This is a genomic window from Mycoavidus cysteinexigens (assembly GCF_003966915.1).
Lineage (GTDB): Bacteria > Pseudomonadota > Gammaproteobacteria > Burkholderiales > Burkholderiaceae > Mycoavidus > Mycoavidus cysteinexigens.
This window is the reverse complement of sequence record NZ_AP018150.1, coordinates 461,373-576,715: the sequence shown is the minus strand read 5'-3', so window position 1 is coordinate 576,715 and position 115,343 is coordinate 461,373. Positions and strand designations below refer to the sequence as shown.

Here is a 115,343-nt window from a genome sequence, read left to right as displayed (position 1 = left end):
CGCTTAATTAAAAGCTCGCTCGCCAGCGCGCGATGACTTATGGTGTTTTTAACTGCCGGCGCGAGTTCCGCCGCCGTCTGCCCGAGCTCAGGCAGATAAAAAAGCGGATCATAGCCAAAACCGTACTCGCCGCGCGCTACTTTTGCAATTTCGCCATACCAGCGCGCTTCGGCAATAATGGGCTCAGGATCTTGCGCGTGGGCGACATAAACCAAGACACAAATATAGTGGGCCCGCCGGTCAGGATGAGCTGCCAGCTCGCTAAGCAGCAACGCATTATTAGCGGCGTCGGTTTGCGCACCGCCCGCGCGCTGCGCAAACCGCGCTGAATATACGCCGGGCGCGCCTTGCAAGGCGTGCACGCACAACCCGGAATCATCCGCCAACGCCGCCAGGCCGCTAAGGTGCGCGGCATGACGTGCTTTAGCCAGCGCATTTTCAACAAAGGTGGGGTGGGGTTCCGCCGCCGGCGTGATGCCAAGCTCGCTTTGCGCGACTAACGGCAGATCTACTTGCGCAAGCAAAGCAGTAAATTCACGCAGTTTATTGGCATTGTTAGAGGCTAACACCACCTGATGCGGGCTTGGCGCAGCCGGGCTTAGCCTCGTAGAAGAAGAAAGAGTCGTTGGGTCCATCGCGGGCAATCACACTAAGTTCAAGTTAAGATCCAACGGTTTTAGGCAATGCCTAACCCCAACGCTTCCTTTTGTTTTTTGATTAGATCAGCAATGCCAATTTGCGCAAGGTCAAGTAACTGATTCATCTCTATGCGAGAAAATACCGCTCCCTCGGCGGTGCCCTGAATTTCGACAAAACCCTCTTGATCTGTCATCACCACGTTCATATCTGTGCCGCATTTGGCATCTTCATCGTAGTTAAGGTCGAGCACCGGAACGCCCTGCACCATGCCAACCGAAACTGCCGCCACCCAATCAATAACCGGCAGTTGGGCAATTTGCTGGGTGAGCAACAGTTGCGTGACGGCATCATATGCCGCCACGAAAGCACCGGTAATACTCGCCGTACGCGTGCCGCCGTCTGCCTGAATCACGTCGCAATCGATATGCAGCGTACGCGCGCCGAGCTTTTTAAGATCAAAGGCGGCGCGTAACGCGCGTCCAATTAAACGCTGAATTTCCTGAGTGCGGCCAGTCTGTTTGCCACGCGCCGCTTCGCGTTCGCTGCGCGTGTGCGTCGCACGCGGCAACATGCCATATTCTGCTGTAAGCCAACCTTGATTTTGGCCTCGCAAAAATTCTGGTACCCGTTCCGCAACACTTGCCGTACAGATCACTTTAGTATGACCAAATTCAACCAATACCGAACCTTCGGCGTGTTTCGTGTAATGGCGAGTTATGCGCACTTCACGCATTTGAGCTGGGGAGCGGCCATCTGGCCGGAGTGAGAGTAGATTCATAGACTTCCAAATTATATACCGCTACGCAACTTGAGCGCATCGATGCGCGACATCAAGGGGCGTATATCCTTTAAAATACACATTACCCCCGTCTCTTTGATGAAGATGAGTCTCCCACGCCATAATTTGGCGTTGCAACTTCGAGCGAGCATAATTGATGATTTATAGCATGACTGGCTACGCCATCGTCACCCACGAAGTACCCATTGTAGCGAATAGCGAGGCGCCAGCAATCAGTGTATCGGTCGAGCTACGCTCAGTGAACTCACGTTTTCTTGATCTAAGCTTCCGCATTCCCGATGAGGTCCGCGCCACGGAATCTGTCATGCGCGAAATGTTTACGCAAAAATTAGGCCGCGGCAAAGTCGAGATTCGCCTTAACCTGCAACGTAGTGAAATACTGCCAACCAGCGGTGCGCTTAACCATGAAGCGCTGACGCAGTTAGCGCTGATTGAAGCTCAAATCTTGAGTCACTTTCCTCAGGCTGAGCGGCTCACAGCCAACGAGATTTTGCATTGGCCTGGCGTACTAAGTAAAAGCAACGGCAAAACACCGGCAACAGATAGCTTGAGCGCGACCGTCATCCAATGCGCCCAACAAGCGCTTGATGAGTTAGTTGATATGCGCGCGCGCGAAGGCGCACAGCTCGCCGCTATATTGCTTGACAAAGTGACTGAGATGGAAAAAATTGTCACTGAAATTACGCCTTGGGTGCCAGAATTAATCAACAAACACCAACAAAAGGTTGTCGAACGCCTACAAGAAGCGCTTGGCCTCGCCACCGCAGACAATGCGCCGGCGCTTATCTCGCGCGAGGAAGCCGCGGAGAGGATCCGGCAAGAAGTGACCACGTATGGCATTCGCATAGATGTTAGCGAAGAATTAACTCGACTATCCACTCATTTGCGCGAGACCAGACAAATCCTCCAAAAAGGCGGCCGGGTTGGCAAAAAACTGGATTTTATGATGCAAGAGCTTAACCGAGAAGCCAACACGCTGGGTTCAAAAGCTGCGGCTAAGGAGCTAGCCGATAGCGCGATGACCCTTAAGCTTTTAATTGAGCAAATGCGCGAGCAGATACAAAATTTGGAGTAATCTTGCAGCTTATGAGGGAGTCGCGGTTTTTTAAGCTATAGACTTTTTCTCGCGCTCCTCAACCCTGCGAGGCGGTATTTTTAATTTTTAACTCTAAGAGCCTATTTTTTATTTATGAGCCAGGCAACCCCATCTAATACGCCTCTTTGCACTACGCCACCCAGTTACTCAGCAGACCATCATCATCCTGGGCATTTGTTTATGGTGATCGCACCGTCTGGTGCCGGCAAATCAACGCTGGTTAACGCTTTACTTGCGCATGATACCGGCATCAGCTTATCGGTCTCTTATACGACACGCGCACCGCGGCCTGGTGAGGTAGATGGGCGCGCCTATCATTTTGTTAAGCAAGAGGATTTTTTCGCGCGCCGCGCGCGTGGCGAGTTTATCGAGAGTGCAGAGGTACATGGGCACTATTACGGCACCTCGCGCCTGTGGATTGAACAGCAGATCGAAAGTGGCCATGATGTGTTGCTTGAAATTGACTGGCAAGGTGCACGACAAATACGCCGGCAATTTCGTCATGCGGTCAGCATTTTTATTTTGCCGCCTTCGCTGGATGCGCTCGAAGAACGGCTAAAAAAACGCGGGCAAGATGCGCCCAATGTGATTGTGAGGAGATTACTTGCAGCAGGCAGCGAAATGGCTCACGCCGCCGAAGCAGAGTATGTGGTTATCAACGATAACTTTGCCAATGCACTGACCCAATTGCAATCGATTATCGCCACGACACGCTTGCGTTTTGCTTCTCAGTGCGCGCGCCATGCGCATCTTTTTGCGGAACTGGGCATTCATGCTGCGACGACGGATTAAAAAACAAAACGGCTAAAAACCCTACTCAGCACCGCTGATGTAAAATAGACGCATTCTTATAAAGGAAAAATTTATCATGGCCCGCATTACTGTTGAAGATTGTTTGCAAAACGCTCCGGACGCTAACACTAACCGTTTTGATCTTACGCTGGCTGCCACTTATCGGGCACGCCAACTCATACTCGGGCACGCCACTAAAGTTGGCAACCGCAATAAACCACCGGTAGCCGCTTTGCGCGAAATTGCCGATGGCGTTATAGATATTAACGAGATGTTGAAAAAAGTTCCGCTATAAGCACGCGCAGCAAAGTTAGTTTAAACTCAGCATCTACTTAATATATGGAGGCGAACATGAACGAGAACCCATCGTCTGCCTCCAAATTAGAAACGCCAGTGGCGCGCAAATATATCGACGTAGTGCTTGAGCAGTCGGTTAAGCATTTATTTGGCCCTACCGTCACGCCTGAACATCCGCGTAAGCATAAAGTCGTTTCAATCGCAAACTTAACCGCAGCTTTATCTGAATACCTCGAACAGTCAGAAATCGAGCAAATCAAGGTTGCATTCCATTTCAGCGATCAAGCTCATCTTGGTCAATATCGGCAAAGTGGCGAGCCGTATATCACGCACCCGGTCGCGGTTGCCGAAATTTGCGCAAGCTGGCGCCTCGATGCGCAGTCCATCATAGCTGCGTTACTGCATGACGTCATAGAAGATCAAGAGGTCACCAAAACCGAGCTTACCGAGCATTTTGGGCCCAAAGTTGCCGAATTAGTGGACGGGCTCTCCAAACTCGACCGCATGGAATTTCGCAGTCGGGAAGATGCGCAAGCGGAAAATTTCCGCAAAATGATGCTAGCCATGGCGCGCGATGTGCGCGTGATCATCATTAAGCTCGCCGATCGCTTGCACAATATGCGCACGCTAAGCGCCGTGCCGGCGGAGAAACGCCGCCGCGTCGCGCGCGAAACCATCGATATTTATGCGCCAATCGCACATCGCTTAGGTTTAAATAATACTTATCGAGAATTACAGGAAACCAGTTTTGCAAATTTTCATCCGCATCGTTATGCGACGATTGAAAAAGCCGTAAGAGCAGCGCGCGGTAATCGCCGCAAAGTGGTCAGCAAAATCTTGGAATCCGTGCAGTACGCATTTGCCGATGAGCAAATCGACTGCGAAGTGACAGGCCGCGAAAAAACCATCTATAGCATCTACCGCAAAATGCGCGACAAACAATTGTCATTTTCGCAGGTACTTGACGTATATGGTTTTCGCATCGTCGTCGAAAAACCGCTTGAATGTTATTTATGTGTGGGAGTGCTGCACTCTCTATATAAGCCCGTACCTGGTAAATTTAAAGATTACATTGCAATTCCCAAAATCAATGGTTATCAATCATTGCATACCACCTTGGTTGGCCCGTTTGGAACGCCCGTTGAATTCCAAATCCGTACCCGGAAAATGCATGATATAGCCGAGGCTGGCGTCGCCGCGCATTGGCTTTATAAGAATGGCAGCGCAGATCTGAACGACGTGCAACAACGCGCGCATCAATGGCTCAAATCATTACTTGATATTCAATTGGAAGCAGGCGACGCAAGCGAATTTCTTGAGCACGTTAAAATCGATCTATTTCCAGACGCAGTCTATGTATTTACGCCCAAATCAGCCATCATAACGTTGCCCCGCGGCGCGACTGCACTTGATTTTGCTTATGCGATCCATAGCGAATTGGGCAATCAATGCGCTTCAGTCAAAATTAATAATGAACTACTACCGTTGCGCACTGAGCTGCAAAGCGGCGATATTGTCGAAGTGATCACGGCCGCGTCTTCAAAACCAAACCCAGCATGGCTTGGCTTAGTGCGCACCGGAAAAGCGCGCTCGGCGATTCGGCATTACCTCAAGACGATGCGTTCCAATGAATCGGTGCAATTGGGCAAGCAGCTTATCGAGCAAGCACTAAGAGGCTATGGCCTGTCGTTAGACAACATGACGCCGCAAGCTTGGGACAAACTAGAGCAATGGACTCACCACAGCAGCGAAGAAATTTTCGCTGACGTTGGACTAGGCCGCTGCGTTGCCGCCGTCATGGCGAAGCGCATTGAAGTCTTGCTCGGGGAACATGAAGATGACGCCAATAAGAACCCCGCCACCAAGTACTCCGGGCCAAACCCAGTCACTTCAGGCGCTGGCTCTCCAATCCCAGTCGTGATTAGCGGCGCTGAAGGGATGTCAGTCCAATTATCGCCCTGCTGCCGTCCGATTCCAGGAGATGCGATCATGGGCTACATTGGGCTTGGCCTAGGGATGGCGGTGCACATCACAGACTGCCGCATCGCTCACCGCATTCATAAACGCGACCCTGAACGCTGGATCGATATTGCCTGGGCGCCCCAACCCGGACGTTTATTCGATGTAATGATTAAAATCCTCGTGCGTAAAACAAAAGGCGTTTTTGCGCGGATTGCAGCAGACATTACAGCAGCCGACGCCAATATTGCCCATATTTCAATGGACGAAGATTTCACCCAAGAATTTGTCGTGCTACGCCTAGTGATTCAAGTCGCCAACCGCGTGCACCTAGCAAATGTCATGCGCCGTACACGTATTAACCAAGATGTGATGCGCATCACGCGCGAAAAATCCAGCGAATCTCAACCTCAGCGCCGCAATGGCGGAATGCGCATTGAGCGCGAGCGGCCGGATTATTAAATTTTTAGCGCCCGCCGCACACTCTGCGCTCAAGGCGCAAGATAAAAATTTTTTTAGCTTTGGTCAGGGTATTGAATTTTAAGCACTTCAATTTGCACGGTACCGGTTGGCGTCTGAAGTGTCACCAGGTCCCCTAACTTGGCTTTGAGCAGAGCCCGAGCGATCGGCGCAACCCAACTCACATAACCCTGCTCCAGATTAATTTCATCCACGCCAACAATCGTGACTGAATGCTCAGCCCCATCCTCTAAAGCATAGGTCACCATAGCGCCAAAAAACACCTGATCTAAATTTTCCTGACAGCGGCTATCTACTATTTGCGCCTGATCAAGTCGCTGCGTCAAAAAGCGAATGCGTTTGTCGATTGCGCGCAAGCGCCGCTTACCATAAATATAGTCGGCATTTTCTGAACGATCCCCATTTGCCGCCGCCCATGCTACCGTTCGAACCACGTCAGGTCGCTCATGATCAAGCAGATCCAACAATTCCGTCTTTAATTTACGATAGCCTGCCGGCGTTATGTAATTCTTAGCCCCCACAGGTATCTGAAATTGCTCAAGCCCGACCTCATTTTGCTCATCGGTCGGATGCAATTCTCTAAGCCCTGCTGCATTCATCTTAAAACCTTTCTCTAATCTAGCTTTGCCACGCACTGCCAACACCCTCATCGAGTCTACATCACCCACTTTTTTTCACAAAGAGTCGCAACCAATTGTAGCAATCACTTGACACAAAATCAGCATTTATTCATAATCTCGTTTTCGCATTCAGCTAGATTTTTAAATGCGCGATGCGATGTACGCGGGAATAGCTCAGTTGGTAGAGCGCCACCTTGCCAAGGTGGAGGTCGCGAGTTCGAGCCTCGTTTCCCGCTCCAATTTATCGGTCTGCATATTGGGGCATATTCCCTTGCATTATTTGGCCGGCCATCAATTGGAAACGTAGATCGTCTTCCAGTCAAATTTGATCCTTGGCGGGATAGCAGAGTGGTTATGCAGCGGCCTGCAAAGCCGTCGACGCCGGTTCGATTCCGACTCCCGCCTCCAAAGACGTTAGCCTGTACAAGTCTTAGCCGGCTTGGCTTCTTGTCCCTTTAAACGGGAACCTCGACGAAGTCATCTTCCTCGGCAGAAATTTCGCTAAAATTTTCCTCATCTCTTTGTCTTTGTTCAATTAAACAAGCGTTTACTTGACTTAAACTCCGCGCACCTTGAATCGATAGATTACTTAAATTCAGCTCACTTTGAGATGAAGTCCAATATAACTTTGAGGTCCAGTAATGGATTTCTGCTACCCTACCTTTGACATTTTTGGAAATAGGGAGGTATGATCAAATTCAAAGAAATCTTTCGTCTTTAATATCGATTTCCTGCGTGCAGTAAAATATTTTAGAAATGGCGACACCTGCGCGAATTTATCCCATTCCAGAATGGCAAGGGGTTGCTTTTGCATAATCATTTTGGGCGAAGATCTAGGAAACGCTGAGCGCATTGACTTCCTAACTGTCGAAGAGTCTGGGACGGAGGTGGGAGTATCGAGAGGCAATTTATTGAGTTAGCCTGCCGATAACAAGGGCCTTGTAAAAAATGTCAAATGAAATTAGACCTTAAAGCGCAACAGTTCGGTACCCTGAATCGGCAAAAGTTGCACGGGATCATGTTTATGTCCTGTGGGATTTTTCTTTTTGCGGTGGTGAGCACGATTGCGAAAATTGTTTCGACGAAATACCCAGCGAACGAGATCATATTCTTTCGTATGTTATTCGGGATAATTCCCGCCGCCCTCATGTTCCGTTTTTGCAATATTCCAAAAAAAGCATTTACGCTACATCGGTTTTGGGAACATTTTCTGAGGGCAGTTCTGGCATTAGGCTCGATGGGATTATTTTTTTCTGGCCTGCCCCACTTACCCTTATCAGCTGCCGTGACACTCCATTATACAGAAGCAATCTTCATTGCCTTGCTTGCTGTTATGTTCCTAGGCGAGCGTCTACGCGTTCCAATGGTGATAGCGTTGGTAGCTGGATCTGTTGGCGTAGCTCTAATTGCATCGTTTAGTAGCGACGAGAATACTTCTTTACTTGGCGTGGGTTTAGTCTTACTCAGTGCTGTGTTTAACGCGGGTTCTGTAATCCAGATCAAAAAGCTCTCTCGTACTGAAGAGTCTGCGGTGATTGTCTTGTATTTCACAATAATTGCCACCATTTTTAGCGGTTGCTCGCTTTGGGTTTCCTGGACTGCTCCAAACATGACAGACCTCGGTTATATGGGGCTGCTCGGACTGACTGCCGGTACTGGGCAGCTTATGCTCACCATAGCATTTAGGAATGCAGCCGCGTCGATGCTTGCACCATTTAGCTATTTTGGCATTGTGTGGGCGATTATATTGGAGTACCTGATCTGGGGAGAGGTTGTTTCAATGCAGGCTATAGTAGGCTCGATTGTAATTATCGGGAGTGCATTTTATTTGAGTATGTCTGGTAAAAGCCGCGTTAATGAAGCGGCTTGATAAAGTTGACACACTCGAGGATCTAAAACTAGCGAAAAATCTTTTAGCCCACAAATAATTTTATCTCATCGAACAGACGATATGGATAAGGAAACGGTGGTTCAAATTGGGAGTAGTGTTTTAGCTAAAGAGGCTAATGCTCTGCATGAGATTTCCAAATCACTCTACAATAGTGGTTTCTTTGACGCGGTAAATCTAATTAACTCTTCAGATGGACACGTCATCATCCTAGGTCTAGGAAAAAGCGGGCATATCGGTAGAAAAATATCCGCGAGTTTATCTTCCACGGGCACCCCGAGCTTCTTTATGCATCCCACAGAAGCTAAACATGGGGATCTAGGAATGTTAACAAGCGATGACATTGTCATATTGATTTCTTTTAGCGGGAAAACCGAAGAGATAGTCAATTTAATGCCGACTTTAAAGCAACGAAGAATTCCTATTATATCTATAACAGGAGATGACAAATCTCCATTAGCGCTGAATGCAGATATATGTCTATCATTTAAAATAGAAAAAGAGGCTTGTTCATTTAACATTGTTCCAACTGTAAGTACTAGCGCAACCCTTGCTTTAGGAGATGCTCTTGCAATTGCTCTTATGGAATTGAAAGGCTTTTCTGATAAAGATTTCTCAAAAAATCATCCATCAGGAAGTCTGGGAAAGTCTTTAACGACATTAGTCTCTGACATCGTGGTCACTATGGAAGATAGCCCCTACGTCTATCCAGAGACCAGCTTAATTGATGCACTTGTTATCCTTGCAGAGAAAAAGTATGGTTTCATCGTTATCATTAACGACAAAGGGTTGCCATTGGGACTTCTCTCAGATGGAGATATTAAAGAAATAATAAAGCAGAGTCCTGACTTAGCAGAAACCAATGTATCTCAATTTATGAAAAAAACAATAAAGACGGTTAGTCAAAATACACTTGCGTCAAAAGCCGCTGATTACATGCGTAGAAATAGAATAACTGCCCTGGTAGCTGTAGATAAATCTTCTATGTTTTTTGGAGTATCAAATATAAAGGTGCTCGAAGAGCATGGATTTTAGAGAACGGACAACCCACGTCCTTACACACAACTATAAAGGTGCACCATAAGATATCGTTTTAACCAAACGAAATGGCATGAAGAAATGAGTTTGGAGGTTATTTCAGAGCCGCACTGGGCGATGTTCACATAGCCGCGCAAGTCAGCGCACAGTATTGTGCATCCAGAGGACATGGCCGGACTCAATTTCAACGGGCAGTCGATTGATGGTTCGGCGCTCCTGTCTTACAATGCCTAGCGTGGCATGCATTTGCACCCGACGTGTACGGTAAGACTATGAGTATAACCACTCATAGTCGCCTGAGAACGCCGGGGATCGTCAGAAAGCAGCATAACACCAGTGGGTTTCTTGGGAAGGAGGTTGCGGATTTTTTGTAAAATCCAAGTTGGGGTGGTGTCACGCAAAGGGTAACCCCTGCTTAAATAAAGTACGTACACGCTCTAAATCAGCAGCAGTATCTACGCCTGCAATAGGCGCTTTGTCCGTTACATATATAGCAATAGATTCACCATGCCACAGCGCGCGCAATTGTTCCAATGCTTCCACTTTTTCTAAAGGAGAGGGTGTTAGGGTAGCAAATCGGCGTAAAAAATCAGCACGATATGCATATATACCAATATGGCGATACACTGGCAGTTCGCTAACATAGGCTGCTTTACTTGCAGAAAAACCATTTTCTCCCATTACGTCCGGCCATGCATCACGCGCCCAAGGAATAGGTGCACGAGAGAAGTACAATGCATGCCCTTTGGCATTGATTACCACTTTAACTGTATTGGGGTTAAAAATTTCTTCGGGGCTACTAATGGGGTGCGCGGCGCTCGCTAACGCACAGCTGGGGTGTGCTGCTAAGTGAGCTGCCAATTCTTGAATCAATGTAGGATCGATTAACGGTTCATCGCCCTGCACATTTACTATGATCTGATCATCTGCCCAATCCAGCTTGGTCGCAAGCTCCGCGAGCCGGTCGGTTCCACAGACATGGCTCTCTGCTGTCAATATAACTTCTATATTATATTGCTTAGCGCACTCAACAATACGCGCAGAATCCGTCGCAATTATTGTGCGTTGCGCGCCAGATTTCTGCGCGCGGTGTGCCACGTGTATAACCATGGGCTTATCGTCAATATGGGCTAACGCTTTTTCAGGCAACCGAGTGGACTGAAGACGAGCGGGGATTGCTACATCAAAACGTATATTGTTCACGAAAAAACTCCTGGAATTGATGCCAAGTTAGCGTATAGATCAACCGGGCATCACTTTGACGTAGAGGGCATATCACAGCAACAAAATTTGCTTAAATGGCAACGCAAAATGGACTATTGCCAACCAGTACAGGCAATATTGCGACAGTCAAAGCAACCCGTATACCGATCGTTATGTATCCTTTGGAAAACCTATCGTACGATTTTTCCGTTTCGTAAGCAGCCCCCCTTCAACACCTTTTTAATTTCGACAGTCGCCCTTTAAACCGGAATCTCGACAAAGTCATCTTCCTCGACAGAAATTTCGCTAAAACTTTCTTCATCTCTTTGTCTTTGTTCAATTATACGAGCGTTTACTTGACTTAAACCCCGCGCACCTTGAATCGATAGATTACTTAAATTCAGCGCACTTTGAGATGAAGTCCAATATTGACCTTGTCCCCGAGAAACGAATCTCTTACTGAAGATTTAAAATCTAGTAAAGAAGGGGAAAATTGTCAAAAATTAAGAGGGCACGGTACACTCTTGAATACAAGCTTGAGGCGATGAGGCTTGTAGCTAATGGTCAGAGTGTTGCTGCGGTCGCCAGAATACTAGGGATCGCAGATCAAACGCTACACAACTGGATCAAAGTCTATGAAACAGGAAGCTTAGTTGGCGCAAGCAGCAGGCCGATCAGTGCGGAGCAAATGGAAATAAGTAGGCTACGAGCAGAGCTAGCACGGGTCAAAATGGAGCACGATATTTTAAAAAAAGCGGCGGTGAGTTCAACCGGTCATTGCAACACTATTATTTTTGCAAAAATAGGTTGAATCGAAAAAAATCCCCCACATAAGGAAAAGCCCCGCAGCAAAAAATTGCTGCGGGGCTTATAAATACTGGCGCGGCTGGCAGGATTCGAACCCACGACCCCTTGGTTCGTAGCCAAGTACTCTATCCAACTGAGCTACAGCCGCACACTAAGGCAGAGATTATAGCAGCTTGCTTTGAAGTTGAAAATGCCCTATTTTGAAGATTATTTCAATTTGCGTCATTCAATGGATCATGGGTGTTTGCCCCAAATGCCCGTTCGTGCAGTAACGCGAGTTGATCGCGTGCTTGTGCGGCTTGTTCAAACTCAAGATTTTTTGCATGTGTCATCATCTGTTTTTCAAGTCGTTTGATTTCTTTAGCCAGCTGCTTCTCGCTCATCCCCTCAAATTTTGCGCGCTCTTGGGCGATCTTCAGTTCAGCGCGCGCATCATCCACGTTATATACGCCGTCGATAATATCTTTGATGCGCTTCACGACCCCGGTCGGCGTAATTTGATGCGCTTCATTGTGCGCAATTTGTTTAGCCCGCCGCCGCTCGGTTTCGGCGATGGCCCGTTGCATCGAGCCGGTGATCGAGTCCCCATAAAGAATGGCTTTGCCATTTACATTCCGCGCCGCACGGCCAATGGTTTGAATCAGCGAGCGCTCCGCCCGCAAAAAACCTTCTTTATCTGCATCGAAAATCGTGACGAGCGAAACCTCTGGAATATCGAGCCCCTCGCGCAACAAATTAATCCCCACTAACACATCAAATACACCTAGCCGTAGATCGCGGATAATTTCAACCCGTTCAACCGTCTCAATATCGCTATGCAAATAACGGACCTTCACGTTATGCTCAGATAAAAATTCAGTAAGCTGCTCGGCCATACGCTTGGTTAACACCGTAATCAATACGCGCTCGCCAACCTGCACGCGTTTATGAATTTCGGCTAATACATCGTCCACCTGCGTGCGCGCCGGACGTACTTCAATCTCTGGATCAATCAAGCCGGTGGGGCGGACTAACTGCTCAACCACTTGCCCAGATACGCGTTTTTCGTAATCAGCGGGAGTCGCTGAAACAAAAATCACTTGGCGTAATTTGCGCTCGAATTCAGCAAATTTAAGGGGTCGGTTATCCAGCGCCGAAGGCAAGCGGAAACCATAATTCACCAAATTTTCTTTCCGCGCTCGATCGCCGTTGTACATGCCATTTAATTGACCAATCAATACATGCGACTCATCCAAAAACATCAAAGCATCCGGTGGTAGATAGTCCACCAGCGTTGGCGGTGGCTCACCCGGAGCCGCCCCCGATAAATGGCGCGAATAATTTTCAATGCCTTTGCAAAAACCTAGCTCTTGCAGCATTTCAAGGTCAAAACGCGTGCGTTGCTCAATACGCTGCGCTTCAAGCAACTTTGCTGAGCTATTGAAAAACTCAAGCCTCTCGCGCAATTCTGTTTTGATGGTTTCAATCGCGCGCAGCACTGTCTCGCGTGGCGTGACATAGTGAGAAGATGGGTATACGGTAAAGCGCAAAAGCTTGCGCCGAATCTGTCCCGTGAGCGGATCAAATAATTGTAATGAATTAATCTCATCATCGAACAAATCGACGCGCACTGCCATTTCTGCGTGTTCAGCCGGGAAAATATCAATCGTATCGCCCCGCACGCGAAAGGTGCCGCGCTGAAAGTCAGTTTCATTGCGCGTATATTGCATTGAAATTAGGCGCGCGATCATTTCTCGTTGACCCAACTTATCGCCGGTTCTCAGCGTCAGAATCATTTGATGATATTCACCTGGATTGCCAATCCCGTAGATCGCTGACACCGTGGCTACAATGATCGTATCACGCCGCTCTAGCAAACTTTTAGTCGCTGAAAGCCGCATTTGCTCAATATGTTCGTTAATTGACGAATCTTTTTCGATAAAAAGATCGCGCTGCGGCACATAGGCTTCTGGCTGATAGTAGTCGTAATAAGAGACAAAATATTCAACCGCATTACGCGGGAAGAAGTCACGGAATTCTGAATAGAGTTGCGCAGCCAGGGTTTTATTTGGCGCAAATACAATCGCTGGCCGCCCCAGCCGGGCAATCGCATTCGCCATGGTATAAGTCTTACCCGAGCCGGTTACACCGAGCAGCGTCTGAAACAATAAACCATCCTCAACCCCACTGAATAACTGCTCAATCGCCCCTGGCTGATCGCCAGCAGGCAGATAGGGTTGATACAGTTGATAAGGGGAATCACCAAAAGTAACAAATTTGGATTCGTCTAGCGTATCTTGAGTTTCCCGCGGATCAGTCATTTTAGATAAAATAATGGGGTTAGTTGCAATGCCATAGCGCCTAGCTCAGGTTACTACTTTGGTTTTTAGGCACAATGCCCTTATTCTAGTCTTTTATTCGAGTAGCTTTTATGAATCTCTTTTCCACCGTCGAACTCGCCCCGAATGATCCTATTTTGGGCCTCAATGAAACATTCAACGCCGATCCACGGCCCACTAAAGTTAATCTCGGCATTGGCGTTTACACAAATGACGATGGCCGTATTCCACTGTTGCGCGCCGTGCGTGAAGCGGAAAAAGCCCGCCTTGAGGCAGCCGTGCCCCGTGGTTATCTGCCGATCGATGGCATCACCGCTTACAACTCTGCGGTGCAGAAATTATTATTTGGCGCAGCCTCTCCTCTACTCGCGCAGGGTCGCATCGCCACGGTCCAAGCATTAGGCGGCACCGGCGCCTTAAAAATCGGCGCAGATTTTTTGAGACGTTTAAACCCAAGCGCCAAAGTCGCTGTTAGTAACCCCAGTTGGGAAAACCACCGCGCCCTCTTTCAAGCCGCAGGCTTTGAAGTCGTCAGCTATCCTTATTACAACGCTGAAACCCAAGATGTTGATTTTACTAGCTTAGTTAACGCATTCAATACCTATGCACCAGGTACGATTGTGATATTACATGCATGTTGTCACAACCCAACCGGGGTCGATCTCACTCCCGAGCAATGGCAACAGGTGGTGCACATTGTTAAAGAACGTCAACTGGTTCCATTCCTTGACATTGCTTATCAAGGTTTTGGCGTGGGCATTGAGGAAGACGCTGCTGCGGTGCGGCTGTTTGCTGAAGCGGGCATCAATAGCTTTATCGCTAACTCATTTTCAAAATCGTTTTCGTTATATGGCGAGCGGGTTGGCGCACTCTCGGTCATTACCTCAAGTGAAGCTGAAACGCTGCGCGTACTATCACAACTCAAGCTAGTGATCCGTACCACCTATTCAAACCCGCCGACCCATGGTGGAGCGATTGTTGCGGCCATCTTAAATAAACCCGAGTTGCGGGCGCTATGGGAGCAAGAGTTAAGCGAGATGCGCGAGCGGATTTTGTCAATGCGGGGCAACCTCGTTGCCAAGCTCAAACAATATGGGGCGAACCGTGACTTTGAATTTGTTAACCGCCAACGCGGCATGTTCTCTTATTCAGGCTTAAGCGCTCAGCACGTTGAGCGCTTAAGAACTGAATTTGGCATTTATGCGGTCAGCACCGGCCGCATCTGTGTGGCAGCACTGAACACCAGGAATATCGAAACCGTCGCACAGGCCATTACGCAGGTGCTCAATACGACCGCCTAGAAGAAACCTCGCCTCACGCGGGCCGCAGACCCACGAGTTTGAATTTAAGCTCCGGTACGCGGCCGCGGCGAGCGCGTTTACCTAAAAATGGCGCGAGCGCAGCAAGCGATAAGGTGGCTTCGGCCGGCTTTCCCGCTCGCCCAATACCCATTAAGACTAAACCCGCCGCTCCGAAAGCGACGGTTTGCAGCAGCGTCTCTCCAGCATCGAGTCCCATTAGAGTCACGCCGCGTCCACCGCCGGCTAAAGTTTTCAGCTCATCTAAGTTAAATACGAGCAAACGACCACCGCTTGATAAACAAGCGACATAGGCGGCCTGCGGCAAAAACGGCACCGGCAATAGCGGCATGGCCTGTGCATCGAGTGTCATAAAGGCTTTACCCGCCTTAACCCGACTCACCATGTCGCCAATCTTGGCGATAAAACCAAAACCCGTGCTCATCGAAAGTAAAAGCCGCTGTTCAAGTGGTGCGGCAAAGTAATGCAAAAGCTGCGTGCCTGCCGCCAACTCAAGCAACGAAGTGAGCGGTACCCCATCACCACGCCCACCGGGCAAGGTTGCAACCGGGATCGAATAAACGCGGCCATTGCTACCCCAGGCAATTAAAGTATCTGGCGTACGGCATTCAAATGCACCATACAACTGATCACTCGCCTTAAACGTAAATTGCGCGGCATCCAGGCCATGGCCCTTGAGCCCGCGGACCCAACCTTTTTGCGAAACAATCACCGTGATGGGTTCATCGACCACACGCGCCTCAATCACTGCGCGCCGTTCTTGTTGAATCAGCGTACGCCGTTCATCGCCGTATTGTTTAGCATCCGCTTCTATCTCACGTATCACTAAACGCTTCATCGCCGCCTCACTGCCAAGCAGCTCTTGCAGCTTGGCGCGCGCCTCGCGCAGTTCGGCTAACTCTTTTTCTAGTTTGATGCTTTCGAGTCGCGCTAGCTGCCGCAAACGGATCTCAAGAATATCCTCCGCTTGCCGCTCACTTAAGCCAAATGCATTGATCAAGGCGGGCTTCGGTTCATCCGCTTCACGAATAATGCGAATCACTTCATCCAAATTCAAAAAGACAATCAGCCGCCCTTCAAGAATATGAATCCGATCCTCCATCTTCGCCAGCCGAAAGCGACTACGCCGCGTGATCGTCACAAAACGAAACGCAATCCATTCACGCAAAATCTCTAGCAATGGCTTTTGACGCGGCCGGCCATCGGTGCCAATCATCACCAAATTGAGAGCAACATTAGACTCCATGCTGGTGTGGGCAAGCAGCGTATTGATAAACTCATCCACCTCGATACGACTTGATTTTGGTTCAAACACAAGCCGCACTGCCGCCTCCCGCCCGGATTCATCACGTACCGCATCAAGCAATGAAAGGAGATGCTGCTTCGTCTGTTGTTGTTCAGGCGTGAGGGTTTTTTTACCGGACTTCAGCTTTGGATTAGTCAGCTCCTCAATTTCTTCAAGCACCTTCTGCCCCGACGCATTCGGTGGCAACTCGGTAATCACTAACTGCCATTGCCCACGCGCAAGCTCCTCGATTTTCCAGCGCGCGCGTACTTTCAAACTGCCGCGCCCGGTCTGATAAGCCGCTGCTATTTCATCAGCGCTTGAAATAATCTGGCCGCCCCCCGGAAAATCTGGCCCGGGAAGGATTGCCATGAGTTCGGCATGGGACAGCTTTGGATTACGAATCAACGCAATTGCCGCTTGCGCCACTTCACGTAGATTGTGAGATGGAATCTCGGTTGCCAAGCCCACCGCAATTCCCGCCGCGCCATTCAGCAAGACAAAAGGCAAACGCGCCGGCAAGCCCCTTGGCTCTTCGTTCGACCCATCATAATTCGGCATGAAGTCGACCGTGCCTTCATCTAGCTCAGCCAGCAAAAGCTGGGCAATCGGCGTCAAGCGTGCTTCGGTATAGCGCATGGCGGCAGCACCATCTCCATCACGCGAACCAAAATTACCTTGGCCATCAATTAATGGATAGCGCAATGAAAAATCTTGTGCGAGCCGGACTAAAGCATCATAAGCAGATTGGTCGCCATGCGGGTGGTATTTACCCAGCACATCGCCCACCACGCGCGCCGATTTTACGGGTTTAGCATCAGCAGCAAGCCCCATCTCGTTCATGGCGAACAAAATGCGGCGCTGTACGGGTTTTTGCCCATCGCCTACTTCGGGCAGCGCACGGCCTTTGACTACGCTGACTGCATAGTCGAGATAGGCGCGTTCTGCGTAGTCACCAAGGGTTAGAAATTCAGTGTCTGCTCCGTTGGGGGCAGTGAAGTTGATAGTTTGCTGTTCCATTCAAAGTTTATATTGGGCTAAGCTAGGATAAGCTTCTAGCTTAGCCCAAATAATCAAGGCTCGTCTGAATTTTTCAAACGACCCCACCGGACAGCCTACCTAAAATTATTCTTTTTCAGAAGAGGAATAATGCTTCTTCCGATTGCATTTCAAAGGTTGGTCTTCCTCTTCCTCTTCCGCTTTCACTTCCGGAGAAGATGCTACGCCATTTTCCGAAAGATTTATTTCAGTTTTCTGGGTAGAATCGAAACCCGTAGTAGCTGAAATATCATCAGCTACCGTTGAAGCAGGAGTGGGATCAAACCAACGACCCCTGGGAGCAAAAATATCAGAACTTACCTCAACAATATAGTAGCCTGGCTTCAATGCTGGGGCTGCTGCTACTACGCTAACATACGTGTCCCTTCCTTTCCCGCATTTCATAAATTCAGAGACGTCCCACCCCTCAATCTGTTCGAAAGAAAAATCCCCATCAGCATCTACATTTACCCGTTTAATCTGCAAATTTTCTTTTGATACTTCTTCTTTCAAATCTAAATTGATATTTAAGCCTGGATTAGGGAGCGTAGCATAGTATTCAGCGTCTGCCTCAATTTTAAATAGAACTGGCGTCTTGTTCGAAAGGAAAAAACTTGCTAATTTTTCCCCCCACTTAGAATCAAGTTTGCTGATTTGAGAAATCTCCAAAATCTTAACCTTAGAGTTAGTTTCTGCTCCCTTACCATCAATCCGTAAAACTATTCGGCCATTTTGAGATTTTGCTATCGATGTTGTGCCCTCTGCCGGAGCATGACTCACATCTGCCGCCGACTCTCTGGTTGCTTCAGTATCGTTACTGCCGCCCCCACAACCCACAAGTGAAACGCTTACTGTCAAAACACTTACCCAAGCCAATTTCCTTAACATTTTTACTCCAATTGAAATTTTTAAAATATTTTTTTACTAATAAAAAATATCCAGCTTTTTAAAAAAGCTTAAATCAAGATAAATCAGGAAAATATTTTAATCAAGACCATATTGAGTTCTGTAGAGAATAATAGACATCTATCACTAAAGCCGTATCCTTACACAAAACTCTAAATATAGCCCGTAAGGTATGATTTTACTGACCAGACCAGATCTGTAAGCATCTCCACGTTGGCGAGTAGCCGGTCCAAAACCTAAATTTTTGGGCTTTGGGCACAGCCCCCTAATAGCCAGCCCTTTCAGGATGTTTAAGTTATCCTAAATGAGGAAAAACGAGACGCGAGCCAAAATTACCTTGGCCGTCAATTAATGATAACGCAATGAAAAATCTTGTGCGAGCCGGACTAAAGCATTATAAGCAGATTAACCGCCATGCGGATGGTATTTACCCAGCACATCGCCCACCACGCGCGCCGATTTTACGGGTTTAGCGTCGGCGGCAAGCCCCATCTCGCTCATGGCTAACAAAATGCGGCGTTGTACGGGTTTTTGCCCATCGCCTACTTCGGGCAACGCGCGCCTATCTTGACTACGCAGTCAGCCTAGTCAAGATAGGCGCGCTCTGCGTAGTCACCAAGGGTTAGGAATTCAGTGTCTGCCCCACTCGGGGCCGTGAAGTTGATATTTTGTTGTTCCATTTACAGTTTATATTGGGCTAAGCTCGAATGGGTGTCAAGCTTAACCCATATAAAATTAATCCTATTCGGAAGAATTCTGTGCCTCAGAATTTTCCATAGACTGTTCTTTAGTGCGGTCAGTATCCACTAACTGTAGATAGTGTACAAGGTAGTAGCCTTGCTCTGATACTGGAGCGCTTAATTCTACAGTGAAATACTCCACATCATTTTTTACCTCTTTTTTACACTCTAAGACCTGTGCCCCATTAATTAATTTACAAATAGCAACTCCATCCTGGATATCCAATTGACTAATTGTCAATGGGCCAGGTGGCTCATTATACAATTCTACTTTAACATTTAATTCAACTACATCAAACTGAGAAAACGCATCGCCTTCCGCTTCGATTTTATACAGAAAAGCAGCATTCTTTAATTGATCTGGTAGTGTTTCAAGTTGAATTTCAGATCTATCTCTGATTTTAAGTTCACCACTAAGTTTATTATCTACGTTTAGTGGCCCATGTTTAATTAAATTAAAGGCGGCACGTTTATCTTTAGATCCGCTATATTTAAACCCCTGATTCTTCCCTGAAAATTTATTATTCAGAAATTCTTTAGTTGCCTCAGTATGATTACTACTATCACCACCTCCACAACCAACAAGCGACATACTTACCACACCTACCAAAGCTAGTTTCTTTAACATTTTCATCTCAATTAAAAATTTAAAAAAAGACTTTTTCGTTTCCACAAATATTAAGCCCTTTAAAAAAACTCAACTTAAGATAAACCAGAAAAATATTTTAATCAAGTCAACATATTCGAAAATACAAATATGATCATTATTAATTGCATAATTTATAAAAAATACTTTTTATTATTATTCCAATCTGAGCAGTGATTAACCATCAAGGTGAACTGCTTGGGCTGAGGCTCGCTGCTGAATTTCATAATTCTAAATTACGCGCAGGATGAGGATGGATTTAAATAGAGATGCGTACGAGGGGTGTTTTATGGCCTATGTCAGATAAGACCGTGCAGGCTGCTTTTGCGAAAACTCATTAGGGAGCAAGCTGCCTTTTGGAACGAGCAGCACAAATATAATTGATGTCGTCTACGGTACGGCCTTCCACACGATGATTCAAAGTCATTTACATACGGTTATCAAGTCGCTGGGACTGTTTCGGGTTGATGCAGACGAGAAAGGGGGCGTGCGTGATGGAGCTGGCTGGAAAATTACGCGTGATATCCTCCATCAAATGATTCCAAAAGATCATGCTTTACATAAACTGTGGCTGCAATCAACTGAAGTTAAAGAAAAAGCTTTATTAACCATGCAAACTGTAGGGTCTTCTCGTGAGCATGCTTATGCAAAGATTCCGAATGTCATTCTTTATAATGAAGACAGTGAAGAAAGAAAGGCTCGTTTGCTTAACTAAACATAGCTTTTAAGTTATTGAATTTCCGCAATACGTTTAACAAAATTTTTTGCCCCCCAATTTGGGGGCAAAAAATCTCAAGTTACCCAAAAAGCAAAATTGTAAGCATCACCACGTTGGCGAGTAGCTCGTTCAAAGCCTAGATTTTTTGGCTTTGGGCGCAGCCACCTAATAGCCAGCCCTTTCAGAGTATTTGAGTTATCCTAATGAGAAAAATCAAGGATCGGAAAGAAGATGCTGATAAAATTGTTCGAATAAGCGACAGAAAAGATGCCAATAAGCGTAACGACGCGGGTTATTGATGGGATCAATATTTGGTATAGGGTGGATAGACGCATTAGTGACTAAATAAGTGTCTGGCGGTCGCTATTCCGCCATAACCTTACACGTCCGCTTCAACTTCATTCCCCTTCTCTTCAAGCCAGCCACGCCGCGCAGCCGCTTCACCCTTCCCCATCAACATCGTCATCATGCCTACCGTTGCCTCAAACCCCAGCGCACCCAAAGCAATTGGCAACAAACGCCGAGTATCAGGGTTCATCGTCGTATCCCATAACTGCTCAGCACTCATTTCGCCTAGCCCTTTAAAGCGGCTGATGCTCCATTGCTGCTCACGCACGCCATCTTTACTCAGTTTATCGAGAATAGAGGCAAGTTCACCGTCATCCAAAGCGTACAGTTTTTGCGCTGGCTTTTTGCCACGCGCAGGCACATCAACCCGAAATAAGGGCGACTGCGCAATACATAAATGACCGCGCGCGATAAGCTGTGGAAAATGTTTAAAGAAAAGTGTGATCAGTAATACTTGGATATGAGAGCCATCCACATCTGCATCGGAGAGAATACAGATCTTGCCATAGCGCAAGCCTGATAAATCCGGCGTGTCCCCTGGACCATGTGGGTCGACTCCAATAGCTACCGCAATATCGTGCACCTCATTATTCGCAAAGAGCCGTTCGCGCTCCATTTCCCAAGTATTCAGCACTTTGCCACGCAAGGGCAAAATCGCTTGGAATTCTTTATCGCGCCCCATTTTAGCGGAGCCGCCAGCAGAATCCCCCTCGACCAGAAACAATTCGTTGCGCGTGATCTCGGTCGATTCGCAATCCGTGAGCTTGCCGGGCAATACTGCTACCCCAGAACTTTTACGTTTTTCTACTTTCTGGCTAGCACGCGTACGTGCCTGTGCCTGTCGAATGACTAATTCGGCCAGTTTACGGCCGTACTCAACGTGTTGATGGAGCCATAATTCAAGCGCGGGACGCACAAAAGACGAAACCAAACGCACTGCATCACGGCTATTTAAGCGCTCTTTAATCTGGCCCTGAAATTGTGGATCAAGGACTTTGGCTGAGAGCAAAAATGATACCCGCGAAAACACATCTTCCGGCAGGACTTTAATCCCCTTGGGCAGCAAACTATGTAGCTCGATAAAACCCTTAATCGCCTGAAACAGTCCCTCACGCAAGCCAGATTCATGAGTGCCGCCGGCAGAAGTCGGAATCAGATTGACATAGGATTCACGTACCAGCGGGCCTTCCTCGCTCCAAGCGACGACCCAGGCAGCGCCCTCGCCTTCGGCGAAATTCTCGTCACCATTACGGTTTGCGCCAACAAAACGCTCATCTTCAAAAAGGGGAATGAGTAGTTCAGCGCCCGCTAGCCCCTCTTGTAAATAACTACGGAATCCATCTTCATATTGCCAGCGTTGTCGCTCGCCGGTTTTTTCAATGACAAGGCAAACCTCAACGCCCGGTAATAAAACGGCTTTTGAACGGAGTAACCGTTGCAACTCTCCTACTGGCAAATGCGCTGCATCAAAGTATTTTGGATCCGGCCATGCGGTGACTCGCGTGCCGGATTTTTTTTCACTGCGGCTAGCTGAGCGCACAGCTAACGGCTGAGCGAGCTCGCCATGCGCAAAACCTATTTGCGCCACTTTACCTTCTCGCCATACTGTGACGTCTAGCCGCGTCGATAATGCATTGGTCACTGATACGCCGACACCATGCAAGCCCCCCGAGAAAGTGTAAGCGCCGCCTGCCGCTTTATCGAACTTCCCACCCGCATGAAGCCGTGTAAAAACGAGTTCAACTACAGGCACGCCTTCTTCAGGATGCAAGCCAAATGGAATGCCCCGCCCATCATCCTCAACGCTCACCGCACCATCAATATGCAAAGTGACAATAATTTGCCGGCCATAACCACCCAGCGCTTCATCGGAGGCGTTATCGATCGCCTCTTGCACAATGTGCAAGGGGTTTTCAGTACGGGTATACATGCCTGGCCGCTGCTTGACCGGCTCCAAGCCCTTCAATACTTTAATCGACGCTTCACTATATGCAGGGAGATTTCTTTTAATAGCCATGAGGAAATAGGATAAGAATGTAGCGTGTTTTTACAAATGTTTAAGCAAACTGTATCGTTGGATGCGCGGGAGTTTGTCATTCATTAAATAACGCTTGGCTTAGAATTTAAGTGAGATTTTGGCTTTTCTATTTGGCTTCCAGCGCCTGCCAACGTTCAAGGGCTGCGAGCAATTCATCTTCTATCTCAGCATGACGCTCGGCCAAGCGCGCGCCTTGTTGTGCATCTTGCGCAAAAATCGAGCCATCTACAAGTTGTTGGTCGATGGCTTTTTGTTCAGCTTCAAGAGCGGCAATTTTATCTGGCAAAGCATTTAACTCTTGTTGCTGCTTATACGATAATTTAAGTGCGCGCCGGGTCGGATGGTCTGCCGCGCGATCTTTAGATGCGCTAGCGCTGACACTTTTAGCGGTTCTGGCTGACGTGCTTGGCGTGGCGCGGGCATGTTGCATTTGCCAATCGGCAAAGCCGCCTACATATTCACGCCACATTCCATCGCCTTCGGCCACAATGACTGAGGTCACCACATTGTCTAAAAAGGTGCGATCGTGGCTCACTAATAAGACGGTGCCGTCATAGTCGCCAAGTAAGTCCTCAAGCAGCTCGAGTGCCGGAATATCCAGATCATTGGTGGGTTCATCTAATACCAATATATTCGATGGACGGGCAAAAAGTTGCGCCAGCAATAGCCGGTTGCGTTCGCCGCCTGATAGAGATTTTACCGGTGAGCGCGCGCGTTCAGGCGCAAATAGAAAATCCCCTAGGTAACTCATCACATGCTTTTTTTTCCCATTGATCTCAACCCAATCACTGCCTGGGCTAATCGTCTCAAGCAAGCTTCTCTCAGGATCGAGTTGCGCTCTCATTTGATCAAAGTACGCAATATGTAACTGGGTGCCGGTACGCGCCCGGCCCTGATCGGGGGGCACCGTGCCTAAGATAAGCTTCAATAGCGTGGTTTTACCGGCTCCATTCGGACCGATTAAACCGATTCTGTCGCCGCGTGTTACCGTCACTGAAAAATCTTTAATCAGCATACGCGCGCCATAACACTTTGACACGCCATCGAGTTCCGCTACCAACTTGCCGGATTTTTCTGCTTGGCTGGCATTCAGTTTGAGATTACCTTGCACTGAGCGCCGCTGGGCGCGGGCTGCGCGCATTTCAACTAAGCGCCCAATCCGGCCTACGCTACGCGTACGGCGCGCCTCAACCCCTTTGCGAATCCAAATTTCTTCCTGCGCGAGTAGTTTGTCGAATTTTGCGTTCTCGATCCGCTCAACTTCTAACTGCTGGGCTTTTTGGACCTGATAAGCGCCAAAATTACCTGGAAAAGAGAGTAAGCGGCCGCGATCCAACTCAACAATGCGCGTCGCCACCCGATCCAGAAAAGATCGATCATGGGTAATGAACAAGACGCTGGCGCGTTGTGCAATTAATAACTCTTCAAGCCAGCGCATGCCATCAAAATCAAGATGATTGGTGGGCTCGTCAAGCAATAATAAATCCGGGCGCGCCACCAGCGCTGCACCCAGCGCGACACGTTTTTGCCCGCCTCCCGAAAGTGTCTGCACCAGCGCCTTGCCATCCAGCTCCAACTGCGTCAAAAGAGTCTCAACCCGAGCCGACCACTGCCATATATCGGCGGCATCCAGTTGGGCTTGTAGGTTGGTCATTTGCGTCAGCAGTGCATCATGCTGGTCCGCTTCATTGGTTTCGGCCAGCTGCGCAGTCACCGCATCAAATTCGTCAAGCAACGCGCGGCCGGCGGCAAGGCCTGAGGCCACTGCCTCAAATACCGTTTCGCTATCCGCGAAGACCGATTCTTGCGGCACATACGCCGTGACTAAACCTTGCTGGCGTGCGCTCACCCCATCATCCGGCGCAATTCGTTGCGCAACGATTTTCAGCAGCGACGATTTGCCGGCTCCATTGCGGCCAATCAGGCCAACGCGCTCATTAGTTTCGATTGAGAAATCGGCGCGGTCCAGCAGCGCCACGTGCCCAAACGCAAGTTGGGCACCGGTGATAGAAAAAAGTGGCATAGCGGCAGTTGTTCCAAGAAAACCGAGATTGTACCGCTAGCCCTTTTCTTAAGCTTAAATTGCTTAACGATTGACCAGTTTCGCTGGCACCATCAGGGTGAGCAAAGCTGCAATGAAAAGCATTGAAGCCATGACACACAGACCAATATCCATGCTGTGTGTTAGGTCTTTAATGAAGCCAATGACATACGGACTGACAAAGCCACCCAGGTTACCGCATGAATTGATAAGCCCAATCCCTGCTGCGGCTGCAATGCCACCCAAAAAAGACGTGGGCAAACTCCAGAAAAGCGGCAGCGAGCTCATCACGCCCATAGCGGCAATCGTCATACCACAGATCGTAATCACTGGACTATGACTCCAAACCACGCTGGTTATGAGTCCCAAACCACCCATCATACAAGCCGCGACAAGATGCCAGCGTCTTTCACGATGTTTATCCGCGCTGTACCCAAACAATGGTAAGGCAATCATTGCGGCTAGATAAGGAATGGCCGTGAGCAGCCCAATATGCAGCGGATCTTTAATTCCGGTAGATTGAATAATGGTGGGCAACCAGAAACCAACGGTGTAAAAACCCATAATCAGGCAAAAATAAATCAACGTGAGAAACCAAACCCGACCATTCGTGAGCGCGGCGCGAAACGAAAACGGCAGTTTGTGTGCGCTATCTTCTTGAATACGCTGAGTAAGCAGATCTTTTTCCTGAGTAGAGAGCCATTTTGCATGACTAATTCGATCCGTTAATATGAAAAACGCAGCGCAACCGATAAAGATGGATGGAATACCTTCAAGCAGAAAAAGCCATTGCCAACCTGCCAGGTTATGTACGCCATTAAAGTTCTGCATAATCCAGCCCGATATTGGAGCGCCAATCAATCCTGAAAGCGGCGCGCCTAAGGCGAAAATTGTTAGAATTTTGCCGCGTCGATAGGATGGATACCAATAAGTAAGGTATAAAATAACGCCAGGATAGAACCCTGCCTCGGCAATACCCAACAGAAGACGAAGCACATAAAAAGTAAATGGAGTCTTGGCAAACATCATGGCTGCCGAGATAATGCCCCAGGAGATCATGATGCGCGCCATCCAAAGGCGAGCTCCAAGCCGGTGCAGCAACACGTTGCTAGGTATTTCAACTAGAAAATAAGAAATAAAAAACAACCCCGCGCCAAGGCCGTAAACGGCTTCACTAAAACCCAGGTCAGCCGACATTTGCAGCTTAGCAAAACCCACATTTACGCGATCTAACCAAGCAATTAAATAGCTCAGCACCAGGAACGGCACCAGCCGCATCGTAACTTTCTTATATGCTTGCGCTTCTAAATTACTGGGCGCTGTAGGCATAGCAATGTTTCTATTAGACATATTGGTCCCCATTCCTATTTAATTTTAAAGCCATATAAAGAGCCAGGCTTGAAAGAAATATAATCTAAAATCACCTGAATTTGTGCCCGATACGAGTATAGCTTATAGAATCAGTTGTTTTATTCGCCCGAGGCTCAGACATATATAGCCGGTGACCTGCCGTGTGTGAGGCTTTAAGGCAAGGCGAAATCTGCGAGGCATGTGCGTCCCAAAATAATCGCTATATACTCATCAGTTCCCCTGTATTCACAAGCTGGCCTGTAATTTCCTGCACAACCTCCTTGACTGCATGAGCCGCGGGTATCAATTGCGCACTCCTTAACCAACACAAAGACAAGGACCTTCTAATCTCTGGCTGTATCTGATAGTGTGGAAGATTGGCATTTTCTCCGACCAAAACCGATGTGGGCAAAATCGTACAAGCTAAGCCTTCCCGCGCACACTCCAGTAAATGTTTCAGCGAATCCAACTCGACAACTACATTAACGTCAATACTTCTCTGCGCAAATACCTCCTCTATCTGATGGCGCAGTCCTTCTTGCGAATTACCCGGCAACACCAACGGCAAACTACCCAAGTTTTCTATAGGTATAATAGGCGCTGTGTCAGGTTGATCGACGCGTAGTAAACGTTGCTCTGGATAACCAATTAGAGACAAGGCTTCCTGTGCAAGTGGCAACGCTTCAATGGTTTGGCTACCGGTACTGCGAAACAGAAAAATAAAATCCAAGCGCTGATTAAAAAAGCGCTCCAGCATATATTCATTCAACCCTTCAAATATCTGTAAGCGCACTTCCGGGAAACGTTCTCGCACCGCTTTAATCAATGGCATGACAAGCCGAGCAGCAACCGTAGGCGGCAATCCGATTGACACCTTGCCAGAAATTTTTGCTCCGATTGATTTGACATCGTCACTGGCCAAAGACAATTGCCGCAAAATCGTACAAGCATGCCGATAAAGCACCCTACCTGCATTCGTTAACGCAATGCCTTTAGAACTACGATGTAGCAACTGCACGTCGAATTCCGCTTCAAGAGCTGTAAGTTGCTGACTGAGCGCAGGTTGCGCCACCCCCACAACTTCAGCGGCTTTGGTTAAGCTGCCATAGTCAACAATCGCTAAGAAGTAGCGTAGCGCCTTAATATCCATATAACCTTTTATCCAGATTTTGCTTATTTTTTATGTACAAGGATGATGCACTTAAAAGCCATGCGCGAGCATAGCAGCTCAAAAAGAACGTAACATTTTTTGGCCAATTGCAGAAGATCGCCATTTTTAGTTGATTTTAAAAGAGCATTATGCGCCCAGCACCCCACAAACTTACACGAAATGTTTACTTTTTAGTAGAAATTTTAACTCAATTGATAGGAGCTCGCTTTGATAATTGGGCGATTTGCATGTCGCTTGAATAAATGATCTGCCAAGCCATCTACTCCACGCATATTTCCCGCACTGCTTCGCGCAAAGTAGCAGCGAATTCTTGCGCACTTTCAGACAAAATCTCATCTTTACGAGCTAAAATCCCATATGGACTCATCTTATGACCGAATTCGATCGGCAAACGTCCCAGCACCCCTCGTCGGACGTATTCACTCACGGCGGAGCGCGACTGTAAAGCAATCATATTGCTCGACTGCAAAAGTTGCAGCGCCGGAAAAACCGAAGGCATCTCGGTCAAATTCGCTGGCATGGGGATTCCCGCTTGAGAGAAACTTTCTTCGAGAAGCTGACGCGATGGACTAGCAGGAGGCTGCAAAATCCACGGCCAATCTCTTAATTCATGTATGTTTATCTTCTTTCTCTTAAGCAGAGGATGCCGGCTATCGACCACTACCCACAGCGTTTCGTCGATCAAGGCCTCGAAATTAAAGATATTTTTTTGATGAATTTCCGTGAAGCGACCCACAATAAAATTAAATTTTTTCTGCTCAAGTCCAACCAATAATTGATCGCTACTCTGTTCGAAAAGCCTAACAGTTAATAATGGGCGGCGCTGCTTGATGATTCTAATGGCAGTGGTAACCACATTACCCAGAGAAGCCGAGATAGCGCCAATCGAAAGGTAGCCATACCCGCCATCTTTCTTAACATTAATTTCACCAACGAATCGTTCTAAATCATTCAACGCACGCTGCGCATAACGAATCACTAAAATGCCCAATTCAGTGGGACGCATTTCGCGTGGCAATCTATCAAATAAAGAAATACCCAGTAATTCTTCGAGATCGTGTAACGTCTTAGTGGCAGCGGGCTGTGTTACATTTATTCGCTCGGCAGCTAACCGCATATTTTTCGTTTGCGCCAGTGCGTCGAGTAATACTAAGTGGCGAAACTTGAGTTGCCTGCTAAGCGCCTGAAAAGTACACAACGCAGTATGCATATATCACTCTCAAAATCTTAATAACCAAATGGAATCAATCCTAAAGAAAAAATGATTAGATTGATAGCGCTTATGTAACTAAAGTATCAGAATCGAGATTAAACCAATTCGTAATTTTTAGAATCGTGCGTGAACACAAAAATAAGTAGCATTACGGGGATACTTACGATGCAACAAACTTCCTTAGCCAGCACTGAATTACTGCGGCCTAGCAAAAAATCTTGGTCAAGCTATTGGCACAAGCGCATGGATCAACGCGTCGGCATTATCCCATTGCCAGTATATTGCATCATTGTTGTTTGCTTGGGTGTTTTGTTTGCTTTACAAAAAATTCCTAACGATATTTCGGTCATGATTGCGATACTCACCGTGTTCGGCTTTACGTGTGCCGAACTAGGCGCTCGCATTCCGGTACTACGCCAAATCGGCGGCCCCGTGATTGTCACCACCTTTCTGCCCTCCTGCCTGGTCTATTACCAACTTCTGCCCAACCAATTAGTCAGCTCAATTAATGATTTCTGGCAAACGACTAATATACTTTACCTATTCATCGCTTCCGTGGTGGTGGGCAGCATCCTCGGCATGCACCGCCTGACGATTTTAAGAGGCTTCGCTAAAATCTTTATTCCTCTCGCGGTTGGCTCCGTCGCCGCGGCTATTGTGGGTACTCTCACGGGCATGGCCTTGGGCTTGGGCGCACATCATACGTTCTTTTATATCGTGATTCCTATCATGGCCGGCGGTATCGGTGAGGGTGCCATTCCTCTCACGCTCGGTTATGCCGATATTATGAACCTGCCGCAAAAGCAGCTATTCGCCCAAGTTTTACCGGCCGTTATGCTCGGCAATTTAACCGCGATTATCTGCGCGGGTTTATTGAACCAACTTGGTAAACGCTACACTCATTTCACCGGCAATGGGCGCTTACATACTGAAGACGATGGCGAATTATTAAAAAACCACAACACCGGCGTGGCTCCAGTGGAAAATATTGCCGCGGCTGGCCTGATCGCGATTATGCTCTATATTTTAGGCATTCTTACGCATAAGTTAACCGGCCTACCCGCCCCAGTCACGATGCTCTTTCTCGCGGTGCTCGCCAAGCTTACTTACGCAGTTTCACCTAAATTAGAAGATGGCGCACGCACCGTTTATCGTTTTTTCTCAACCGCGGTGACCTATCCCTTGCTCTTTGCAATTGGCATCACTATCACCCCTTGGAATGATTTGGTAGCCGCTTTCAATTTAGCCAATATTATTACCATTGTTGCTACCGTGCTGACTCTAACCTCAGTGGGCTTTTTTGTCGGGCGTTGGGTCGGTTTGTATCCCATTGAAGGGGCGATTATTAATGCTTGCCATAGCGGTATGGGCGGCATTGGCGATGTGGCGATTCTCACTTCCTCTAATCGCTTGCAACTTATGCCATTTGCCCAAATGGCGACCCGTCTGGGTGGTGCGCTTACCATCACCATTGCTCTCTTATTGTTAGGAAATTTAACCTAACACTTATCTCCCCAAGCAACGCTGGGCTATAGCGAAATTCCAAACTCATGCATACTTTATTGGAGTGGTGCTGAGGTGATCAATTATCACCTCAGCATTTTTGCATAATCCGGCCAAGCTACCCCTGACCAAGCTGGGTAAACGCAAAAGCTTATGCCATTCGCTTAAATACTCCTCAGTGCTGCATACTGGCTCAAACACCAGACAGAAGATATCATGCTGCCAGTTAACCTAATTTAAGCACAGGGCCAACCCTCTTTCGCCAACTTAGCCACTCACCTTTTTACTATGTCTTTTATTCAAAGCCTAACGAACGCCTGGCAGCGTAATGACTCATTACTCTGTATTGGTCTTGACCCTGATCCCGCTCGTTTTCCAGCCTCATTTAAGGGAAATTCCGATAAAATTTTTGAATTCTGCCGCGCCATTGTCGACGCAAGCGCGACTTATGCTTGCGCTTTTAAGCCGCAAATCGCTTATTTTGCCGCGCACCGGGCAGAAGCTCAGCTCGAACAGCTGATTGCCTATATTCATACCGAATATCCTGGATTGCCCGTCATCCTTGACGCAAAACGCGGTGATATTGGGAGTACGGCTCAGCAATATGCCCACGAGGCTTTTACACGCTACCAGGCAGATGCGGTAACCGTCAATCCTTATATGGGCTTTGACTCAATTGAACCCTATCTCGCCCATCAAGATAAAGGGGTGATTGTGCTGTGCCGCACCTCTAATCCAGGCGGCTCTGAGTTACAGTTTCTTAACAGCAACGGACGCCCGCTCTATCAAATTGTCGCCGAATATGCAAGCCAGAAATGGAATACAAATGGTCAGATTGGCCTCGTCGTAGGCGCTACGTTTCCCCATGAAATCAGCACGGTACGCAAGATGGTGGGCGACATGCCATTACTCATTCCAGGCATTGGCGCGCAAGGGGGCGATATTGCCGCCACCGTCAAAGCAGGGCGTACCGAGCAAGGTTTGGGCATGTTAATCAATTCCTCGCGCGCCATTTTATACGCCAGTAATGGCAGTGATTTTGCCGCAGCAGCGAGCCAAGCGGCGCGGGAAACCCGTGATGCAATCAATCTCTATCGTCGACCCAGTCCACTTAACTAGGCCATCTGCGGCACCGCAATCAACGTTTATATTGCCTACGGTATTTATCCAGAAACTGCGCTATACGCTCGATGGCTTCACGCAAATCGTCAAGGTTGGGCAAAAATACGACACGGAAGTGATCCGGGGTTGGCCAATTAAACCCAGTGCCCTGCACGACCAGCACGCGCGTCTCTCGGAGCAACTCAGAAATAAAACGCTGATCATCCTGAATCGGATACAGCACAGGATCCAGCCGCGGGAAAAGATAAAGCGCAGCTTTGGGTTTAACGCATGAAACCCCTGGAATTGCGCTCAGCATCTCATAAGCTAAGGCGCGCTGCTTAAAAAGCCGGCCACCGGGTGCAGTCAACGCTTGAATACTCTGGTGACCGCCTAATGCGGTCTGAATCGCGTATTGACCTGGCACATTCGGACATAAACGCATCGATGCCAAAATATTTAAGCCCTCGATGTAATCACGCGCGCGCTGGCGTCGCAATGGCTCTGCTAGCCCCGATAGAATCATCCAGCCAGCACGGTAGCCGCAGGCGCGGTAGCTTTTTGACAGGCCATTGAAAGTGATGGTGAATACGTCTTCAGAAAGCGCCGCGATTGATGTATGTGACAGTTCATCATAAATGACCTTGTCATAAATTTCATCCGCCAAAACAATTAAACCATGTTGGCGCGCCAGCTCAACCACCGCTTTAAGAAAATCTTCCGGGTACAGCGCGCCGGTTGGGTTATTGGGATTAATGATAACCAAGGCACGGGTATTTGCAGTGATCTTAGCGCGCATATCATCAATATCGGGCAACCAACCATTTTGCTCATCGCATAAATAATGCACTGGCGTCCCGCCCGCTAAGCTCACCGCCGCAGTCCATAATGGATAATCGGGCGCTGGCAGCAAAACTTCATCGTGATTATTAAGGAGCGCTTGCATCGACATGACAATCAATTCGGAGACACCGTTACCCAAATAAATATCATCAAGCTCTACGCCAGCAATACCCTTTTGCTGCGCATAATGCATCACCGCTTTGCGCGCGGCAAATACGCCTTTGGCGTCAGAATACCCTGCTGAAGCGTCCAGGTTACGCATCATATCCCGTACAATCTCGTCAGGCGCAGCAAAACCAAACGGCGCTAAATTACCGATATTCAACTTGATAATCCGCTGGCCCTCCTCTTCAAGACGCCGTGCTTCTTCCAGCACAGGCCCACGAATATCGTAGCAAACGTTGAGTAATTTGTTAGATTTATGAATCGGCTTCACAGCTCACCTCTACAGATATAATTTGGACAAATTGTAGCTTGTATTTATTTTTTCAGATCTTGCGGAAATAGCATTTTGAAACTACACCCGGACCCTTCATCAACGCACAACATTATCACCGCTTACGGCGCCGGATATGTTGAAATTAATCAAACTCGCTATGCTCATAGCGTTCTGGTACGGCCGACATCGCCTGTGCAAACCTGGCCAGTATCATCGTTTAATGCTTTAAGCGGCGAACATTTCAACCTGCTCGCGAGTGCTGCGTCAACTGAAGCAATTGAGGTCGTCATTTTTGGCAGTGGCGCACAGCTACGCTTTCCTCCTGCTGCGTTCATTAGCGCGCTGACTACACGCGCAATTGGAGTGGACACCATGGATCTTTACGCCGCTTGCCGCACTTACAACATTTTAGTGGCCGAAGGCCGCCGTGTCGTTGCTGCGCTGCTGATTGAAACCACTGAATCCCAGGTTGACACCCAATAAAAGCCAACGGATTCAAACCGCCAACTCCTAACCTACCTACGCTGATACCTCTTATGCATGACGCTTCTTCATCCAAGCTCTTTTCTCGCACTACGCTGCTTGTGTTGGGCGCCCTCTTCGCCCTGATCTGGTTTATGCAATTGAATCTCCGCCATTTGATTCCGTCGGATGAAGGTCGTTACGCTGAAATCGCGCGGGAAATGCTCATGAGCGGCGATTGGATTACGCCACGCTACAACGGTTACCTTTATTTTGAGAAACCGCCGCTACAAACTTGGTTTAATGCCGCGACCTTTGCTTGGTTCGGGATTGGAGATTGGCAGGCGCGTTTGTATACTGCCTTGTGTGGTTTTGCTGGCGTGCTGCTCGCTGGCTTGACTGGCGCACGCGTTTTTGGCGCACGCGCAGGGTTTTTTGCCGCACTTGCGCTCGCCTCTGCGCCTTATTGGAACTTGCTTGGCCATTTCAATGTACTTGATATGGGACTCGCATTTTGGATGCAAGCTGCTTTATGTGCATTATTACTAGCGCAGCGCCCCGGCCTTGCTGCTACGGCAACGCGCTATTGGATGTGGCTGTGCTGGGCGGCAATCGCGCTTGCCGTATTGAGTAAGGGTTTAGTAGGCGCCATCTTACCCGCTGCGGTACTGGTTTTATATACGCTGATTACCCGCGATTGGGCGCTTTGGAAACGGCTTCATTTGCTTACTGGCAGCGTCATATTCGCGGCGCTGACAGTACCCTGGTTCGTCCTGGTTCAACAAAAAAATCCCGCATTTTTCGAATTTTTCTTTATTGTGCAGCAATTTCGCCGCTATTTAACACCTGAGCAAAACCGCCCTGGGCCATTTTATTATTTCGCACCAGTGCTGATACTTGGTTTTTTGCCCTGGTTATCTATACTTTGGCAAAGTCTCAGGCACGCTCTTAAAACTCCACCCCAGTCGAATGGTTTTTCGCCAGTGAAATTACTGCTGGTTTGGTCGGTGTTTATTTTTGTTTTTTTTAGCGTTTCGCATTCAAAACTCATTTCATATATTTTACCCATTGCGCCCGCACTAGCGCTGTTGCTTGGCCATTATTTACCCTTAATTGGACCAACGCAATGGCGCCGACATCTGCTCGGCCAAACGATAGTGGTCAGCGCTGGCTACGTCGGCGCATTAGTTTTGGCCTATATGGGCGATACGCCCGCTGAAAATACCCTCTATCGCAGTTATCAAAGCTGGGTTTATCTTGCGCTCACAACCGCATTGATAGGCATTGCGCTATCCGCTTGGATTAACCAACGTAAGCATCCAGCGGCAACCCTACGAGCATTATGCGTTTACGCCGGTGGCTGGTTTATCGCTATTATGATTGCCGGCAACGCTCATGAAATATTCGGAAAAATACGCTCGGGCGCACCTTTAGTCAGCGCGGTGCAAGCCGAGCTGGCTAAACTGCCAGCACATACGCCATTTTATTCAGTGATGGCGCTTGACCATACGATGCCGTTTTATCTGCGACGTACCATGATCATGGTTCAGCACCAAGATGAATTGCGTTTTGGCATTGAGCAAGAGCCCGAAAAATGGGTACCGACGCTGGAACTCTGGATGCAACGCTGGCAACAGGATCAGTACGCGCTGGCACTAGTGCCAGTGAGGCTTTACGAAACACTGGTTGCGCGTGGTGTGCCAATGCGAGTGATCGCGCACGATCCGCATCGCGTAATTATTGCTAAACCAGCATAGCCCATATGAGCTTAAACAATAAATTTTAAATTAAAATTAAATTTGTTCCCATATAACCAGTCGCTAGAGCACACTGGGGGAATAAATTTATCTGATACTGAACTCACGCAGTGATCGGTATTGCAATGTGCGGTAAGAGCGTAGAGCATTGCCAGACCCAACTGCAATAGGCCAGTTGTTTGTCACGGTTACAGAGCGCGACTCTGGCATGAAGGCAATGTAAACGCGCTGCATTGTCTTCATCAAGCGCTCCCCCCGCCCCGTTACCTGTGAGGGTAGTAAACCGATGTTGCCACAGGCTTTAGCCGAGTCTCCGTGGCAAATTGATGGGTTTATGCAGCCGTACCGGCAGAACCGTTAGGCTTAGTCATATACCCCCCTCTCCGTCAGCCTTAAATATCTTAATCAACGCGATTCTCCACCGCCGCAAACATTACATTTCGACCGGCAGCCCCCCCCTTTGCCATCCACTTGCCTAGCGTCACGCCTATTCCGCCCCACCTCAGAGCAATTGATTCTATATTTTTATTACTATTAAAAGCGTGACTGTGTCAGGTTATATAAGAAGGACCTACCCGTATTTCTGCGCCACCATAACCCAAAATAAACCCATATTCAAAAAATTGTCTATTATCTAGTAACACTTATTTAAATATTTCGTGGTGCCAAAATGAGATCACTCAAATTTATTAATACTACGTCTTTAACGATAGCCATTGCCACTTGTGGCGCTGTAGGCAGCGCAGAAGCAGAGATAAGGGCCATAGAAGAGATAATCCAACATCAAGAAGAAATAAATTCCCAGCGCTCTGCTATACCAGCCTTGCCATACTTCGAAAGCCAAACAGATGCAAATTGCGCTATCCACGCTATTAATATGGCTCTAGGTGAGCGCTTTATCTCAACCGAATACTACGATAAATACACAATGTTTATTGGAGCTAAGTCTCTGATTAATAAAGAAAATCCAAATGAAGGGTATATAACAGAAAATCAATACCACGCGCTAGTTCATTTTTTAAATCCAGAAAATAACCTGGAAGATTTTAACGAAAAGATCAAGCAATTAGAGCTTAACTTTAATAGCGCCGCCTCCAACCTACCCAACAAAATAGAATTAGAAGACTACTTAAATCAAACAGGCGTTTTAGGAAGAAAAAAGGCCATCGAAAACGTTATCATTGTGATTAACAAAATTTATAACCTTAATCTCCCGATTAATTTAAACAAATTTAACGACGATAATTTAGCTCGCTTAGCTTGGGATTTTGAAAACGTTGCAAGTATAGTGGTTTATACGGATGATCATTTTTTCGTGCTACGCAAATATGAAAATAATTGGTATCAATTGGACAGTCTCCTTCAAGGTCCCCAAATTCTTCTAAACGACAATCCTATCAATTGGCTAGATGAATTTACCTTAAATCATGATGAGACTCATATTATTTACTTTACTTCAGCACAAATTGAAGCAGCAAAAAATGCTCTCCATACAAAATCACCGCATCTTTCTAACGAAATTCCGTTTCACCTTCCAAAATCTGTGTTCGACTCACTTCCCCCAATGCTCTCGCCTGAGCCAAGCGAAGCTACTTTTAACGAACAAGAAATCTGGTATTTCCCACACTATGACAAAGCAGATTATAAAAATATCGCAAACGAGGTTGTGCATATGGCTTTAGGGACAGAGCTTATTACTCCAGATGATTATGAGCGTTACCTGAATTTAATTGCGATCAAAAACAATCCTCATGTTTCAGGCCGACAACGTAGGCTTATGCGCAAATATTATGATGCGGGAGAATCAACAGGCGAATTCTATACACGAGAAATGTTGGAAGAAGCCTGGGATCTAGCAGCTTACAATGACGCTCTTTTATACAAAGAGTATCTCCACCAAACAGGTGTTTTTGACCAAGACAAAAATATTTATAACGTCATTAATACGATTAATGATCTTTATGATCTAAAAATTCCAAACGAATTCAATATAGAAGCAAACGCTAATGTGGCGAACGCTGAGCGGATGATTGTTGATTTAGATGGATCTTTTGTAGTGCTGCGCCGCGATCTTAATGATAAATGGTGGTTATTAGATATTCTGGCGCAGAATCCAAAATTACTTTCAGAGGGCCCTAAAAATTGGTTGCAGAAGACCGCTCAATTTTTTCCCAATATAAAGCTGTTATGTTTTACCGTAGATGACATTCTCAAGCTAGAAAGCCCGACTAAAAATCTTCCCACCCCCTTCGCAGACTCTATGACCAAAAGCGATCCATTCGGCAGGGATTTTGTCGAAGAATTTTTTTACCTACCCTCACTAAGTCCATTAGAATTGCAGTATATTAGCGAAGAACTTTTTTCAGAGCAGCCCGCATTTCAAGATAACACTTATAAATTCTTACATGAATTTATCCTCAAGCTGTTTAGACAAGGTGGAGGAGACAGAAGTAAAATCTTAGAGACTTTTAACGCTTTCATCGAGCAGATCCCAGTATCTAATTCCACTTCTAGTTCTACCTCTACTTCTGAGAGAAAATACAAAGAAGAAATCAATCCAGACACCATTAAAGCGTTTAGAGAAGCGGCAGCAAAATGGGGCCTTGAACAAACCAATCAGCAGCCTCATTAAAGCCATCTCATTACATATGCGTGAGAGATCTGCCAAAGTTACATTCGGACGCCCCCCCCCCCTGGCAAACGCGGCGCATAAGCTGGCAAAACTGCCAGCTTATGCGCCATTTTATTGGGTTATGATGTTGTGGCCAATACGATGCCGTTTTATCTGCGGCATACGATGATCATGGTTCAGTACCAAGATGACCTAAGTTTTAGCATTGAGCAATCGGCTGAAAAATCGCTGTCAATACTTGAGTTCCGAATTCAGCGCTGACTTTATTCATACTAATCCGCAAAGTAATTTCAAATAGAGAACCTTAATTTTCCAAAAAAACAACAGATTTCGCCTTTAAAATTAAGTATTTATTATTATAATAAAAGTTCAAGTTTAATTAGGCACTTATCATGCAACCTTCTAAGCTTTTTGGAATAATTATACTACAGCTGTTTTTTGTTTCAGCGTGCGGCGGGGGAGGCGAAAAAAATAGTAACAAAAAAACTATAGCACAGCCTCAGATAATAGAAAAACCTTATTTTGATATAGAGACAACTGGAAATTGCGCTATTCGTGCTGTCAATTGGGCCTTAGGAAATAGGCGTTTTATTTCTCCCAAAGAGTACTATGAATATATGGAAAATCAGAGCATGGACGATCCACGTTTTTCTGAAGAACAACGATGTCTGCTTCGCGCGCATTTTAAGGACGAAACAAAAAAATATAGCTCTATTGCTCTAAAAAACTTAGAAGAGGCCTTCGATAAAGCCAAAATTTCTTCTTCAGCCTCCTTTGATCCAACATTCAAGACCCTTATGACAGAGCGCGGCCTTTTGGGTCATAACAAAGCGATTGAACATGTTATAGATGTAATCAAATTTAAGTTCGGATTAGAATTTCCAACTATTTTGGAAAAATTTGATGACGCCCTTGCCAAAGAAGATTTTATAGATGCCAAAGGCTTAATCATTCTCACAAATAGCCATTTTGATGGATTTTACAAAGATGAAAATAATATTTGGCACAAAAAAAATGGTGATCAACTTTCTACTAATCATATTGATTATATTACACAGCTAAAAGCAGAGTTAACGCTTGATTCGCCTGATTTAATTTTAGACTCCCGCATTCTTTACTTTCCTCCGCGCATTGTAGAGTATCTTCAAAATGCATTAGATATAGCCTCGACCTCTTGATTTATGTTCCTGCTTAATCTCTACAGCCAGCCCTCCGCCTTCTTACACTGGCCCAGCACCACACTTAACTTGCCACAGCTTAGAGTAGTAGCGAGCGTAAATATGAATCTCTCCCGACAGATAACGTGATCTGCTCATTATTTTCCTGAGTGACATGAAAACCATAACCCCTATACACTATTTACCGATATTAAGAGCCTAACCACTTATACCATCTGGATATTTTCATGGGATATACAAAAACGATAATGCTGTATGAGGTAAAAAGAATAATAAATAACTCTTTAAACTATATTTACAACATTGAAAAACCAATAAACTAATCAGATAATTCAGAGGAAATTTTATGCTATTTATTTTATTTCACAATAAGCTGAAGGCGCACAAATTGCATTAAAAATAGACCAAATTTTCAGAGAATACCCCCACCATTCACCCAATACTCTAAATCAGACACATCATTAAAATAAGGTTACTCACTAATGATACATTTGCACTGTACCCATAGAGTTCGGATGAAAACAATAAAATTTATTGCTACCACCTCATTAATAACAATTAATGTCGCTTGTGGTGGTGGAGGCGATGAAAAAAAAGCAGAAGAAATAAAATCGCAAGACTCTAAGTCACTATTCTCTGAGGCATTATCATTACCGTACTTTGAAAAACAAACAGACGAAAATTGCGCTATTCATGCTACCAACATGGCTTTAGGCGACCATTTCATCTCACCTAAATATTACGACAAATATACAATGCTGATTGGAGCTAGAGAAGTTGCCACTACAGGATTTTTCGAAGAGAGACTTATTTCACTGAATCAATACCAAGCGTTAGTTAATTTCCACCGAACAGAAAATGAATCCGAAGATCTTCATATTAGAATTGAAAATCTAAAACGTCAGTTTAATGAAATTAAATTAGCTGCTCCCGGTGCCATCGATTTTTCAACATATTTAAATTACACAGGAATACTAGGGGGAATGAAAACAGTCGAAGAAGTTATTGTTGCAATTAATGGAATCTACTATCTAAATTTACCAGATAGCTTAGATAATTTTAATGAAGATAATAAAAATAATTTATTGCACAATTTAGAGAATATTAGCAGCTTAGTTGTTTATTATACTTCTGAAGACGTCCCTAAGGATGCCCCTTCTAGTGGAGATGGACATTTTTTTGCATTGCGCAAATATCAAAATTTTTGGTATCGCTTGAATAGCCTTTATCAGGGTCCAGAAATTATTTCAAACAATAATCTGATTGATTGGTTAGAAGAATTTAGATTGAATCATCATAATGTTCGTACGATTCAATTTACTTCAGCACAACTCGAAGAGGCAAAGAAAGCATTAATTAGAACACCACCGAGCGTTATTGACAAACGTTTTTCCAGTTTTTTAAGGCCCGAATTTGCCTTACACTCCGCCATTTCTTCGTCGGTGATAAGCGGAGTTCCTTCTAACGAACAAGTACCATCTAATTCTTTACTAGAGTTGGCATCTCCACCCTCTTCATTGACACTAAGCCAGGGCTCTCTTAACAAAACCGTATATTTTGAAAAATATGATCAAGAGGCCCCCCAGGATATTGCTCTTGGTATTGTGCATATGGCTTTAGGGGAACATCTTATTACTCCAGAGACTTTAGGGGAGCAACGTCTTATTACTCCAGATGAGTATGAGCGCTACATGAATTTGATTGCTATCAAAAACAATCCTCAGGTTTCCGGTCGACAACGTAGGCTCATGCGCAAATACTATGATGGCGGCAAAATAACTGGCGAGGTTTGCACACAAGAAGATTTGGCTGCAGGCTGGAATCCAACGCCTAACGGTAACTCTATTTCATACACAGAGTATCTCCGTCAAACAGGCGTCTTTGATCAACAAAAACACATTGAAAATGTCATTCGCACGATTAATGGACTTTACAACCTAAACCTTCCAAATAGATTTGATATAGTATCAAATGCTAACTTTGAAAAGGCTGAGCGCATCATTGTTGATATATATGGGTCTATTGCAGTGCTACGCCGCGATGCTGAGAATAAATGGTGGTTATTAGATAGCCTGGGAGAAGGTCCAGAATGCATTTCAGAAGATCATAAAAATTGGTTAAATTATGCGGCGCAAATTTCTCCCACAGCAAATATTTTATGCTTTACTTCAGAAGATATTTTAAGCATAAAAAATTCTACTAAAAATCTTCCCGAGTTATTCAAAGACTCTATTACTAACAGCGATCCATACGGCGAAGATTTTATCGAAGAGTATTTTTATCCACCTACTATAGATTTTTCCGAATTACAGAATATCAGCAACGATCTCTTTGTAGAGCAGCAGGCATTTCGAAATGACACTTATAAATTTTTATGTGATTTTAATGCTAGGCTATCTGCACGATATGGTGTAAATAGAAGTCAAATTTTAAGGATTTTTGCCTCTTTCCTCCATCAGACTCCAAGATTGGACTTCCGTTCTAGGAAAACTCAAATCAATAAAGCCACCATTGAAGCGTTCAAGAAAGCGGCAGAAAAATGGGGAGTAGCGCAAGTCCATTAGCAACCCCATTAAAGTACTGTCTAGTATCATCCTAGAAAAGGATTAGAATTTGAGCTTAATCATTTTCTCTAATATTTTCGCATGAACCCCATTGCTCTCTCCTGCATCTTAAGCGGCGTCCTCCTCAACACCAGCGCCCAACTCCTCCTCAAAGCAGGCGTCAATGCCGTTAGCCCATTTGAATTCAGCCGCGCAAATATTGTGCCTATTGGGCTACAGTTGATGGCGCAATGGCCGATTATTGGCGGCCTCATCTGTTATGCTTTCAGCCTGGTCGTCTGGATCATTGGCTTATCACGAGTGGATGTGTCAATCGCTTACCCAATGTTATCGCTAGGTTATGTGTTAAACGCGCTGCTCGCCGCTTATTTTTTTGGCGAGACGCTTTCGCTACAACGCTTAATAGGCACAGGCATCATTTTACTTGGCGTTTACGTGTTAGCTCGAGGTTAATCCTTACCGCGGTGACGCTCGTCGCTGACTAGCTCCCCTATTTAATTTGAAGGATTTCTTGATGGATCAAGAGTTTCTGCCTTTTACCCGCCCGACAATTAATGAGGAAACCATCGCCGGCGTGGCTGATGTTTTGCGTAGTGGCTGGATTACAACGGGTGCCCAGAATCTCGCCTTTGAGGCGGCTTTATCCGAGTATGTTGGCGGTCGTCCGGTCCGTACTTTTAATTCTGGCACCGCCACCCTTGAAATCGGTTTGCGCATTGCGGGCGTTGGCCCAGGCGACGAGGTCATCACCTCACCCCTCTCTTGGGTTGCAACCAGTAATACAATTCTCGAAGTTGGCGCGACCCCGGTTTTTGTGGATATTGATCCGTACACACGCAACCTTGATCTGAATTTGCTAGAGCAGGCGATTACGCCTCGCACTAAAGCGCTGATGCCAGTCTACCTTGCTGGTCTGCCAGTTGATATGGATCGCCTCTACGCGATTGCACGCCAACATGGGCTGCGGGTGATTGAAGACGCCGCTCAAGCGCTCGGCTCAAACTGGCGCGGCCAACGAATTGGCGCCATAGGCGATTTAGTCTCGTTTAGTTTTCATGCGAATAAAAACCTTACGTCGATCGAGGGCGGCGCGTTAGTGTTGAATAATGAGGCCGAAGCCCGTTTAGCGCAGAAATACCGTTTACAGGGCGTAACCCGTAGCGGCTTTGATGGCATGGAGGTCGACGTACTGGGCGGTAAATTCAATCTATCCGATGTTGCCGCCCGTGTCGGGCTTGGGCAAATGCCGCATTTGGCGCATTTTAACGAGCAGCGGCGGGAGCTCGCTCGCTATTATTTTGAATGTTTCGCTAACGGCGCAGCGGTGACGCTTGGTGTAGAGCTGCCGCCGGAGGATTTTGAGCATACCAATTGGCATATGTTTCAGATTGTGCTGCCGCTGCCAGCGCTTAAACTTGACCGCGCCGGTTTTATGGCTGAGTTGCATGCCCGCGGCATCGGCAGTGGCGTACACTATCCGGCGATTCATCTTTTCAAATTATATCGAGAACGCGGCTTCACCGTGCATAGGTTTCCGCATGCCGAACGTATCGGCGCTAGCACCGTGACTTTACCGCTGTTTCCAGCTATGCAGCTAGCTGATGTTAAACGAGTCGTGACTGCCGTAAATGAAATCTGCGAACACTCCTCACTCACTCATTAGAAAAATGAAAACACCTGAATTATCCGTTGTCATCCCAGTTTATAACGAAGAAGCAGGGCTTAATGCATTATTTGCTCGTTTATACACGGCGCTAGATGCGCTAGCGCTGCCCTATGAAGTGATTTTTGTAAACGATGGTAGCCAAGACCAATCCGCAACCCTGCTGGCCAATCAATTTCGCATACGGCCCGAGAACACCCGCGTGATTTTACTCAACGGCAATTATGGTCAACATATGGCGATTCTTGCCGGCTTTGAGGCCGCGCGCGGCGAAATTATTGTGACGCTTGATGCCGACTTACAAAATCCACCCGAAGAAATAGGCAAACTCGTGCAAAAAATGCACGAAGGCCACGATTACGTTGGCACTATCCGCCGCCAACGACAAGATAGCCTATGGCGTCGTAAAGCCTCACGCGCCATGAACCAACTGCGCGAGCGTATTACGCATATCCGCATGACCGATCAAGGCTGCATGATGCGCGCCTATAGTCGCCACATTATCGATACGATCAATCGCTGTGGCGAGTTAAATACGTTTATCCCGGCGCTAGCTTATACTTTTGCCCAGCGCCCAGTAGAGATCGAAGTAGCCCATGAAGAGCGCTTTGCCGGCACCTCAAAATATTCATTTTATAGCCTAATGCGGCTTAATTTTGATTTAGTTACAGGTTTCTCGGTGGCGCCGTTGCAATGGTTATCATTCATTGGCCTCTTGCTGTCATTGGGTTCCGCCGGACTCTTTATCTTGCTTATCGTGCGCCGCTTTATCGTCGGCGCTGAAGTACAAGGGGTCTTCACGCTATTTGCGATTACGTTTTTCTTATTTGGGGTAATTATCCTGGCTCTGGGTCTGCTGGGCGAATATGTCGGCCGCATCTATCAGCAAGTGCGCGCGCGGCCGCGTTATTTAATCCAAACCGTGCTTGAAACTAGCGCTAACCCGCCTTCCACCTCTCGCCCATCATGACTTTTCGCGCGGTTGTCTTTGCCTATCATCAAGTTGGGGTGCGTTGCTTACAGGTCTTACTTGCGCGCGGCGTTGAAGTCGCCTTGGTTGTCACTCACCACGATAATCCGGCGGAAAATATCTGGTTTGACAGTGTTGCTGCGCTTGCCGCCGAGCATCGGCTGCCCACTATAATGCCCACTGAGGCAAACTCTAGCGAGTTAAGCGCTGCCGTGCGCGCCGCCAATCCTGATTTTATTTTTTCTTTTTATTACCGGCATATGCTCAGTCCCGAATTGCTCGCTTTGGCGCGCCACGGGGCATTTAATATGCATGGCTCACTCTTACCAAAATATCGCGGGCGCGTGCCGGTGAATTGGGCTATCTTGCACGGTGAAACGGAAACCGGCGCAACGCTCCATGAAATGACCGCCAAACCGGATGCTGGCGCTATCGTCGCGCAAACGGCGGTGCCGATTTTACCGGATGACACGGCAACCCAAGTCTTTGACAAGGTCACAGTTGCCGCCGAGCAAACTCTTTGGAATAGTTTACCTGCGTTACTGTCGGGGAAGGCCCCACGGCTGCCCAATATCCTTGCCAATGGTAGTTATTTTGGCGGCCGCAAACCGGAAGACGGGCGCATCAACTGGCGCCAGCCCGCTCAAACTATCTATAACTTGATCCGCGCAGTAGCTCCGCCATACCCTGGCGCTTTTACTGAAATAGAGGGTAAACGCTTAGTGATTGCGCGCGCCCGGCTGGCCCCAAGCGAGCCGTTAAGCGGTGCAAATTTGCCGCTGGGCTTGCAGATAGTGGATAATACGCTATTTGGCCTATGCGGCGATGGCCGCGCTATCGCTATTCACGAATTGCAGCACGAAGGACGCCTGATTAGCCTCGCTGAGTTTGCACAGCTGACACATACTTAGCCCAGGCTCTCTTCAAATGCTGCGCCCTATTTCTTTGTTTTCGATCTCATGAAAAAAGTTCTCATTTTGGGTGTTAATGGCTTTATTGGCCATCATTTATCTAAGCGTATTCTCGACACCACCGATTGGGAAGTGTTTGGTATGGATATGCAAACAGATCGCCTAGGGGATCTGCTGCAACATGAAAGAATGCATTTTTTCGAGGGTGATATCACCATCAATAAAGAATGGGTTGAATACCATATCCGCAAATGCGATGTGATTCTGCCATTGGTTGCGATTGCGACTCCGGCCACTTATGTAAAACAGCCGCTGCGTGTATTTGAGCTCGATTTTGAAGCGAATTTACCGATCGTGCGCTCAGCCGTTAAGTACGGCAAACATCTGGTTTTTCCGTCAACCTCTGAAGTCTATGGCATGTGCGAGGATAGCGCATTCGATCCGCAAAGCTCATCCCTCGTCTATGGTCCAATTAATAAACCACGCTGGATCTACGCCTGCTCCAAGCAATTGATGGACCGCGTGATTTGGGCTTATGGCATGCAAGAAGGGTTGCGCTTTACTTTGTTTCGGCCTTTTAACTGGATGGGCCCGGGACTCGATTCAATTCATACACAAAAAGAAGGCAGCTCGCGGGTGGTGACTCAGTTCCTCGGCCATATCGTGCGGGGGGAAAATATAAGTCTAGTGGATGGTGGCCTACAAAAACGCGCGTTTACCGACATTGATGACGGCATTGGCGCCCTCATGCGCATCATCGAAAACCCAGCCGATGTAGCGCTTGGCAAAATCTACAACATTGGTAATCCAAGCAATAATTTCTCGGTGCAAGAACTAGCGCAGATGATGCTTAAACTCGCCGCTGAATTTCCCGAATACGCCACTAACGCACAGCAGGTCAAATTGGTTGAAACTTCGTCAGGCGCATACTATGGCGCGGGTTATCAAGATATGCAAAATCGTGTGCCAAGCATTGATAATATAAGCGCTGAGCTCAACTGGAAGCCAACCATTGGCATGGAGCAAGCACTGCGCAAGGTTTTTAATGCTTATCGCAACCAGGTTGCCGAAGCACGCGCTCTAGCTGCTGCTTAGTCGGCGATTCACGCGTGGCTCAGATCGCTCTTAAAATCGATGTTGATACGTTGCGCGGCACACGTGAAGGCGTGCCAACGCTGGTGCGTTTATTAGAAAATGCCAAGGCGCGCGCAACTTTCTTGTTTAGCTTAGGTCCAGACCATACTGGCTGGGCTTTACGTAGAGCACTCCGCCCTGGCTTTTTAAAAAAAGTCGCGCGCACTTCGGTGCTCGAACACTATGGTTTGAAAACCCTGTTATATGGCGTGTTACTGCCCGGGCCAGATATCGGCTGTCGGGCCGCCACTGAAATGCGCGCTGTGCGCGATGCGGGCTTTGAATGCGGCATTCATACGTGGGACCATGTCCGCTGGCAAGATAACGTACGCCAGCGCGGACGGGATTGGACGCTAGCCCAGATGCAAAAAAGCTACACGCGTTTTCTTGAAATTTTTGGCGCAGCGCCGACGACACACGGGGCAGCCGGCTGGCAAATGAATGACTACGCTTTTGCGCAACTTGACGCTTGGCAGATGGCTTATGCGTCTGATGGTCGCGGCCATGGCCCATACCGGCCAACGCTCGACGGCCAGCCACTCGCCCAGGTCCAACTTCCAACCACCTTGCCCACTTTCGATGAAAGATTGGGTGTGAATGGCGCCGATGCGTCTGAGGTAGTGCGCCAATTGCTAGCGCTGACTGAGCCGGATCAAACCAATCACGCTACCGCACATGTCTTCACCTTACATGCAGAACTAGAAGGACAAAAGCTTGCGCCTTTCTTTGCCGAGCTCCTCGCAGGCTGGCGTGCGCAAGGCCATGCCTTAGTCGCGTTGGCGGATTATTATGCAACGCTTAAGCTTGATGATTTACCTTTATATCCTATAAGCTGGGGCGAAATCCCTGGACGCGCGGGCGAATTGATCCTACAACCCTAGCTCAAGCCGTTGTCTTAACGCAATCGAAAAACAGGAGAATTTTGATGTCCATTGCTCTTAATCAAGCCGTGCCAGAATTCAGCGCAACCGCTAGTGGCGCTACTTTGACGGGAAACGAGGAGAAAATCTCGCTTAGCAGCTTACGTGGCAAAAATGTAGTGCTGTATTTTTACCCTAAAGACAACACCCCAGGCTGCACCACTGAGAGCCAAGATTTTCGTGATGCGTATGCGCAATTTAAGCAAGCCAACACGGAGATTATCGGCATTTCTCGTGATAGCTTAAAATCTCATCAAGGTTTTCAGGCGCAACACAATTTGCCATTCAGCTTAATTTCAGATCAGCAAGAAGAACTTTGCTCTCTGTTTGATGTAATTAAACTTAAAAACATGTATGGCAAGGAAGTGCGTGGCATCGAGCGCTCAACTTTCTTACTGGATGCACAGGGCGTCCTACGCCAAATATGGCGTGGCGTCAAAGTACCAGGGCACGTTACAGAGGTGTTAGATGCTGTGCACGCGCTAGCAAAAGCGTAAAATTTACGTATCTAAATATTAAGGAAGACCATGCCTTTGCCAACCATGCCGAACAAACTGGGTAGCCAATTGCCGCTTGATGCTTATCAAGCTAAGGCTCGCCCTGCAAAGCGGGAAAAAAAAGCAAAAGAGGCGCCCTCACCCCAACCTGGTTCCGCTTCGTTGCCTACTACCAGTAGCGCACCAGCTCCTGTTCCAGCTACTCCGCCAACACGCCGCACCCGCAATCCTCAGCCAGCTCGACAACCCACCTTAGTGGCTGCGGTGCGTAAATTTTTTGTGCTGGATACCAATGTCTTAATGCACGATCCATCAAGCCTCTTTCGCTTCGAGGAACATGACGTTTATCTACCCATGATGACGCTCGAGGAGCTTGATAACCATAAAAAAGGCATGTCAGAGGTCGCGCGCAATGCGCGCCAAGTGAGCCGCACGCTCGATGCATTGGTGGCCAATGCGAGTGACTTGCTTGCCGCCGGCATCCCCTTGTCACGTCTTGGGCATCGTGAAGCGACCGGCCATCTGTTCTTTCAAACCCAGCTCCAACCGTTTGCTCCCATCGCTGGCTTACCAGCGGGCAAGGCGGATAATCAAATCCTCAGCGTAGTCCATGCGCTGCAAAGCAAACACCCTGAGCAACAAGTTATCTTGGTGTCGAAAGACATCAATATGCGCATTAAAGCTCATGCGCTTGGTTTGCCTGCGGAAGATTATTTCAATGACCAGGTGCTCGAAGACAAAGACTTGCTGTATTCCGGCATGTTAGCGTTAATGCCTGACTTTTGGGGTACGCATGGCCAAAATATGGAAAGCTGGCAAGATACCAAGACCGGCACCACGCTTTACCGCATCACCGGTCCACAATGCGCATCTTTCTTAATTAACCAATTTGTTTATTTTGAGCCCAATAACGGTGAGCCTCCGTTACATGCCCAGGTCCGTGAAATTAATGGCAAAACTGCGCTTTTACAAACCTTGCGCGACTATGGCCATTATAAAAATAATGTGTGGGGCATCACCGCGCGCAACCGCGAGCAAAACTTTGCGTTAAATTTGCTGATGGACCCAGACGTCGATTTTGTTACATTGCTGGGTCAAGCTGGGACAGGTAAAACTTTAATCGCGCTGGCGGCAGGTTTAGTGCAGGTGCTAGATGATAAACGTTACAATGAAATTATCGTCACCCGGGCTACGGTGTCAGTCGGAGAGGATATTGGTTTTTTGCCAGGCACTGAAGAAGAAAAAATGCAACCATGGATGGGAGCCTTTGACGATAACCTTGAAGTTTTACAAAAAACGGATAGCAGCGCGGGCGAATGGGGTCGTGCGGCAACTCAAGATTTGATCCGTTCCAGGCTTAAATTTAAAAGCATGAGTTTTATGCGAGGGCGTACTTTTGTGAGCAAGTATCTGATTATTGACGAGGCGCAAAATTTAACTCCGAAGCAGATGAAAACCCTGATTACGCGTGCCGGGCCTGGCACTAAGATTGTTTGCCTAGGCAATATCGCACAAATTGATACGCCTTATCTCACCGAAGGCAGCTCTGGCATAACATATGTCGTAGATCGTTTCAAAGGCTGGCAGCATGGCGGCCATGTTACGCTGGCGCGCGGCGAGCGATCCCGTCTAGCCGACTATGCATCGGAAATTCTTTAACCCTTCTATTCAAACGTGCAAGCAGATATAAGCAACGAGAAAAATAACTTGCTTGCCCTTAACTAATTTTATGAAACAAAGCATGCAGCACAAACTTGATCAGCTCTCGCAGCGGCTCAAGGAATTAAATCAATTACTCAGTAAAGAGGACGTTACGGCGGACCTTGATCAATACCGCAAGCTGACACGCGAGCATGCTGAATTGGCGCCATTGGTTGAAAATTATAATGAATGGATAAATTCAAAAACCGATGAACAAACCGCGCAAGAAATGCTCACCGACGCGACGATGCGCGCATTTGCTGAAGACGAGCTGCACAGCGCTCGCGCACGCATGGCACAGCTTGAGACAGAACTGCAAACCATGCTGCTGCCGAAAGATCCCAACGACGAGCGCAATATTTTTCTAGAGCTTCGCGCTGGAACCGGCGGCGATGAAAGCGCGCTTTTTGCTGGTGCGCTGTTCCGTATGTATCTGCGCTATGCCGAACGTAAACGCTGGCAAGTCGAAATTATGTCCGAAAACCTCTCTGAACTGGGGGGGTATAAAGAAGTGATTATTCGCATCATCGGCCAAGGCGCTTATTCACGTTTAAAATTTGAATCCGGCGGGCATCGAGTGCAACGCGTACCGGAAACCGAAACCCAGGGAAGAATTCACACCTCTGCGTGCACCGTGGCTGTCATGCCAGAAGCGGACGAATTAGGCGCCGTTGAAATCAATCCTGCCGACTTGCGCATTGATACTTTCCGCGCCTCAGGCGCAGGTGGCCAGCATATTAATAAAACCGATTCGGCCGTGCGTATCACGCATTTGCCAAGCGGTATTGTGGTTGAATGCCAGGATGATCGTTCTCAACATAAAAATAAGGAACGTGCTTTAAAAGTCCTCGCTGCGCGCATTCAAGACCAACGCTACCATGAGCAGCAAGCCAAAGAAGCCGCAACCCGCAAAAGCTTGATTGGCTCAGGAGATCGCTCAGAACGCATCCGTACGTATAATTTTCCACAAGGCAGAATGACCGATCACCGGATTAACTTAACGCTTTATAAACTTGAAGCGTTGATGGATGGGGATCTGGATGATTTAATCAACACGTTGGTGAGCGAGCATCAGGCTGAGTTGTTAGCTGCGCTGGGAGAAACCCATTAATCCTGCTCGACTGGGGACGACAGCCACTGCAGCGCAACTGCTGCGTGCGGCACCGCTTGAAGCGATGGAGGCTCGTATCCTGTTAGCGCATGTGCTCGGCTGGCCACGTACTGAATTGATCACCCGGGCAGATGAAATGCTGCCGGCAAGCCAAATCGCCGCTTTTCATGCGCTTGAAAAACGCCGCCTCGCGGGCGAACCTATCGCTCAAATTATTGAACAACGCGAATTCTTCGGACTCACTTTTCGCATCACACCAGCCGTACTGATTCCGCGCCCAGAGACAGAACTACTGGTCGAATTAGCCTTGGCCGCGATTGCCTCCATCGATGCACCAAGGGTGCTTGATTTAGGTACCGGAAGTGGCGCGATTGCGATTGCGATTGCGCACCAACGGCCTGACGCTCAGATCACGGCAACGGATCAAGCCCCTGCCGCGCTCGCGCTTGCCGCATGGAATGCGCGCCATCTATTGCCGGTTGACCGGCCCGGTGGTTCCCTCAATTTTGCAATGGGTGACTGGTATCAGGCACTGACCGACCCTAAGCGCTTTCACCTGATTGTCAGCAATCCACCGTATATCGCCGCGCACGACCCACACCTGACCCAAGGTGATCTACGCTTTGAGCCACGCCAGGCTCTCACGGATCAAGCCGACGGCCTGAGCGCCCTCCATACCATTATTGCCCAGGCCAATACCTGGCTGCTAGATAACGGCGCGTTATGGCTAGAGCATGGCTATAATCAAGCCGCAGCAACCCGCGCGCAACTTATTGCGCATGGCTTTAGCCAGGTGCGCTCAGAACGCGATCTAGCGCACATCGAGCGGGTGAGCGGGGGCCTCAAGTCCTAAAAATTTCGGTAATATATTAGAAAATCTTTAGCTAAAAGGGAACTCATGGTCGGCCACTCACACGCTCATCATGAGCATCATAGGCCAGCCGCCAGTTATGGGCGAGCTTTCGCGCTCTCCATCGGACTCAATCTGGCGATTGTCTTAAGCCAGCTGATTTACGGTTGGTTAGCGAACTCGACCGCGCTGATCGCGGATGCAGGCCACAATTTCTCCGATGTATTGGGGCTGATCTTAGCCTGGGGCGCCATCTGGCTCGCAAAAAAACAACCCAACCCACGTTATACTTTCGGGCTGCGGGGCGCCTCCATTCTGGCCGCGCTAGCCAATGCAGTGCTTTTGCTTGGCGCCTCGGGTTGGATTGTTTGGGAAGCTGTGCCTCGCTTTATGCATCCCGCCCCGGTTGCAGGCGCAACTGTATTTATTGTCGCCACAGTAGGCGCCGTGATCAATGGTTTTTCTGCCTGGTTACTCATGTCGGGGAGCCGGCATGACCTGAATATCCGCAGCGCGTTTTTACATATGGTTGGAGATGCCGCCATATCGCTTGCAGTTGCCATAAGTGGGCTGATCATTTTGTGGACAGGCTGGCACTGGGTTGACCCAGCGCTGTCAATCGGCGTCGTGCTACTTATCGTCTACAGCACCTGGGGACTATTACGCGCGTCATTGCAACTGGCGCTTGGCGCGGTACCCGCTAACGTGAATCTATTACAGATTGAGCATTACCTTGCTGGACTTCCCGGCGTTGTCAACGTATGCGATTTGCATGTATGGGCGCTCTCGACCACTGAAAACGCATTAACCGCCCACTTGAGCATGCCCGCCGGACACCCTGGTGATGATTTTCTGACTGCGGTGACGCAAACCCTTGCTCATGAATACTCAATCCATCACGTTACCCTTCAAATTAACTTAGATAATACGATGCGTGTTTGTGCACTAACGTCGCCTGAAGCGCTGTCATAATGCCAAAATCCTCTTGGGTGAAATGAACCATGAAAAAGCAAATCTCCTATATCGCTCCTGGTCAAGCGGCAAAAGCCCTGATCCTAATTTACTTGACCTTCTCGGTACCGATTGTGCTGTTAGGAGCCATCATGGCTTATGTGCGCTATCAGGTCTTTGCCATCAGCGCCTTGCTAAGCGCCCTTTTAATTAATGCTGCGGTTGGTTTTGCGCTCTTATGGTTAGCCTGCCAAATTTATAACTGGGTTGCGTCATATGTGGGTGGCATTGAAATCACGCTGGATGAGATAAGCCAAGACTCCTAACGCCCCAAGGCACGGCAGCTTGGCGGACTAAATCGACTCCTCTTCCGTCAGCAAATTAGGCGCGGGTTCGCTTGGCAATGCCTCAACATTGCGCAACTGTTTATGCATAACGCGCGTGCGCGTTTCAGCGGCCACAATTGAACGCGTCACCGTTTCTAATTGCGCCTTGGTCTTCGCCAAGACCTCGCCAAACTTCATAAACTCAGTTTTTACGGTTCCTAACAACCGCCATACCTCGCTTGAACGTTTTTCTATGGCTAATGTACGAAACCCCATTTGCAAGCTATTTAATAATGCAGTTAAGGTCGTCGGCCCCGCTATCGTAATACGGTAATCACGCTGTACCGCATCGCTTAGCCCAGGACGGCGCAGCACTTCTGCATAGAGCCCTTCAGTCGGCAGAAAAAGTAAGCCAAAATCTGTTGTATGCGGTGGCGCAAGATACTTCTGCGCAATCGTGCGCGCAGCTTGTCGCACACACGCCTCCAATGCGCGCCATGCGTCTTCCACTGCAACGGGATCGGCGCGTTCTTGAGCCTCCAGTAAACGTTCATAATCGGCACGCGGAAACTTAGCGTCAATCGGTAACCAAACTGGCGCGGCGAGACCATCTGCATCCATGGCATCGGAACGGCCAGGCAGGCGCAGCGCAAATTCGACATGCTCATTACTGCCAGGTACCGTCACCACATTCCGCGCATATTGCTCTGCGGTTAATATCTGCTCAAGCAATGCGCCAAGCTGTACTTCCCCCCAGGTCCCGCGCGTTTTAACATTCGTTAAAACTTTTTTCAAATCGCCAACGCCGATGGCAAGCGTTTGCATTTCCCCCAGTCCCCGGTGCACCTGTTCCAGTTGCTCACCAACCAGTTTGAACGATTCTCCTAACCGCTGCTCAAGCGTAGCGTGCAATTTTTCATCAACCACATGACGCATTTCATCCAGTTTTAGCGCATTGTTGGTTTCTATATCTTTTAATTTTTGCTCAAGCGTAGCGCGCATTTCAGCCATGCGCCGGCTATTTTCTTCAGACAATTGCGAGAGCTGCTGATGCAGCGTATCGCTAAAGCGTTTAAGCGCCATACCTTGTTCTTCGCGCGCCTGCTGCGCCTGTTGCTGCACGCTGTGCCGCATCGCTTCAAGCTGCGTTGTATTACCAGCCGTCAATTTTGCAAGCTGTTGTGCAAAAGCATCAATTTGGTTGTTTTGTAAAGTAGCGATACTGGTGAGTTGGGCAGACAAACTTTGCTGGAACTGAACGAATCCCGTGGTTAACTCTACACGCGTCATGCGTGCAGTTTCAGTCACAGCGCTGCGCAATTCGCGCTCAAGACATTCAGAGGCATGAGTTTGAGCGTTATGTACCTCATCCAGGCGGGTACGCAGCACTGTAAGTTGGGTGCTTAGGTGCGCTCGCAGAAAAAGGATTAATCCAATCGTTAGCACGAACGCGCACCCGATACCGACAATAGAAAACAAGAATATTGGCATCGAAAAATATCTACCTACATAAAAAAACGTTTATCGTTTCAACAGAAAAAAAGTAACGTTGTTAGAGCAAAAATTGGGATCAATACGGCCCCCGACCAAACCATATAGCCTAAAAAGCTCGGCATCCGCACTCCATTAGATTGAGCAATTGACTTAACCATAAAGTTAGGCGCATTGCCAATATAGGTCATCGCCCCCATAAAAACTGCGCCAGCGGAAATCGCCGCCAAGGTTGCCGCCCCTTCATGCATAAGGTGAGCAGCATTGCCGCCAGCCGTATTAAATAGCACTAAATAGGTCGGAGCATTGTCGAGAAACGAGGAAAGCAACCCCGTGACCCAAAAGTACATTGCATTGATTGGCTGCCCATACTCATCATTAACGAGCCGCGTGACAAAGCCCAAAGCCCCAGCCTGACCTGCGCGCAAGATCGCAATCACCGGCGCAATCGTCACGAATATGCTGGCAAAGAGTTTTGCGACTTCCGTAATCGGTTCCCACGCGAACGCATTGCCCGCGCGAGCTGATTTTGAGGTCCAGCGCAAAGAAACAAAAATCACCACCAGCAAAAAGACGTCACGCAGCAGGTTTTGCAATGCCAGCGGCGTGCCCAATATATCAAAAGAAATCCCCGGCTTCCAAACACCGCTCATTAAAACCAATCCAAGCACGCATGCAAGCAATATAAAATTTATTTTGCCCTCGATCGTGAATCGAGCTGAGTCAGGCGTAGGATCGAGAAAAGGCGTGCGCTCTTCTTCGCGGTGGTAAAAATAATACCGCTCAAGCAAGTAGAACAATCCTAACAACGAAACAGTGACAAACAACATGGGTTTAAATAAATGCGCCGTCGTCCAGAAAAAACCCACGCCATTCAGAAAACCCAAGAACAGCGGCGGATCGCCAAGCGGCGTGAGCGCCCCCCCAATATTAGCCACCAAAAATATAAAAAATATAACCACATGCGCGACATGCCTACGGTTATCGTTAGCGCGCAGCAAAGGACGAATCAACAACATGGCCGCCCCAGTAGTTCCCATAACACTAGCCAGTGCCGCGCCTAGGGCGAGCAGGGCGGTATTGACGCGTGGCGAACCATGTAAGTTACCCCGCACGCAAATACCGCCGGCCACAGTATAAAGAGCAGCGAGCAGGATAATAAAAGGCATATATTCAGCAACAAATGCATGCACGACGATTTGGCTCACCTCACCGATGCCAAATAAAGCTGCATACGGCACAATAAATGCTAACGCCCAAAACCCAGAAACCTTACCGAAATGCTTGTGCCAAAAAGCAGCCGTCAAGAGCGGCAACAATGCAATCGACAGCAACATACCCGCAAACGGTATGCCCCATTTAGCGGACAAGACTGGAACAGCCGATGAAATATCCATCCTATTTTCCTAAGAAAAACTTGCGCCTAGTTTAATCAAGTGAAAACAAAGTACACTGGCATGCTTCGCCAATCTGCTAAGATTTAGTGCACCGTAACAAGGTTTGGCTATTATATTGATTGAATAGCTTTAAAACTATTATGCTCTTTGTAAGGAGATCAGCTGCATGACTCATGTAGTAACCGAAAATTGTATCAAATGCCGTTATACCGATTGCGTAGATGTGTGCCCTGTCGATTGCTTCCGCGAAGGCCCTAATTTTCTTACGATTGATCCTGAAGAATGCATTGATTGTGCCGTATGCGTTGCGGAATGCCCAGCCAATGCGATTTACGCGGAAGAAGATGTTCCTAGCGAACAACAGCAATTCATTGCGCTGAACGCAGAACTCGCCAAGCATTGGCCCAGCATCACCAAAACCAAAGCACCACTGTCCGATGCGGATGATTGGAAAGATAAACCTGATAAGTTACCGTTGCTTGAGCGCTAAAGTATGCAAGCGTATTGCGAAGCATCAGGCTATAGTTACGCTTACGACATTTAACGCACACGATTTTAGTTGACAATTTCTGAACCCATCAATAGAATAGCGGGTTCTTTATTCCCCGATAGCTCAGTCGGTAGAGCGACGGACTGTTAATCCGCAGGTCCCAGGTTCGAGCCCTGGTCGGGGAGCCAGATTCTAAAAGGTCTACAGCGATGTAGGCCTTTTTTATTTGTTCTACAAAATACGGCTTGTTCTACAAAAATCTATTTTGTAGGTTTAACAGTTCTCCCCCGTTTGCGTACATAATGCTCTGTCATCGATGCGTTACTATGGCCTAATAGGGCCTGTGCCTCCCGAATATTTCCACCGCTTCCCACTTCTATATCTGTCCCTGCTTTAGCGCGCAAATCTCTGAATTGAAAACTTGCTTTATCGATCCCAGCAGCCTCACGCGCTCGATTAAATCTGAAGCGTAAGGTATCGTAGCTCAATGGTTGACCGTTCTCGTTAATTAAAAGTTGCATGGGTACAATCCGTAAGCTTTGTTTGCGACGCCTAATTCGCGCTAACGTAGTGGCAAGCTCTCCGATAATTTCAATGCGAACTTGCGCTCCAGTTTTATTTTGCTTAATAACAAGTACGCCCTCTTGTATATCTCGCTCCTCTAATTTCAGCACATCCGCGGGGCGTTGCCCTGTTAGATATGCCAGGTCCATTGCATCACGCAATGGTTGATCTGCTGCAAACCATACTGCACGATAAGCTTTATCGCTTATATAGTTATCGCGACCTTTTTCTGTATGCTTTTTGATGCCAACACATGGATTGGGTTGGTCCGTTAGTCCCCACTCTCTCGCCTTATTAAAAATATGACTTAAAAGCGCGACTTCCCGATTAGCTCGTGTTTTAGCATCTTTTCGCCAATCTAAATACTGACGGATATGCAAAGGACGAATCTCATCTAACTCTGCTGGAGGGTTATCAAAAAATCGATACAACGAAGCGAGTTCTTGGAAATTATCTTTTTGTGTACGCGGCGCTTTAGCTGGGATAATTTCTTGGCTGTAGCGTTGCGCAACATCTCGAAAATGCAAGGTTACTTTTGCTGCGGCAGTACAGGATGGTTCGTGTTCTGTATATAGGCGCAACGCTTCGATAAAATTATGGCCGAGTGGTTTCCAGCGGCGCGGCGTACCGCCCATATCATAGTAGTAATACACTTTGCCACTACTAGTACGTTTAATACGCATGTGCGGTGGCAAATTAAGATTCTTAGTCGGCCTACGTCCCATATTTCGTCTTTTAGATAAGGACGCTAGGCCGCCAAATTGCAGCAGGTTTAATAGGCTCGGGACGCCCTTCTATAAAAGCGCGGGTTACAATAGGTCGATCACGCGCATTGAGAAAAAATGCGATTCCTTTTTCACTTAAAAACTCTGCCTGGCGTTGGTATTTGGTGAGTTTTGTAGGCTTTTTGCAAAGACGACGAGTATGCCCTCGCTTAATCCCTGTGAATTCATCTACTTGCTCTTCGGTCAAAAATACCTCACTCATTTCCACTCCTCAGCATGGGCTAGAGCGTTGAGCCGGCTTTTCTTCAAAAACCCAAAATTGAGGTTCCAAATCGTATCCCACCTCAAATACTCCGAGGCTTGTCCCATCCTCTTTGAAGATTTGAATTGAAATAGATTCATTCCATTCCCAAGTTCCCTCACTTTCTGAGTAATAATTCCCTGCCACCTCTCTGGCTACATACTCGGCATCCTCTTCACCCCAATTTGACTCGAAACAATCCGCATCTTCAAATCCCCAACGTTCATCCACAATATATTTATACGTCGTCATCTCTTTTCTCCATTCATTCATGGTGCTTCATTGCCAGCGGTTGGCATTTGCATGAAGCCAGGTTTCATACGTCATTCCATTGTTCGTCCGTCAGGCTTGGGCGTGGATCAACATAACCATCCACACGGCAGCGATGTTGGGGCAGCAAAATCGATGCGGGTGCACGGGGACGTACCTCTGCGCAGCGCAGACAAGGAACCCCATACTTCGCCCTCAGCGCCTTCTTATGATCCCTTATCGCATTGAATATTTCACCCATATCACCCATGTGAACTCCCAGCCTGGCTCGTTGAATCTACGCTTTTATTTTTTGGGTAAATATTGAAACTAGCAGTCAGTCTTTTATGAACCTCAAAGACGCCTAGGCTTACCCCATCTGCTTTAAACACTTCCATGAGAATTTCTCCCTCTCCGCTAGCCGCCCCCCAAATACACTCCGAATCAAGATGCTCCGCTGCGGCTTGGACTAAGCCTTCAACCGCGCCTTCATCCAGCATCGATTCAAAAAAATATCCATCTTCAAATTGTTCGTCGTAGTCCAACACCGCATAGCTGTAGAGCTTTACATTTTTTTCACTCTTCATGATCACTTTCCTTTCATAAGTTTTGGTAAAAGCTAAACATCATCAGCGCAATCACTATCGTGAGCGCTCCACCCATACGCGTTGCCAACTGAGCAAACGGCATCAGATGCATCCGATGGGCTGAGGTCAGAATCGCCATATCCCCCACGCTGCCCATCCCGCTATGGCAAACATTGATGATTGCGCTTTCAATTGGATTCAAACCCATCCAGCGCCCGACAATTAAACCTGCCAGAGCGAGGGTCAGCACCGTCACAAAGATCGGGATTAAATAAACCGGCGTTAAAACGCTAACCAGGGCTTGCCATGGCGTCAGGGTTAACCCCATTCCAAACAGAATCGGATACGCCGCCGCTTGAGAAAAAAAGTGGTACATCAGATACGCCCCTTCTTCCAGTCGGGGTGAAAGCGTCATCGTGAGTTTGATCAGGACCGCCAAGCCCAGCATCACCAACGGCGCGGGCCAGCCAGTTAACTGATGCACCAAAACCCCTACCATATACAGGCTTAGAGCCAACATTCCCACTGAGGCCAGCGACTCCATCAAAGCGGTGGGCGTTGAGTCGGTGGGTCGGTTTTTTAAGTGTCCGACGGACAGCTTTTGACCCCGTTGACTCAGGTCAGAGTTAAGCTGCCCCAGTCGATGCAGTACCCCTGCACACGCCACGGCCATCAAATTGCCCAGCACGATTGGCGGCATCACTTGGGCAAACAACTCTGGCTGGGACGTCTGTAAAATCGCCGCATAGCCTAGGGTCAACGGAATCGCCCCCTCACCCAGGCCACCCGCCATGATCGGAATCACGATAAAGAAGAAGGTGTGGTGTGCGCTTAGGCCTAGCGCCATCCCCGTCAGGGTACCCACGATTGCCGCAGCGATAGAACCCGCAACAAGTGGCACAAAGAGCTTCACGAAACCTTTAATCAAAAGACTCCGTTCCATACTCAAAATACCGCCCACCACCACCGCAGCCGTAAACAGATACAGGATATTCGTGTTCTCCCAAAATTCCCGTATCGAGCTTTCCAGCTCCATCGGCATGAGCTCGCTATACACGCAGTACGACGGCAAGAGCACGGTCACCATCACGGGGCCGCCCAAGTACCGCAGAACCGGTATCTGTTTACCGATCTCGGCGCAGCTAAATCCCAATACCGCCACCACCGCCAACATCACCGAGAGTTCTCCTGGCATCTCACCCAACGCGATAAAGCTCAGTAAACATAACCACATCAGTCCAAACACCGGTAACGGAACCATCCCAATTCGGGTGGGTATTGAACTGAGCCAGTTTCTTAAACGTTTGGCATAATGAAATAGGGTTTGCATGATTCAGCCTCCAAGTGCTCATCGAGCCTGTGTGACAGCTTTAAAATAAAATATCGTCGTCTATATCGCTCAACGGACTCGGGGCCGTCGCACATGACTCACGACTGAATGGAATGTTGCTTTTTTTAAGCGGGCGATGCTTGAGCATTTTCGATAATTCCTTCAGTTGCTCCGCTTCTCTTGTTTGGTCCAAGATCTCTGAGGCCATTCGCTTCGTGCTTGTGCAGAAAAATCCCACCGGCGCTACCCTGATTCCAATTCCGCCATCCCGCTTTTCATATTCTTCGGTGTCCAACAGCACCCCAATTTCTTTATCCAATAGCGCTTTAAAAACCTGGACAGACTTAGTCACCATTCCACTCGCTTCCTCATCCCACTTCCTGATCGCCCCTGGCCCCGATTCCAACTTTTCAAGCCCCAAACACACCATCAGCGCATTCAGATACCGATAGGCATACAGCTCTTTTTTATCTATATCCAACGTCCACAACGTAAAATATGCCCTCGCCTTGTTCTCCGTTTCAAACACCAACTCGATACCCCGAGTTTTATGCGGACTCGTCACCTCTACCGCTTGCATAAACTGACCCACATACTCCCCTGGCACTGTGATACGACTGCTGCGCTGTTCCGCTAGCCTCGCGGCTTCTATATTTAACTGATACATACCTTTCCTTATTTGTGTGGACTTGACTCAAGCCGCTTCTTTGAATTCGACAATCACCCCTTTTTCCAGCCAGTGCGTCGCTATGTTTTGAGAAAAACTCTGAGGCAACGCTTTAAGCGTGCCAAAAATCAGCGCGGTATCGATCTCTCCGCCTTGGGCCAGACTATCTAGCCAAGTCAATAACTCTTCACGGCCTTTCAAATCCAATACGTCAAACCGGTCCAACACCACTAGTTTGATTTTGGACAGATAAGAGATTGCTTCCGCCAACATTGCATCCGCTCGCCACTTCTCCGATTCAGACAACAGCGCATACGAACGGCCACCCGCTTGCACGTGCATATCCTTTGTCACCACAACCTGCGTCCATTCTGTGATCGCAGCCGAGTCTTCCAAACGCTCATTGAGCGGCGTCAAAGCTTCGGCAAGCATTTCCCCTGGGATACCCTTAGGGGCCAACGCATCGGCAATCGCACTCCACGCCCGCACCGATTCGTGCGCAGACAGAGCCTTGGCAGTACGCTCATCTGCTTGCGTCACCTGACGCTCGGCCTCTTGATAAGCCGCCCTTTTTTCTGCTAGGGTGCTGCGGTCGTTTTTGAGTTTTTCGAGTTGCTCGCGCACAGCATGAATGACTGTTTCGTCTGGCTTCTCGCCAAGGGCTAGCTCTAATTCAGCCATCGCTTTCATGGCTGCCTCAGCATCCGCTAACGCTCGCGCCTCGTTAGCAACCGCTTGCTTTAACCGGTACACCGCCGCTTCGTATTCTGGCAATCGGCCAAGGTTCTCCTCTACGCCCTCTGCAAACGGCACCGCATGCAGCCCCCCATCCTTCAGCGCCAACAGCGTGTCGCAGTTTGGGCAAGGCAGTGCATTTTTCGCAAAATTCAACGCTTTGAGCGTCGCCACTTTTGTTTCCCACTCTTTCAGTTCTGCTTGATCGCGGGCGAGTGTGTCGGCAATATACGTATGACGGCTACCTTTCTCACGCCATTCAGCGAGCCGCTGCGCAGAGTCGGCATACCGCTTGTGATCCGCCTGCAATCCACCCAGATGTTGATGGGTTTCGGCCAGTTCAGCATCGAGGGCAGATAACCGGTGGGGCAAATCAGCCGATGCTGTACGCTCAAACTCTGGCTTTTTGGCCTGCCACGTGGCCGCTTTATTGTCGCCGTAGGCTTCCCCTGTGAGCGTGCGCCACACTGCTTTTTCATCGCGTGCCTTGTCCTTCGCCCATTCGTGCGCTGCATCAAAGCCTGAACGGAATAGCGGCATCAGCACTTCCACTTTTTGCGCATCACACCCTTTTTCCAACAGCCGTCTTTGCACCTCAGCACGACCCGCATTCAGACCCATCAAACTAAATAAAAAGGTGCGACGCTCATTGCATCCAAGTCGCGTAAAATGTTGCGCATCCAGCACATGCGGCAGCGCTCTGGGCAAGACATAGTTCTCTGTTAGCGTGGTTTTACCCGCCGGTAAGCGGAGTGCGGCGCGAATTTTATGGTCAATCTCAACTTCAACAAAACCCACTTCAGCGCCTTCGGTCACCAGTTGGCCGCACTCTTTTTTAAGACCCACACGCACGGTTTCACCGGTGAGCGCCATACGTACCGCTTCTTGCAGGCTCGATTTACCCGCCCCATTCTTTCCCGCAAACAATGTGACGGGATGCGTGAGCGGCTTATCGGCCTCGCGCACGCCCAGAAAATTCTTGATGCTCAAGCGTGATAACTTCATACAATCTCCTGTTCAGGATTAAAACTCTTCAACGTAGGGTGGGTTATTCAATGCCGCTCATCACCCGTTCATAACTTTTACGAGGCGCAGCCTCTCCATAGGCTTCTTCCATCTCGTGCGCACGGATTTTTGCTTCTTCTTCCGCATTGGGTATCCAGTGAGCATCGGGGACAGTGTTTTCACCCCGTTCTGGAGCCTCTGAAGTTTCGCCGCTTTCCGCCACACCGTTTTCATCCTCACCGTAAGGGGCATCCTCGGCAAATACCGTAAATTCGCCGTCGATCGTGTCTAAGTGTTGGTCCTTGCCTGCCTCAGCCATACCATCCAAGGCCGCCGCCGTTTGAAACTCGATCGATAGCGGCAAATACTTCGCTAAACGTCGAATCACCGTCTTGCGCCCCATCTCAGTGAAGTGCTCGAGCCAGACCTTCGACGGGTACTTGTTTTTCTTGTCCGCAGCAGCCTGGATCGCCTCGACCTGCATTCGACTCATGAACTCAAAGCAGTGGCCGCCATCCTTCAACTTCGCTACCGCATAAAAGCCGATGATTTCGCCGCGCTCACCCAAGGCGGGCGTATGATTCAATTTCTCATCCAAGCCATACACCAGCTCGAACTGGTCCTTCTCGCAGACCTCATGCGCCGCAATACTTACAATCTGACCGGAACGGCGCGCAAGATCGATCAGGCCTTTGTAGCCGATCATCACTTGCACGGACTTCACCCAACTCCCCCTTCGCTTAACGTTGAACGGCACCAGATAAGCGTGACCGAGCACGGTATTCGGCTCCAGTCCCATCTGCGCGCACTGACCGATCGCGCTCACCAGGCTCGGAATGTCACATTCAGACAACGCCGGAGTGGTGATCGCCGCGATCTGCGCCACCTTCAGTAGGCGCTCTGCGTTTAGATGCTTGGGCAGCATCTTGGCGATCTCTCCTTGCCTAGATTTCAGCAAATGGGCAATCCTTTCCCTAGGTTTCATCACCTTGGTCAATGCCGGTTCGCCAGTGGCGGCCGCTTTTAACGCTTGAACACTCATGTTTTTTCTCCTCAATACAGTGGGTTACTTCAGGCAAAATGTGCGAGATTCGCTGGTTTTGCGAAATTGTTGGCAAAGCTCAGGATGAGCTTGCTCGAAGGCTTTGATATCCACACGCTGCGAAGCCTGGGTTTTCCACGTCGCCAGAGGCTGGCCTTGGTAGCGCAGCGTTGCGGATTCGCCCATGCGAGCCTTAATCTTGGTTTCGAGAAGTTCGATGTTCCCTACAACATGCTTAGCCTGAGCTTTGGCGCTTTTTAACTGCGTGTATAAATCCAACAACGCATCATCGGCTTCAAGCACGCGCCCATCGTCACGCTTGAATAAACTCGCTACATCGCTTAATGTCTTCGCCTCCGGCGCAATTTGGGGTAGGACGTGCTTGAACCAAAATTCCCGACCCGCATCAATTAGGATCGCTTCTAACTCGTGATCTCGCTCAATACGAAATTCCCGATACTCATTGCCGCCAAACAGCGCCGCAATCACTGCATAGTCATAATTTTTCACTGCCATGTACCATGCGACTTGCGCGACGTATGTCAGCGGCACGTCGTCACTCCCTTCTAAACCCCATGCTTTAGCGCTAAATGTATTGACGTTCTTGATTTCCAGCACGCCGGGGCGCTCGCCGGGGATCATTCCATCTAGGTTCGCAACCATCCATTCGTGCTCAGGGTGGCGCGCAATCGTGTCCGGCTGAATAATCTCAATGCCGTGCTCCTCTGAAAAGCGCTGGATGATGATCGGCTCCACCGCATGTCCCCAGTAAAGGTATTCAGTCGGCTCATCCGCGGGGGGCGGCTCCGTCTTAGCCAAATACACATCAACCGCTGTGCTGAAAGGGCTAATGCCCAGGATGGCCCCGATGTCAGAACCGCCAATGCCGGTCCGACGGGCAGCCAGGAATGCTTTACGCATGGATGGGTTCATTTGATCTCCAGTAAAATGGCTGCACCCAGGCATAGAGCGAGTAAGAACGTCCCTACGCTGGCTTTGATGAGAACTTCGATGCGGTTTGCCCGTATCGCCGCGCGTAGCAACGCGTTGTCAGGGCGTTTCATGCGGCGGCCTCTTGTAAAGAGTTATTAGCCTGCAAGCGCCGTTGCGCGCGTTCGATCAACCGTTGATATTCCTGAGTAACATCCTCATCGCCATACTGGTGAGCAACTCTTTTAAGGAAAATTTCGGGCGTGCCGCTAAAAGAATGATGCGTCAGCTCAATCCCGCCGCTTTGCGTGCGATAGGCGGTCAAAGCAATGTCATAAAAATCGAAAAAATTAAAAAAATCCTTATTGCTACATACTCTTGCATTGCTTGATAAATGGGCACAGCCTGATACCTCTACCTTACCCCATACTTCTGCGTTGCCCGATACACAGGCGCGGCCCGATATATGCGCACTGCCAGCTATCTGGGCACGGCCCGAGACTTGCACGTCGCCTGATACACAAGCATTTTCCAATACATAGGCGCTGCCCAATACTTGGGTGTTACCTGATACACAGGCGTTACCTGATATCCACGCATTGCCCGATACTTGGGCATTCTCTGATATCCACGATTGGTCCATTACATGTGCGTGGCCTGATACACAGGCGTTGCCCGATATCCAGGCATTGCCCAATACTTGGGCATTCTCTAATACCCAGGATTGGCCTAATACGTGTGCGTTGCCTAATACTCGGGCGTTACCCGATATTTGTGCGTCGCCTGCTATCTGAGCATGGCCCGATACCCGCCCTTCTCCTAATACACAGGCGTTGCCCAATACCCAGGCGTGACCAAATACTTGGGCATTCTCTAAAACTCGCGCACTCTCGTATACCCAGCAAGAACCTAAGTGACATAAATTTTCTTCTTGCTCGATATACCCCCCAAGATCGCCTGCCTTGACCTTTCCAAAATTAATCAAGGCTCGGATTCGGAAGAGTCTATGGCCTGACTCCTCGATAAAATCATCAAGGACTAACTCATATTTCTTTGGCTCTATAAATGTTCCTGACATAACGTTCTCCTTTACGAAGGTTAGAATCGATGGCGTTTTTGGATCGCTTTAGCTTTCGTACAAAGGCAAATATCGTGCGTACTCTGTCGCTCTTTGCAGCGCCTCATCTGTCTGCGCTTGCAAAAGGCGATCGTAGGTTTCAGCAAGCAAGAGGGTGGTCCGCCCCTGAGCCGCATCGCATAGCGCTTGCTTTTTAACCTCATCGGGTAGATCCACTATGGCTTCTAGTAGATCTTCTAAAATCATTTTTTCTTCAACTGCGTTAGCCAGCGCGCAGTAATCCTTGTCGGCAGCTTCTGAGCGTGCCTGTAATCGGTCGTAGTGGGCTTCGACCTTATGCATCAGTTCGTTCACGTTCATGCCACGCTCCATGGGCCGTATTCGCCCTCGTTTGCAGCTTTTCTGGTATAACCATCACAAAGAAAATCTTGTGCTAGAATTTGGAGACAGGAGGTACTAGCTATGGGTGCAGTTGCATTCGATACATTGCAGTTTGTTGAGACGCTTAAAGATGCTGGCGTGCCAGAGGCGCAAGCGAAAGCTTTTTCTATGGCCGTAAGAAACTCACATGAAGCAGCAGAGTTAGCAACCAAAGCGGATCTGCGGGAATATGAATCTTCCGTAAGAAATGATTTAGAAAAACTCGAAACGGGCTTGCGCCATGAAATAAGTAATGTGCGCCATGAGATAAGTGACTTACGAAAAGACATGGATGCCAAATTCATCGTCATAGGCGCTGAAATGTCTTCTGTGAAATGGATGTTAGGTTTAATTGCTACCGGTATCTTCGGGCTTCTTGTCAAAACATTTTTCTGACTTTCACCATCATTGTTTTGACAAACTATTCCCTGAATACTCTTCTGAATATCTGATGCTATAGCTTGACGCATGAGTACACCCGCTGCAATTGGCGCTGTAATGATGACAATGGGGGCTTTCTTGACAGGGGCATACCTCCGTAAAAGCTCTGCCTTTGGCCTCATGACATCTACTCTCGCTCTACTTATCGGTAGTTGCCTGTTCGTCTTTTCACCGGATTGAGCAAAAATTCTCTTTTTCTCCAGGCCATAATCTCTAATTTGATATAGAGGCAATCGACTCATCGCCACTCCTTTATTTAAGTATGCTTAAATCAATATTAAGCATACTTAATTTCAAAGTCAAGAAAAATGTGCAGCATGCTTACTACATGCCACTGAAAAACTGATGCTATGACCGTTTAATAGTGCTCTCTGCGACTTGGATGAGGCGCATTTTCAAGCAGCCTAAAGAGCCAATAGCTTCAACAAGATTTTTGCGATAGTGACCAGCGAGGCCATGAAAATGCTCGCCGTTGTGTGTTCGAAACTGAAATATTAGGCCGTTTATTGCGCCCTGCTGAACCAAATTTAAAAGATCTCGCAACGCTTCTTCGACTTCTTTTGCCTTCTTTTTATCAAGAGGTACCAGATTTAAAATTGCGCCCATTTTTTTGTCCCTTCTCCTGTTCATTGTCGATAGAAGGAAAGTATTTTGCCTCTACAGATTTTGGAGAAAGCGAGGATGGGACCTCCCTAATAGGTAACTCATTAAATACGGATCGAAGCACATTAATTGCCCGTTCTACTTCCAAATCCGGCAATGATTCAAGCAAGGTGATAGCACTACGTATATTTTTTTCTGTTGTTTGATATTTGGGTCCGTGTCCAAATACTAGCCACTTAGGTCTAATGCCAAGACTTTCACAAATGAGAATGCAGTTACCTGCATCCAGATTCTTAGTGTCTCCATTTTCCCACTGAGTGACAGATGCGGGCCTGACCCCGACAGCGCGAGCTAACTGCGCTTTCGTCATGCCCACTTCTTCGCGGACTTTAGCGATTCTTTGATTCCAGTTCATTAAGAAAGCTTAATACGAGTGCACTTCAGCATGCTTGCAATATTGAGTTAAGTATGCTTAAATATATTTCAGATCATTAAACGAACTGACATGCATTTAGATCCGAACCTTGTAATTAATCGCCTGGGCGGTACATCTGAGGCCGCTCGCATTTGCGAGGTGAGCGCACCCGCCGTATCCGAGTGGCGCAAACACGGTATTCCAAAATCACGCCTGCAATTTTTGCGCCTCGCACGACCAGATGTTTTTACGGATGAGAATCTATCAGTCATCGTCAAACAAACTACAACCTGTCTTTTCGAATCCAGCCTAGAAACGACTTAAATGCATATCGAAAAAACTATTACCGAATGGGCATGCGACTTCTGCAGTGTTCAGAAAAAGAAGATCAAGCCGGCCTCCAAAACTTCTGAGGATCATTCGCAAACCAAAACTCTTCGAGCAATTTGGATGTATGCCGAAAAAACTGCTCTTGAATGGCTTCCAAAGTTTTACCGTGAACGGGGAGCAAGACTTCGGCCGAGATTCTTTCTCGAACTCCAGAATTCATACGTTCAAAAGCTGCCTTGGCAAGGACTCTATTATTTTGCGGCTCTAATACTAATGAGCCAAGCTTAATTTCATTTTCAATCATATGTATTTTTATGATGAGTTGAGGAAATAGTGAATGGAAAACATGAAAAGTGCACCAATGTCATCCGTGTATGGCCTGAAAGGCTGGCACAGATGGTGCCAAGCGAATCAATGCCCTTTCGGAGAATTGTCTTCGCTGCCTTTGATAACGAGTGATAAAACATGATATCAACCGTTATCAAACACAATTCAAGCCAGCTTACGCTAGATTTTGAGGCTGGGTTGGTGGAGCGGTATAGGTCTTTGCGCGAGTGCGTTGCGACTGGCGTTTATCAGCGTGGACTGACTCGTATCGCTATTGATCTTGATCTCGCCCCCAGCAACCTTTCAGTACAGCTCAGTGAGGACTCATCACGACATTTTTCTATTGATAGGCTTGAACGCTATATCGAAACAACAAAGGATCTAACTCCAATTTATTACTTAGCTGAAAAGTTCTTATCCGACAAATCAGCAAAACAAAGTGCCGCTTTAGCTCAACTAACGACCATGTTTGGTCAGTTTCATCAACTTATAAAACAAGCTGGGTTGACATGAAATGCTTAATTACTTTCTGACTTTTTTCTATTAAGTGCAATTTCTTCTGGCACCGTGAACAAATACATTAATAACATTGTACAAAACATATGCAACTGATTTGCTTCTGCTTGCGTCACCTCGATAGCGTTATGCACCACATCATTACCCAACGTCCGAATCTCGTGAGCCCAATCTCTCAGAGCTGGCGTAATCTGCCCTTCTTTCGCCAGTTTATCGATACGAGTGTCAAGGCGCCAAGCGACTATTTCGGGAGCGAAGCCCTTCAACGCTATTTCAAGTGTTTTTCTATACATCATGCCTGCCGCATCAAAAAGACCTGCATTTCGACTCTTTGCCGCTTGTTCGAAACAGCGTTTGACATCATCGGGAACGTGGTCAGGAGCATTTGTCGCTGGAGGAGCTGGAAAGACTTTCAATCCGAAAAAATTATTGGCAGTGCATATGGCATCAAAGTATTCATGCGGGAGGTCTTTTTTAGGGTATGGAACAACCCAATTTATAACCAATGCAATTGGTTCGTAGCAAGAGCCGCATTCAGCAAGCGCATTATAAATGTCCGTTTTTTTTAAGTGCTGCTTTGAGTAAAAAACTTTGAAATAAACCTTTTGAGTTCCGCAATGGGGACAATCATAGATGATATTTGACATGTATATAAATGAAGTAGTGACTTACGATGAAGTACTAGAATCGCTACTGAGGAAATCATCCTCACAATCCGTTTCTCTTATTAATGAAGCATATCAAAAAGCAGACGATAAAGATATTTTCATGTTTGCGCTTATCGCAAAGCTGGTAATGCTGCACTCAAGATTTTGTAAAACCGCTTAGGAAGTTTCTTAAAAATGAAACGTCCATCCTTCCAATTCTACCCCGCCGACTGGCGCAAAGACCCTGCTTTGCAAGATCGCTCAGTGGTGGCATGCGCATCTGCACATAAAGCTTGCGAATGAGCCAAAAACCCAATATCTGGATGCCGCTTTATATTGCCGATTATCTGGCGGACACAACGCGGCTAACCACTGAACAGCACGGGGCTTACCTGCTGCTAATCATGGATTACTGGCGCAATGGTGCACTGCCGGATGATGATGCTGCGCTTGCAAATATCACACGCCTTTCTCTATCGCATTGGAAAAAACAGCGTGGCGCGTTGTCCAGACTATTCCAAGTTGGTCACGACGAATGGCGTCACAAGCGCATTGATACCGAATTGGAGCGAGTCGCTAGAAATTCAGTCAAGCATACGGAGCGCGCTCGCAAAGCAGCGACTAAACGATGGTCCAAGCAATCCTTTGAAGATGCTACAAGCAATGCTTGCAGCAATGCCAGTGCAATGCTTGATGAATGCCCTTCACAATCACATTCATATTCACCTTCTTCTTCGAAGAAAGAAGGGGATAAATCCCCTTCAACCCCTCGGACACGCGAAAAGCCGGCGGTGACGTTGCCAGACTGGCTGGCGAAAGAGGACTGGTTGGCCTTTACCGAGCATCGAAAGCGGCTGAAAGCACCGATGAGCGAAGTGGCCCAAGTGCGAGCGATAGCCGAGCTTTCGCGACTTCGAGACAACGGCCATGACCCAAGCGCCGTGCTCAACCAGAGCATCGTGAACGGCTGGAAAGGGCTGTTTGACCTCAAGCGCCATGAAGCGCACGGGTTCAACCGGCAGGCGATGTTGGAAGCGCGTAATGCCCAAGCCTGCCTTGAGGCCAAGGCGCTGATTTTTGGGGAGAGCGCTGATGCAATCCTGTGATTTTGCGGCTTTCGGCCAGATGCTGCAAGCGATTATGGCGATGTACGGACGGGATTTGTCCCCCGCTCTGGTGGCGCTGTACTGGCAAGGCTTGCAAGCGTATGACCTCGCCGCTGTACGCGAAGCGCTCAACCGGCATGTGAACAATCCCGATACGGGCCAGTTCATGCCCAAAATCGCCGATATTCACAAGATGCTGCAAGGCTCTACGCAAGATGCTGCGTTGACTGCTTGGAGCAAAGTGGATCGGACCATGCGTGAAAAAGGTCCGTACCCAAGTATTGTTTTCGACGACCCGCTTATTCATCGCGTGCTTTCCGAAATGGGCGGCTGGGTTCAACTCAGCACGAAGCATGAGGAGAACTGGCCGTTTGTACGCAATGAGTTTGTGAATCGTTACCGCGGATACCGGATGCGCAGCGAAGTGCCAGACTATCCGCCCGTGTTGATTGGCATCGCAGAAATGACGAATCAACAACTTGGATTTAAAGTTGCACCACCGTTGTTAGTCGGCAGTGCTGCCATGGCGCAGCGCGTCATGCAACTTGGCACCCATAAACCTTTGATTGGATTTACCCAACTGCATCCAAAAGAGCTGCAAATCGCATGTCATCAGGAGGCTGCGTGATACAGAACGCCAAGCCAAAACAATCCCACAAACATCGTACAGTAGATTTAAGCTAAAAATGCGGATTAAACAAAAAGCTTCATGGAAAGAAGTGCCTGAATGGGTCGAGCACGAAATACAAAATTGGGTTCGCTGGTGCTGGTCTGGCCCCTGGCCGCATCCTCTGCCACCGACGCAGTGCGCTTCGGCTGAGCGTTACTATCGTGCGCCAAGTGATCTAGGCGAGGCCGAAACATCTCTGCCTCCACCCTACGTCCCGAATGCCGAGATTGTGCAGCGGGCTTATGTTGCGATGCTGAAACAGGAGCAACACGTCATGAAAGCAGAATATATTCACCCTTGGGAGTCCGGTCGTGCTCGCTATGGCAGAACGGGGGCGGCGCGCCAATTAAAAATGTCGCTAGCCAATTATGAGACGATTTTACGGAGCGGATGCTTTCGCATCGAAAGGGCTTTTGGATGAAATATGCGCGGGAGATTATGGAACTGATGAGTGCTTATCCTGAACGGAATTTTAAAATGATTGAAATCGTGCGGCACGCTAATCCGAATCCAAAAAGTAAGAAAGAGCGCTGTGCTACCCATCGAGGGGTATTACGCGTTTTAGATACGCTCACCGAGATGGGAAGAATATTTAAAATACCTTCGCGGGCAGGCAACGGAGGCTATACGCTTTATCGATGGAAAACCACGACATGAACTTTTGCAAACCGCGACAAAAACCACGACAATGGCGGTGGGAAAAACCGTCCTAAAAATTCAGCCGCTTTTTTGAGTGGGTTTTTGCAGGTGTTTTTCCCAATGATTTTCAGCCTCAGGCAGCCTAAAAGCTGCTTTTTTTATGCCTGTTTGCTTTTACCTCTGACGATGGCTCGACCCAGCAAATACACGATTGCTCTAGCAACAAAAATCTGTGAACGCTTGATGGTCGGTCAAAGTTTGCGCTCCATATGCGCGCAAAAGGAGATGCCCTATCAAGCGACTGTGTATCGATGGCTCACGCAATCTGAGTCATTTCGAGACCAATACACGCGCGCACGCGAAGTTCAAGCCGACACGCTCGCCGATGAGGTTCTGGATATTGCCGATGACTCTACTCAGGATATGCAAGTCGACGAGCAAGGCAATGAACGCGTGCGCCACGAAGCCGTGCAACGCTCCAAGCTCCGCGTCGATGCCCGTAAATGGCTTGCCGGTCAATTAGCGCCCAAGAAATATGGCGACCGCATCCAGCAAAATATCAGCGGCGCAAACGATGGCCCGATTGAACAAAAAATCACTATCGTCGATGAAGCCCAAGTCAAAGCCACCGTCGCCCACCTTGAGGAAAGCTATTGATCCCGAGGTGCTTCGGGCGGTCGCTAAGGCCAAATGTGAGCAAAGTCACCTATTTTTTACGCGGTATTTCTTTAAACACCGCCAGGGCATTCCGTTTCATCTGAACTGGCACCATGCGTTGATTGCCGATACGGTGCAGAAAGTCATCGATGGCGAGTTGAAGAATGTTGTGATTAATGTGCCGCCAGGCTCTTCCAAGACTGAGCTGGTGGCGATTAACTTGATCGCACGGGGCTTAGCGCTGAATCCCAGAGCGCGCTTTTTGCATATTTCGTATTCTGACGATCTGGCCTTACTCAATTCTGAAATGGCGCGAGAAATTATCCGTAGCGAGGAATATCAAGCGCTGTGGCCGCTCGCGATTGCTCAGGATGCAAAGAGTAAAAAGCGCTGGAATGTGCTGCTCGATGGTAAGAAAGCTGGGGGCGTCTATGCGGTCTCATTAGGTGGTCAGATTACCGGTTTTAGAGCGGGTCATATGGCTCCAGGCTGGCAAGGCGCGCTCATCATTGATGATCCGCTTAAAGTCGAGGATGCGTATAGCAAAGCCGCCCGTGACAAAGCAAATCGTAAGCTCGTATCTACCGTTAAAAGCCGTAAGGCGCAGCCGGATACACCGATTGTTGTCATCATGCAGCGTTTAGCCCAAGAAGACCCAACTGGCTTTATCCAAATGGGCAAAGTGCCTGGCGACTGGACCTTCGTTTCGATTCCGGCGTTGTTGGATGATACGTATGTGGCCGCTTTACCCTCTGGCTATCGAGACAGGATAGATACCTCGCTACGAGACGAACATGGGCGGTTTAGCTACTGGCCCTATAAAGAGCCGCTTAACGATTTATGCGCGCTCGAGCAAGCGGATCGCTACGTGTTCACGAGCCAGTACCAGCAGCAACCCCGCGCACTCGGCGGTGATTTAATCAAAAGTGAATGGTTTTCGTATTACGAAATACCGCCCCGCATTCGCCTACGCAAAATGTATGCCGATACCGCACAAAAGACCGCGGAGCACAACGATTACAGCGTGTTTCAGCTGTGGGGCTTGGGAGAAGATAACCGACTCTATCTGCTGGATCTCATCCGCGGCAAATGGCCTGCGCCTGAACTCAAGCGTCGTGCGATTGCCTTTTGGAATAGGCACAAGGCCTATGACCATAAGACCAGCGCACCCTTAGCGCAACTGCTCGTCGAGGATAAATCCTCAGGCACAGGCCTGATTCAAGACATTCAGGAAGACGGCCATATCCCCGTTAAAGGCATTCCTCGCGGTACCGATAAGCTCACCCGCATCATGGGCGTGCTGGCTTACATTGAGTCAGGACGTATTGCGCTCCCCAAAACAGCGCCTTGGGTGAAAGACTTTATTGCCGAATGCGAGGCCTTCACGGCCAATAATACGCACGCACACGATGACCAGATTGATCCGATGATTGATGCAATTACCGATTGTTTAGCGAAAAGCTCGGATTGGTCGGGATGGACTTAGAGGGAAGTTTAGGAAGGTGGGCGCTCAGTATCCCTAGCGGGCCACTGGAGATCAATCCAATGAAGGGAGTACCAAACGCCCGATTCTTATTTTACCCGAATTCACTATTTAGGTTAAATTTTGTCAAAAAAACATAAAAATAAAGGGGTGCAAGCAATACCCACCTTGGCAGTCCAGCCAACGGACATCACCCAAGATAGCCTCACCAATCTCGTCGCAGGCCTGATGAATAGCCGCGACAAGATGGCGTATAACCATTATGCGTTTCGCAAAACGATTAGCCGCAGCGAACTCGCCACGATGTATCGCTCAAATTGGCTGGCGCGCAAAATCATCGATGCGCCGGCTGAGGATATGACGCGTGAATGGCTAAGCCTCGAGACCAAAGATGAAAACAGTAAAGACAAACTAGAAGCCGCCGAAAAGCGCTTTAAGCTGGTGACGCTGCTCACGAATAATTTGAAATGGGGCCGACTCTTTGGCGGCTCGGCGCTCTACATGAGCTTAGCGGGTGAGGACCCCGAGACGCCGTTAGAAATTAAACGTATCCGCCGTGGGGCGCTACAGGGCTTTCTCGTTCTGGATCAACACCAACTCACAGTAGATAAGCAACCTTGCCTGGTTGACTTAAACCGCCCCGAATATTGGCGACCTGAGTATTATCGCGTTGCCGAGACACAGCAAATCATTCATGCCAGCCGCCTCATCTTCTCCGATGGCGCGCTGGTACCGGTCAGTGATTTAAAGCAGCAAGGCTTTTGGCACGATAGCGTACTGCAAGCTCTTTACGACGAGCTACAACGCGGCGATACGGTCGCCAGCGGCACCGCCAGCATGTTCTTTGAAATGTGCGTCGATATCTTAAAAATTGATGGACTCACGAACAAGCTGAATAGCGATGAAGGCACACGCGAAGTCCAAAAGCGCTTTGAGGTCACCAATACGGCCAAATCTTTTAACCGGATGATGCTGCTCGATAGCGCCGATGACTATCAGCAAAAAACTATCAACTTTGGCGGAGTCAGCGAAGTCGCCACGATGTTTTTACAACGTATTTCAGGTGCGGCAGACATTCCGGCAACCCGTTTGCTTGGGCAATCTCCTACCGGCCTGAGCGCCACGGGGGAAAGCGATATTCGCAACTACTACGATGCGCTCAAAGCCAAGCAAGAAAACATCTTACGTCCTCAAGTCGAAAAGATTTACGATGTTATGGCGATGTCTGAGCTGGGTCACCCCCTCAAAGACCTCGTGATCGAATTTAATCCGCTCTGGCAATTGTGTGAAGCGGAACGCGCCAACGCTGAAAAAATCCGCGCCGAGACCGATCAAATTTATCTGATGCAAGGGGTGATTCACGAAGCGCATAGCCTCAAACGCCTCAAAGCCAATGATACCTATGCGATTACCGATGAAGATTTAGACGAAGCGCAAGCACTCGCGCAAGAATTAGACACACCGGATGAACCTGACGCTACCCGCCCTGATCAAGGCACACCTCAAACACACGACAAAACGCCAGTCTAAGCGCCCTCGCGTACTACGATCAGCAAAACTCAACCGTCGAGCCGAAGTCGCTTACCGCAATCAGTTGTTGAGCCTGGTGAAACAGATGCATCAGCGCGTTAAAGAAGAGATTTTGCCGATCTTGAAAGAACCAGAGGACGGCTATACGCAGGATGCGTTATCAGAATCGCTGGTTCAACGGATTCAAGCCGCGTTAGAGCGTGTGTCTCGAGCCTTTCTAGCGTTGATTGCCCACGCACACCGTTGGGCGCAACGCATGGTCAAGCAGGTCGATGAAGACAACCGCACGGCGCTGATTGGCAGTATTCGCTATGCCTTTGGCATCGATATCGCCCCATTACTGAATGTTCCAACGCTCAATGCACCCTTGCAGTTAGCTATGGCAACGAATGTGCACTTGATCCGGTCGATTTCACAGCGCTATTTTGAGCAACTGCGCACTTCCGTTTTAACCGGAGTCTTGGAAGGACGGCGCTATACCGAACTCGCTAAAGACATTAAGAAATTGACCGGTGCCACCGAAAAGCGTGCGCGCCTGATTGCCCGTGATCAAACCGCTAAAACCCATGCGGCGATTGCCCAAGCCCGTCAAACCGCATTGGGCATTACCGAATACGAATGGCAAACCAGTGGCGATGAACGCGTACGAGACAGTCACGCGGATAACGATGGCAAACGGTTTAAGTGGGAGACCCCACCCGAGTCCGGCCACCCAGGTCACGATATTGCTTGCCGCTGTGTCGCCTTACCCATTATCGACTTAACATGACCGAAATTTTAGATAGCTTGCCCTCTGAGCGAAGATACACGCCAGAGGGTTTTTTAATTGCGCCCGCCAAGCTCGCACGTTGTGGGATTCAGCCCTATCGCGCCGTCGAATACGCTGAAAAATCGGGCGATCCGATGCGCATTCTCAATATTTATCGCCCGCCTGAAGAAGTCTTTGCGCCCGACTCTCTGGCTTCTTATGAAGGCGCGCCGCTCACCAACGACCATCCACCCTCTTTCTTTGTCACAGCCGATAACTGGCGGCATCTCGCGCTGGGCTTTGTGCGCAATATCCGGCAACAAGAGGGCTACGTGGTCGGTGATTTAGTGGTGCAGGACAAAAGCACCATTGCCCTCATTGAAAGCGGCAAGGTGGGCCTTTCCGCCGGTTATCAATCCAACAAAGAGATGATCTCTGGCGTGACCCCAGATGGGCAGCCCTATGACGGCATCCAGAAAAGTATTCGCGTCAACCATATCGCACTCACGCGCACCCCTCGTTGCGGGCCCACCTGCCGCATTGAAGATTCTAACTCTCATGGAGAACCCCTTATGTCTGACACACCCGATCAAACCACGACGCAAAGCACTGACGCAGCAGCTACTGTTGAAACAGCCCCGACGCCCTGCCATGACTGCGGCAAGATACAAAATCAAATGGATGCACTGACCCAAACCATCCAAAAGCTCGAAACCGAAAACCATACCCTACGCCAGAAAGAAACCACGCCTGCCGTGCGCGATGCCTGGATTGCCGATTGGGCTGAAACCGTGACCGATGCTAAGCAGTTGATGCCGTCTATCACGACGACCGATAAAAGTTGTCATGCAATCCGGCACGAAGTGGTTAAGCAGCTTTATCCGAAGCACAAACCTGTGGTCGATGCGCTGTTAGCAGAGCATACGCTCGATAGTGCCGACGAGGCCATGATTCAACGGGCTTTTAAGGTGTTAAGCGCTCTGCCTCAAAGCACCCCACGCCGTGATCCTGTGCTGGATGCGCTGAACACGCAAATGAACACCGATAGCACACCGTTAGATTCAAAGGCCGCCCGCACAAAATACATCCAAGGGCTAGAAACCACCCACACCGCTTAACTTTTTTATTCAATCAGGAGTTTTTTTATGTCGATTCAACTCGCCGACTATGGCGATGCACAGCTCGAGCGGGGTATCCCTGGACTTGAAGCCGATAATGGCCCCAACAGTATTGTGAACCGCCGTAATGCGGGCACTGCTGAAATTGACTTTGGTTTAGCAGTCGCCGCAGGTGCTGACGTAGATACAGCGGTGTTGCCTTCTACGGGTTGTCACATCATCGGTTTAAGCGTGCGCCACGCTACGATGCAAGCGGATAAAAGCGGTAACGTCAGCTATGCGCCCAAAGCCACCATACCCGTCATGGAAATTGGACGGCTATGGGCGATCCCCAAAGATCCTGTCAGTCCAGGTGACGCGGTGACGACCGATGCGACTGGCGCACTCTCTACGGGCGGCACGATTCCAGTGCCTAGCGCTCTATGGGAAACGCAAGCCGCGGCCGGAGCGATTGCGCGCGTGCGGATTAACCTCCTCCCCTCTAGGCCCGCCACCTCCAGCGTGTCCACCCAGGCGGAATAAGCCTTCCATTCACTTTCTTTTTACAACACCATGTCTAATACCAATACACACTTGGCCTATGCCCTTGGCCGCACCTCTCTTTTCCAAGATTCCAGTTTTATCCACGATTCGACTCAAGCGCTGGCTTTCTTAACCGGACAATTGGAATCCGTTGAAACACAGATTTACCAAAAAAAGCGCGCCCCTCTGGATTATGAAGCGCTGCTACCGATCTCAACCTCTGCCGGCCAATGGGCCACTTCCATTACCTATCGCATGAAAGATTTTGCCGGTCAAGGCAAACGTCATAGCGGTAAAGGCGGTGATATTCCTCGCGTCGATGTCTGGTATAGCGAAAAAACCATCCCCGTCATCTCCGCAGCGATTGGCTATTCCTATACCTTTGACGAACTCCGCAAAGCCGCCAAATTGAATCTTGCCCTGGATCAAGATCGGGCAGAAACCGCTTTCTATGCGTATCGCGCCCACTTAAACCAAATCGGCCTGTTTGGTGAGGAAGAACTCACGGGCTTATTCAATTCGCCTGTTGTCCCACAAGCGCAAGCCGGTACCGGGGGTTGGTCTGCCGCCACGCCTGAGCAAATTTTAAAAGATATTAACGATGCTATTTCCCAGGTTTGGATTCAGACCCGACGCAATAGCACCGCCAATACAATCATTTTGCCTGGCTCTCACTATTCTCTTCTTGCCAGCACGCCGCGCAGCAAAGGATCGGATAAAACCATTTTGCAGTACGTGCGCGAGAATAATATCGCCAAAGCCGAAAGGAATATCGACATCGATTTTAGAGGCGGTCTTGATCTAGATCGGGCGGGCCAAAATCAAGGCACTCGGATGATGGTTTACGAGAAAGATAAAGTCAATCTCGCCTTTCATATCCCGATGCCTCTGATGTTCCATACGCCTGAGCAACGCGGATTGGAATTACTTATCAACGGCGAATACAAATACTCCGGTGTTGAATTCCGTTATCCGAAATCGGCTTTGTATATCGATGGGATTTAATCGTGATCACCCCTGCTGACGTTAAAGCGCGCTTTCCTGTGCTCGATGCCGTGGAGGAGGCGCAGCTTCAACTGTTGATTAACGATACGCGCCCCTTCTTTAATATCGATCGCTGGGGCGCGTTTTATCCGCGGGGGGCCTGTCTATTGGTCGCGCACTTTTGGACCCTGCAGCAGAAGTTCGATAAAGGCGAAACGGCTCCGATTCATGCCGTGACGTCTCGTAAAGCGGGCGAGGTTCAGCTTAGCTATGCCCCACCTACTGCACTCGATGCGCAAGATGCGTGGCTGGCAAGCACCAGCTACGGCCAACAGTACCTTAGCTTGCGCAAGCAGGTGAGCTTTGGCGCTCTGGTGGTGTGAAGATGAACTTTTCTAAACTCGATGGGCTGCTCAATCGAATCAAAGCGTTGGGTCAGAAAGAAATCTGTGTCGGCGTCATTGCTAAAACCGCGTCACGCAAGGATCAAAAGGCCCGTTTCAGTAACGCGCAAATCGCTGCCGTGCATGAATTTGGCGCACCCAACAAAGGCATTCCCGCACGGCCCTTTTTAAGATCGACGTTGATTCGAAATAAGCAGGTCTATACCGAGGCACTCGCCACACAGATGCGCAAGTCGGTGAAGCAGCGGCAATCGGCTGAACAGGCCTATCAGGCGGTTGGCCTTAAGGCAGCAAGCGATGTCCAGCATGAAATCCGCCATGGCGCGCATACACCTTTAAAGACTACGACGATTCAGCGTAAAAAATCCAGCCAGCCGCTCATTGATATTGGTCAACTGCACCAGTCAATCACTTCTATCGTGCGAGATATCAATGAATCTTAAGGCACTCTTTGATGAAAGCGAGTTGACGCAACGCATTACCCTTTCCCGCCGCCATGGTCAGCATCATCCCGATCATGGCGAGTGGTTAGAACGCTATTACATGCTCGAGGTCACCGCGATTGTCTATCCCGCCGGTCAGGACGATCTTTTAAAGCTTCCTGAAGGCGAGCGCTATTTGCCCGCCATTCGGATTTTGAGCCAAGACCCTTTAGTAGAAGGTGATATTGCGCTGCATCAAAATCATCGCTGGCGCTTAACTCAGCTCTCTAATTTTGCTCACTATGGCTACTACGACGCAACAGCAGTTCGACATGAAGGCACTGCGCAGCCTACTACGCGAGGTTTTGTCGTTACCTAGTGGCGCTGTACGACCAAGCTATCAGGCTGGACCGACTGGCGCTGAACCCTGTGTGATCGTTTCTGTGCTGACTTCCGTTGAAATCGGCACCACCCGACAAGAGTTTGATGGCGCACGTGAAATAGAGCGTTTAAGCACCGCACGGCTTACCATCGTATCGGTTGAAGCCTTTGGCAACAACGCTTATGCACTCATGCAAACGCTCATGACGCTGTTACAGGCCAGCTCGACGCAAGCCATGATGCGCAATCGCCTCAACGCCGGTTTAGTCACTCTTTCGCCGTTACGCGATTTAACAACCATCGTTGGCGCAGGAACCGAAGAACGCGCTCAGTTTGATGCCACTTTTTCACATTCTGATTGCGTTGAAATCGATTTAAACCGCATTGAGCACGCGCGATTCACCACGCATACCGAAACACACGAAATAGCCTCAGCCCCTCTTGCTTAAATTTTTGGAGAATTAATATGCCCACCTCGCTGCCCCTCAGCGAAATTGTGAATGTTCAACTCAACGTCCAACCCCTCGCCCCCAGCCGACGGGATTTTGGTGTGTTGAATCTGATGACCCCCGAAGCCGGTCAGGTGTTTAATGATGCCCATACGCTCTATGCTGAATATGCGAATGCCAACAGCGTTGAACAAGCGTTTGGCAGCCATAGTGTCACCGCTCAGGCTGCCCGCCTATTCTTTGCCCAAACTCCACGCCCGAAACGCTTGGTGGTTTCCCGCTGGGTCCGTATTAAGCGCACGTTAGCGGCCACTCACTCTAAACTCTATGGCGGACCGATGACCGCGACGTTAGAGCAGCTCAAAGCGGTCTCTGTCGGCTATTTCTCGATTAAGGTCGGTTCCTCCCTTAAAAACTACTCCAAAATCAATCTCTCTACAGCCAGCTCTTATGAAGAGATTGCAACTCTTATCACCGCTAAAACCTCCACCGATAAACTCACCGTGCGTTGGGATAGTACGGGCCAGCGCTTCATCGTCGAAGCGGATCAAGCCGGCGCAAGTCGCACATTAAGTTTAATGAACAGCGATGGGCAACCGCTGACGGTAAGTAGCTCGCCCTCTTATTTGGGCACTCTACTCAAATTGGATAGCGCGGATGCCTATTCAGTCGCCGGCACCGATGCCGTCACCCTTGAAGCACAATCTCTCACCGAAGCGCTCTCACAGCTTGAGGCCCGCTTTAATCACTGGTATGCCCTTAACATTCTTCACCCCTTAACTGATGTCCAAATCAAAGAGGTCGCCAATTGGGTGCTCGCTGCCGATAAAAAGATTTTGGGGTTGACGACTTCTAACCCTCAGCACCTAGAACCCAGTTTTTTAAATGTATTTAAGCAGTTGGCCGATCAGAAGAATGAACGCGTCGTCGCTTTGTATGACAAAGATAATCCCCATGAGGTCTTAAGCTGGCTCGCGCGTGCTTTATCGGTGAACTTCGCTGGGAATAACACGACGATCACGATGAAGTTCAAGCAACTGCCTGGCGTCACCCCGCATCCGTTAACGCTCACTGAAGCCAATCAATGCAAAGCCTTAGGGATCAATTACTACACCTACTTTGATGAAACTGCGATGGTCGCCGAAGGGACGGTATTAGGCGGGCGCTTCTTTGATGAGGTGCACAGCCTCGATTGGTTCGTCGATGCCGTGCAAAAAGAAGTCGTCGCCACCTTACATCGGAGTCCCACCAAGATTCCGCTGACGGATGCAGGCACGCATCAGCTCTTAGCGGCCGTTGAAAGCGTCTGCCGCGAAGGCGTGCGCAATGGCGCGTTTGCCGCAGGGGTGTGGCGCGGTGATCCGTTTGGGCATTGTCACACCGGCGAGCGGCTTGAAGAAGGCTTTTATGTCTGGGTCGATACCGTTGATCGCCTCTCCAGCAGCGACCGCGAAGCCCGTAAAGCGCCCCCGATTCAAGTGGCGCTGAAACTCGCCGGCGCGATTCATGCCGCTGACATTCTTGTTAATTTTGATCGTTAATTCCTATGAGCACTACTTTTAGTCCCCGCGACGTCTCGGTTCTACTTAATGGCGTGAAAATCTCCGATTGGAGCGACGGCAACGATGTAATTCAAGCTAAATTGAATGCTGATGCCGGTAGCTACACGATGGGCGCCAATGGCACTGGTGTTTTTATTGCGAATCCCGACCAGTCCGGCACGCTGACCCTTAAAATTAAACAGCATAGCCCCGATAACCATTATTTAGATCGTTTATTTAAGCAACAGCGCTCAGCCATCAAGACATTTATTCCCTTAACCCTTTCGATTGTCGATTTATTGAATGATGACAAAGTCAGCGGCTTAAACGGCTATTTCACGACGTCCCCTGACTATACGCGAGGCATGGGCCATAACGCCGTGATCTGGACGCTGGTGTTTGAACAGCTCACGATTACTTTAGAAAAAGGATTGGCTCACTCATGAACCCGCATCAATTTGAACTGGATAGCATCACCTATCGCATGACGCCTGCGAATGCGATGGCCGGTTGGGCCGCTTTAAAGCAAGCCGGTAAATTACTTGAGGGGATTAAGGTTTCTCAAGATAGCCATCTTGAAATCGGCACGCTTTTAGCTCATTTAGGCAGCCCGCAAGTGGCTGAAATCGAACAGCTAATTTACGAACATACGACCGTTCAAGCGAATCAAGATAAACCCTTTCGGCTAGCGCATCAGCTTGAGACGCATTTTAATCAACACCGCTCGCACCTCATTCGCATTTTGCTGGAAGGCTGTAAGGTGCAATTCGCCGATTTTTTCAAAGGGGGCGCTTGGAACAGTCTAAGCGCCCTCATGCCTACGCCGGTTCAGACCTAGTTGATTGGTTTATCTGGCTGCCCATTATGCGCAAACACTGCACCCTGAATGAACTGCGTTCTGTTTATACGCTGTCTGACTTAGTCGAGTTTCATCAGACGATCGCACAGTGGGACACGATCCAAACCAAACTGACTCAAAGCACCCATGGTCGTTGATGAATTTCTCTTTAAGCTCGGCGTCGTCGCGGATATTAAGCAAGCCCAGCACTTTCGCCAAACGCTCTCCGATGTCGCCCGCACCGCTTCAATCGCCACAACCGCCGTGGGCGTATTGGCAGGCGGCCTCACCTCCTTCTTTGCGAAGGCGCTCAATGGCCTGAATACGCTGAATCAAGCGGCACGCGAAACCGGTGTCAGCGCTGAATATTTACAGCAACTCGGCTTTGCTGCGGCGCAAAATGGTGCTTCTCTTGAAGCCACCACCGCTTCAGTACGCGGGCTCTCTAAAGTCATCGGCGAGGCGGCCGATGGCATAGGACGTGGCGCACGCGCCTTTGAGCATTACGGACTCTCAGCTAAAAACGCCAACGGCTCGATTAAATCCGTCACGCAGATGATGGGGGAATTGCAGGACAAAATGCAGCGCCTCTCTGATCCTCAGCGCAGCGCCTTCTTACAAAAGATGGGCATCGATGCGGCGATGCTGCAAACGCTGCGCTTATCCAAAGCTGAGCTGCACGAGTTGATGCAAGAGGCACAGGATTTAGGCATTGCGACACAAGAGCAAGCCGATAGGGCTTCTGCCTGGGGCGATGCAATGACCCGCATGGACTGGATATTTAAATCTTTACGGACACAAATTGCGTTGGGCTTAGCGCCTCAGTTACTTCTACTCGCGGATCGCTTTAAAGCCTTTTTGTTACGCAATAAAGAGCTCATTCGGGATGGGCTGCGCCGGTTTATTGACATCCTCTTTGCTACGGTACAAGCGCTGGTTCATACAGGGTCTGCGATGGATCGCATGATCCGTCATACGATCGGCTGGAAAGCGGCTCTATGGGCTTTGGTCGGTGTCTCAGCTTGGGTTAAACGTGCGACGATAGCCGCATTTGTCGTCAATCCCGTTGCGTGGCTCGCTGTGGCTATCGCAGGGCTAATTGTCTTGATCGATGACTTGATGACCCATCTCCGAGGCGGTGAAGCCTCTTTGGCCAGATTTTGGGATTGGCTTGGAAACGGGATCAACTATGCCAAACAAGCTCTTGCTCAATGCTGCAACTATTTAACTCGGTTTCAAAAGACGCTGGCGCAGGTAGCCAGCAAAATTAAAGCTCTTATCAATTCAACCTGGGCACAGCTCGTTCAATTGATTCGTCAAACTTGGAAAAGCCTTTTAGCCAAAAGTACCGCACTTGTTGCCCGCCTTAAAACGCTCTTTCTCTCGCTCTTGGAATCCGCTCGCACGCTATGGACGAATATCACGGATGGGATTGCATACGCTTTTGAAACCGCGTTCAATCGCGTACAGCGCGCCTGGGATAGCGTCTTCGGATGGATCTCGAAAGGCTGGGACAAACTGCACTCCGGTTTTCGTTGGATCGGCGAAAAACTGAATCTGACCCAGGGGATCGATATTGCTCAAGCCGTCAACCTGGCTTCAGCTTCCGCTCATCCAGCTGCACATCAAAGTAACACTGTGAACCACCATACGACACATCATGCGCAGCGCACTCAGCAACAGACAGTCAACCAAGACATTAAAATTCATATCGCCTCTTCCGATCCCGTCGCAGCAGGCCGCGCCACCATGGATGCTCTGCGTCAACAGCGCATCGCCACGCATAACAGCCACAGTGCCGCCAAGCTATGACGATCTCGGTGCTGCACCGCCGCATCGGCACCGTCACGCTCGATGCAACGCTCGCTGAGCAACATCAGTCGGTTTTACGCATTTCTGAAAACCCGATTGAATCCGGTGCGCTGATTGCCGATCATGCGGCGCTGGAGCCAAAACAAATTACGATCACAGGCATTGTCACCGATTACCAGCCACCGATCACCTACCCTACAGGAATGAATCGCGCATTTTTGCGCAAAAGTCCGGATTTTTTAAATCAGCTCCCTTTGCCGACCGAAGTCAAAGCGGTCACGATGCAGGCCGCCTCGCGGATGCAGCGCGAACTCGGTTCTGCACCAACCCTTCAGCAGTCAATCGCTAGCAATCTAGAGCAGGCGCACCCTCTCGTTCCCTGGCTACCGGCCTGGAGCGGAATCGATTCCAGCACAACGCAAGAGCGCGTGCAGCAGGTCTATGATGCCCTACTGGAATTACAACGGTCCATTGAGCCGATCGAGATTCTAACGGGCGCTAAGCTGTATTCCAATATGCTCCTCCAGTCCATCAGCCTGAATCAGATGCAAGATGGCATCGCTGAATTCACGATCACCTGTCGGGAGATTTTAATCGTATCGACACAATCGATCGCCGGCATTCAGCGCCAATCTGGCCGCGCCCGCAAGCAAGCCGCCGCTAAAACGCAAAAAGGCAAAGTGCAACTCCAGCCCGCCGATAAAAAGAAGTCTTTGCTGAAGCATCTATTGGGCTAAGCCATGCATTTGATCCCCGTTGATTCCGCCCCGTATCAAGAAATGACAATTGCGTTTAAAGCACATGCGTTACGCCTCACGCTACGCTACAACAGCCTCGCCGACTATTGGGCGCTGGATGTCTTCGATTTAAAGCGTGAGCGCTATACCGCTCAAGGGCAGCCGCTGATCGTCGGCACTCCAATTTTATGGCGCAGGCCTATTGATTATTGCTTCATCCTTACCGATGAAAACGGTATCGGCCTTGATCCAGTCGGCGGAGAAGATTTAGGCCAGCGTTGTTTGCTTTACATTGCAGATAAAGCTCAAATAACCGCATTAGTTTGATAACCGATACCCATCATTCATCGTGGCTGAAATAGAGAGCTTAATATCGAGGGCATCAATCAATTTACGGATCGTGTCGTAGCGAGGCTTTGAGCCAGGCGTTAGCGTTTTGTAGAGACTTTCTCGCCCAAGACCGGCTTTCTTCGCTATATACGTTATGCCACGTGCTTTGGCGACATCGCTCAATGCAGCAAGGAAAACATCCGGATTGGGGTCTTCTAATGCAGCACTTAAATATTCTGCAATCGTCTCTTCATTATCGAGATAATCCGATGCGTCGAATTTTGCATATTGAGTCATTCTTTGCTCCTCTTAAGGTCCAAGGCCATCCGCCTAGCATGCTTAATATCCCGCTTTTGGGTCGATTTATCTCCGCCTAGAAGCAAAACATAAACCACTAACTCATGCCGTGTGTAGTACACCCTATAACCTGGCCCGAAGTCGATTTTCATCTCCGAAACGCCTTCGCCAACAGGTTCCGAGTTCCCAAAATTTCCATTTTCAGCGGATTTGATCCGGCCCAAAATTCTGGCCTTACCACGCAAATCCCGCAGAGTATGAAGCCAGACATCGAATTCTTCAGAACGCAAAATAGTGTACATAAACTTAATGTATCTAATTAGATACGATTGGTCAAGGTATTTTTTATGAAGCAATTCGGCCGCCGTTACCAGCTTGCGCTGGGCAATCCACACGATGGGTTATTCATTGATGCGCTGCGCGTCTCGTTTGACCTCTGTAAAACCATTGACGCTAAGCCCAATCCGGCTCAAATCTGCATTTGGAATCTGAATCGCACGCATCTCAATCAACTCTTAAGCGGCACCTTTAAACGCGTGGCCTTATCGGTCGGGTATACGGAGTTGCGCTTGCTCTATACCGGCGACATCCTCAAAGCCACCCTGCAACGCGATGGACTCGATTCTATCCTGGTACTGGAGTGCGCCGATGGTGACACCGATTATCGGCATGCTCGAGTCTCACTCACTTTAAAAGCCGGTACATCCGATCAACAGGCGATCCAGCAGCTTGCACAATCTTTGGATCAAACCCAACTCGGTACGGTGGCCCAAGGGCGGCTGAATAGCTTACCCCGCGGCCGTGTCTTTTGCGGCAATACCCGCGATGCATTGAGTCAAATCGCTCAGGCCAATCAGGCCGACTGGTCGATTCAAGATGGTGAGTTGCTGCTGCTGCCTGCCCAGCAGGTGTTAGCGGATGAAGCTACTTTGGTTTCACAAGACACCGGCATGATCGGCGCGCCTGAAGCCAGCGAAGACGGGCTTATCGTCACTGCTTTACTGAATCCCGCCATCCGCATCGGTGGCTTAGTGCGCGTGCACTCCATCACCGAATCCTTCAATGGCGATTATAAAGTCGTCAGCGTCTCGCATTGCGGCGATACGTATGGCGATGAATGGCTCACCACAATAACGGCTGTAGGCGGGGCCTTTACGCCTATTAAGGATCCATCATGAAATGGCATACCCCTTCCCTCGATGCCGCGATTGAAGCCAGTATCACTGCCGCACTCAAAAAGCTGCATGTCGCCTTGCCGGGTCGAATTGTGAGTTTTGATCCCAGCACGCAAACCGCGTCCGTGCAGCCCTTGATCGAGCAGATTCTACAGAATGATCAAGCCACACCTTTGCCGATGCTCACCGATGTGCCAGTGCACTTTCCACGCGGCGGGGCCTTTGTACTCACCTTTCCGGTCGCGCCAGGCGACGAATGCTTAATACTCTTTGCTGAACGCTGTATTGATGGCTGGTTTGCCAGTGGGCAATCCAGCATTCCGCTGGACTATCGCTTGCACGATCTATCCGATGGCTTTGCGTTAGTTGGGTTTTCTTCTTTGCCTCGCGCCATTCCAGAGTATGCAATGGATGCGGTCATGCTGCGCACGCTTGATGGCAGCGCTTACTTTAAATTAGATCAAGCGGGGCATATGACGATCAAAGGCACCCAATTGACGATCCAATGCCCCGTCGTCGTTGAACAACTGTTGACCTACCAAGCCGGCTTAAGCGGTACCGGCAGCGCCGCAGGCACCACCATTAGCGGCACGATCTCGCATAGCGGCGGTGAACTCATTTCCAATGGTGTGACGCTGCACGCTCACCGGCATGACGGCGTCAAAGCCGGCGGCGATACTTCAGGCGGTCCGCAATGAAAGTACGGCGGCTCGATGCGAACCATGACTGGACCTTTGGGCAGGGACGCGCCAATTATGCAACCCTCGCTGAATCGGTCGCCCAACGCGTCAAATCTCGCTTATTGTCTTTTCAGGGTGATTGGTTTTTGAATCTAGAGCATGGCTTACCTTGGCTGCCCACCTTTGAGCGGCCTGCAGATTTGCGGCAGATTGAACACCTTGTGAAACGCACGATTTTACACACGCACGGGGTGCGCGAGCTTCTAGCTTTAGAGTTGGAATGGGACCCCAGCACGCGCCATCTAACAATAACCGCCCAACTTAAAGATCATGACGATCAATTGATTAACATCACGAATTAGAGTCACCCCCAAAAAGCAAAAGCCCCGAACTGTAACCAGCAGTCGGGGCTTTTTTGTTCCCGCTTTTCAAACGAAACAAAACATATGAAGAATGATAAACGATTGACTTTAAAAATACCAGGAGTAGCAATGGAAACTGTGAATATTAAAACCGCTGAATTTCTTAAAGTGCTATGGCACACCGCCACGATCATATTTACCGGCATGACCCTGTGTTGCGTACTCGACATCGTTAAAACGATATGCCTATCTTAAAAACATGGCACACCTTACCGAACAAGGACTCATCATTGAGCGACTAGATGCCAATCTGGCCCAGCTTGATACCGGTTTTAAGGCGATTTATGGCGCGGATATTAATACCGATCCTGATAGTCCTGATGGGCAGCTCATTGGCCTCATCGCCCAAATTAAAACTGATTTAGAAGAGCTTGCTGAATCCATTTATAAAGCACTCGATCCTGAAGCCGCCAGTGGGGTTTGGCTTGAACAGCGCGTTGCCTATGCCGGTTTAACGCGCAGACAAGCTAGCTATAGCTATCTGCGCAATACGATCTTAACCGGCACGCCCCACACTTTGATTCCAGCCGGCGCAGCACTGACCGATCCCCATCATCGACGTTGGTTATTAGTTGCCGATACGACGCTGAATGAAAATGGCTCGGCACACGCTGATTTAAGAAGCGAAGCACTTGGTGCATTTCCCCTGCCCGCAGAGACCACTCTATCGATTGAAACTCTCTTTTTAGGCTGGCGCTCCGCTCAAAGCAATCAAGCCGCAGAAGTCGGAGAAGAGGAAGAAACCGATGCCGAGCTGCGACGCCGTTTCTTTATTAGCCGTGCAAAAGCGGCTCAAAACTCGGTCGACGGGATGATCGTTAAGCTCTTACAGCTCGCCGATGTCCGGCAAGCCGTCTGTTTAGAAAATGACAGCAATCTAACCGATGCGAATGAAGTACCCGCGCATAGCCTCAATATGATTATAGAGGGCGGCTCGGATACCGAGATTGCTCAGGTGATCTTTGAGAATAAAACCGCTGGCACAGGGCTACGCGGCGCAGTGCAAACCCAAATTCTCGACAACACAGGCATGGCGCGCTCAATCCGCTTTGATCGGCCCGCAGTCGTCGCTTGCGCCGCGTATCTCGAAGTGCGCCGCAACGCCCATTTTACGGCAGTCGACGTTGAGGCGATCAAAGCCACGCTAACAAAAACCGCGTTCAGAATTGGCGAAACCGTGCTGCTCTCGCGCTTATACAGCCCCATCAATACCGTACAGGGGTTTTGGGTGGAAACACTCAACATTGGCCGACACGGCCAAACGCTCGCTGCCAGCAATATTGAGATCGGCGTGCGCGAGATGGCCCGCTTTGCCCCTACGGATATTGAAGTCGTCGTGCTCTAAAAATCACACACCATGTCTTATGAATCACTGCTTATTTGGCAGTATAAGGGCAAGCCCAAAGCACGTGCCACCGCACAACTGATCGATCACTATTTTAGCGACACATGGCAGGGTCTCGCCGATTTGCCCAATGCCCTCCATATTGAAACCGCTTCGGGCAAAAATCTCGATTTAGTCGGTCAACATGTCGGCCAATCTCGCATTTTAAAAGGGCTGGCTCCACGCCACTTATTCGGCTTTGAACGCGCACCAGGCGCTCAAGGCTTGAGTCGAACCGGTTTAGGCGGTGGCAAATGGTATCGCAAGGGCGATGTCATTACCGATTCCGTCGTGCTCGATGACGATGATTTTAGGTTTCTCATCAAATGCCGCATCGCCAAAAACCATATGACGGGCACCGTCCCTGATATTACGCAGGCGCTGGATTTTATCTTTGGCGGGCACGCCACTGTTTATGACCAGTACGACATGAGTTTCACCGTCACCATTCGTAGCGATCAAATCACCGCCTTTAAACGCTATGCGATTCAGGCTTTAGATATTTTGCCGCGCCCAGCAGGCGTCAACGTCAAATATGTCGTCTTAGCCAACATCACCGCTTTCGGATTCGCCGGCTCGCCTGGCGCATTCGCTTTTAACCAAGGAAAATTTGCGAGGTATTTATGACCCTTTATCAACGTCCTGATGAACATGTCTTTGCGGAGGGCGCTCGCCCCGGCGAAGTTCAGCCCTTTCCCGATCTTTCCAGAGGGTGGGGCGTCGCCTTTGACCAGACCGGCGGCATCCCACCGATGGAATGGTTTAATTTTATTGGCAAACGCGCTGATGAAGCCATTCGCTATCTGATGCAACGCGGCTTGCCCGAATGGTCTGAGACAGAAGACTATCCTGAAGGCAGTTATATTCAATATTCTGGTAAAACCTATCGAGCTAAAATAGACAATAAGGGTAAAACGCCCTCAGCTCACTTAGCCGAATGGGAAGAATGGGGCCTGACGCGTAAAGCGCTCGATGCACACTTTCATCCCAAAGAGGGCGAACTAGCCTGGCCCAAAATCACCGAAACGCCCACCACATTAGACGGTTACGGTATTACCGATGCGGCTACGGCTCAAGATGTGCAAAGCCAGTTCTCCAAGCTTCAATTACATTGGCAAAAAATATCCAATACGCCTTCTACCGTTAGCGGATATGGCATCACTGATGCAGCACCGATCAAAAGCCCAGCGTTTGTCGGCTCGCCCACCGCGCCCACTCACCATGACCCGCGCAACCACTCGAACCAACTCGCCTCCACCGCTTTTACACAGAATGCGATCTCGGCTGCCTTTACGGGGCATAACCAGCAAAAACTAGAAAGAATAGAAGGGTATCAGAAACTGCCGGGCGGCTTCATCCTGCAATGGGGGCAACTCGGTGCGGATACGGCGGGCAATATCCATATTATCTTCCCAACCCCTTTCTCGCGCGCATGTTTTGGCGTTTACGGCATCCATATCGGTGCGGGACCTGTCATTGTGATTGAAGTGAGTGGAACCCGGTCAAACACCGGCATCGTCCTGCGCACATTTGATACTGATGGGCGCACCGCTGCATGGCCCACTCAATGGTTTGCCATTGGACGGTAGCCGCGAAGTGAGTTCAGTCTCCCCCTTCACGCTTTTTTATTCTGGAATACCCCTATGACTTTTTATTATTCAAAATCGCAACCTGGTTTTTACACTCGTGAAATGCACGGAGACACCATTCCTAAAGATGCCGTCTCCATTACCGACGAAGAATATCATGCTCTGTACAAAGAGTTAGCGAAAGGCAAAATGCTTCAATCCGATCACAGAGGATACCCGATTGCCATTGACCGCCCTCCTATTACCCCAGAACAGTGGACTGAAATTCATTTGCGCCAACGCCGCGCTTTGATTATTGAAAGCCTGGTCAAGTCAACGCCTTTACAAGATGCAGTAGACCTGGAGAGGGCGACAGACGAAGAAAAACAGCGCCTCAAAGCGTGGAAACTCTATCGCATTAAACTCAGCCGCATCGAGCAGCAGTCCGGCTTTCCGACTAAAATCGATTGGCCAAAAGCCCCCGAGGCCACTTCGTGGGCCACTTATCCGTAGCACTAAGAACCGCCTTCATGCGGTCTTTTTTTTCGTCTACACCCCTCTCAACATGACCGAACCCTTTGACAGGGCCGCCCTCCTAGCCGAACTCAAACGCGATGAAGGCGAGCGCTTTAAACCCTACTTCGATACCGTTGGCAAAATCACCATCGGCGTCGGACGCAATCTCACCGATGGGGGCATCTCTCAGAGCGAATGCGAGATCCTTTTGAACAACGATATTGAAAATACGCTCGCGTGGCTGGATCGGAGTTTACCGTGGTGGCGGACCCTGGATGCAGTAAGGCAACGCGTGCTTATCCATATGGCCTTTAATCTGGGCGGCAATCTTCTGACCTTCCGCAATACGCTCTCCGCCATGCAACGCAATGATTACGCAGCCGCGGCTAACGAAATGCTCGCCTCTAAATGGGCTACTCAGGTCGGCCAACGAGCACTGCGCCTAGCCAATATGATGCGCACCGGAATAATTTAACTCTCAATATTAAAAAATGAATCTTCACGAACATGATCGAACGCTGCTTGCGATATTAGCTGCGATGGGCGCTGCGATTGGGATTGGGCAGTTGCTTGCTGGCGGCGAGAAAATCACCGCTCGGTTGATTATCGGGCGCATGATCGTCGGCGCTGGCTTAAGCGTCGCCGCGAGTTCCATCCTCATGCTTCTGCCCGAGCTCTCTCCGATCGCCATTACGGGTCTCGGTGCAGCACTCGGAATTCTCGGCCAGTCCTATTTGGAAATGGCTGTACAACGCTGGTTGGGTAAACGCAATCATGCTGACTAATTGGATTGCCGCTCCGTTGCGCCTATTGTGCATCGCAGCAACCGCGTTCAGCTTTGGCGTAGGGTGCGCAGGTCATTTTTACTACGGCCCGCGTATTCAGAAAGAGCGCTCAGCGTTAGTGCTTTACAAAGCACAACTCACCATGGCCCACGCTCAATTGATTGAAGCCCAAGCCAAAGTTGTCGTACAAACTGAGATTCAATACCGCGACCGCATCAAAATCGTCAAGGAAAAAAGCGATACGATCATTAAGGAGGTTCCTATCTATGTTACTCAAGTTGATACTGAGCACTTTGGCATTAACGTTGGCTTCGTGCGCCACTACAACGCAGCATTTGCCAACGAGTCTGCCGGATTTGCCACCGAGTTTGATCGACAACCCTCCGGCATTTCGATTGCTGAAATTGCCGAAGTCAACGCATTTAATGCCAACGTCTGCTGGCAGTGGCGTGAACAAGCACTAGGTCTTCGAGCGTTTTATCAGCAATTACAGCAGACGTTCCCTTTAACGCCAACACCTGCTGGCAGTGGCGCGAACAGACACTCGGACTAAGAGCGTTTTTAGGCAGCTAACAACATTTATAAAAAAGTGCCGTAGCTTCTTCTCGACTTATTTCAGGCAAATTCGGAGCAATGATCTGGCGTTTCTTTAAGATGAGTCCTCAGCAGATCTAAAATTTTATCATTGATAATTATTGGCTCATTAGGAATAAGCGGCTCTAAAATTAGCTCTCTAATCATGTCCTTTTGACTCACCTCATTTTTATCAGAGTTGTCTTCGAAAGCTAATACAGAATTATTATTGATTTTAATCGACTCCGCATCTTGCCCTCTTAGAAAAACCGTATTTCGAAGATTTAAATCGCACTCTGTTTCAGTCGCCATTATCGCCAGTGCATTCGCCGCGCCAGTCTCAAATTTAGCCTCTTTTTTAGAGCACTCAACTACGCTTAAAAGTCGCTCTTTTAATATCGGTTTCTGCTGCACCCGCTCCGCTAAAAATTTCAATAACGCAGAATCTTTCATGATATTTAATCTATTAAACCATGAAGAGACCTCAATTTTGTCATATACATCGAATTCTTCCCACAGCGTTCTCGCCACAAAATAATCCTGTAACGATTTATAAATAAATCGATGTTGATTTCCTCGTTGGATCAGCGGCGCGTTTAGGCGAATTAACCTAGTCATTTCATTGCCATCACCTAAAAGTAGCTCGCGCCAATCTTGACTCAATTCAGCACTACGCCTTTTCCAAGACCAATTCATTTCTGCCGAATAGGTGGCAACTACATGCCCTGCTTGATACATCTCCAGAGCAAATTTTTTACTAAAGTTTATCCCATGCTCAACAAATCCCTCTTCGTTTAATCTACTGAATGCAAATTTTTCCTCGTTTGAAAGGTTAATTAAAGTCAAGCGATATTTCGCACGATCAAACCAATTTTTCACAAACTGGTCATATAACCAAATTCTCGTGAAACTCTGCCCACTCGTCCTGAGTGTCTGACTAAGCATAGGCAGCTCTCTCCAGAGCATCTGAAATAAAAAAGGAGCTTCCACTAACAGCTTATTAAATTCAAACTGCCCTAGCATTTTTCTATGGTTTAAGGTGTTTTTCACCAACTGTAAGTATATTTCTCTGCATTTTTCAATATACACTTCAGCTGTTGGATCAAAAAATGGAGCAAGTCTATATTCTTCGAGGACTGTCTGTTCCCCTAGCGGCTGAAATGCGATTTGATAGTTAGAACCTAGATATTCCGGCCGGCTGGTGATGATAGCTTTAGCCTTCCACCGAGCTAGCCGGTTTTTCACATAAAACATTTGATTACGATTCTTAAGCTCATCATAGCCATCTAAAATAAAAACAAAGCGATGGTTTTCGCGCAAAATCTCGATCTCTTCCGGCGAGAAATGACAGAATTGCTGGAAATAGTTTTCTATTAAATTTCCTGGGTAGCCCGATGTTAGCCACAAAGGAATATAAAGAGGTATTGGCATTGACCCCGGAACATCAGCTGTAATATATTTTTTAAATAGGCTTTCCGCAAGATTTCGGCTAAATACTGATTTACCTGAATCCACTTCGCCGCATAGCAGGAAAATTTTTCTTGAATTATTTAAAAATTCTTGGATTACTGTTTCTAGACTATACAAAGTGTGCATCTCGGCTACTGGTGCCGCTTTAAGCATAGGATACACTTCAATATCTGAAGCTCTGCATACCCCAAACCAGGCCCTATCCAATTTCGCATTGCGAAAAATTGCTTGGCGCAACGATGCATTTTGAAAATTGCACCCTGTTAAATCAGCCCCCTTGAATTGAGTCTTGTAGAAGCTACCATATTTCAAATCTGCACTGTATGCATGAATTCCGTTGAAATCTTTTTCTCTCAAATCAACTTTTGCTCTGACCAAAATAGTAAGCGCATTCGCTGCCGCAATTCCAAAACCTTTATTATTCTTCGAGGCATTGACCCACTTGATTAGCATCTCTATTAAAAACCTTTCTTGTTGCACACGTTCAACAAGAAAATCAAGAATAGCTGGGTCGCTCACTATATTTAATTTATTAATCCAGGCTGATTCCTTAATAGTAGTAAATTCTTCCCACAGCGCTCGCGCTACAAAATAATCTTGAATTGATTTATGAGCGAACTCATATTGATCATCTCGACAGACCAGCGGTGCATTAAACCTTAACAATTTAATATTTTCGTTGCTCTCACTTAAAAATTTATCTCGCCAATCTTGTATTTCTGCACTAGATCCGTCATAGGAAAGCTGCTCCGAATATGCCACACGCACCAATCCAGCCTGATACATCTCTATTGCCAAATCTTTGCTAAATTTTGTGCCGTGTTTAGTAAAAGCTTTATTCAAAAAGTGAAATGCTTTCTGTTCTGTACCAGTTAAGCGGATACCGCTTAAACGATCTTGCGAACGCTCAAACCAGCTCTCTACAAATTGATCATATAAGGCAAGCCGAGTAATACGTTGGTTGCTATCTTTATATTTCTCAGCCAAAGCGGGCAATTCGCTCAAGGACAACTTGAGTAAGAAAGGATTACGTATCAGGTCCTTGACTTCAGGTCTATCAAGAATTCCCCCATGTTCCGCGACACTCTTTTCTAATTCTGGGTAGGAGCTTTTATATTTGTTTACATATTCTTCAATCGTTAAATCAGAGAATGGAGCGAGTTGATACGTTTGAAGCAAATGCGGTTGCTCTTTCGGATGGAACTGGCGCTCATATCGATCTCCTAAATACTCAGGACGACTCGTAACAATCACTTTGGCTTGCCATTCATCTAGTTCATTCTCAATATAAAAAAGACGAGTTCGGTCTTTAATTTCATCGTAACCATCTAAAATAAAGATAAAGCGATAATTTTCTTTTAAATCAGCTATTTGCTCTTCTGTAAATTTCTCCTCTTTTAGATACTCCGAAATAAGATTGGTATTCGGCTTTTCCAAGCTTGATAACCGAATAAATAACGGTATAGGAGTTTGGCCGGACTTATTGGCCTCTTTGTCATAAGCCTCCCATAGGCTGCGCGCCAAATAACGATTAAAGGTTGATTTGCCAGAACCCGCCACACCCAACAAAAGTAGCACTTTCTTTTCTTTTGAAGCTAAGAAATCTCTCACCTTCTCTTCCAGACTAAAGCGCTCTTTTGTATTCGTTATTAAAGTACACTCCGGCGCGACGTACATTGCCAACGCATCTTTGATTTCTCTGTCTTTTTGCAGGCTTTCTAAATATTTTTTCTGCAACCCCTCGATACCTAAACTAGCGAGCGGTGCATTATTTGGCTGCATAGCCATGCTTTGCAGCGGTCTCAGTATTTCTCGTAACAATTGAGCATCTGAGCCCGTTGAGTGGTAATGCACTGTAATTTCGTTATGCGAACCAACGGTTGGGATATTAATCAAACCATAGTTGATCTGCATGACAGACCTTACCGCATCATAAATCTCAGCAGTTGAATGGACTTGGACCCCCGCATCAGAAAAAGACGAAGCTAATCGAGGAAAATACGAAGCTAAGGAAGGTTGAGTATTTTGGCTTGGATTAATTGGCAACATGCTGGCTACCCCTTTCTAATATTTAGTATTTAACCTATATCTGAATGATTTACTATCGGATAAAAATTCAGCCTTCATTGAATAAAACCTATCTACCCAAAATTACGACAGCATGGGCAATATCAGAGACTCTGAAAATGATCCCGCCATTTTGGCTTCTATCTGGATTCCCGAGTTTGACCGAGAACCCACCAGCATTTCGCTTGCTGAAGTTGCCGAAGCCGACGCCTTTAATGCCAGCGTTTGTTGGCAATGGCGCGAGCAAGCACTTGGACTAAGAGAGTTTTATCAGCAGCTGCAGAATTCAAAAACAAAGTCAGTCAACCCCTTTACGTGATGAAATATGCCTGATAATAACCCACTATCGTAAAATTTCATCATTTGGCTCGGAGGTATTTCTGCCTTTGTATCCTCTTAAAATAACTCTACGTAAATAATTTATTCGCTCTTCTCGCAGTCACTGCTTACCGCTCCTCGCTGCTCTAATAGCCTCTGGTTTAATTGGCTTAGGCCTTGTACGCTTTGGATAGATGTATCGAATGCCGTAAGCATATTATTTTCTGAACTCCAGCAAAGAAGCGCCTTATAGCGAACCTCCTCTCGAATGATTTGCCACTGCCGTACAGAGTGGTCATGACTGCCGGTCGCCAAATAGAGGCTGTTGGAGATCATTTTCCAAGCAACACTCGCCACTGGTCCGTTAAAGCCTTGAAGTACCATCTGGCACAGGCCGGTTTTCACGTCCCACAGCCGCACAGTATGGTCCCTACTGCCCGAAACAAGCTGGGTCCCCTCCGGAGAATATTTTACAACCCAGACCTCATCGCAATGGCCATTTAATATGCGAGAACAAGCGGCAGTTTTAAGGTCCCAAAGCCGTATAGTATGGTCATCACCGCCTGAAGCGAGCTGTGTACCGCTTAGTGAATACATTACACTGTTTACTGGACCTGTATGGCCGATTAAATCGTGGATAAAAATCCCACTTCTTGCATCCCACAGCCGTATTGTCTCGTCTTCATTGCTCGAGGCAAGCTGAGCGCCATCCGGCGAATACGTAATACTCGTAATTGAATCTTTATGACCTCTCAAGATGCGGGAAATAAACCCACTTTTCACGTCCCAAAGCCGTACGGTTGTATCTTGGCCGCCCGAAGCTATCTGATCTCCTGTTGGTGAATACGCTATGCTTCTAATCCAGCCTGTATGACCAGTTAAAGTGTGGCGAATAGCCCCGGTTTCTATATCCCATAGCCTCACCGTTTTATCAACACTGCCCGAGGCGAGTTGATCACTTTTTGGTGAATACGCCAAGCTCCTGACCTCACCTGTATGGCCAATGAAGGTATGACGGCAAGTGCCGGTCGCCATGTCCCATAGCCGAATAGTTTGATCTAAACTGCCCGAAGCAATTTGATTGCCGTCTAATGAATACTCAACGCTATGGACAAAATTATTATGACTATAACTTGAAGGGGCGCAGAAAGAGCCGATTTTAACGTCCCATAACCGCACGGTTTTATCAGGACCGACTGAGGCTAGCTGAGCGCCGTTTGGCGAATACATGACACTGTAAATGCCTCCAAGATGCCCTTTTAAAATTTGGCGACAAAAACTGGTTTCTACGTCTAGCAAATACACAATGCCAGTTCCACTACCTGAAGCAAGCTCAGTACCGCACGGTGAATATGCGATACTCCAAATCGGATCACCATGGTTGCTTAAATTGAAAGTGTATTGGCAAGTGCCTGTTTCCACATCCCATAGTCGTACGGTGCCATCATCACTGCATGAAGCAAGCTGAACGCCCGTTGGCGAGTACGAGATTCTACTAACTTCTTTGCTATGACCCCTTAAATTCTGGAGCATAACCCCAGTTTCCCCATCCCATATTCGTACAGTCTTGTCATGGCTGCTCGAGGCAAGCTGCTTCTCTTTTTTTGGTGAATACGCGACGCTCGAAACCAAATTACCGTGGCCACTTAAAGCGCAAAGAAGAGCACCTGTTTCAACATCCCATATCCGAACTGTTGCATCTCCACTGCCAGACGCGATCTGGTTACCGTTCGGAGAATACGCGATGCTATAAACAGCGACTTTATGGCCGCTTAAGATTTGGAGCGCAGACCCGGTTGTTATATCCCATAGCCGCACGGTCTTGTCCCAACTGCTAGAGGCAAGTTGTCCCTTTTTCGGCGAGTACACAACCTTCGTAACAGCTTCGTTATGGGCTTGTAATGTCCAAAGGTTTTTCCAATTTGAAGTCGTATACACGTTGATACCGTGGTTTTTAAGTCCCAAAGCAAAGGTTTCCCCATCAGGTGAATACGCACAGCAAAAAACTTCGCTTTCTTCTTGAAGAAACGGCCATTCACCAAACTGTACTCCTTCCATTTGAGCGCCATCTAAATTAGCCCCACGCAGCCAGCTATTGCAAAGATTAACGTTCGTTAAATCTGCCCTTTGTAATTGTGCAGCATCAAATACGCCATTACTTAGATCAGCTCCTGGAATCCGAATTCCTTTTAAATCCGCTCCATTAAACTGCACTCCTGCTCTAACCAAGAGAGTCATAGCATTGACTGCTCCTTTCTCTAACTTAGATTCTTTTTCGGAGCGCTTAACCACTCGTAAAAGTTCCCCCTTCAACTCGGCGTTTTGTTGTACCCGCTCCACCATGAATTGCAGTATCGCTGGATCGCTCAGTAAATTTAATCTGTTGAACCAAGAGGATGGTTTAACCTTGTCATGAGCACCTAGTTCTTCCCATAGCGCGCGCGCCACAAAATAATCCCGTAACGTTTTATGAATAAACCGATATTGATTGCCTTGGCGACTTAAGGGTGTGCTAAAACGTAACAACCTCATTTTTTCACTATCATTATTCAAAAAAGGCTCCCTATCTTGGCTCCAAGGAGGAGATGCCTCCGAATAAGTTACTACTACTTTTTGACTCTCATACATTGCTAAAGCTAAGTTCTGACTAAAACGAATACCGTGAGCAGTAAAACCTTCTTCACTTAAGCGATTAAATGCTTTTCGCTCGTCTTTCGTTAATTGAATCAACTTTAAGCGATCATCAGAGCGCTCAAACCAGTTTTGCACAAACTGGTCATATAAAGTAACCCGAGTGGAACGTTGCTTGCTAGTAGCACTTTGATCCTCTTTATCTAAAGTGGGTAAGATTTCCAGCGCAATTCTTAATAGGAAAGGATTATCTACCAACGCTGTTAAGTTAAATTGCTTAAGTGCACTTTTGTACTTAATAGCATTCCACCCGGACGACTCTTCGGCTAAATATATCTCCACATAGTCATATATAGAATTCGGGCCTTTAGATAATTTTAGAATTTCCGCTTTAAACCTTTTTTCTTTGTCTATCCTCTTTTTTACCATTTTTATCATATCATCTACTTCTTGTTGATACCTTTGTACTTCTTCTTCAAGTTTTTGCCTTTCCTCTAAATTTTCCTCTGAAATTTCTTGTATTTCTTCATTTTTTCTCTTTGCTTCTTGATGATTTTTTATTGCTTTTTCTAAAATTTCTTCATGTTCTTTTGTTCTTTTTGAATCTTCTTCTATGTAAGTCACTAACTGTGACTTCAATTGAATCTGATCAACTTCAGACAACTTTGAAACCACATATTTATTGATATACCCCTCAATCGATTTCTCTGATAACGGTGTCAATCTATATTCTTGGAGTACTTGAGGTCTATTAAGTGGATGAAATATACTTCTATAATTTTCCCCTAGATATTCTGATCGGCTGGCAATAATCACTTTAGCTTTCCATTTATCCAATTCATTCTTTGCATAAAACATCTGTGCTCGGTCTTCGATTTCATCGTAACCATCTAAAATAAAAATGAATTGATGATTTTTTTTCAACTCCGAAATTTCTTTTTCTGAAAACCCTTCTTTTTTCAAGTATTCAACAATCAGATTAGCACCTGGGTTATTTAGACTCCATAGTGGAATAAATAACGGAATTCGACTTGGGCTTGTGCCAGCATTTTTGCTATATTCTTCCCATAAGCTTCTGGCAAGGTATCGGTTAAATGTTGATTTCCCCGATCCGGCCTCACCCAGCAAAAGCAGCACTTGCTTTTCCTCTGAAGCAAGGAATTCTTTCACTTTCTCCCCCAAATCAAAGCGTTCACTTGTATTTTTGAGCAAAGTGCATTCTGGCGCTATATACATGGCCAACGCATCTTTGATTTCCGTATCTTTCTCTAGGGTATCTAAATAAGTGTCTTGCAATTTTTGAATATCTAAATCGGCCAACGGAGCTGAATTTTGCAATGACAATAAGTCTTGCTGGGGCATGATCAGTCGGCGCATGGAGGTTGACTCCGATCGTGCCTTCAACAACAACTGAGTGCTTAATTCATTTTTCCACACAGGATCCCAAGGAGGGGGAGCATAATTGTCATCAGGCGCAAGTATTTGAGCTGAGCGCCTTTCTAGCCGATCTAAGGTTGATTTAGCTTTCCATTTCACTACTTCAGTTTTTGCTTTAGGTCCCATCCAATAGGCGGTATCCTCAGCTAAGCTTTTTAAAAACTGAATTGCCTGCTCTTGTATTAGCTCGTCTTCTTGCGTACAAACAATCCATTCCAACCGCTGGCACACTCCCTGTAAGAAAATTGGGTTTTGACGATACGGGTTTTGGAGATGGATAATTTTCTCGTTACCACGTACAAATTGTTCAAATTCCACTAATTGGTTGGCTTCAATTAATTGATCTATCAATTGCAGCGCCATATACCAGCCTTTTTCTTTTTGGCAGTTCTCGCTTTTATCTCTGTCTTGAAGGCTTGTTCGCATTTCTTCAAACGACTCTTTTGCCTCTGTAGCATTCTTCAGCACTTCTTTTAATCCACCTATTGCACCTACCACGTTAGCTACTTCACGTGCTCCACTAAACGCTTCCTCAAAACGATTAAAACTTTCTAATAATTTATCTACATCGCAACTCTTAATTGCACTGGCCAATCCCAAAACACCCATGCTCCCAGAGAAGAGGCAACGCAGCACTGCATCTTTCCTGCTTTCATCGTTAGGAATATGCGCCAGGGCTTCGCGCGCATAGCGAATTTGCCAAGTAAGCTCGAGATCCTTATTTGGGTTTAAAATCTCTTCATCTCGTAATAAATCGTAGAGAGGCTTTTGTAAACGCGTGCGATTGATACCTGCCACCCCTGCTTGCACCATTGCATCAAGTAACTGTGAAATGGTCTGAAGCAATTGATGTACATGCTGAGTGTCACCTTTATGTACAATTTTTAAGCGCTCCAGCAAGACGTTTAATATGCTTGTCCAAGTATCCGAACTTATCCCTCCTTCTTTTTTTAAAAGTGATGGGGGACATTGACGTACCATTAAAGCAAGACCCTGTGCTAAAGGCATATTCAAAGGCAGCTGCTTTTCGGCACTCAATCCTCCAACTGCGTGAAAGATTAATGATTTATAAGAATCTACGTGAGGAACTACCGATAAGGCAATGGCTTCGCGTATACATTCCCAATCTTTACCAGCCCTCTTACCAAAACGTTCTATTACTTCGCGCGCAAGCAAATAGAGTTGCCTTTGTAAATTAAGATGTTCTTCGCCTAGAGGGGCTTGCTGTAAGCACCAGGCCAAATGTCGAGTATCTTTAATTTCATCAGGACCCACAAGCGTATATAAAGCGGGAGAGTGGGTAGACATGGAAAAAGACGAAGACTGAAGAAAAAATTGTGCAGGTAATCCAGTTGATCCTACGGGAGGTAGCGGGATTACGGCCGATGGAGAAAGCGTAGGTTTTCTCTGAATTGGTGGCTTAGCTGGGGATAAATATCCTAAGTTATTTAAACGTTTTACCACTTCCGCCTGCTTATTTTCATCTGATAAGTGGGCTATTGCTTTTGCGTAGTTTTTACGCACATTCTCAGTATTAATATTTCTTTTTAATTGGAGGTCTGCACATCTTAGATAAATTTCTCCAAGAAAAGGTTTTGCTTCTTTTACATTTGGAAGAGTGTGTTTAAAAGCAGCCTTCGCTCTATTAAGCTCATTCTGAGCTTGGTCAAATTCCTTTTTCTCTATGAACTCATCAGCTTGTTTTAAAGAAGCTTGTCCGCGTTCCATAGCAGTGGTTCTCGGTTGCCATGACTCAACGACTCTTGCTGCGACTCTTGAAAACATAGTTTTTACCCCTTTTATCTTGAACTAGTTGTAAGACAGGACAAGCGAGCTTTTTCTGAAGAATCTAACCTTGGTAAGAATAAGATAGGCTAAAAAGTACTAAAACTTTCAAAATTGATCTTACCGTATTTTACTGTTACCCCGAAAGTCATTCTACTGCACGAGCATTAAGGGCACATTTCGAAGTTAACTATAGTTTTATGAATAGAAAAAATGCAAGCAGATTTTTGTCAACGGCATCTCGTAAAGCCTTGTAAATACTAGGTGAACTTTTAACAAATTATTGACAACTATTTTTAGTTATCCATTGATTTATAAGGGGAAAATGCGCTTCTCAACTTAGATCATGACTCTAGTCGTCGAAGATGCTGGACGAGAGAAACGGGGGTATTTCAAAGAATGCTCTTTTATCGAAACACTCAGGCATCGTTGACGATCGATTTTAAGCTTATGAGTTAGATCAGCTGTCGTATTACCGCAGTAAATTGAGCACTTAGCGTATTAGCAGGCATGAACAAAATAGAGATTATTTAGCATAATTTTTGTTCTACAAACCTTTCAGAAATTCCCGGGAACACTTGTAATAAGTACCAAATTTTCTGCGTTTTGTAGAATACATTATGCGCTAAGTTATTGATATTTAAAGAAATTTACTAGGTCTGTTAATCCGCAGGTCCCAGGTTCGAGCCCTGGTCGGGGAGCCAGATTCTAAAAGGCTTACAGCAATGTAGGCCTTTTTATTTTGTTCCGCAATTATGGGGTTGTTCCGCAATTCCTGATTATCTGGTCGGAGTAACCAGCTTACCTTTGCGGTGTCGGACATACCGTTGAGTCATCTTTTCATCAGCATGACCGAGTTGATCTTTAGCCGCCGCCATACCCTCTTTTTCTTCCTTATCCGTGCCTGCTTTGGCTCGTAAATCACGGAATTGAAAAGCCTCAATAGCAGAAACTAAATCATGCTGCCCTCCCTCTTTTGCAACTTTCGCAGCTTTTTCACGTGCTTTTTCAAACCGGAAGCGCAGCGCCAAAGCTGTCAACGCTTCGCCTCTTTCGCTACATATCAATGTGAGTGAACGCACCTTACCCGGTTTTGCCGCTGGCTTCGTCAGACGTTCGATCAGCTCAGCTAGCTGCCCTTCAATCGCGATACGTAGCCGCTTATTAGTTTTATTTTGTTGAAACCCAATTGCTCCATCACAAATATCAGTCCGTGCCAGTTTAAGCACATCTGCCGGGCGCTGACCAGTCAAATAAGCCAACTCCATCGCATCCCGAGTAGGGGCATCCGCCTCTGTCAGCACAGCTTTATAGGTCACATCGTCTACATAAGTGTCACGGCCTATTTCCTTAAATCCACGTATTCCAGCACATGGATTAGGCTTCTCCGTTAAACCTCGCTCGCGTGCGAAATTCCAAATATGGGAAAGCAGAGCTTTTTCCCTATTTGCCCGTACTTGCCCTTCATCGCCTTTTACCGCCTTTCCCTTCGCTTGTCGCCGCCTGATCGTATCTTTTACACGCCAATCTAGGTATTGGCGAATATGGATCGGCTCAATATTGTCTAACGCTACCGGTGATGCATCAAAAAATTCATAAAGCTTCGCCAATTCTTTCAAATTATCTTTCTGCGTCCGCAAGGCCTTTTTAGGCAGTACTTCACGCTGATAACCCTCAGCCACATACCTAAACGTAATATGCTCTTTATGGTAAACCTGATCACTCATCGTCAGTTCCGCCCACTTTTTGACCGCCACTGCATAATCTGTGCCTAGTGCAATCTCACGGCGAGGCGCTGTGCCTGTGTCAAGGTAATAATAGGTACCCGATTTTCTGTGTCGAGCACGCAAGCCTTGCGGCAAATTCAAATTACGGCTTGGTTTGCGGCCCATCTCATATGGCTCTCAATACCTCAGGTAACCACCTGCGAACTGGCTTTTCAGCAGTTTTTTGACTCCCCTCAATTGCGGCTCGAGTCACGATAGGCCGACCACGCGCATTGGTAAAAAATGCAAACCCTTCTCCACGTAGAAACTCAACCTGACGTTGGTATTTGCTAAGCTTTTCAGGCTTTGTGCGAAGACGAAGGGTATGCCCTCGCCTGATCCCTGTCAGCTCATCCACTTGCGCTTCGGTCAAAAATACCTCACTCATTTCCACTCCTCAGCATGGGCTAGAGCGTTGAGCTGTCAAACAGCGTCCAAAATTTGCCAGTAAACAGCGCCGAAAAGTTTCCAGTTAAGGGACTCAATTTGAAGGGATATTTCGATGTTTGAAACGGTAAGATTGATTGCCAGTTTCCAGGATATGGCAATGGTGAGTAATACGATCTAAGAGAGCGGTGGTCATTTTTGCGTCGCCGAAGACCTGTACCCATTCGCTAAATGAGAGATTAGTGGTGATGATTAAAGAAGTTTTCTCATAAAGCTGTCCGATGAGCTGGAATAGCAGTGCGCCACTGGAAGCGGGGAAAGGCAAATAGCCAAGCTCGTCAATGATGAGAGCATCAATCTGTGTAAGGCGTTTGGCTAGGTTACCTGTTTTACCGAATTGCTTTTCGTGTTCGAGCGCGTTGACCAATTCGACGCCGTTGAAGAAACGGACCCGTTTTCCGGCATGAATGGTGGCCACGCCCAGCGCCGTGGCAAGATGAGTTTTGCCCGTTCCACACCCGCCGACTAGGATCAAGTTATGTGCGGCATCGGTGAAGTCGGCCGTGGCGAGTTGCTCGATGACGGCTTGTGACAGAGGCGTTTCTTGCCAATTAAAGCTGAGTAAATCTCGATGGATAGGAAAGCGTGCAGCTTTAAGCTGATAGCGTAAACGGCGTAATGCTCGATCTGTTTGCTCAGCGGCGATCAGGCGTTCTATCCAAATTTCAGGGCGATGAATGAGTTTTGGCTTTTCGGCTTGTAACTCGCTCCAGGCCGTGGCCATGCCATGCAGTTGCAATGCGGTGAGAGTGGCGTGGATGTCAGTGGGCATGGGTTTCTCCGAGCAGGTGGTCATAGCGCTGGCAATCTGCTCGGGGTTCTAGCGTTAAAACAATACCATCGGGCCATTCAAGCGAAGTGGGCGGACCCGGGTCGGTCAGTCTGCGCATTTCGTTCATAATGATGGGGGCCGTCACTGTACCGGCTTCTAAAGCACATTCACACGCCACGGTTAAAGCCTCCAGGCCGACTTTCTGAGCCAACAGGAGCAGTTCGACAAAGGCACGATCCCCCTTAGGGCGCTTCAGAAGGCATTTCCGTACCGCTTGAATGGGAAGGGGTAAATTCCACTCAACGAAAGGCACACCATTGCGTAGGGCACCGGGTTTCTTCTCTAGCACAGGCAGATAATGCCAAGGATCGCAGATGAGTTGGTCCCGCCCAAAGACTCGCTGGTGAGTCGCAACGACCTGAGCCTGGGCTACCACTTGGATTTGGTTGGCGCTTATATGTACAGACACGGCTTGTCTGGCAAAGCGAACCGGAACGCTATAACGATTTCTATCCACGTGCACCAAGCTGGTGTTTGAGACTCGCATCATCTGTTCAACGTAACCCTCAAACGGGGCGATGATTGGACGTAACAAGCGTTGTTCTTCTTGGAAACATTCGTTGATAGTGCGTCCACTATGGCAGGGGTGTTTGCGTGAGCGTGTCAGAAACTTTGTGTGCAGAGGAATTCATCTGATAATAGAAGTAATAAAAAAGGAATCCTATGACAAAGTTAGACGAAGGACTATTAGATAAAATCTTAGAAGGAGTAGATCCGTCGAATCCGCAATCGCTATTTACAGAGGCCGGGTTATTTGGTCAGCTAAAAAAAGCATTAGCAGAGAGAATGCTGCAAGCGGAATTAGACCATCATCTTGCTCAAGAGCGGAATGCGGGAGAAATAAAAAGTAACTATAAGAATGGGAGTAGCAAGAAGACAGTATTAGCGTCTCAGGACAAGATAGAGTTGAATATACCTCGAGATCGGGAGGGGAATTTTGATCCACAATTGATAGCGAAGCACCAAAGACGCTTACCTGGGTTCGATGATAAGGTGATTTCCCTGTACGCAAGGGGTTTACCGGTAAGAGAGATCCAAGGGCATCTGACGGAACTTTATGGTCTAGAAGTCTCGCCAGACCTAATCTCAAAGGTGACCTCAAGCGTAATGGATGAGGTGACTGAATGGCAGAATCGTCCGTTGGAGTCCGTGTATCCGTTGGTATTTTTTGATGCACTGCGAGTGAAGATACGGGATGAAGGCAGCGTAAAGAATAAAGCGGTTTACCTGGCGCTAGGTGTAAGACCCGATGGCCTGAAAGAAATTTTAGGCATCTGGGTAGAGCAGACTGAAGGGGCAAAATTCTGGCTTAGGGTGATGACAGAACTCAAAAATCGGGGCGTGACGGATATCTTGATTGCTGTAATAGATGGGCTCAAGGGGTTTCCAGAAGCGATCACAGCCGCTTTCCCGCAAACGCAAATTCAGACCTGTATTGTCCATTTAATACGGAATAGCTTAGAGTTTGTGAGCTGGAAAGACCGCAAAGCGGTGGCGGCAGAATTGAAAACGATTTATCGAGCCACGACCGAAGAGGAAGCGGCTCAAGCGCTTGAAGCCTTTGCCAATGGCCCATGGGGCCTCAAATATCCGCCCATTGCTTCAATTTGGCAACGCCATTGGCAAGAAGTTATTCCGTTTTTTGCCTACCCCCTGGAGGTTCGTAAAATCATCTATACAACGAATGCCATTGAAAGTCTGCATATGCGCGTGCGTAAGGTGATTAAAAATCGAGGCCATTTCCCTAACGACCAAGCCGCTATTAAATTAATTTATTTAGCCTTGCGCAATATCTCTAAGGAGTGGAAAATGCCTCCGATTATATGGCGAGCAGCTAAAATTCAATTTGCCATCTTATTTGGCGACCGATTTACTGTTTCTTTAGCATGAGACTGTAATTTCTTGGTGAGGCTTCCTCGCACACAAAAATAATGACAGGCTCGTTTGCGTTGAGCGAGTTCTCGGCAGCGTATAGCCAGCCAGTCATTGAGTTCGACCAGATTAGAAAAGCGCGCAAGCGGCGTGAATAGCCATTCCCGTACATTGCCCACCTGATTCTCAATTTGCCCTTTCTCCCAGCCTGCGGCTGGTGTACAGGCGACTGGCTCGAATCAGTAATGATTGGCTAGAGTCAGAAAACGCCGATTAAATTGACGCTCCTTACCGACTAAGATGGTGTCCACCACTGTCTTAAGATTATCGTAGATGATTCGGTTGGGCACGCCCCCCAGAAAAGTGAAAGCCTGTCTATGTGCATCGAATACCCTCTCTTGGGTTTCGCGCAGATAGGCTATAACAAAGAGCTGACGGCTATACGCCAGCCGAAAATGGGCCACCTTAACTGTTTGTCCCACGCCCCCTAATTCGACATGCTCATGGCTCCAATCAAATTGGCAAGCATCAGCAGGCTCAAAGACGAGGGGTACAAAAACTTGTGTGACTCGCGGTCCTTGAGCCTTTAGTTTCCAATCCTTAACAAAGCGTTGCACGCTGTCATAAGCGCCCGGGTATCCTATTTCTTGTAACCCTTCAAACAGTCGACGAGCAGTACGACGGCGGCCGCGGGGAAACTTTGCTTCCTGTTCTAACCACTGCTTTAGTTGTCCTTCATAAGCACCCAATTGGGGCCGTATCGGTTGTGTTCGATCGTACTTGGGTTCCTTTACCGTCTCAATATGTTTGCGCACTGTCGGACGCGATAAACCCATCTCTCGTGCTATCGCGCTGATGCTCTGCTTTTGTACTTTGTATCGACGTCTTATCTCGTAAATCATTTCCATGTAAAACACTCCAGTTTCCCCGGCAAATTCGCCGGATCTTTGCATAAATAGGATGGAAACTTTTGGACGCTGTTTCCTCTAATAAACTGGTAAGTTTTGCACGCTGTTTTACAACTCAGGTCGGCCAACGAGCACTGCGCCTCGCCAATATGATGCGCACCGGAATAATTTAACGCTCAACATTAAAAATGAATCTTCACGAACATGATCGAACGCTACTTGCGATATTAGCTGCGATGGGCGCTGCGATTGGGATTGGGCAGTTGCTCTCTGGCGGCGAGAAAATCACCGCTCGGTTGATTATCGGGCGCATGATTGTCGGTGCGGGCTTAAGCGTCGCCGCCAGTTCTGCGCTTACGCTCTTGCCTGAATTGCCTGCGATTGCTATTACGGGTCTCGGCGCAGCACTCGGCATTCTCGGCCAGTCTTATTTGGAATGGGCTGTGCAGCGCTGGTTGGGTAAACACAATCATGCTGAATAGTTGGCTTGCCACTCCATTGCGCTTATTGTGCATTGCAGCAACCGCATTCAGCCTTGGCGTAGGGTGCGCGGGTTCTTTCTATTACAAACCGCGTATTCAGAAAGAACGCTCAGCGCTGGTGCACTATAAAGCTCAGCTCGCCATAGCCCATGCACAATTGATTAAAGCGCAAGCCAAAGTTGTCATACAAACTGAAATTCAATACCGTGAACGCATTAAAATCGTCAAGGAAAAAGGCGATACGATTATTAAAGAGGTGCCTATCTATGTTACTCAAGCTGATAATAATCATTTTGGCGTTAACGTTGGCTTCGTGCGCCACTACAACGCGGCATTTTCCGGCGAGCCTGCCGGACCTACCGCCGGCTTTGACCGAAGACCCGCCAGCGTTTCGATTGCTGAGATTGCCGAAACCAATACATTTAACGCCAGCGTTTGCTGGCAATGGCGCGAGCAGGCGCTTGGATTAAAAACGTTTTATCGGCAACTACAGCAAGCACAGCAAGCACAGCAAGCACAGCAATCCCATCATAGCGAAGGAACGGCGTTCCATTTTGGGCAATTAAACTACCCGGACTAGCCATTGCTACCGGCTTATAAGTCGGAGGGGGTTCGCCTCAGGCTCCCCAAGCGCACCCCTTTGCTTGAGTAGACGGATATCCATTAAACTTAAATTCTGTGCGCCGTGAATAGACATACCAGCTACCACCCGCTCGTTTTGAGAGGAGGTCCAACCTAACTCGACTGTCCAGTCCTTATCTTCGCGTTCTATTTGCCAAATATGAACCGCGCTGCCCATATTGCCGGCCATTTTCATTTTAACACGCCTTTCTGAAGGATTTTGCCAATCTATTGACTTGATCTTCCCAACAAAACCTGCAAGCGTATATAACATTTCTCCGCTTTCTACGCTCCACAGCTTCACTGTATTATCCTTACTTCCCGATGCTAGGACCCCACCGTCTGGTGAAAAATTTACACTAGTGACCTGATCACAATGCCCTTGAAGCGTATAATACAATATACATAACCCTTCTCCGCTTCTCATCCTCCACAGCTTCACTGTCTTATCACCACTCCCCGACGCTAGGAACTGACTGTCGGGTGAAAAATTTACAGTCGTCACCCAATCACTATGCCCTTCAAGCGTATATAAAATTTCTCCGCTTTCTATGCTCCACAGCTTCACCGTCTTATCCCAACTCCCTGACGCTAGGAACTGACTGTCTGGTGAAAAAATCACACTCGACACCCATTCACTATGTCCTACAAACTTACGCAATTCTTGTCCGCTTTGCACGTTCCATAGCCTCACCATCTTATCATTACTCCCCGACGCCACGAACTTGCCATTTGACGAAAATCTCACACTCCACACCGAAGCCTCATGCCCTACAAGCAGCGGCCTATCCAATATAGCCCATGCTCCTCCGCTTTCCACGCTCCGTTGCCACATCTTCACCGCCCCATCCCAACTCCCCGACGCTAGAAATCTGTCATCTGGGGAAAAACTCACACTAGTGACCTGATCACTATGCCCTTCAAGCGTCTGTAACATTTCTCCGCTTTCTACGCTCCATAGCTTCACTGTCTTATCACTACCCCCCGACGCTAGGATCTCGCCATTGGGCGAAAGGTCCACACTATGCACCGGACCACGATGCCCTTCAAGCGCATGCAATTCTTCACTGCCTTCCACTCGCCACAGTCTTACCATCTTATCTGGTCCCCCCGACGCCAGGAAATCGCTGTTGGGTGAAAAATTCACACTATTCACCAAACTGGTATGCCCTTCAAATGTATACAATACTTCTCCGCTTTCCACGTTCCACAGATTCACCATCCAATCAGCTCCCCCTGACGCCAGGATCTTGCCGTCGGGCGAAAAAGTCACACTCCTTACCTCATTATTATGCCCCCGAAGCGTACGCGGCTCTTCTGGCTCTTTTTCTAGCCTAGGCAACACTTCTATTTTCCACAGCTTCACTGTTTTGTCAGCACCCCCCGACGCTAGGATCGTACCGTCGGGCGAAAAACTCACACTATTCACTATCCCATGATGCACTTTTAAAGCCAACGCTTTTCCAAACTCTTCTCCATCTTCCATGCTCCACAGTTTTACCGTCCCATCAGTACCCCCCGAGGCTAGGATCTTCTTGCCTTCGAGCGAAAAAGTCACACTATTCACCCCCTTGTAATGACTTTCAAGTATTGTATGCAACGCGTTTCCGAACTCTTTTCCGCTTTTCATGCTCCACAACTTCACCGTCCCATCAGTACTTCCCGACGCTAGCATCTCGCCGTTGCGCGAAAAACTCACACTATTCACACTCCCACCATGATTAAGCTCCTTCAAGTTTACTCCGCTGCCCACGTTCCATAGCCTCACCATCCCGTCACCACTCCCCGACGCTAGAACCTCACCTTCGCCTTTTTTCGGCGAAAAAGTCACACTATTCACCCAACTCTTAGGTTCTTCAAACGTATTCACCTGTACCAGCTCTAATTTCTCAATTTGATACAGTCGAATCGCGCCATCACCATCCTTCCCCGTGCCCGTACCAACAGCCAACCAGCGCCCATCGGAGGAATAACAACAGTCATTAACCCATCTACCCACCTCTAAACTAGGCAGCTCTCCAAATTTAACCTCTTTTAGATTTGCTCCTTCGAGATTTGCCTTACGCAACCACGCGCCTCGGAATTTCACTTGGCTTAAATCTGCACCTTGCAACTGTGCAGAATCAAATATCCCATAACGTAAATCTGCTCCTGGCACTTTGATTTTTCTTAAGTCCAATCCATTAAACTGTCCACCGGCTTTAACTAGGATTGTCAGCGCGTTCGCTGCGGCTTTTTCAATGCCATCTTGCGCCTTCGACGCCTTCACCCAACCTAAGAGCGGCTTTATCAACCCGCCCTCCTGCCGCACCCGCTCTGCTAAAAAGCTCAGCACCGCGGGATCTTCCACTACGTTCAGTTGGTTGAACAAAGCCGATGGCTCCAACTTAACAAGATCTCCGAGCCCTTCCCATAGCGGACGCAGATTTCTCACTACGCTCAGTTCATTGGACAAATCTAACTGCTCTCTCATCTCCTCCCACAGCGCACGGGCCACAAAATAGTCTTGTAAGGTTTTATGGATAAACCGATACTGATTACCTTGGCGGCTTAAAGGCGCATTAAAACGGAGCAATCGCGTCTCTTCATTATCACTGCCCAAAAAAGGTTCCCAATTCTGACTCTCAGAGCGGTTTGCCGCCAAATAGGTCACCGCCACTGCCTGAGCCTGGTACATCGCTACTGCGAAGCGCTTACTAAAAGCAACGCTATGCTCGCCAAAGCCCTCTTCACTTAAGCGATTAAATGCTTTGCGCTCGTCTTCCTTTAATTGAATCCGCCTTAAGCGATCTTCAGAGCGCTCAAACCAGCTCTTCACAAACTGGTCATAAAGGGCAAGCCGAGTAAAATGCTGATCTTTCTCTTTAAGCGCCTTACTCAATTCAGGCAAAACGCTCAACGTTATTTTGAGCAAAAATGGATTGCCAACCAGCTCTTTTAAGTCTCCATGCTTTAATGCTTCTTTATACTGTTCAGCACTCCACGACCCTTCTGGATGGGCTTTTTTATATTGATCGACATATTGTTTTATCGTTTCGCCCGAAAATGGGGCCAATTGATATTCCTGGAGGGCAGTGCGCTCGCCGGGCGGATGGAACATGTATTGATAATTAGATCCTAAATATTCTGGCCGGCTGCTAATAATCACGTGCGCTTGCCACCGATCTAACCCATTATCCGAGTAGAAGGCACGCGAGCGCGGCACAATCTCATCATAACTGTCTAGAATAAAGATAAAGTGCCGTGACATACGCAAAACCTCTATCTGGGCTGCCGACAAGCCTTGCTCTTTCAGATATTCCGCAATCAGATTTTCACCCGAATTTTTCAAGGTGGATAGCGGAATGAATAAGGGAATAGGACACTCCTGCGATGACTCTGCTTTGTTATAGTCATCCCATAGGCGGCAAGCAAGGTGCCGATTAAACGTTGATTTGCCAGAACCCGCTACGCCCAACAAAAGTAGCACTTTCTTTTCTTTTGAAGCTAAGAAGTCTCTCACCTTCTCTTCCAGGCTAAAGCGCTCTTTTGTATTCGTAATTGAAGTGCACTCCGGCGCAACATAGATCGCCAACGCATCTTTAATTTCGTTATCTTTCTGCAGGCCCTCTAAATACTTTTTTTGCAACGTCTTAATATCCAGACTGGCTAACGGGGCGGTATTCGGTTGCCAGGCCGTGCTTTGCAGTGGCCTCAGGATTTCTGCTAACAAGTTGGCATCTTCAGGCGTTGAGTGGTAATTCACGGTGATGTCATGCGAGGAGCCATGGATTGGGATACTAGCCACCCCAGAGCTGATTTGCAGCATAACAGAGCTTGCTGTGTCATAAACCCTATTAGCTGAATGGATTCGCGCCGCCGTATCAAAGAAAGCCGAAGCCAATTGAGGCAAATACGAAGTTACGGAAGGTTGAGGGCTTTGGCTTGAGATATTTGGTAGCATATCAACTCGATGTTCTTGCAAGGCGACATTTTGAGTTAGACGGCGGTCATCATTCCGTGCCTTATATAGCGACTGGGTGCTGACTTGCTGCCAGGCAGGGTCCCACACAGGTACAACATAGCAGTCCACTTCACTTTCCATACCGGCCTGCTGTGCACTGGGTGGCAACTGCTCCAATATCACTTTGGCTTGCTTTCGTATCTGATCAGGCAAACCCTTGACATTTTCTAGCCGACCTAAGACATGACGTACTGCTTGCCGCATGCGCTCATATTGCCCCCACAGTTGATTCTCATTTTGCAGAAATTCACCTAAGAATTGAATTGCCGCTCCTTGAATCGCTTCCTCTTTTTGAGTGCGAACTATTTGTTCTAAGCGTTGGCACAGGCCCAATAAGAAAGCTTCGTTACTCCTAAATGGGCTTTGCCGCGCAAACTGCTCAAATTGGATAAACTGCCCTTCTTCTAAGCAAGTATCCAGAAATTGCAGTGCTGCATACCAGCGATCTGGCCTGCTTTTTGTTAGCCTCTCACGGATGGCTGTGCCCGCTTCTTGCACACCTGAGCCAAAGTCTTTCATTTCATCAGCTAGCTCGGCTAAACGCTTCACAGCCTGCTCTGCACCAGAAAATACCTCGCTAAAATGGTCAAAAGCTTCTAGCAATTCATTCTGGTCTAAAGTCCGCACCGCACTGGCTAAGGTAGCTGCCCCTAAAACCACTCTTACGCTCCGATCCCACACTTCTTGCCAGCGGCTGGTGTCACTCCCCTCATTGGGAATATGCGCTAGCGCTTGACGCGCATAATAGGCTTGAAAGCGCAACGCTGGGGTTTTCATTAACTCCGATAAGATTTTATCCAGCGGCTCTTGCACTTGTGTACGGTTAATGCTGGTGGCCCCAACTTTGGCCATAGCATCTAAGATCTGTGAAGTAATTTGCAGTAGTGGCTGAAATTGCTGTATGTTGCCTTCCCGATGTTGGCTACGTAAACGCTCTGTCAAAGCTTGCAACAGTTTAACTAAATCTCTTGCACTGCGCTTAGATAGCGGTTCAGGCGGCAGGTTATGAATTATTACGGCCAGACTTTGGAGTGCCGATAAATCCAAGGGATTTTCAGACAGTACTTTATAGACTTCGCCGAGCAAATAGCGGAATTTCTCTGGATCCGGCGTTGCCGCTAACGGAATAACTTCACGCCATACATCTAAATTTTTAGGCTCTCTTTTCCCAAAGACTTCTAATATATTAAATGCTAATTTGTTTAATTCTTGCGCTGCAGATGGCTTGAGAGTTTGCAAGCATTGCGCCAGATGGTGAGTATTTTTGATGTCGTTCGGATCCGTGACAACCTCATAATGCTCAGTATCAGCCGGTGGCGGGTTATGTTTAAAATGAAGTACGTCGAACTGGGAGGATATGGGTATTCCTAGGCTGCTTAACGATGCGACGACGCTTTGGGATGTGGATTTTTGAAGAGAACTTTGCGCCTTAGGAACATTCAATGCCTGCAGTTTTTGGGATGCTGCATCTGGACCGAACTCTCTGGCCGCTTCATAACAAGCACGCGCTTTTTCGAATAGCCCCATCCTTCGTAACAGATCACCACGCTCCAGATAGGCTTGGGCTAGATATCCGTCAACCTCAATATTCCTTTTAGAGGGATCAATTTTTTTAAAAGCGTATTCTGCTTTGATAAATAATTCTTGAGCGCTAAGAAATTTTTCATCTTGCAGCTTCCGACGAGCCCCTTCTAGATACTCTTTACCCCTTTGCGTGTAGTCATTCTGATTGTCGACAAAACCGTGCGTCTTAGTAGAACTCCCAACTCCAGACACTGGTAGCATAATGGTACATATGAGTTGCTTCTAGTTTGCCAAGCCACTTCTTAAACTTCAAACTGATATACCTGCGATTTAGCTTAACCTTCTGACTGACCTTCTGCCACCTCATCGCTACTTGCTTGAACACCCTATCGCGAACCCACATCCTGTTCAAAGTTAACAAATGCTAGACAAGCTTGCGGCTCGTATAGTCCTTTAGTTTGATTGGACGAATTGTTTTTAGGTATATTAGTCCCCCCAAAAAAAGCTACTCACCAGTCACTAGTACCGGACCCGCGCTCCCCCGATGTTTCGGCAGGATTACCACGCGCGCCCCTTTCCCTAAGTAGGCTTTTATTCATTAGACTTAAACTCTGGGCGCCTTGAATAAACATATCGGTTAAGGTCAGTTCGTTTTGAGATGAGACCCAATGTAAGCTAACCTCCCGATCATTGTCTATGCTTATTATGGGCTTTATTTTCCAAATATGGACCGCGCGACCTCTTCCGCCCGCCACCAGCATTTTAATGCCTCTATCATGAGATTCTTGCCAAACTATTGAATCGATCCTCCCAACAAAACCTTTAAACGTACGCAACGCTTCTCCGCTTTCTACTCT

Annotated in this window: 112 protein-coding genes, 4 tRNA genes and 2 pseudogenes (2 of these 118 cut by a window edge); 73 read left to right on the top strand and 45 right to left on the bottom strand. The window is 48.0% G+C overall.

Features of this window, described 5'->3' with window-relative positions; all coding sequences use genetic code 11:
* Positions 1-635, bottom strand: the 5' portion of a protein-coding gene (gene rdgB / locus MCB1EB_RS02575; RefSeq protein ID WP_045363148.1) for an RdgB/HAM1 family non-canonical purine NTP pyrophosphatase. Its footprint begins 31 nt before the window's first position; only the first 635 of its 666 coding nucleotides appear in the window; its start codon is at positions 633-635; its stop codon lies beyond the left edge, outside the window.
* Positions 636-676: 41 nt separating this feature from the next.
* Positions 677-1,417, bottom strand: a complete 741-nt coding sequence (rph, locus tag MCB1EB_RS02570; protein ID WP_045363150.1) for a ribonuclease PH — start codon at positions 1,415-1,417, stop codon at positions 677-679.
* A gap of 157 nt (positions 1,418-1,574) precedes the next feature.
* Between rph and MCB1EB_RS02565 the strand changes: the two genes are divergently transcribed.
* The 4 genes from MCB1EB_RS02565 to MCB1EB_RS02550 all read left to right on the top strand — a co-directional run bounded on the left by MCB1EB_RS02565 (position 1,575) and on the right by MCB1EB_RS02550 (position 6,044).
* Positions 1,575-2,513, top strand: coding sequence for a YicC/YloC family endoribonuclease (locus tag MCB1EB_RS02565; protein ID WP_045363151.1), 939 nt, complete (start codon positions 1,575-1,577; stop codon positions 2,511-2,513).
* A gap of 201 nt (positions 2,514-2,714) precedes the next feature.
* Positions 2,715-3,326, top strand: a complete 612-nt coding sequence (gene gmk / locus MCB1EB_RS02560) for a guanylate kinase (RefSeq protein WP_232034157.1) — start codon at positions 2,715-2,717, stop codon at positions 3,324-3,326.
* A gap of 76 nt (positions 3,327-3,402) precedes the next feature.
* Positions 3,403-3,621, top strand: coding sequence for a DNA-directed RNA polymerase subunit omega (gene rpoZ / locus MCB1EB_RS02555; protein WP_026921076.1), 219 nt, complete (start codon positions 3,403-3,405; stop codon positions 3,619-3,621).
* A 44-nt stretch (positions 3,622-3,665) separates the two neighbouring features.
* Positions 3,666-6,044 (top strand): RelA/SpoT family protein, encoded by a 2,379-nt coding sequence (locus MCB1EB_RS02550; RefSeq protein ID WP_431311530.1) that lies wholly within the window; start codon positions 3,666-3,668, stop codon positions 6,042-6,044.
* Between the two features lie 53 nt (positions 6,045-6,097).
* Here MCB1EB_RS02550 and greB read toward each other — a convergent pair whose 3' ends face one another.
* Entirely contained in the window at positions 6,098-6,661 is a 564-nt protein-coding gene (gene greB / locus MCB1EB_RS02545) for a transcription elongation factor GreB (protein ID WP_045365894.1), read from the bottom strand.
* Positions 6,662-6,845: 184 nt separating this feature from the next.
* Between greB and MCB1EB_RS02540 the strand changes: the two genes are divergently transcribed.
* The 4 genes from MCB1EB_RS02540 (at position 6,846) to MCB1EB_RS02525 (ending at position 9,605) form a co-directional block, all read left to right on the top strand.
* A tRNA-Gly gene (locus tag MCB1EB_RS02540) sits at positions 6,846-6,921 on the top strand.
* A gap of 95 nt (positions 6,922-7,016) precedes the next feature.
* Positions 7,017-7,090 (top strand) — tRNA-Cys (locus MCB1EB_RS02535).
* Positions 7,091-7,637: 547 nt separating this feature from the next.
* On the top strand, positions 7,638-8,552 hold the full coding sequence (locus tag MCB1EB_RS02530; protein WP_052393807.1) for a DMT family transporter: 915 nt from the start codon (positions 7,638-7,640) through the stop codon (positions 8,550-8,552).
* Between the two features lie 81 nt (positions 8,553-8,633).
* Entirely contained in the window at positions 8,634-9,605 is a 972-nt protein-coding gene (locus MCB1EB_RS02525; RefSeq protein ID WP_045363153.1) for a KpsF/GutQ family sugar-phosphate isomerase, read from the top strand.
* Between the two features lie 396 nt (positions 9,606-10,001).
* On the opposite strand, the gene kdsB is transcribed toward MCB1EB_RS02525, so the two are convergent.
* Positions 10,002-10,811 (bottom strand): 3-deoxy-manno-octulosonate cytidylyltransferase, encoded by an 810-nt coding sequence (gene kdsB / locus MCB1EB_RS02520; RefSeq protein WP_045363154.1) that lies wholly within the window; start codon positions 10,809-10,811, stop codon positions 10,002-10,004.
* Positions 10,812-11,304: 493 nt separating this feature from the next.
* Between kdsB and MCB1EB_RS02515 the strand changes: the two are divergent.
* Positions 11,305-11,568 (top strand): annotated as a pseudogene (locus tag MCB1EB_RS02515) (transposase); the annotation flags it as partial.
* Between the two features lie 121 nt (positions 11,569-11,689).
* On the opposite strand, the gene MCB1EB_RS02510 reads toward MCB1EB_RS02515, so the two are convergent.
* A tRNA-Arg gene (locus MCB1EB_RS02510) sits at positions 11,690-11,766 on the bottom strand.
* A 64-nt stretch (positions 11,767-11,830) separates the two neighbouring features.
* On the bottom strand, positions 11,831-13,918 hold the full coding sequence (gene uvrB, locus MCB1EB_RS02505; protein WP_045363156.1) for an excinuclease ABC subunit UvrB: 2,088 nt from the start codon (positions 13,916-13,918) through the stop codon (positions 11,831-11,833).
* A 110-nt stretch (positions 13,919-14,028) separates the two neighbouring features.
* Here uvrB and MCB1EB_RS02500 point away from each other — a divergent pair, with 110 nt between their 5' ends.
* Positions 14,029-15,237 carry an amino acid aminotransferase gene (locus MCB1EB_RS02500; RefSeq protein ID WP_045363157.1) on the top strand — a complete coding sequence of 403 codons (1,209 nt, stop codon included), beginning with the start codon at positions 14,029-14,031 and terminating at the stop codon, positions 15,235-15,237.
* Between the two features lie 13 nt (positions 15,238-15,250).
* Here the strand turns inward: MCB1EB_RS02500 and parC are convergent, their stop codons facing one another.
* From parC to MCB1EB_RS02480, 4 genes and pseudogenes are all read right to left on the bottom strand, one after another.
* On the bottom strand, positions 15,251-17,560 hold the full coding sequence (parC, locus tag MCB1EB_RS02495) for a DNA topoisomerase IV subunit A (RefSeq protein ID WP_045363158.1): 2,310 nt from the start codon (positions 17,558-17,560) through the stop codon (positions 15,251-15,253).
* A gap of 105 nt (positions 17,561-17,665) precedes the next feature.
* Complete coding sequence (locus MCB1EB_RS02490; RefSeq protein WP_045363160.1) at positions 17,666-18,466, bottom strand: hypothetical protein; 801 nt, start codon at positions 18,464-18,466, stop codon at positions 17,666-17,668.
* Between the two features lie 337 nt (positions 18,467-18,803).
* Positions 18,804-19,164 (bottom strand): annotated as a pseudogene (locus MCB1EB_RS02485) (DNA gyrase subunit A); the annotation flags it as partial.
* Positions 19,165-19,225: 61 nt separating this feature from the next.
* Positions 19,226-19,852, bottom strand: a complete 627-nt coding sequence (locus MCB1EB_RS02480; RefSeq protein WP_126353841.1) for a hypothetical protein — start codon at positions 19,850-19,852, stop codon at positions 19,226-19,228.
* A gap of 430 nt (positions 19,853-20,282) precedes the next feature.
* Here MCB1EB_RS02480 and MCB1EB_RS02475 point away from each other — a divergent pair, with 430 nt between their 5' ends.
* Positions 20,283-20,585: a hypothetical protein gene (locus tag MCB1EB_RS02475; RefSeq protein ID WP_045363164.1), complete on the top strand. Its 303-nt coding sequence runs from the start codon at positions 20,283-20,285 to the stop codon at positions 20,583-20,585.
* 382 nt (positions 20,586-20,967) lie between these two features.
* Here MCB1EB_RS02475 and MCB1EB_RS02470 read toward each other — a convergent pair whose 3' ends face one another.
* From MCB1EB_RS02470 to MCB1EB_RS02450, 5 genes are all read right to left on the bottom strand, one after another.
* The gene (locus MCB1EB_RS02470) at positions 20,968-22,953 is read right to left on the bottom strand and encodes a DNA topoisomerase IV subunit B (RefSeq protein ID WP_045363165.1); all 1,986 of its coding nucleotides are present in this window, start codon (positions 22,951-22,953) and stop codon (positions 20,968-20,970) included.
* 127 nt (positions 22,954-23,080) lie between these two features.
* A complete protein-coding gene (locus MCB1EB_RS02465; protein ID WP_045363166.1) occupies positions 23,081-24,997 on the bottom strand; it encodes an ATP-binding cassette domain-containing protein in 1,917 nt (638 codons plus the stop codon).
* A 63-nt stretch (positions 24,998-25,060) separates the two neighbouring features.
* Complete coding sequence (locus MCB1EB_RS02460) at positions 25,061-26,365, bottom strand: MFS transporter (RefSeq protein ID WP_045363167.1); 1,305 nt, start codon at positions 26,363-26,365, stop codon at positions 25,061-25,063.
* 220 nt (positions 26,366-26,585) lie between these two features.
* A complete protein-coding gene (locus tag MCB1EB_RS02455) occupies positions 26,586-27,515 on the bottom strand; it encodes a LysR substrate-binding domain-containing protein (RefSeq protein WP_026921090.1) in 930 nt (309 codons plus the stop codon).
* Between the two features lie 280 nt (positions 27,516-27,795).
* Entirely contained in the window at positions 27,796-28,746 is a 951-nt protein-coding gene (locus tag MCB1EB_RS02450) for a LysR family transcriptional regulator (protein ID WP_026921091.1), read from the bottom strand.
* Between the two features lie 168 nt (positions 28,747-28,914).
* Here MCB1EB_RS02450 and MCB1EB_RS02445 point away from each other — a divergent pair, with 168 nt between their 5' ends.
* Both MCB1EB_RS02445 and pyrF read left to right on the top strand, forming a co-directional pair.
* The gene (locus MCB1EB_RS02445; RefSeq protein ID WP_026921092.1) at positions 28,915-30,252 is read left to right on the top strand and encodes a 2-hydroxycarboxylate transporter family protein; all 1,338 of its coding nucleotides are present in this window, start codon (positions 28,915-28,917) and stop codon (positions 30,250-30,252) included.
* A 288-nt stretch (positions 30,253-30,540) separates the two neighbouring features.
* A complete protein-coding gene (pyrF, locus tag MCB1EB_RS02440) occupies positions 30,541-31,371 on the top strand; it encodes an orotidine-5'-phosphate decarboxylase (RefSeq protein ID WP_045363168.1) in 831 nt (276 codons plus the stop codon).
* A gap of 19 nt (positions 31,372-31,390) precedes the next feature.
* Here pyrF and MCB1EB_RS02435 read toward each other — a convergent pair whose 3' ends face one another.
* Complete coding sequence (locus MCB1EB_RS02435) at positions 31,391-32,632, bottom strand: pyridoxal phosphate-dependent aminotransferase (RefSeq protein ID WP_045363170.1); 1,242 nt, start codon at positions 32,630-32,632, stop codon at positions 31,391-31,393.
* Between the two features lie 75 nt (positions 32,633-32,707).
* Between MCB1EB_RS02435 and MCB1EB_RS02430 the strand changes: the two genes are divergently transcribed.
* From MCB1EB_RS02430 to MCB1EB_RS02350, 18 genes are all read left to right on the top strand, one after another.
* Entirely contained in the window at positions 32,708-33,118 is a 411-nt protein-coding gene (locus tag MCB1EB_RS02430) for an Mth938-like domain-containing protein (protein WP_045363171.1), read from the top strand.
* Between the two features lie 53 nt (positions 33,119-33,171).
* A complete protein-coding gene (locus MCB1EB_RS02425; RefSeq protein ID WP_045363172.1) occupies positions 33,172-34,854 on the top strand; it encodes a glycosyltransferase family 39 protein in 1,683 nt (560 codons plus the stop codon).
* A 670-nt stretch (positions 34,855-35,524) separates the two neighbouring features.
* Positions 35,525-37,486 carry a josephin domain-containing protein gene (locus tag MCB1EB_RS02420; protein ID WP_045363174.1) on the top strand — a complete coding sequence of 654 codons (1,962 nt, stop codon included), beginning with the start codon at positions 35,525-35,527 and terminating at the stop codon, positions 37,484-37,486.
* 129 nt (positions 37,487-37,615) lie between these two features.
* Positions 37,616-37,747, top strand: coding sequence for a hypothetical protein (locus MCB1EB_RS12560; RefSeq protein ID WP_431311531.1), 132 nt, complete (start codon positions 37,616-37,618; stop codon positions 37,745-37,747).
* A gap of 131 nt (positions 37,748-37,878) precedes the next feature.
* Complete coding sequence (locus tag MCB1EB_RS02415; RefSeq protein WP_126353840.1) at positions 37,879-38,664, top strand: hypothetical protein; 786 nt, start codon at positions 37,879-37,881, stop codon at positions 38,662-38,664.
* Between the two features lie 515 nt (positions 38,665-39,179).
* Entirely contained in the window at positions 39,180-41,228 is a 2,049-nt protein-coding gene (locus MCB1EB_RS02410; RefSeq protein WP_045363176.1) for a josephin domain-containing protein, read from the top strand.
* A gap of 81 nt (positions 41,229-41,309) precedes the next feature.
* Positions 41,310-41,681: an SMR family transporter gene (locus MCB1EB_RS02405; protein WP_026921100.1), complete on the top strand. Its 372-nt coding sequence runs from the start codon at positions 41,310-41,312 to the stop codon at positions 41,679-41,681.
* Between the two features lie 61 nt (positions 41,682-41,742).
* Positions 41,743-42,891 (top strand): DegT/DnrJ/EryC1/StrS family aminotransferase, encoded by a 1,149-nt coding sequence (locus tag MCB1EB_RS02400; RefSeq protein ID WP_045363177.1) that lies wholly within the window; start codon positions 41,743-41,745, stop codon positions 42,889-42,891.
* Positions 42,892-42,895: 4 nt separating this feature from the next.
* Positions 42,896-43,861 carry a glycosyltransferase gene (locus MCB1EB_RS02395; RefSeq protein WP_126353839.1) on the top strand — a complete coding sequence of 322 codons (966 nt, stop codon included), beginning with the start codon at positions 42,896-42,898 and terminating at the stop codon, positions 43,859-43,861.
* On the top strand, positions 43,858-44,772 hold the full coding sequence (locus tag MCB1EB_RS02390; protein ID WP_045363179.1) for a formyltransferase: 915 nt from the start codon (positions 43,858-43,860) through the stop codon (positions 44,770-44,772). The genes MCB1EB_RS02395 and MCB1EB_RS02390 overlap by 4 nt, the downstream gene beginning before the upstream one ends.
* Before the next feature lie 48 nt (positions 44,773-44,820).
* The gene (locus MCB1EB_RS02385; RefSeq protein ID WP_045363180.1) at positions 44,821-45,867 is read left to right on the top strand and encodes a bifunctional UDP-4-keto-pentose/UDP-xylose synthase; all 1,047 of its coding nucleotides are present in this window, start codon (positions 44,821-44,823) and stop codon (positions 45,865-45,867) included.
* A 14-nt stretch (positions 45,868-45,881) separates the two neighbouring features.
* Positions 45,882-46,787, top strand: a complete 906-nt coding sequence (locus tag MCB1EB_RS02380) for a polysaccharide deacetylase family protein (protein ID WP_045363181.1) — start codon at positions 45,882-45,884, stop codon at positions 46,785-46,787.
* A gap of 44 nt (positions 46,788-46,831) precedes the next feature.
* Complete coding sequence (locus tag MCB1EB_RS02375) at positions 46,832-47,323, top strand: peroxiredoxin (protein ID WP_045363182.1); 492 nt, start codon at positions 46,832-46,834, stop codon at positions 47,321-47,323.
* A 30-nt stretch (positions 47,324-47,353) separates the two neighbouring features.
* Complete coding sequence (locus MCB1EB_RS02370) at positions 47,354-48,982, top strand: PhoH family protein (protein ID WP_026921106.1); 1,629 nt, start codon at positions 47,354-47,356, stop codon at positions 48,980-48,982.
* 70 nt (positions 48,983-49,052) lie between these two features.
* Complete coding sequence (prfA, locus tag MCB1EB_RS02365) at positions 49,053-50,135, top strand: peptide chain release factor 1 (protein WP_026921107.1); 1,083 nt, start codon at positions 49,053-49,055, stop codon at positions 50,133-50,135.
* A 10-nt stretch (positions 50,136-50,145) separates the two neighbouring features.
* On the top strand, positions 50,146-50,988 hold the full coding sequence (gene prmC, locus MCB1EB_RS02360; RefSeq protein WP_161566228.1) for a peptide chain release factor N(5)-glutamine methyltransferase: 843 nt from the start codon (positions 50,146-50,148) through the stop codon (positions 50,986-50,988).
* 45 nt (positions 50,989-51,033) lie between these two features.
* Positions 51,034-51,957: a cation diffusion facilitator family transporter gene (locus tag MCB1EB_RS02355; protein ID WP_052393811.1), complete on the top strand. Its 924-nt coding sequence runs from the start codon at positions 51,034-51,036 to the stop codon at positions 51,955-51,957.
* 29 nt (positions 51,958-51,986) lie between these two features.
* Positions 51,987-52,262, top strand: coding sequence for a DUF3566 domain-containing protein (locus MCB1EB_RS02350; RefSeq protein WP_026921109.1), 276 nt, complete (start codon positions 51,987-51,989; stop codon positions 52,260-52,262).
* A 27-nt stretch (positions 52,263-52,289) separates the two neighbouring features.
* Here MCB1EB_RS02350 and MCB1EB_RS02345 read toward each other — a convergent pair whose 3' ends face one another.
* Both MCB1EB_RS02345 and MCB1EB_RS02340 read right to left on the bottom strand, forming a co-directional pair.
* Complete coding sequence (locus MCB1EB_RS02345) at positions 52,290-53,753, bottom strand: DNA recombination protein RmuC (protein WP_045363185.1); 1,464 nt, start codon at positions 53,751-53,753, stop codon at positions 52,290-52,292.
* Between the two features lie 38 nt (positions 53,754-53,791).
* Positions 53,792-55,150 (bottom strand): sodium:proton antiporter, encoded by a 1,359-nt coding sequence (locus MCB1EB_RS02340; protein ID WP_045363187.1) that lies wholly within the window; start codon positions 55,148-55,150, stop codon positions 53,792-53,794.
* 166 nt (positions 55,151-55,316) lie between these two features.
* Between MCB1EB_RS02340 and fdxA the strand changes: the two genes are divergently transcribed.
* Both fdxA and MCB1EB_RS02330 read left to right on the top strand, forming a co-directional pair.
* Positions 55,317-55,640 carry a ferredoxin FdxA gene (gene fdxA, locus MCB1EB_RS02335; protein WP_026921111.1) on the top strand — a complete coding sequence of 108 codons (324 nt, stop codon included), beginning with the start codon at positions 55,317-55,319 and terminating at the stop codon, positions 55,638-55,640.
* Positions 55,641-55,752: 112 nt separating this feature from the next.
* Positions 55,753-55,828 (top strand) — tRNA-Asn (locus MCB1EB_RS02330).
* Between the two features lie 72 nt (positions 55,829-55,900).
* Here MCB1EB_RS02330 and MCB1EB_RS02325 read toward each other — a convergent pair.
* From MCB1EB_RS02325 to MCB1EB_RS02315, 3 genes are read right to left on the bottom strand one after another with little or no spacing between them, the layout of a single operon-like run.
* Positions 55,901-56,899, bottom strand: coding sequence for a tyrosine-type recombinase/integrase (locus tag MCB1EB_RS02325; RefSeq protein ID WP_232034136.1), 999 nt, complete (start codon positions 56,897-56,899; stop codon positions 55,901-55,903).
* A gap of 40 nt (positions 56,900-56,939) precedes the next feature.
* Positions 56,940-57,191: a DUF4224 domain-containing protein gene (locus MCB1EB_RS02320; RefSeq protein ID WP_045363189.1), complete on the bottom strand. Its 252-nt coding sequence runs from the start codon at positions 57,189-57,191 to the stop codon at positions 56,940-56,942.
* A 9-nt stretch (positions 57,192-57,200) separates the two neighbouring features.
* Positions 57,201-57,503, bottom strand: a complete 303-nt coding sequence (locus MCB1EB_RS02315; protein WP_126353838.1) for a hypothetical protein — start codon at positions 57,501-57,503, stop codon at positions 57,201-57,203.
* Between the two features lie 30 nt (positions 57,504-57,533).
* Here MCB1EB_RS02315 and MCB1EB_RS02310 point away from each other — a divergent pair, with 30 nt between their 5' ends.
* The gene (locus MCB1EB_RS02310; RefSeq protein WP_126353837.1) at positions 57,534-57,728 is read left to right on the top strand and encodes a hypothetical protein; all 195 of its coding nucleotides are present in this window, start codon (positions 57,534-57,536) and stop codon (positions 57,726-57,728) included.
* 14 nt (positions 57,729-57,742) lie between these two features.
* Here MCB1EB_RS02310 and MCB1EB_RS02305 read toward each other — a convergent pair whose 3' ends face one another.
* Genes MCB1EB_RS02305 through MCB1EB_RS02270 form a run of 9 tightly spaced genes read right to left on the bottom strand, consistent with a single transcriptional unit; the run spans position 57,743 to position 65,213 of the window.
* Positions 57,743-58,066 (bottom strand): hypothetical protein, encoded by a 324-nt coding sequence (locus MCB1EB_RS02305; RefSeq protein WP_045363192.1) that lies wholly within the window; start codon positions 58,064-58,066, stop codon positions 57,743-57,745.
* 13 nt (positions 58,067-58,079) lie between these two features.
* On the bottom strand, positions 58,080-59,396 hold the full coding sequence (locus tag MCB1EB_RS02300) for a 2-hydroxycarboxylate transporter family protein (RefSeq protein ID WP_045363193.1): 1,317 nt from the start codon (positions 59,394-59,396) through the stop codon (positions 58,080-58,082).
* A 40-nt stretch (positions 59,397-59,436) separates the two neighbouring features.
* Complete coding sequence (locus tag MCB1EB_RS02295; protein WP_045363194.1) at positions 59,437-60,063, bottom strand: hypothetical protein; 627 nt, start codon at positions 60,061-60,063, stop codon at positions 59,437-59,439.
* A 27-nt stretch (positions 60,064-60,090) separates the two neighbouring features.
* A complete protein-coding gene (locus MCB1EB_RS02290; RefSeq protein WP_045363195.1) occupies positions 60,091-61,803 on the bottom strand; it encodes an AAA family ATPase in 1,713 nt (570 codons plus the stop codon).
* A 43-nt stretch (positions 61,804-61,846) separates the two neighbouring features.
* Positions 61,847-62,845 carry a recombinase RecT gene (locus MCB1EB_RS02285; RefSeq protein ID WP_081953511.1) on the bottom strand — a complete coding sequence of 333 codons (999 nt, stop codon included), beginning with the start codon at positions 62,843-62,845 and terminating at the stop codon, positions 61,847-61,849.
* Positions 62,846-62,869: 24 nt separating this feature from the next.
* A complete protein-coding gene (locus tag MCB1EB_RS02280; RefSeq protein WP_045363196.1) occupies positions 62,870-63,778 on the bottom strand; it encodes a YqaJ viral recombinase family nuclease in 909 nt (302 codons plus the stop codon).
* Entirely contained in the window at positions 63,775-63,909 is a 135-nt protein-coding gene (locus MCB1EB_RS12505) for a hypothetical protein (RefSeq protein ID WP_269471770.1), read from the bottom strand. Before MCB1EB_RS12505 ends, MCB1EB_RS02280 begins: the two co-directional genes overlap by 4 nt.
* Positions 63,906-64,853 (bottom strand): bactofilin family protein, encoded by a 948-nt coding sequence (locus MCB1EB_RS02275; protein ID WP_045363197.1) that lies wholly within the window; start codon positions 64,851-64,853, stop codon positions 63,906-63,908. The genes MCB1EB_RS12505 and MCB1EB_RS02275 overlap by 4 nt, the downstream gene beginning before the upstream one ends.
* A gap of 48 nt (positions 64,854-64,901) precedes the next feature.
* Positions 64,902-65,213, bottom strand: coding sequence for a hypothetical protein (locus MCB1EB_RS02270; protein ID WP_045363198.1), 312 nt, complete (start codon positions 65,211-65,213; stop codon positions 64,902-64,904).
* A 102-nt stretch (positions 65,214-65,315) separates the two neighbouring features.
* Here MCB1EB_RS02270 and MCB1EB_RS02265 point away from each other — a divergent pair, with 102 nt between their 5' ends.
* The gene (locus tag MCB1EB_RS02265; protein WP_045363199.1) at positions 65,316-65,669 is read left to right on the top strand and encodes a CCDC90 family protein; all 354 of its coding nucleotides are present in this window, start codon (positions 65,316-65,318) and stop codon (positions 65,667-65,669) included.
* Positions 65,670-66,062: 393 nt separating this feature from the next.
* Here the strand turns inward: MCB1EB_RS02265 and MCB1EB_RS02260 are convergent, their stop codons facing one another.
* The 3 genes from MCB1EB_RS02260 to MCB1EB_RS02245 all read right to left on the bottom strand — a co-directional run bounded on the left by MCB1EB_RS02260 (position 66,063) and on the right by MCB1EB_RS02245 (position 67,366).
* On the bottom strand, positions 66,063-66,320 hold the full coding sequence (locus tag MCB1EB_RS02260; RefSeq protein WP_045363201.1) for a hypothetical protein: 258 nt from the start codon (positions 66,318-66,320) through the stop codon (positions 66,063-66,065).
* Complete coding sequence (locus tag MCB1EB_RS02255; protein WP_045363202.1) at positions 66,289-66,732, bottom strand: helix-turn-helix domain-containing protein; 444 nt, start codon at positions 66,730-66,732, stop codon at positions 66,289-66,291. Before MCB1EB_RS02255 ends, MCB1EB_RS02260 begins: the two co-directional genes overlap by 32 nt.
* Positions 66,733-67,120: 388 nt before the next feature.
* Positions 67,121-67,366: a hypothetical protein gene (locus MCB1EB_RS02245; RefSeq protein WP_045361967.1), complete on the bottom strand. Its 246-nt coding sequence runs from the start codon at positions 67,364-67,366 to the stop codon at positions 67,121-67,123.
* 161 nt (positions 67,367-67,527) lie between these two features.
* Here MCB1EB_RS02245 and MCB1EB_RS02240 point away from each other — a divergent pair, with 161 nt between their 5' ends.
* Entirely contained in the window at positions 67,528-67,902 is a 375-nt protein-coding gene (locus MCB1EB_RS02240; RefSeq protein ID WP_045363205.1) for a hypothetical protein, read from the top strand.
* A gap of 5 nt (positions 67,903-67,907) precedes the next feature.
* Here MCB1EB_RS02240 and MCB1EB_RS02235 read toward each other — a convergent pair whose 3' ends face one another.
* Positions 67,908-68,552 carry a DUF4145 domain-containing protein gene (locus MCB1EB_RS02235; RefSeq protein WP_081953513.1) on the bottom strand — a complete coding sequence of 215 codons (645 nt, stop codon included), beginning with the start codon at positions 68,550-68,552 and terminating at the stop codon, positions 67,908-67,910.
* 299 nt (positions 68,553-68,851) lie between these two features.
* Here MCB1EB_RS02235 and MCB1EB_RS02230 point away from each other — a divergent pair, with 299 nt between their 5' ends.
* From MCB1EB_RS02230 to MCB1EB_RS02125, 22 genes are all read left to right on the top strand, one after another.
* Positions 68,852-69,658, top strand: a complete 807-nt coding sequence (locus MCB1EB_RS02230; protein ID WP_052393813.1) for a YdaU family protein — start codon at positions 68,852-68,854, stop codon at positions 69,656-69,658.
* On the top strand, positions 69,645-70,286 hold the full coding sequence (locus MCB1EB_RS02225) for a DUF6475 domain-containing protein (RefSeq protein ID WP_045363207.1): 642 nt from the start codon (positions 69,645-69,647) through the stop codon (positions 70,284-70,286). Before MCB1EB_RS02230 ends, MCB1EB_RS02225 begins: the two co-directional genes overlap by 14 nt.
* Before the next feature lie 58 nt (positions 70,287-70,344).
* Positions 70,345-70,749, top strand: coding sequence for a hypothetical protein (locus MCB1EB_RS02220; RefSeq protein ID WP_045363208.1), 405 nt, complete (start codon positions 70,345-70,347; stop codon positions 70,747-70,749).
* A complete protein-coding gene (locus MCB1EB_RS02215; protein ID WP_045363213.1) occupies positions 70,746-70,985 on the top strand; it encodes a hypothetical protein in 240 nt (79 codons plus the stop codon). The genes MCB1EB_RS02220 and MCB1EB_RS02215 overlap by 4 nt, the downstream gene beginning before the upstream one ends.
* Before the next feature lie 168 nt (positions 70,986-71,153).
* Positions 71,154-71,624: a terminase small subunit-like protein gene (locus tag MCB1EB_RS02210; RefSeq protein WP_045365912.1), complete on the top strand. Its 471-nt coding sequence runs from the start codon at positions 71,154-71,156 to the stop codon at positions 71,622-71,624.
* Positions 71,575-73,110, top strand: coding sequence for a phage terminase large subunit (gene terL / locus MCB1EB_RS02205; RefSeq protein ID WP_045363215.1), 1,536 nt, complete (start codon positions 71,575-71,577; stop codon positions 73,108-73,110). The genes MCB1EB_RS02210 and terL overlap by 50 nt, the downstream gene beginning before the upstream one ends.
* 120 nt (positions 73,111-73,230) lie before the next feature.
* Positions 73,231-74,637 carry a DUF1073 domain-containing protein gene (locus tag MCB1EB_RS02200; protein ID WP_126353835.1) on the top strand — a complete coding sequence of 469 codons (1,407 nt, stop codon included), beginning with the start codon at positions 73,231-73,233 and terminating at the stop codon, positions 74,635-74,637.
* The gene (locus MCB1EB_RS02195; protein ID WP_126353834.1) at positions 74,573-75,406 is read left to right on the top strand and encodes a phage head morphogenesis protein; all 834 of its coding nucleotides are present in this window, start codon (positions 74,573-74,575) and stop codon (positions 75,404-75,406) included. The genes MCB1EB_RS02200 and MCB1EB_RS02195 overlap by 65 nt, the downstream gene beginning before the upstream one ends.
* Positions 75,403-76,503 carry a DUF2213 domain-containing protein gene (locus MCB1EB_RS02190; RefSeq protein ID WP_126353833.1) on the top strand — a complete coding sequence of 367 codons (1,101 nt, stop codon included), beginning with the start codon at positions 75,403-75,405 and terminating at the stop codon, positions 76,501-76,503. The genes MCB1EB_RS02195 and MCB1EB_RS02190 overlap by 4 nt, the downstream gene beginning before the upstream one ends.
* A 27-nt stretch (positions 76,504-76,530) precedes the next feature.
* Positions 76,531-77,025, top strand: coding sequence for a structural cement protein Gp24 (locus MCB1EB_RS02185; protein WP_045363217.1), 495 nt, complete (start codon positions 76,531-76,533; stop codon positions 77,023-77,025).
* A 30-nt stretch (positions 77,026-77,055) separates the two neighbouring features.
* Complete coding sequence (locus tag MCB1EB_RS02180) at positions 77,056-78,030, top strand: DUF2184 domain-containing protein (RefSeq protein WP_052393815.1); 975 nt, start codon at positions 77,056-77,058, stop codon at positions 78,028-78,030.
* 2 nt (positions 78,031-78,032) lie between these two features.
* On the top strand, positions 78,033-78,392 hold the full coding sequence (locus tag MCB1EB_RS02175) for a DUF4054 domain-containing protein (protein ID WP_045363219.1): 360 nt from the start codon (positions 78,033-78,035) through the stop codon (positions 78,390-78,392).
* A 2-nt stretch (positions 78,393-78,394) separates the two neighbouring features.
* Positions 78,395-78,856, top strand: coding sequence for a hypothetical protein (locus tag MCB1EB_RS02170; protein WP_045363220.1), 462 nt, complete (start codon positions 78,395-78,397; stop codon positions 78,854-78,856).
* Complete coding sequence (locus MCB1EB_RS02165) at positions 78,846-79,214, top strand: hypothetical protein (RefSeq protein WP_045363221.1); 369 nt, start codon at positions 78,846-78,848, stop codon at positions 79,212-79,214. The genes MCB1EB_RS02170 and MCB1EB_RS02165 overlap by 11 nt, the downstream gene beginning before the upstream one ends.
* The gene (locus MCB1EB_RS02160) at positions 79,138-79,665 is read left to right on the top strand and encodes a phage neck terminator protein (RefSeq protein ID WP_045363222.1); all 528 of its coding nucleotides are present in this window, start codon (positions 79,138-79,140) and stop codon (positions 79,663-79,665) included. The genes MCB1EB_RS02165 and MCB1EB_RS02160 overlap by 77 nt, the downstream gene beginning before the upstream one ends.
* Before the next feature lie 17 nt (positions 79,666-79,682).
* Positions 79,683-81,206: a DUF3383 domain-containing protein gene (locus MCB1EB_RS02155; RefSeq protein ID WP_126353831.1), complete on the top strand. Its 1,524-nt coding sequence runs from the start codon at positions 79,683-79,685 to the stop codon at positions 81,204-81,206.
* Positions 81,207-81,211: 5 nt separating this feature from the next.
* Positions 81,212-81,652, top strand: coding sequence for a phage structural protein (locus MCB1EB_RS02150; RefSeq protein WP_045363225.1), 441 nt, complete (start codon positions 81,212-81,214; stop codon positions 81,650-81,652).
* Positions 81,649-82,044, top strand: a complete 396-nt coding sequence (locus tag MCB1EB_RS02145) for a phage tail assembly chaperone (protein WP_045363228.1) — start codon at positions 81,649-81,651, stop codon at positions 82,042-82,044. The genes MCB1EB_RS02150 and MCB1EB_RS02145 overlap by 4 nt, the downstream gene beginning before the upstream one ends.
* A 26-nt stretch (positions 82,045-82,070) precedes the next feature.
* Positions 82,071-82,202: a hypothetical protein gene (locus tag MCB1EB_RS12500; RefSeq protein WP_269471769.1), complete on the top strand. Its 132-nt coding sequence runs from the start codon at positions 82,071-82,073 to the stop codon at positions 82,200-82,202.
* Complete coding sequence (locus MCB1EB_RS02135) at positions 82,192-83,856, top strand: phage tail tape measure protein (protein WP_045363230.1); 1,665 nt, start codon at positions 82,192-82,194, stop codon at positions 83,854-83,856. The genes MCB1EB_RS12500 and MCB1EB_RS02135 overlap by 11 nt, the downstream gene beginning before the upstream one ends.
* Positions 83,853-84,593: a phage baseplate protein gene (locus MCB1EB_RS02130; RefSeq protein ID WP_045363232.1), complete on the top strand. Its 741-nt coding sequence runs from the start codon at positions 83,853-83,855 to the stop codon at positions 84,591-84,593. The genes MCB1EB_RS02135 and MCB1EB_RS02130 overlap by 4 nt, the downstream gene beginning before the upstream one ends.
* 3 nt (positions 84,594-84,596) lie before the next feature.
* A complete protein-coding gene (locus MCB1EB_RS02125) occupies positions 84,597-84,920 on the top strand; it encodes a phage baseplate plug family protein (RefSeq protein WP_045363234.1) in 324 nt (107 codons plus the stop codon).
* On the opposite strand, the gene MCB1EB_RS02120 is transcribed toward MCB1EB_RS02125, so the two are convergent.
* A complete protein-coding gene (locus MCB1EB_RS02120) occupies positions 84,912-85,220 on the bottom strand; it encodes an addiction module antidote protein (RefSeq protein WP_045363236.1) in 309 nt (102 codons plus the stop codon). The genes MCB1EB_RS02125 and MCB1EB_RS02120 overlap by 9 nt on opposite strands.
* The gene (locus MCB1EB_RS02115; RefSeq protein WP_045365925.1) at positions 85,217-85,522 is read right to left on the bottom strand and encodes a type II toxin-antitoxin system RelE/ParE family toxin; all 306 of its coding nucleotides are present in this window, start codon (positions 85,520-85,522) and stop codon (positions 85,217-85,219) included. The genes MCB1EB_RS02120 and MCB1EB_RS02115 overlap by 4 nt, the downstream gene beginning before the upstream one ends.
* Positions 85,523-85,567: 45 nt before the next feature.
* On the opposite strand from MCB1EB_RS02115, the gene MCB1EB_RS02110 reads away from it, so the two are divergent.
* The 11 genes from MCB1EB_RS02110 to MCB1EB_RS02065 all read left to right on the top strand — a co-directional run bounded on the left by MCB1EB_RS02110 (position 85,568) and on the right by MCB1EB_RS02065 (position 92,303).
* Positions 85,568-86,398 (top strand): phage protein, encoded by an 831-nt coding sequence (locus MCB1EB_RS02110; protein WP_045363238.1) that lies wholly within the window; start codon positions 85,568-85,570, stop codon positions 86,396-86,398.
* Positions 86,395-87,093, top strand: coding sequence for a Gp138 family membrane-puncturing spike protein (locus tag MCB1EB_RS02105; protein ID WP_045363240.1), 699 nt, complete (start codon positions 86,395-86,397; stop codon positions 87,091-87,093). Before MCB1EB_RS02110 ends, MCB1EB_RS02105 begins: the two co-directional genes overlap by 4 nt.
* Complete coding sequence (locus MCB1EB_RS02100; RefSeq protein WP_045363243.1) at positions 87,090-87,437, top strand: contractile injection system sheath initiator; 348 nt, start codon at positions 87,090-87,092, stop codon at positions 87,435-87,437. The genes MCB1EB_RS02105 and MCB1EB_RS02100 overlap by 4 nt, the downstream gene beginning before the upstream one ends.
* Positions 87,438-87,566: 129 nt before the next feature.
* Positions 87,567-87,692 carry a hypothetical protein gene (locus tag MCB1EB_RS12495; protein WP_269471768.1) on the top strand — a complete coding sequence of 42 codons (126 nt, stop codon included), beginning with the start codon at positions 87,567-87,569 and terminating at the stop codon, positions 87,690-87,692.
* 4 nt (positions 87,693-87,696) lie between these two features.
* Positions 87,697-88,842, top strand: coding sequence for a baseplate J/gp47 family protein (locus tag MCB1EB_RS02095; protein WP_045363247.1), 1,146 nt, complete (start codon positions 87,697-87,699; stop codon positions 88,840-88,842).
* 12 nt (positions 88,843-88,854) lie between these two features.
* Positions 88,855-89,508, top strand: a complete 654-nt coding sequence (locus tag MCB1EB_RS02090) for a DUF2612 domain-containing protein (protein ID WP_045363249.1) — start codon at positions 88,855-88,857, stop codon at positions 89,506-89,508.
* Complete coding sequence (locus tag MCB1EB_RS02085) at positions 89,505-90,470, top strand: gp53-like domain-containing protein (protein WP_045363251.1); 966 nt, start codon at positions 89,505-89,507, stop codon at positions 90,468-90,470. The genes MCB1EB_RS02090 and MCB1EB_RS02085 overlap by 4 nt, the downstream gene beginning before the upstream one ends.
* Before the next feature lie 54 nt (positions 90,471-90,524).
* Positions 90,525-90,962 carry a tail fiber assembly protein gene (locus MCB1EB_RS02080; protein ID WP_045363253.1) on the top strand — a complete coding sequence of 146 codons (438 nt, stop codon included), beginning with the start codon at positions 90,525-90,527 and terminating at the stop codon, positions 90,960-90,962.
* 52 nt (positions 90,963-91,014) lie between these two features.
* Positions 91,015-91,440, top strand: a complete 426-nt coding sequence (locus MCB1EB_RS02075) for a glycoside hydrolase family protein (RefSeq protein WP_045363255.1) — start codon at positions 91,015-91,017, stop codon at positions 91,438-91,440.
* A 16-nt stretch (positions 91,441-91,456) separates the two neighbouring features.
* Positions 91,457-91,750, top strand: coding sequence for a phage holin family protein (locus tag MCB1EB_RS02070; protein ID WP_045363257.1), 294 nt, complete (start codon positions 91,457-91,459; stop codon positions 91,748-91,750).
* Positions 91,740-92,303 (top strand): hypothetical protein, encoded by a 564-nt coding sequence (locus tag MCB1EB_RS02065; RefSeq protein ID WP_045363259.1) that lies wholly within the window; start codon positions 91,740-91,742, stop codon positions 92,301-92,303. The genes MCB1EB_RS02070 and MCB1EB_RS02065 overlap by 11 nt, the downstream gene beginning before the upstream one ends.
* Before the next feature lie 62 nt (positions 92,304-92,365).
* On the opposite strand, the gene MCB1EB_RS02060 is transcribed toward MCB1EB_RS02065, so the two are convergent.
* Positions 92,366-95,842, bottom strand: a complete 3,477-nt coding sequence (locus tag MCB1EB_RS02060) for an NACHT domain-containing protein (RefSeq protein WP_045363261.1) — start codon at positions 95,840-95,842, stop codon at positions 92,366-92,368.
* A 112-nt stretch (positions 95,843-95,954) separates the two neighbouring features.
* Here MCB1EB_RS02060 and MCB1EB_RS02055 point away from each other — a divergent pair, with 112 nt between their 5' ends.
* Entirely contained in the window at positions 95,955-96,179 is a 225-nt protein-coding gene (locus MCB1EB_RS02055) for a hypothetical protein (protein ID WP_045363263.1), read from the top strand.
* A 101-nt stretch (positions 96,180-96,280) separates the two neighbouring features.
* Here MCB1EB_RS02055 and MCB1EB_RS02050 read toward each other — a convergent pair whose 3' ends face one another.
* From MCB1EB_RS02050 to MCB1EB_RS02030, 5 genes are all read right to left on the bottom strand, one after another.
* On the bottom strand, positions 96,281-101,554 hold the full coding sequence (locus MCB1EB_RS02050) for a WD40 domain-containing protein (protein ID WP_161566164.1): 5,274 nt from the start codon (positions 101,552-101,554) through the stop codon (positions 96,281-96,283).
* 1,256 nt (positions 101,555-102,810) lie between these two features.
* Positions 102,811-103,923: a tyrosine-type recombinase/integrase gene (locus MCB1EB_RS02045; protein WP_045363265.1), complete on the bottom strand. Its 1,113-nt coding sequence runs from the start codon at positions 103,921-103,923 to the stop codon at positions 102,811-102,813.
* A gap of 1 nt (position 103,924) precedes the next feature.
* Entirely contained in the window at positions 103,925-104,185 is a 261-nt protein-coding gene (locus MCB1EB_RS02040; protein ID WP_045363267.1) for a DUF4224 domain-containing protein, read from the bottom strand.
* 93 nt (positions 104,186-104,278) lie between these two features.
* Positions 104,279-105,016 carry an IS21-like element helper ATPase IstB gene (istB, locus tag MCB1EB_RS02035; RefSeq protein WP_126353829.1) on the bottom strand — a complete coding sequence of 246 codons (738 nt, stop codon included), beginning with the start codon at positions 105,014-105,016 and terminating at the stop codon, positions 104,279-104,281.
* Positions 105,006-105,611 carry a Mu transposase domain-containing protein gene (locus MCB1EB_RS02030; protein ID WP_126353828.1) on the bottom strand — a complete coding sequence of 202 codons (606 nt, stop codon included), beginning with the start codon at positions 105,609-105,611 and terminating at the stop codon, positions 105,006-105,008. Before MCB1EB_RS02030 ends, istB begins: the two co-directional genes overlap by 11 nt.
* Positions 105,612-105,739: 128 nt before the next feature.
* Here MCB1EB_RS02030 and MCB1EB_RS02025 point away from each other — a divergent pair, with 128 nt between their 5' ends.
* Positions 105,740-106,966: an IS256 family transposase gene (locus MCB1EB_RS02025; RefSeq protein WP_034956854.1), complete on the top strand. Its 1,227-nt coding sequence runs from the start codon at positions 105,740-105,742 to the stop codon at positions 106,964-106,966.
* 221 nt (positions 106,967-107,187) lie between these two features.
* Here MCB1EB_RS02025 and istA read toward each other — a convergent pair whose 3' ends face one another.
* Positions 107,188-107,856, bottom strand: coding sequence for an IS21 family transposase (gene istA, locus MCB1EB_RS02020; protein WP_161566163.1), 669 nt, complete (start codon positions 107,854-107,856; stop codon positions 107,188-107,190).
* A 188-nt stretch (positions 107,857-108,044) separates the two neighbouring features.
* Between istA and MCB1EB_RS02015 the strand changes: the two genes are divergently transcribed.
* Together MCB1EB_RS02015 and MCB1EB_RS02010 are read left to right on the top strand one after the other, a co-directional pair.
* Positions 108,045-108,338, top strand: coding sequence for a phage holin family protein (locus MCB1EB_RS02015; protein ID WP_045363269.1), 294 nt, complete (start codon positions 108,045-108,047; stop codon positions 108,336-108,338).
* Positions 108,328-108,918: a hypothetical protein gene (locus MCB1EB_RS02010; protein ID WP_052393820.1), complete on the top strand. Its 591-nt coding sequence runs from the start codon at positions 108,328-108,330 to the stop codon at positions 108,916-108,918. Before MCB1EB_RS02015 ends, MCB1EB_RS02010 begins: the two co-directional genes overlap by 11 nt.
* A 6-nt stretch (positions 108,919-108,924) precedes the next feature.
* Here the strand turns inward: MCB1EB_RS02010 and MCB1EB_RS02005 are convergent, their stop codons facing one another.
* Together MCB1EB_RS02005 and MCB1EB_RS02000 are read right to left on the bottom strand one after the other, a co-directional pair.
* Complete coding sequence (locus MCB1EB_RS02005; protein ID WP_052393821.1) at positions 108,925-114,747, bottom strand: WD40 domain-containing protein; 5,823 nt, start codon at positions 114,745-114,747, stop codon at positions 108,925-108,927.
* Between the two features lie 248 nt (positions 114,748-114,995).
* Positions 114,996-115,343: the end of an NACHT and WD40 repeat domain-containing protein gene (locus MCB1EB_RS02000; RefSeq protein WP_081953517.1), read on the bottom strand. 5,277 nt of this gene lie beyond the right edge of the window; the window shows 348 of its 5,625 coding nt (coding positions 5,278-5,625); its start codon lies beyond the right edge, outside the window; its stop codon occupies positions 114,996-114,998.

Excerpts from the sequence above, each read along its gene's own strand:
- rph (WP_045363150.1), bottom strand. The coding sequence starts at position 1,417 with ATGAATCTACTCTCACTCCGGCCAGATGGCCGCTCCCCAGCTCAAATG.
- MCB1EB_RS02565 (WP_045363151.1), top strand. The coding sequence starts at position 1,575 with ATGATTTATAGCATGACTGGCTACGCCATCGTCACCCACGAAGTACCC.
- gmk (WP_232034157.1), top strand. The coding sequence starts at position 2,715 with ATGGTGATCGCACCGTCTGGTGCCGGCAAATCAACGCTGGTTAACGCT.
- rpoZ (WP_026921076.1), top strand. The coding sequence starts at position 3,403 with ATGGCCCGCATTACTGTTGAAGATTGTTTGCAAAACGCTCCGGACGCT.
- MCB1EB_RS02550 (WP_431311530.1), top strand. The coding sequence starts at position 3,666 with ATGGAGGCGAACATGAACGAGAACCCATCGTCTGCCTCCAAATTAGAA.
- greB (WP_045365894.1), bottom strand. The coding sequence starts at position 6,661 with ATGAATGCAGCAGGGCTTAGAGAATTGCATCCGACCGATGAGCAAAAT.
- MCB1EB_RS02530 (WP_052393807.1), top strand. The coding sequence starts at position 7,638 with ATGAAATTAGACCTTAAAGCGCAACAGTTCGGTACCCTGAATCGGCAA.
- MCB1EB_RS02525 (WP_045363153.1), top strand. The coding sequence starts at position 8,634 with ATGGATAAGGAAACGGTGGTTCAAATTGGGAGTAGTGTTTTAGCTAAA.
- uvrB (WP_045363156.1), bottom strand. The coding sequence starts at position 13,918 with ATGACTGATCCGCGGGAAACTCAAGATACGCTAGACGAATCCAAATTT.
- MCB1EB_RS02500 (WP_045363157.1), top strand. The coding sequence starts at position 14,029 with ATGAATCTCTTTTCCACCGTCGAACTCGCCCCGAATGATCCTATTTTG.
- parC (WP_045363158.1), bottom strand. The coding sequence starts at position 17,560 with ATGGAACAGCAAACTATCAACTTCACTGCCCCCAACGGAGCAGACACT.
- MCB1EB_RS02490 (WP_045363160.1), bottom strand. The coding sequence starts at position 18,466 with ATGTTAAGGAAATTGGCTTGGGTAAGTGTTTTGACAGTAAGCGTTTCA.
- MCB1EB_RS02480 (WP_126353841.1), bottom strand. The coding sequence starts at position 19,852 with ATGTTAAAGAAACTAGCTTTGGTAGGTGTGGTAAGTATGTCGCTTGTT.
- MCB1EB_RS02475 (WP_045363164.1), top strand. The coding sequence starts at position 20,283 with ATGATTCAAAGTCATTTACATACGGTTATCAAGTCGCTGGGACTGTTT.
- MCB1EB_RS02470 (WP_045363165.1), bottom strand. The coding sequence starts at position 22,953 with ATGGCTATTAAAAGAAATCTCCCTGCATATAGTGAAGCGTCGATTAAA.
- MCB1EB_RS02465 (WP_045363166.1), bottom strand. The coding sequence starts at position 24,997 with ATGCCACTTTTTTCTATCACCGGTGCCCAACTTGCGTTTGGGCACGTG.
- MCB1EB_RS02460 (WP_045363167.1), bottom strand. The coding sequence starts at position 26,365 with ATGTCTAATAGAAACATTGCTATGCCTACAGCGCCCAGTAATTTAGAA.
- MCB1EB_RS02455 (WP_026921090.1), bottom strand. The coding sequence starts at position 27,515 with ATGGATATTAAGGCGCTACGCTACTTCTTAGCGATTGTTGACTATGGC.
- MCB1EB_RS02450 (WP_026921091.1), bottom strand. The coding sequence starts at position 28,746 with ATGCATACTGCGTTGTGTACTTTTCAGGCGCTTAGCAGGCAACTCAAG.
- MCB1EB_RS02445 (WP_026921092.1), top strand. The coding sequence starts at position 28,915 with ATGCAACAAACTTCCTTAGCCAGCACTGAATTACTGCGGCCTAGCAAA.
- pyrF (WP_045363168.1), top strand. The coding sequence starts at position 30,541 with ATGTCTTTTATTCAAAGCCTAACGAACGCCTGGCAGCGTAATGACTCA.
- MCB1EB_RS02425 (WP_045363172.1), top strand. The coding sequence starts at position 33,172 with ATGCATGACGCTTCTTCATCCAAGCTCTTTTCTCGCACTACGCTGCTT.
- MCB1EB_RS02420 (WP_045363174.1), top strand. The coding sequence starts at position 35,525 with ATGAGATCACTCAAATTTATTAATACTACGTCTTTAACGATAGCCATT.
- MCB1EB_RS02415 (WP_126353840.1), top strand. The coding sequence starts at position 37,879 with ATGCAACCTTCTAAGCTTTTTGGAATAATTATACTACAGCTGTTTTTT.
- MCB1EB_RS02410 (WP_045363176.1), top strand. The coding sequence starts at position 39,180 with ATGAAAACAATAAAATTTATTGCTACCACCTCATTAATAACAATTAAT.
- MCB1EB_RS02405 (WP_026921100.1), top strand. The coding sequence starts at position 41,310 with ATGAACCCCATTGCTCTCTCCTGCATCTTAAGCGGCGTCCTCCTCAAC.
- MCB1EB_RS02400 (WP_045363177.1), top strand. The coding sequence starts at position 41,743 with ATGGATCAAGAGTTTCTGCCTTTTACCCGCCCGACAATTAATGAGGAA.
- MCB1EB_RS02395 (WP_126353839.1), top strand. The coding sequence starts at position 42,896 with ATGAAAACACCTGAATTATCCGTTGTCATCCCAGTTTATAACGAAGAA.
- MCB1EB_RS02390 (WP_045363179.1), top strand. The coding sequence starts at position 43,858 with ATGACTTTTCGCGCGGTTGTCTTTGCCTATCATCAAGTTGGGGTGCGT.
- MCB1EB_RS02385 (WP_045363180.1), top strand. The coding sequence starts at position 44,821 with ATGAAAAAAGTTCTCATTTTGGGTGTTAATGGCTTTATTGGCCATCAT.
- MCB1EB_RS02375 (WP_045363182.1), top strand. The coding sequence starts at position 46,832 with ATGTCCATTGCTCTTAATCAAGCCGTGCCAGAATTCAGCGCAACCGCT.
- MCB1EB_RS02370 (WP_026921106.1), top strand. The coding sequence starts at position 47,354 with ATGCCTTTGCCAACCATGCCGAACAAACTGGGTAGCCAATTGCCGCTT.
- prfA (WP_026921107.1), top strand. The coding sequence starts at position 49,053 with ATGAAACAAAGCATGCAGCACAAACTTGATCAGCTCTCGCAGCGGCTC.
- MCB1EB_RS02355 (WP_052393811.1), top strand. The coding sequence starts at position 51,034 with ATGGTCGGCCACTCACACGCTCATCATGAGCATCATAGGCCAGCCGCC.
- MCB1EB_RS02350 (WP_026921109.1), top strand. The coding sequence starts at position 51,987 with ATGAAAAAGCAAATCTCCTATATCGCTCCTGGTCAAGCGGCAAAAGCC.
- MCB1EB_RS02345 (WP_045363185.1), bottom strand. The coding sequence starts at position 53,753 with ATGCCAATATTCTTGTTTTCTATTGTCGGTATCGGGTGCGCGTTCGTG.
- MCB1EB_RS02340 (WP_045363187.1), bottom strand. The coding sequence starts at position 55,150 with ATGGATATTTCATCGGCTGTTCCAGTCTTGTCCGCTAAATGGGGCATA.
- fdxA (WP_026921111.1), top strand. The coding sequence starts at position 55,317 with ATGACTCATGTAGTAACCGAAAATTGTATCAAATGCCGTTATACCGAT.
- MCB1EB_RS02320 (WP_045363189.1), bottom strand. The coding sequence starts at position 57,191 with ATGAGTGAGGTATTTTTGACCGAAGAGCAAGTAGATGAATTCACAGGG.
- MCB1EB_RS02315 (WP_126353838.1), bottom strand. The coding sequence starts at position 57,503 with ATGAATGAATGGAGAAAAGAGATGACGACGTATAAATATATTGTGGAT.
- MCB1EB_RS02310 (WP_126353837.1), top strand. The coding sequence starts at position 57,534 with ATGAAGCCAGGTTTCATACGTCATTCCATTGTTCGTCCGTCAGGCTTG.
- MCB1EB_RS02305 (WP_045363192.1), bottom strand. The coding sequence starts at position 58,066 with ATGAAGAGTGAAAAAAATGTAAAGCTCTACAGCTATGCGGTGTTGGAC.
- MCB1EB_RS02300 (WP_045363193.1), bottom strand. The coding sequence starts at position 59,396 with ATGCAAACCCTATTTCATTATGCCAAACGTTTAAGAAACTGGCTCAGT.
- MCB1EB_RS02295 (WP_045363194.1), bottom strand. The coding sequence starts at position 60,063 with ATGTATCAGTTAAATATAGAAGCCGCGAGGCTAGCGGAACAGCGCAGC.
- MCB1EB_RS02290 (WP_045363195.1), bottom strand. The coding sequence starts at position 61,803 with ATGAAGTTATCACGCTTGAGCATCAAGAATTTTCTGGGCGTGCGCGAG.
- MCB1EB_RS02285 (WP_081953511.1), bottom strand. The coding sequence starts at position 62,845 with ATGAGTGTTCAAGCGTTAAAAGCGGCCGCCACTGGCGAACCGGCATTG.
- MCB1EB_RS02280 (WP_045363196.1), bottom strand. The coding sequence starts at position 63,778 with ATGAACCCATCCATGCGTAAAGCATTCCTGGCTGCCCGTCGGACCGGC.
- MCB1EB_RS12505 (WP_269471770.1), bottom strand. The coding sequence starts at position 63,909 with ATGAAACGCCCTGACAACGCGTTGCTACGCGCGGCGATACGGGCAAAC.
- MCB1EB_RS02275 (WP_045363197.1), bottom strand. The coding sequence starts at position 64,853 with ATGTCAGGAACATTTATAGAGCCAAAGAAATATGAGTTAGTCCTTGAT.
- MCB1EB_RS02270 (WP_045363198.1), bottom strand. The coding sequence starts at position 65,213 with ATGAACGTGAACGAACTGATGCATAAGGTCGAAGCCCACTACGACCGA.
- MCB1EB_RS02265 (WP_045363199.1), top strand. The coding sequence starts at position 65,316 with ATGGGTGCAGTTGCATTCGATACATTGCAGTTTGTTGAGACGCTTAAA.
- MCB1EB_RS02260 (WP_045363201.1), bottom strand. The coding sequence starts at position 66,320 with ATGGGCGCAATTTTAAATCTGGTACCTCTTGATAAAAAGAAGGCAAAA.
- MCB1EB_RS02255 (WP_045363202.1), bottom strand. The coding sequence starts at position 66,732 with ATGAACTGGAATCAAAGAATCGCTAAAGTCCGCGAAGAAGTGGGCATG.
- MCB1EB_RS02245 (WP_045361967.1), bottom strand. The coding sequence starts at position 67,366 with ATGATTGAAAATGAAATTAAGCTTGGCTCATTAGTATTAGAGCCGCAA.
- MCB1EB_RS02240 (WP_045363205.1), top strand. The coding sequence starts at position 67,528 with ATGATATCAACCGTTATCAAACACAATTCAAGCCAGCTTACGCTAGAT.
- MCB1EB_RS02235 (WP_081953513.1), bottom strand. The coding sequence starts at position 68,552 with ATGTCAAATATCATCTATGATTGTCCCCATTGCGGAACTCAAAAGGTT.
- MCB1EB_RS02230 (WP_052393813.1), top strand. The coding sequence starts at position 68,852 with ATGAGCCAAAAACCCAATATCTGGATGCCGCTTTATATTGCCGATTAT.
- MCB1EB_RS02225 (WP_045363207.1), top strand. The coding sequence starts at position 69,645 with ATGCAATCCTGTGATTTTGCGGCTTTCGGCCAGATGCTGCAAGCGATT.
- MCB1EB_RS02220 (WP_045363208.1), top strand. The coding sequence starts at position 70,345 with ATGCGGATTAAACAAAAAGCTTCATGGAAAGAAGTGCCTGAATGGGTC.
- MCB1EB_RS02215 (WP_045363213.1), top strand. The coding sequence starts at position 70,746 with ATGAAATATGCGCGGGAGATTATGGAACTGATGAGTGCTTATCCTGAA.
- MCB1EB_RS02210 (WP_045365912.1), top strand. The coding sequence starts at position 71,154 with ATGGCTCGACCCAGCAAATACACGATTGCTCTAGCAACAAAAATCTGT.
- terL (WP_045363215.1), top strand. The coding sequence starts at position 71,575 with ATGAAGCCCAAGTCAAAGCCACCGTCGCCCACCTTGAGGAAAGCTATT.
- MCB1EB_RS02195 (WP_126353834.1), top strand. The coding sequence starts at position 74,573 with ATGAACCTGACGCTACCCGCCCTGATCAAGGCACACCTCAAACACACG.
- MCB1EB_RS02190 (WP_126353833.1), top strand. The coding sequence starts at position 75,403 with ATGACCGAAATTTTAGATAGCTTGCCCTCTGAGCGAAGATACACGCCA.
- MCB1EB_RS02185 (WP_045363217.1), top strand. The coding sequence starts at position 76,531 with ATGTCGATTCAACTCGCCGACTATGGCGATGCACAGCTCGAGCGGGGT.
- MCB1EB_RS02180 (WP_052393815.1), top strand. The coding sequence starts at position 77,056 with ATGTCTAATACCAATACACACTTGGCCTATGCCCTTGGCCGCACCTCT.
- MCB1EB_RS02170 (WP_045363220.1), top strand. The coding sequence starts at position 78,395 with ATGAACTTTTCTAAACTCGATGGGCTGCTCAATCGAATCAAAGCGTTG.
- MCB1EB_RS02165 (WP_045363221.1), top strand. The coding sequence starts at position 78,846 with ATGAATCTTAAGGCACTCTTTGATGAAAGCGAGTTGACGCAACGCATT.
- MCB1EB_RS02160 (WP_045363222.1), top strand. The coding sequence starts at position 79,138 with ATGGCTACTACGACGCAACAGCAGTTCGACATGAAGGCACTGCGCAGC.
- MCB1EB_RS02155 (WP_126353831.1), top strand. The coding sequence starts at position 79,683 with ATGCCCACCTCGCTGCCCCTCAGCGAAATTGTGAATGTTCAACTCAAC.
- MCB1EB_RS02150 (WP_045363225.1), top strand. The coding sequence starts at position 81,212 with ATGAGCACTACTTTTAGTCCCCGCGACGTCTCGGTTCTACTTAATGGC.
- MCB1EB_RS02145 (WP_045363228.1), top strand. The coding sequence starts at position 81,649 with ATGAACCCGCATCAATTTGAACTGGATAGCATCACCTATCGCATGACG.
- MCB1EB_RS12500 (WP_269471769.1), top strand. The coding sequence starts at position 82,071 with ATGCGCAAACACTGCACCCTGAATGAACTGCGTTCTGTTTATACGCTG.
- MCB1EB_RS02135 (WP_045363230.1), top strand. The coding sequence starts at position 82,192 with ATGGTCGTTGATGAATTTCTCTTTAAGCTCGGCGTCGTCGCGGATATT.
- MCB1EB_RS02130 (WP_045363232.1), top strand. The coding sequence starts at position 83,853 with ATGACGATCTCGGTGCTGCACCGCCGCATCGGCACCGTCACGCTCGAT.
- MCB1EB_RS02125 (WP_045363234.1), top strand. The coding sequence starts at position 84,597 with ATGCATTTGATCCCCGTTGATTCCGCCCCGTATCAAGAAATGACAATT.
- MCB1EB_RS02120 (WP_045363236.1), bottom strand. The coding sequence starts at position 85,220 with ATGACTCAATATGCAAAATTCGACGCATCGGATTATCTCGATAATGAA.
- MCB1EB_RS02115 (WP_045365925.1), bottom strand. The coding sequence starts at position 85,522 with ATGTACACTATTTTGCGTTCTGAAGAATTCGATGTCTGGCTTCATACT.
- MCB1EB_RS02110 (WP_045363238.1), top strand. The coding sequence starts at position 85,568 with ATGAAGCAATTCGGCCGCCGTTACCAGCTTGCGCTGGGCAATCCACAC.
- MCB1EB_RS02105 (WP_045363240.1), top strand. The coding sequence starts at position 86,395 with ATGAAATGGCATACCCCTTCCCTCGATGCCGCGATTGAAGCCAGTATC.
- MCB1EB_RS02100 (WP_045363243.1), top strand. The coding sequence starts at position 87,090 with ATGAAAGTACGGCGGCTCGATGCGAACCATGACTGGACCTTTGGGCAG.
- MCB1EB_RS12495 (WP_269471768.1), top strand. The coding sequence starts at position 87,567 with ATGGAAACTGTGAATATTAAAACCGCTGAATTTCTTAAAGTGCTATGG.
- MCB1EB_RS02095 (WP_045363247.1), top strand. The coding sequence starts at position 87,697 with ATGGCACACCTTACCGAACAAGGACTCATCATTGAGCGACTAGATGCC.
- MCB1EB_RS02090 (WP_045363249.1), top strand. The coding sequence starts at position 88,855 with ATGTCTTATGAATCACTGCTTATTTGGCAGTATAAGGGCAAGCCCAAA.
- MCB1EB_RS02085 (WP_045363251.1), top strand. The coding sequence starts at position 89,505 with ATGACCCTTTATCAACGTCCTGATGAACATGTCTTTGCGGAGGGCGCT.
- MCB1EB_RS02080 (WP_045363253.1), top strand. The coding sequence starts at position 90,525 with ATGACTTTTTATTATTCAAAATCGCAACCTGGTTTTTACACTCGTGAA.
- MCB1EB_RS02075 (WP_045363255.1), top strand. The coding sequence starts at position 91,015 with ATGACCGAACCCTTTGACAGGGCCGCCCTCCTAGCCGAACTCAAACGC.
- MCB1EB_RS02070 (WP_045363257.1), top strand. The coding sequence starts at position 91,457 with ATGAATCTTCACGAACATGATCGAACGCTGCTTGCGATATTAGCTGCG.
- MCB1EB_RS02065 (WP_045363259.1), top strand. The coding sequence starts at position 91,740 with ATGCTGACTAATTGGATTGCCGCTCCGTTGCGCCTATTGTGCATCGCA.
- MCB1EB_RS02060 (WP_045363261.1), bottom strand. The coding sequence starts at position 95,842 with ATGTTGCCAATTAATCCAAGCCAAAATACTCAACCTTCCTTAGCTTCG.
- MCB1EB_RS02055 (WP_045363263.1), top strand. The coding sequence starts at position 95,955 with ATGGGCAATATCAGAGACTCTGAAAATGATCCCGCCATTTTGGCTTCT.
- MCB1EB_RS02050 (WP_161566164.1), bottom strand. The coding sequence starts at position 101,554 with ATGTCTACCCACTCTCCCGCTTTATATACGCTTGTGGGTCCTGATGAA.
- MCB1EB_RS02045 (WP_045363265.1), bottom strand. The coding sequence starts at position 103,923 with ATGGGCCGCAAACCAAGCCGTAATTTGAATTTGCCGCAAGGCTTGCGT.
- MCB1EB_RS02040 (WP_045363267.1), bottom strand. The coding sequence starts at position 104,185 with ATGAGTGAGGTATTTTTGACCGAAGCGCAAGTGGATGAGCTGACAGGG.
- istB (WP_126353829.1), bottom strand. The coding sequence starts at position 105,016 with ATGCCCACTGACATCCACGCCACTCTCACCGCATTGCAACTGCATGGC.
- MCB1EB_RS02025 (WP_034956854.1), top strand. The coding sequence starts at position 105,740 with ATGACAAAGTTAGACGAAGGACTATTAGATAAAATCTTAGAAGGAGTA.
- istA (WP_161566163.1), bottom strand. The coding sequence starts at position 107,856 with ATGGAAATGATTTACGAGATAAGACGTCGATACAAAGTACAAAAGCAG.
- MCB1EB_RS02015 (WP_045363269.1), top strand. The coding sequence starts at position 108,045 with ATGAATCTTCACGAACATGATCGAACGCTACTTGCGATATTAGCTGCG.
- MCB1EB_RS02010 (WP_052393820.1), top strand. The coding sequence starts at position 108,328 with ATGCTGAATAGTTGGCTTGCCACTCCATTGCGCTTATTGTGCATTGCA.
- MCB1EB_RS02005 (WP_052393821.1), bottom strand. The coding sequence starts at position 114,747 with ATGCTACCAGTGTCTGGAGTTGGGAGTTCTACTAAGACGCACGGTTTT.